This window comes from Acidovorax sp. GW821-FHT09B03 (assembly GCF_059418305.1).
On record NZ_JBWKPP010000001.1, the window covers coordinates 111,773 to 224,284 of the forward strand.

General features: G+C 68.0%; 104 protein-coding genes and 1 pseudogene (1 of these 105 running past the window's edge). 45 read left to right on the forward strand and 60 right to left on the reverse strand.

Features of this window, described 5'->3' with window-relative positions; translation table 11 throughout:
- Window positions 1-335: the final stretch of a putative DNA modification/repair radical SAM protein gene (locus AC07PA_RS00530; protein WP_494603985.1), read on the forward strand. It extends 943 nt beyond the left edge of the window; only the last 335 of its 1,278 coding nucleotides appear in the window; the start codon falls outside the window, past its left edge; the stop codon is at window positions 333-335.
- A gap of 12 nt (window positions 336-347) precedes the next feature.
- Window positions 348-1,217, forward strand: a complete 870-nt coding sequence (locus AC07PA_RS00535) for a TIGR03915 family putative DNA repair protein (RefSeq protein ID WP_494603983.1) — start codon at window positions 348-350, stop codon at window positions 1,215-1,217.
- On the opposite strand, the gene AC07PA_RS00540 is transcribed toward AC07PA_RS00535, so the two are convergent.
- Window positions 1,186-2,157: a flavin-nucleotide-binding protein gene (locus tag AC07PA_RS00540; protein ID WP_494603981.1), complete on the reverse strand. Its 972-nt coding sequence runs from the start codon at window positions 2,155-2,157 to the stop codon at window positions 1,186-1,188. The genes AC07PA_RS00535 and AC07PA_RS00540 overlap by 32 nt on opposite strands.
- Window positions 2,154-2,798 carry a glutathione S-transferase family protein gene (locus AC07PA_RS00545; RefSeq protein WP_494603979.1) on the reverse strand — a complete coding sequence of 215 codons (645 nt, stop codon included), beginning with the start codon at window positions 2,796-2,798 and terminating at the stop codon, window positions 2,154-2,156. The genes AC07PA_RS00540 and AC07PA_RS00545 overlap by 4 nt, the downstream gene beginning before the upstream one ends.
- Before the next feature lie 111 nt (window positions 2,799-2,909).
- On the opposite strand from AC07PA_RS00545, the gene AC07PA_RS00550 reads away from it, so the two are divergent.
- Entirely contained in the window at window positions 2,910-3,827 is a 918-nt protein-coding gene (locus tag AC07PA_RS00550) for a LysR substrate-binding domain-containing protein (protein WP_007849870.1), read from the forward strand.
- Here AC07PA_RS00550 and ftrA read toward each other — a convergent pair.
- Window positions 3,780-4,769, reverse strand: coding sequence for a transcriptional regulator FtrA (gene ftrA / locus AC07PA_RS00555; protein WP_145693819.1), 990 nt, complete (start codon window positions 4,767-4,769; stop codon window positions 3,780-3,782). The genes AC07PA_RS00550 and ftrA overlap by 48 nt on opposite strands.
- Window positions 4,770-4,870: 101 nt before the next feature.
- On the opposite strand from ftrA, the gene AC07PA_RS00560 reads away from it, so the two are divergent.
- A complete protein-coding gene (locus AC07PA_RS00560; protein WP_494603976.1) occupies window positions 4,871-5,287 on the forward strand; it encodes a rhodanese-like domain-containing protein in 417 nt (138 codons plus the stop codon).
- Window positions 5,280-5,777: a GNAT family N-acetyltransferase gene (locus tag AC07PA_RS00565; RefSeq protein WP_494603974.1), complete on the forward strand. Its 498-nt coding sequence runs from the start codon at window positions 5,280-5,282 to the stop codon at window positions 5,775-5,777. The genes AC07PA_RS00560 and AC07PA_RS00565 overlap by 8 nt, the downstream gene beginning before the upstream one ends.
- A gap of 17 nt (window positions 5,778-5,794) precedes the next feature.
- Here AC07PA_RS00565 and AC07PA_RS00570 read toward each other — a convergent pair whose 3' ends face one another.
- The 5 genes from AC07PA_RS00570 to AC07PA_RS00590 all read right to left on the reverse strand — a co-directional run bounded on the left by AC07PA_RS00570 (window position 5,795) and on the right by AC07PA_RS00590 (window position 8,963).
- A complete protein-coding gene (locus tag AC07PA_RS00570; protein ID WP_494603972.1) occupies window positions 5,795-6,265 on the reverse strand; it encodes an FKBP-type peptidyl-prolyl cis-trans isomerase in 471 nt (156 codons plus the stop codon).
- A 117-nt stretch (window positions 6,266-6,382) separates the two neighbouring features.
- On the reverse strand, window positions 6,383-7,429 hold the full coding sequence (locus AC07PA_RS00575) for a pirin family protein (protein ID WP_494603970.1): 1,047 nt from the start codon (window positions 7,427-7,429) through the stop codon (window positions 6,383-6,385).
- 206 nt (window positions 7,430-7,635) lie between these two features.
- Complete coding sequence (locus tag AC07PA_RS00580) at window positions 7,636-8,124, reverse strand: DUF1579 domain-containing protein (RefSeq protein ID WP_494603968.1); 489 nt, start codon at window positions 8,122-8,124, stop codon at window positions 7,636-7,638.
- Window positions 8,125-8,151: 27 nt separating this feature from the next.
- Window positions 8,152-8,499 (reverse strand): GFA family protein, encoded by a 348-nt coding sequence (locus tag AC07PA_RS00585; RefSeq protein WP_494604138.1) that lies wholly within the window; start codon window positions 8,497-8,499, stop codon window positions 8,152-8,154.
- Between the two features lie 29 nt (window positions 8,500-8,528).
- Window positions 8,529-8,963 carry a VOC family protein gene (locus AC07PA_RS00590; protein WP_007849851.1) on the reverse strand — a complete coding sequence of 145 codons (435 nt, stop codon included), beginning with the start codon at window positions 8,961-8,963 and terminating at the stop codon, window positions 8,529-8,531.
- Between the two features lie 108 nt (window positions 8,964-9,071).
- On the opposite strand from AC07PA_RS00590, the gene AC07PA_RS00595 reads away from it, so the two are divergent.
- Window positions 9,072-9,734: a TetR/AcrR family transcriptional regulator gene (locus tag AC07PA_RS00595; RefSeq protein WP_035202251.1), complete on the forward strand. Its 663-nt coding sequence runs from the start codon at window positions 9,072-9,074 to the stop codon at window positions 9,732-9,734.
- Here the strand turns inward: AC07PA_RS00595 and AC07PA_RS00600 are convergent.
- Entirely contained in the window at window positions 9,731-10,717 is a 987-nt protein-coding gene (locus AC07PA_RS00600; protein ID WP_494603965.1) for a helix-turn-helix transcriptional regulator, read from the reverse strand. The two genes, AC07PA_RS00595 and AC07PA_RS00600, sit on opposite strands and share 4 nt — an antisense overlap.
- 121 nt (window positions 10,718-10,838) lie before the next feature.
- On the opposite strand from AC07PA_RS00600, the gene AC07PA_RS00605 reads away from it, so the two are divergent.
- Both AC07PA_RS00605 and AC07PA_RS00610 read left to right on the forward strand, forming a co-directional pair.
- Complete coding sequence (locus tag AC07PA_RS00605) at window positions 10,839-11,576, forward strand: NIPSNAP family protein (RefSeq protein ID WP_494603963.1); 738 nt, start codon at window positions 10,839-10,841, stop codon at window positions 11,574-11,576.
- A gap of 25 nt (window positions 11,577-11,601) precedes the next feature.
- Window positions 11,602-12,123, forward strand: a complete 522-nt coding sequence (locus AC07PA_RS00610) for a hypothetical protein (RefSeq protein WP_494603961.1) — start codon at window positions 11,602-11,604, stop codon at window positions 12,121-12,123.
- On the opposite strand, the gene AC07PA_RS00615 is transcribed toward AC07PA_RS00610, so the two are convergent.
- The gene (locus AC07PA_RS00615) at window positions 12,120-13,016 is read right to left on the reverse strand and encodes a LysR family transcriptional regulator (protein ID WP_494603959.1); all 897 of its coding nucleotides are present in this window, start codon (window positions 13,014-13,016) and stop codon (window positions 12,120-12,122) included. The two genes, AC07PA_RS00610 and AC07PA_RS00615, sit on opposite strands and share 4 nt — an antisense overlap.
- A gap of 114 nt (window positions 13,017-13,130) precedes the next feature.
- Here AC07PA_RS00615 and AC07PA_RS00620 point away from each other — a divergent pair, with 114 nt between their 5' ends.
- Window positions 13,131-13,889, forward strand: coding sequence for an SDR family oxidoreductase (locus tag AC07PA_RS00620; RefSeq protein ID WP_494603957.1), 759 nt, complete (start codon window positions 13,131-13,133; stop codon window positions 13,887-13,889).
- An 18-nt stretch (window positions 13,890-13,907) separates the two neighbouring features.
- Here the strand turns inward: AC07PA_RS00620 and AC07PA_RS00625 are convergent, their stop codons facing one another.
- A complete protein-coding gene (locus AC07PA_RS00625) occupies window positions 13,908-14,780 on the reverse strand; it encodes an oxidoreductase (RefSeq protein ID WP_494603955.1) in 873 nt (290 codons plus the stop codon).
- Window positions 14,781-14,933: 153 nt separating this feature from the next.
- Between AC07PA_RS00625 and AC07PA_RS00630 the strand changes: the two genes are divergently transcribed.
- The gene (locus tag AC07PA_RS00630) at window positions 14,934-15,908 is read left to right on the forward strand and encodes a LysR family transcriptional regulator (protein ID WP_494603953.1); all 975 of its coding nucleotides are present in this window, start codon (window positions 14,934-14,936) and stop codon (window positions 15,906-15,908) included.
- Between the two features lie 151 nt (window positions 15,909-16,059).
- The gene (locus tag AC07PA_RS00635) at window positions 16,060-16,569 is read left to right on the forward strand and encodes an SRPBCC family protein (RefSeq protein ID WP_494603951.1); all 510 of its coding nucleotides are present in this window, start codon (window positions 16,060-16,062) and stop codon (window positions 16,567-16,569) included.
- A 6-nt stretch (window positions 16,570-16,575) separates the two neighbouring features.
- On the opposite strand, the gene AC07PA_RS00640 is transcribed toward AC07PA_RS00635, so the two are convergent.
- Together AC07PA_RS00640 and AC07PA_RS00645 are read right to left on the reverse strand one after the other, a co-directional pair.
- Entirely contained in the window at window positions 16,576-17,445 is an 870-nt protein-coding gene (locus tag AC07PA_RS00640; protein WP_494603949.1) for a hypothetical protein, read from the reverse strand.
- Between the two features lie 29 nt (window positions 17,446-17,474).
- A complete protein-coding gene (locus AC07PA_RS00645) occupies window positions 17,475-18,398 on the reverse strand; it encodes a LysR substrate-binding domain-containing protein (RefSeq protein ID WP_494603947.1) in 924 nt (307 codons plus the stop codon).
- A 134-nt stretch (window positions 18,399-18,532) separates the two neighbouring features.
- On the opposite strand from AC07PA_RS00645, the gene AC07PA_RS00650 reads away from it, so the two are divergent.
- Window positions 18,533-19,234 carry a glutathione S-transferase family protein gene (locus AC07PA_RS00650; RefSeq protein WP_494603945.1) on the forward strand — a complete coding sequence of 234 codons (702 nt, stop codon included), beginning with the start codon at window positions 18,533-18,535 and terminating at the stop codon, window positions 19,232-19,234.
- 147 nt (window positions 19,235-19,381) lie between these two features.
- Here AC07PA_RS00650 and AC07PA_RS00655 read toward each other — a convergent pair whose 3' ends face one another.
- Window positions 19,382-20,173 carry an SDR family oxidoreductase gene (locus AC07PA_RS00655; protein ID WP_007849811.1) on the reverse strand — a complete coding sequence of 264 codons (792 nt, stop codon included), beginning with the start codon at window positions 20,171-20,173 and terminating at the stop codon, window positions 19,382-19,384.
- Window positions 20,174-20,297: 124 nt separating this feature from the next.
- Here AC07PA_RS00655 and AC07PA_RS00660 point away from each other — a divergent pair, with 124 nt between their 5' ends.
- Window positions 20,298-21,221 carry a LysR family transcriptional regulator gene (locus AC07PA_RS00660; RefSeq protein WP_494603942.1) on the forward strand — a complete coding sequence of 308 codons (924 nt, stop codon included), beginning with the start codon at window positions 20,298-20,300 and terminating at the stop codon, window positions 21,219-21,221.
- Window positions 21,222-21,276: 55 nt separating this feature from the next.
- Here AC07PA_RS00660 and AC07PA_RS00665 read toward each other — a convergent pair whose 3' ends face one another.
- Window positions 21,277-21,849, reverse strand: coding sequence for a hypothetical protein (locus AC07PA_RS00665; protein WP_007849805.1), 573 nt, complete (start codon window positions 21,847-21,849; stop codon window positions 21,277-21,279).
- A gap of 47 nt (window positions 21,850-21,896) precedes the next feature.
- Between AC07PA_RS00665 and AC07PA_RS00670 the strand changes: the two genes are divergently transcribed.
- Together AC07PA_RS00670 and AC07PA_RS00675 are read left to right on the forward strand one after the other, a co-directional pair.
- A complete protein-coding gene (locus AC07PA_RS00670) occupies window positions 21,897-22,781 on the forward strand; it encodes a helix-turn-helix transcriptional regulator (protein WP_494603940.1) in 885 nt (294 codons plus the stop codon).
- A gap of 76 nt (window positions 22,782-22,857) precedes the next feature.
- A complete protein-coding gene (locus AC07PA_RS00675; RefSeq protein WP_494603938.1) occupies window positions 22,858-23,760 on the forward strand; it encodes a DMT family transporter in 903 nt (300 codons plus the stop codon).
- A gap of 10 nt (window positions 23,761-23,770) precedes the next feature.
- Here AC07PA_RS00675 and AC07PA_RS00680 read toward each other — a convergent pair whose 3' ends face one another.
- The 7 genes from AC07PA_RS00680 to AC07PA_RS00710 all read right to left on the reverse strand — a co-directional run bounded on the left by AC07PA_RS00680 (window position 23,771) and on the right by AC07PA_RS00710 (window position 28,493).
- Window positions 23,771-24,022: a hypothetical protein gene (locus tag AC07PA_RS00680; protein ID WP_007849794.1), complete on the reverse strand. Its 252-nt coding sequence runs from the start codon at window positions 24,020-24,022 to the stop codon at window positions 23,771-23,773.
- 67 nt (window positions 24,023-24,089) lie between these two features.
- Complete coding sequence (locus AC07PA_RS00685) at window positions 24,090-24,596, reverse strand: GNAT family N-acetyltransferase (RefSeq protein ID WP_494603935.1); 507 nt, start codon at window positions 24,594-24,596, stop codon at window positions 24,090-24,092.
- 54 nt (window positions 24,597-24,650) lie between these two features.
- Complete coding sequence (locus AC07PA_RS00690) at window positions 24,651-25,529, reverse strand: PA4780 family RIO1-like protein kinase (protein WP_494603933.1); 879 nt, start codon at window positions 25,527-25,529, stop codon at window positions 24,651-24,653.
- A 27-nt stretch (window positions 25,530-25,556) separates the two neighbouring features.
- The gene (locus tag AC07PA_RS00695) at window positions 25,557-26,306 is read right to left on the reverse strand and encodes a tRNA-uridine aminocarboxypropyltransferase (protein WP_494603931.1); all 750 of its coding nucleotides are present in this window, start codon (window positions 26,304-26,306) and stop codon (window positions 25,557-25,559) included.
- The gene (locus AC07PA_RS00700; RefSeq protein WP_007849770.1) at window positions 26,303-26,938 is read right to left on the reverse strand and encodes a class I SAM-dependent methyltransferase; all 636 of its coding nucleotides are present in this window, start codon (window positions 26,936-26,938) and stop codon (window positions 26,303-26,305) included. The genes AC07PA_RS00695 and AC07PA_RS00700 overlap by 4 nt, the downstream gene beginning before the upstream one ends.
- A gap of 81 nt (window positions 26,939-27,019) precedes the next feature.
- Window positions 27,020-27,595, reverse strand: coding sequence for a hypothetical protein (locus AC07PA_RS00705; RefSeq protein WP_007849767.1), 576 nt, complete (start codon window positions 27,593-27,595; stop codon window positions 27,020-27,022).
- Window positions 27,596-27,740: 145 nt separating this feature from the next.
- Window positions 27,741-28,493, reverse strand: coding sequence for a tyrosine-protein phosphatase (locus AC07PA_RS00710; protein ID WP_494603928.1), 753 nt, complete (start codon window positions 28,491-28,493; stop codon window positions 27,741-27,743).
- 379 nt (window positions 28,494-28,872) lie between these two features.
- On the opposite strand from AC07PA_RS00710, the gene AC07PA_RS00715 reads away from it, so the two are divergent.
- On the forward strand, window positions 28,873-30,993 hold the full coding sequence (locus AC07PA_RS00715; RefSeq protein ID WP_494603926.1) for a TonB-dependent receptor family protein: 2,121 nt from the start codon (window positions 28,873-28,875) through the stop codon (window positions 30,991-30,993).
- A 27-nt stretch (window positions 30,994-31,020) separates the two neighbouring features.
- Window positions 31,021-32,100, forward strand: coding sequence for a PepSY-associated TM helix domain-containing protein (locus AC07PA_RS00720; protein WP_494603924.1), 1,080 nt, complete (start codon window positions 31,021-31,023; stop codon window positions 32,098-32,100).
- A gap of 6 nt (window positions 32,101-32,106) precedes the next feature.
- Here the strand turns inward: AC07PA_RS00720 and AC07PA_RS00725 are convergent, their stop codons facing one another.
- The 10 genes from AC07PA_RS00725 to def all read right to left on the reverse strand — a co-directional run bounded on the left by AC07PA_RS00725 (window position 32,107) and on the right by def (window position 40,727).
- Complete coding sequence (locus AC07PA_RS00725; RefSeq protein WP_494603922.1) at window positions 32,107-33,093, reverse strand: M14 family metallopeptidase; 987 nt, start codon at window positions 33,091-33,093, stop codon at window positions 32,107-32,109.
- Window positions 33,094-33,098: 5 nt separating this feature from the next.
- Window positions 33,099-34,082, reverse strand: a complete 984-nt coding sequence (locus tag AC07PA_RS00730) for a Bug family tripartite tricarboxylate transporter substrate binding protein (RefSeq protein WP_494611084.1) — start codon at window positions 34,080-34,082, stop codon at window positions 33,099-33,101.
- Between the two features lie 123 nt (window positions 34,083-34,205).
- A complete protein-coding gene (locus AC07PA_RS00735) occupies window positions 34,206-35,102 on the reverse strand; it encodes a LysR family transcriptional regulator (protein WP_494603918.1) in 897 nt (298 codons plus the stop codon).
- 49 nt (window positions 35,103-35,151) lie between these two features.
- Entirely contained in the window at window positions 35,152-35,976 is an 825-nt protein-coding gene (pyrF, locus tag AC07PA_RS00740; RefSeq protein WP_494603916.1) for an orotidine-5'-phosphate decarboxylase, read from the reverse strand.
- A 135-nt stretch (window positions 35,977-36,111) separates the two neighbouring features.
- The gene (locus AC07PA_RS00745; protein ID WP_494603914.1) at window positions 36,112-37,308 is read right to left on the reverse strand and encodes a phosphoglycerate kinase; all 1,197 of its coding nucleotides are present in this window, start codon (window positions 37,306-37,308) and stop codon (window positions 36,112-36,114) included.
- 72 nt (window positions 37,309-37,380) lie between these two features.
- Complete coding sequence (locus tag AC07PA_RS00750) at window positions 37,381-37,716, reverse strand: AzlD domain-containing protein (protein ID WP_494603912.1); 336 nt, start codon at window positions 37,714-37,716, stop codon at window positions 37,381-37,383.
- Window positions 37,713-38,477: an AzlC family ABC transporter permease gene (locus AC07PA_RS00755; protein ID WP_494604136.1), complete on the reverse strand. Its 765-nt coding sequence runs from the start codon at window positions 38,475-38,477 to the stop codon at window positions 37,713-37,715. The genes AC07PA_RS00750 and AC07PA_RS00755 overlap by 4 nt, the downstream gene beginning before the upstream one ends.
- 65 nt (window positions 38,478-38,542) lie before the next feature.
- Window positions 38,543-39,532, reverse strand: coding sequence for a methionyl-tRNA formyltransferase (gene fmt / locus AC07PA_RS00760; protein ID WP_494603910.1), 990 nt, complete (start codon window positions 39,530-39,532; stop codon window positions 38,543-38,545).
- A gap of 23 nt (window positions 39,533-39,555) precedes the next feature.
- Window positions 39,556-40,047 carry a hypothetical protein gene (locus AC07PA_RS00765; protein ID WP_494603908.1) on the reverse strand — a complete coding sequence of 164 codons (492 nt, stop codon included), beginning with the start codon at window positions 40,045-40,047 and terminating at the stop codon, window positions 39,556-39,558.
- Between the two features lie 173 nt (window positions 40,048-40,220).
- The gene (gene def / locus AC07PA_RS00770; protein ID WP_007860353.1) at window positions 40,221-40,727 is read right to left on the reverse strand and encodes a peptide deformylase; all 507 of its coding nucleotides are present in this window, start codon (window positions 40,725-40,727) and stop codon (window positions 40,221-40,223) included.
- 200 nt (window positions 40,728-40,927) lie between these two features.
- Between def and AC07PA_RS00775 the strand changes: the two genes are divergently transcribed.
- Both AC07PA_RS00775 and dprA read left to right on the forward strand, forming a co-directional pair.
- Window positions 40,928-42,157 carry a LysM peptidoglycan-binding domain-containing protein gene (locus AC07PA_RS00775; RefSeq protein WP_494603906.1) on the forward strand — a complete coding sequence of 410 codons (1,230 nt, stop codon included), beginning with the start codon at window positions 40,928-40,930 and terminating at the stop codon, window positions 42,155-42,157.
- Window positions 42,158-42,251: 94 nt separating this feature from the next.
- Window positions 42,252-43,409: a DNA-processing protein DprA gene (gene dprA, locus AC07PA_RS00780; protein WP_494604134.1), complete on the forward strand. Its 1,158-nt coding sequence runs from the start codon at window positions 42,252-42,254 to the stop codon at window positions 43,407-43,409.
- 52 nt (window positions 43,410-43,461) lie between these two features.
- Here dprA and AC07PA_RS00785 read toward each other — a convergent pair whose 3' ends face one another.
- The 5 genes from AC07PA_RS00785 to AC07PA_RS00805 form a co-directional block, all read right to left on the reverse strand.
- Complete coding sequence (locus AC07PA_RS00785; protein ID WP_494603904.1) at window positions 43,462-45,873, reverse strand: DUF1631 family protein; 2,412 nt, start codon at window positions 45,871-45,873, stop codon at window positions 43,462-43,464.
- Between the two features lie 17 nt (window positions 45,874-45,890).
- Window positions 45,891-46,844 carry a protein translocase subunit SecF gene (gene secF / locus AC07PA_RS00790; RefSeq protein WP_007860359.1) on the reverse strand — a complete coding sequence of 318 codons (954 nt, stop codon included), beginning with the start codon at window positions 46,842-46,844 and terminating at the stop codon, window positions 45,891-45,893.
- Between the two features lie 12 nt (window positions 46,845-46,856).
- Window positions 46,857-48,743: a protein translocase subunit SecD gene (gene secD / locus AC07PA_RS00795; RefSeq protein ID WP_145693902.1), complete on the reverse strand. Its 1,887-nt coding sequence runs from the start codon at window positions 48,741-48,743 to the stop codon at window positions 46,857-46,859.
- Between the two features lie 84 nt (window positions 48,744-48,827).
- Entirely contained in the window at window positions 48,828-49,163 is a 336-nt protein-coding gene (yajC, locus tag AC07PA_RS00800) for a preprotein translocase subunit YajC (protein WP_035206274.1), read from the reverse strand.
- Window positions 49,164-49,430: 267 nt separating this feature from the next.
- A complete protein-coding gene (locus AC07PA_RS00805) occupies window positions 49,431-53,006 on the reverse strand; it encodes an indolepyruvate ferredoxin oxidoreductase family protein (protein ID WP_494603901.1) in 3,576 nt (1,191 codons plus the stop codon).
- A gap of 190 nt (window positions 53,007-53,196) precedes the next feature.
- On the opposite strand from AC07PA_RS00805, the gene AC07PA_RS00810 reads away from it, so the two are divergent.
- From AC07PA_RS00810 to AC07PA_RS00825, 4 genes are all read left to right on the forward strand, one after another.
- Window positions 53,197-53,679 (forward strand): Lrp/AsnC family transcriptional regulator, encoded by a 483-nt coding sequence (locus AC07PA_RS00810; protein ID WP_007860363.1) that lies wholly within the window; start codon window positions 53,197-53,199, stop codon window positions 53,677-53,679.
- A 364-nt stretch (window positions 53,680-54,043) separates the two neighbouring features.
- Window positions 54,044-56,959 (forward strand): DUF2339 domain-containing protein, encoded by a 2,916-nt coding sequence (locus tag AC07PA_RS00815; RefSeq protein ID WP_494603899.1) that lies wholly within the window; start codon window positions 54,044-54,046, stop codon window positions 56,957-56,959.
- Complete coding sequence (locus tag AC07PA_RS00820; protein ID WP_494603897.1) at window positions 56,956-58,431, forward strand: DUF3999 domain-containing protein; 1,476 nt, start codon at window positions 56,956-56,958, stop codon at window positions 58,429-58,431. Before AC07PA_RS00815 ends, AC07PA_RS00820 begins: the two co-directional genes overlap by 4 nt.
- An 89-nt stretch (window positions 58,432-58,520) precedes the next feature.
- The gene (locus tag AC07PA_RS00825) at window positions 58,521-60,224 is read left to right on the forward strand and encodes an MFS transporter (RefSeq protein WP_494603895.1); all 1,704 of its coding nucleotides are present in this window, start codon (window positions 58,521-58,523) and stop codon (window positions 60,222-60,224) included.
- Between the two features lie 141 nt (window positions 60,225-60,365).
- Here the strand turns inward: AC07PA_RS00825 and mltA are convergent, their stop codons facing one another.
- Window positions 60,366-61,589, reverse strand: coding sequence for a murein transglycosylase A (gene mltA / locus AC07PA_RS00830; RefSeq protein WP_494603893.1), 1,224 nt, complete (start codon window positions 61,587-61,589; stop codon window positions 60,366-60,368).
- Between mltA and AC07PA_RS00835 the strand changes: the two genes are divergently transcribed.
- Window positions 61,522-61,680 (forward strand): hypothetical protein, encoded by a 159-nt coding sequence (locus AC07PA_RS00835; protein ID WP_007860374.1) that lies wholly within the window; start codon window positions 61,522-61,524, stop codon window positions 61,678-61,680. The two genes, mltA and AC07PA_RS00835, sit on opposite strands and share 68 nt — an antisense overlap.
- A 14-nt stretch (window positions 61,681-61,694) precedes the next feature.
- Here the strand turns inward: AC07PA_RS00835 and AC07PA_RS00840 are convergent, their stop codons facing one another.
- Genes AC07PA_RS00840 through AC07PA_RS00855 form a run of 4 tightly spaced genes read right to left on the reverse strand, consistent with a single transcriptional unit; the run spans window position 61,695 to window position 69,341 of the window.
- Window positions 61,695-62,324 carry a response regulator transcription factor gene (locus tag AC07PA_RS00840; RefSeq protein WP_007860375.1) on the reverse strand — a complete coding sequence of 210 codons (630 nt, stop codon included), beginning with the start codon at window positions 62,322-62,324 and terminating at the stop codon, window positions 61,695-61,697.
- The gene (locus AC07PA_RS00845) at window positions 62,324-64,381 is read right to left on the reverse strand and encodes a two-component system sensor histidine kinase NtrB (RefSeq protein ID WP_007860377.1); all 2,058 of its coding nucleotides are present in this window, start codon (window positions 64,379-64,381) and stop codon (window positions 62,324-62,326) included. The genes AC07PA_RS00840 and AC07PA_RS00845 overlap by 1 nt, the downstream gene beginning before the upstream one ends.
- Window positions 64,378-65,193 carry a carbon-nitrogen hydrolase family protein gene (locus AC07PA_RS00850; protein WP_494603890.1) on the reverse strand — a complete coding sequence of 272 codons (816 nt, stop codon included), beginning with the start codon at window positions 65,191-65,193 and terminating at the stop codon, window positions 64,378-64,380. The genes AC07PA_RS00845 and AC07PA_RS00850 overlap by 4 nt, the downstream gene beginning before the upstream one ends.
- A complete protein-coding gene (locus tag AC07PA_RS00855) occupies window positions 65,190-69,341 on the reverse strand; it encodes a YhdP family protein (RefSeq protein ID WP_494603888.1) in 4,152 nt (1,383 codons plus the stop codon). Before AC07PA_RS00855 ends, AC07PA_RS00850 begins: the two co-directional genes overlap by 4 nt.
- A gap of 143 nt (window positions 69,342-69,484) precedes the next feature.
- Here AC07PA_RS00855 and glnE point away from each other — a divergent pair, with 143 nt between their 5' ends.
- From glnE to AC07PA_RS00930, 15 genes are all read left to right on the forward strand, one after another.
- Window positions 69,485-72,229: a bifunctional [glutamate--ammonia ligase]-adenylyl-L-tyrosine phosphorylase/[glutamate--ammonia-ligase] adenylyltransferase gene (gene glnE / locus AC07PA_RS00860; protein WP_494603886.1), complete on the forward strand. Its 2,745-nt coding sequence runs from the start codon at window positions 69,485-69,487 to the stop codon at window positions 72,227-72,229.
- Window positions 72,230-72,319: 90 nt separating this feature from the next.
- Window positions 72,320-73,054, forward strand: a complete 735-nt coding sequence (locus tag AC07PA_RS00865; RefSeq protein WP_007861477.1) for a TetR/AcrR family transcriptional regulator — start codon at window positions 72,320-72,322, stop codon at window positions 73,052-73,054.
- Window positions 73,051-74,475, forward strand: a complete 1,425-nt coding sequence (locus tag AC07PA_RS00870) for an efflux transporter outer membrane subunit (protein ID WP_007861479.1) — start codon at window positions 73,051-73,053, stop codon at window positions 74,473-74,475. Before AC07PA_RS00865 ends, AC07PA_RS00870 begins: the two co-directional genes overlap by 4 nt.
- A 52-nt stretch (window positions 74,476-74,527) precedes the next feature.
- On the forward strand, window positions 74,528-75,736 hold the full coding sequence (locus AC07PA_RS00875; RefSeq protein WP_494603883.1) for an efflux RND transporter periplasmic adaptor subunit: 1,209 nt from the start codon (window positions 74,528-74,530) through the stop codon (window positions 75,734-75,736).
- Window positions 75,737-75,757: 21 nt separating this feature from the next.
- The gene (locus AC07PA_RS00880; protein ID WP_494603881.1) at window positions 75,758-78,868 is read left to right on the forward strand and encodes an efflux RND transporter permease subunit; all 3,111 of its coding nucleotides are present in this window, start codon (window positions 75,758-75,760) and stop codon (window positions 78,866-78,868) included.
- A 96-nt stretch (window positions 78,869-78,964) separates the two neighbouring features.
- A complete protein-coding gene (locus AC07PA_RS00885) occupies window positions 78,965-80,173 on the forward strand; it encodes an HD-GYP domain-containing protein (protein WP_494603879.1) in 1,209 nt (402 codons plus the stop codon).
- 247 nt (window positions 80,174-80,420) lie between these two features.
- A complete protein-coding gene (locus AC07PA_RS00890) occupies window positions 80,421-81,005 on the forward strand; it encodes a glutathione peroxidase (protein ID WP_007861486.1) in 585 nt (194 codons plus the stop codon).
- A gap of 245 nt (window positions 81,006-81,250) precedes the next feature.
- Entirely contained in the window at window positions 81,251-82,558 is a 1,308-nt protein-coding gene (locus AC07PA_RS00895; protein ID WP_007861487.1) for an NAD(P)/FAD-dependent oxidoreductase, read from the forward strand.
- Complete coding sequence (locus AC07PA_RS00900) at window positions 82,555-83,340, forward strand: DUF1365 domain-containing protein (protein WP_007861488.1); 786 nt, start codon at window positions 82,555-82,557, stop codon at window positions 83,338-83,340. The genes AC07PA_RS00895 and AC07PA_RS00900 overlap by 4 nt, the downstream gene beginning before the upstream one ends.
- 48 nt (window positions 83,341-83,388) lie before the next feature.
- Entirely contained in the window at window positions 83,389-84,609 is a 1,221-nt protein-coding gene (locus AC07PA_RS00905) for an SAM-dependent methyltransferase (protein ID WP_007861489.1), read from the forward strand.
- 9 nt (window positions 84,610-84,618) lie between these two features.
- A complete protein-coding gene (locus tag AC07PA_RS00910) occupies window positions 84,619-85,164 on the forward strand; it encodes a chalcone isomerase family protein (protein ID WP_007861490.1) in 546 nt (181 codons plus the stop codon).
- Window positions 85,161-86,453 (forward strand): MFS transporter, encoded by a 1,293-nt coding sequence (locus AC07PA_RS00915; protein ID WP_007861491.1) that lies wholly within the window; start codon window positions 85,161-85,163, stop codon window positions 86,451-86,453. Before AC07PA_RS00910 ends, AC07PA_RS00915 begins: the two co-directional genes overlap by 4 nt.
- Window positions 86,453-86,998 (forward strand): DUF3833 domain-containing protein, encoded by a 546-nt coding sequence (locus AC07PA_RS00920; RefSeq protein WP_007861492.1) that lies wholly within the window; start codon window positions 86,453-86,455, stop codon window positions 86,996-86,998. Before AC07PA_RS00915 ends, AC07PA_RS00920 begins: the two co-directional genes overlap by 1 nt.
- Entirely contained in the window at window positions 86,995-87,777 is a 783-nt protein-coding gene (locus AC07PA_RS00925) for an SDR family NAD(P)-dependent oxidoreductase (RefSeq protein WP_007861493.1), read from the forward strand. The genes AC07PA_RS00920 and AC07PA_RS00925 overlap by 4 nt, the downstream gene beginning before the upstream one ends.
- A gap of 23 nt (window positions 87,778-87,800) precedes the next feature.
- Entirely contained in the window at window positions 87,801-88,238 is a 438-nt protein-coding gene (locus AC07PA_RS00930) for a nuclear transport factor 2 family protein (RefSeq protein ID WP_007861494.1), read from the forward strand.
- Here AC07PA_RS00930 and AC07PA_RS00935 read toward each other — a convergent pair.
- From AC07PA_RS00935 to AC07PA_RS00970, 8 genes are all read right to left on the reverse strand, one after another.
- Window positions 88,235-89,137 (reverse strand): sugar phosphate isomerase/epimerase family protein, encoded by a 903-nt coding sequence (locus tag AC07PA_RS00935; protein ID WP_007861495.1) that lies wholly within the window; start codon window positions 89,135-89,137, stop codon window positions 88,235-88,237. The two genes, AC07PA_RS00930 and AC07PA_RS00935, sit on opposite strands and share 4 nt — an antisense overlap.
- Before the next feature lie 14 nt (window positions 89,138-89,151).
- Window positions 89,152-90,045 (reverse strand): 4-hydroxyphenylpyruvate dioxygenase, encoded by an 894-nt coding sequence (locus AC07PA_RS00940; RefSeq protein WP_007861496.1) that lies wholly within the window; start codon window positions 90,043-90,045, stop codon window positions 89,152-89,154.
- A gap of 25 nt (window positions 90,046-90,070) precedes the next feature.
- Entirely contained in the window at window positions 90,071-90,931 is an 861-nt protein-coding gene (locus AC07PA_RS00945) for a shikimate dehydrogenase (RefSeq protein WP_494603873.1), read from the reverse strand.
- A 98-nt stretch (window positions 90,932-91,029) separates the two neighbouring features.
- Window positions 91,030-92,034, reverse strand: coding sequence for a TRAP transporter substrate-binding protein (locus AC07PA_RS00950; RefSeq protein WP_145693946.1), 1,005 nt, complete (start codon window positions 92,032-92,034; stop codon window positions 91,030-91,032).
- Window positions 92,035-92,096: 62 nt separating this feature from the next.
- A complete protein-coding gene (locus AC07PA_RS00955; RefSeq protein WP_007861501.1) occupies window positions 92,097-93,377 on the reverse strand; it encodes a TRAP transporter large permease in 1,281 nt (426 codons plus the stop codon).
- 24 nt (window positions 93,378-93,401) lie between these two features.
- Window positions 93,402-94,001, reverse strand: coding sequence for a TRAP transporter small permease (locus tag AC07PA_RS00960; RefSeq protein WP_145693948.1), 600 nt, complete (start codon window positions 93,999-94,001; stop codon window positions 93,402-93,404).
- Between the two features lie 263 nt (window positions 94,002-94,264).
- Window positions 94,265-94,984, reverse strand: a complete 720-nt coding sequence (locus AC07PA_RS00965; protein ID WP_007860766.1) for a TetR/AcrR family transcriptional regulator — start codon at window positions 94,982-94,984, stop codon at window positions 94,265-94,267.
- Between the two features lie 41 nt (window positions 94,985-95,025).
- The gene (locus tag AC07PA_RS00970; RefSeq protein WP_007860763.1) at window positions 95,026-95,640 is read right to left on the reverse strand and encodes a glutathione S-transferase N-terminal domain-containing protein; all 615 of its coding nucleotides are present in this window, start codon (window positions 95,638-95,640) and stop codon (window positions 95,026-95,028) included.
- A gap of 284 nt (window positions 95,641-95,924) precedes the next feature.
- On the opposite strand from AC07PA_RS00970, the gene purB reads away from it, so the two are divergent.
- The gene (gene purB / locus AC07PA_RS00975; RefSeq protein ID WP_007860762.1) at window positions 95,925-97,304 is read left to right on the forward strand and encodes an adenylosuccinate lyase; all 1,380 of its coding nucleotides are present in this window, start codon (window positions 95,925-95,927) and stop codon (window positions 97,302-97,304) included.
- Window positions 97,305-97,482: 178 nt separating this feature from the next.
- A complete protein-coding gene (locus AC07PA_RS00980) occupies window positions 97,483-98,043 on the forward strand; it encodes a YaeQ family protein (protein WP_007860759.1) in 561 nt (186 codons plus the stop codon).
- 62 nt (window positions 98,044-98,105) lie between these two features.
- Here AC07PA_RS00980 and AC07PA_RS00985 read toward each other — a convergent pair whose 3' ends face one another.
- The 3 genes from AC07PA_RS00985 to ggt form a co-directional block, all read right to left on the reverse strand.
- A complete protein-coding gene (locus AC07PA_RS00985; RefSeq protein ID WP_007860757.1) occupies window positions 98,106-98,411 on the reverse strand; it encodes a hypothetical protein in 306 nt (101 codons plus the stop codon).
- A 56-nt stretch (window positions 98,412-98,467) separates the two neighbouring features.
- Window positions 98,468-98,920, reverse strand: coding sequence for a DUF3717 domain-containing protein (locus AC07PA_RS00990; protein WP_145693955.1), 453 nt, complete (start codon window positions 98,918-98,920; stop codon window positions 98,468-98,470).
- An 86-nt stretch (window positions 98,921-99,006) separates the two neighbouring features.
- Window positions 99,007-100,875 carry a gamma-glutamyltransferase gene (ggt, locus tag AC07PA_RS00995; RefSeq protein WP_145693957.1) on the reverse strand — a complete coding sequence of 623 codons (1,869 nt, stop codon included), beginning with the start codon at window positions 100,873-100,875 and terminating at the stop codon, window positions 99,007-99,009.
- 542 nt (window positions 100,876-101,417) lie between these two features.
- Between ggt and AC07PA_RS01000 the strand changes: the two genes are divergently transcribed.
- From AC07PA_RS01000 to AC07PA_RS01010, 3 genes are all read left to right on the forward strand, one after another.
- Window positions 101,418-102,149 (forward strand): TerC family protein, encoded by a 732-nt coding sequence (locus AC07PA_RS01000; RefSeq protein ID WP_494603868.1) that lies wholly within the window; start codon window positions 101,418-101,420, stop codon window positions 102,147-102,149.
- A gap of 83 nt (window positions 102,150-102,232) precedes the next feature.
- Window positions 102,233-102,697, forward strand: a complete 465-nt coding sequence (locus tag AC07PA_RS01005) for a hypothetical protein (RefSeq protein ID WP_007860744.1) — start codon at window positions 102,233-102,235, stop codon at window positions 102,695-102,697.
- 80 nt (window positions 102,698-102,777) lie between these two features.
- Window positions 102,778-103,131: a phage holin family protein gene (locus AC07PA_RS01010; protein WP_035206311.1), complete on the forward strand. Its 354-nt coding sequence runs from the start codon at window positions 102,778-102,780 to the stop codon at window positions 103,129-103,131.
- Here the strand turns inward: AC07PA_RS01010 and AC07PA_RS01015 are convergent.
- Window positions 103,099-104,664, reverse strand: a complete 1,566-nt coding sequence (locus AC07PA_RS01015; protein WP_494603866.1) for a M48 family metalloprotease — start codon at window positions 104,662-104,664, stop codon at window positions 103,099-103,101. The two genes, AC07PA_RS01010 and AC07PA_RS01015, sit on opposite strands and share 33 nt — an antisense overlap.
- Window positions 104,665-104,767: 103 nt before the next feature.
- On the opposite strand from AC07PA_RS01015, the gene moaC reads away from it, so the two are divergent.
- A complete protein-coding gene (moaC, locus tag AC07PA_RS01020; protein ID WP_494603864.1) occupies window positions 104,768-105,283 on the forward strand; it encodes a cyclic pyranopterin monophosphate synthase MoaC in 516 nt (171 codons plus the stop codon).
- Here moaC and AC07PA_RS01025 read toward each other — a convergent pair.
- The 6 genes and pseudogenes from AC07PA_RS01025 to AC07PA_RS01050 all read right to left on the reverse strand — a co-directional run.
- Window positions 105,283-105,892, reverse strand: a pseudogene (locus AC07PA_RS01025) (integrase core domain-containing protein); the annotation flags it as partial. The gene moaC and the pseudogene AC07PA_RS01025 sit on opposite strands and share 1 nt — an antisense overlap.
- Window positions 105,893-106,112: 220 nt before the next feature.
- Window positions 106,113-106,646, reverse strand: coding sequence for a pilin (locus AC07PA_RS01030; RefSeq protein ID WP_494603862.1), 534 nt, complete (start codon window positions 106,644-106,646; stop codon window positions 106,113-106,115).
- A 74-nt stretch (window positions 106,647-106,720) separates the two neighbouring features.
- On the reverse strand, window positions 106,721-110,428 hold the full coding sequence (locus AC07PA_RS01035; protein ID WP_494603860.1) for a phosphatase PAP2 family protein: 3,708 nt from the start codon (window positions 110,426-110,428) through the stop codon (window positions 106,721-106,723).
- Window positions 110,428-111,204 carry a pilus assembly protein gene (locus AC07PA_RS01040; protein WP_494603859.1) on the reverse strand — a complete coding sequence of 259 codons (777 nt, stop codon included), beginning with the start codon at window positions 111,202-111,204 and terminating at the stop codon, window positions 110,428-110,430. The genes AC07PA_RS01035 and AC07PA_RS01040 overlap by 1 nt, the downstream gene beginning before the upstream one ends.
- Window positions 111,205-111,261: 57 nt before the next feature.
- Window positions 111,262-111,789, reverse strand: a complete 528-nt coding sequence (locus AC07PA_RS01045; RefSeq protein ID WP_494603857.1) for a pilin — start codon at window positions 111,787-111,789, stop codon at window positions 111,262-111,264.
- A 98-nt stretch (window positions 111,790-111,887) separates the two neighbouring features.
- Window positions 111,888-112,415, reverse strand: coding sequence for a pilin (locus AC07PA_RS01050; protein ID WP_494603855.1), 528 nt, complete (start codon window positions 112,413-112,415; stop codon window positions 111,888-111,890).
- Window positions 112,416-112,512 lie beyond the last annotated feature (97 nt).

Here is a 112,512-nt window from a genome sequence, read left to right on the forward strand (position 1 = left end):
CCGCGGGCCAGGACGGCATGCTGGCGCTGGACATGGACCCCAAGCTCGCCTGGGCGATTGCGCACCGCGAGCGCTTCCCCGTGAACCTGAACACCGCCCCGCGCGAGCTGATGCTGCGCGTGCCCGGCTTCGGCGTGCAGACCGTGGACCGCCTGCTGGCCGCGCGCCGTGTGCGCCGCCTGCGCCATGCCGACCTGGCACGGCTGCGCGTGCCGCTCAAGAAGGTGCTGCCCTTCGTGGAGGCGGCCGACTACCGGCCGGGCCGCACGCTGGATGCGGCCGACCTGGCGGCCCGCATGGCCCCACCTCCCGCGCAGCGCGGGCTGTTCGACTGAGAGGCAGATCCCATGGGCCAGCACACCGTCACCCTTGCGCATGCCACCGACTGGGCAGGCTTTCGCCAGGCCGCACGCACTTTGGTGCAGGCGGGTGCGCTGCCGCAAGAGGTGGAGTGGACCACTGCGCAAGACGCCGCGCAGGATCTGTTCTCCGCCCCCGCGGCACCGGGCCTGCCTCTGGATCCGCTGCCACGGCCGGCAAGCGGCCCGGGACCGCGCGTCCCCGAGGATTTTCTGCGCCTGTGCGAACGCCTGGTGCTACACCGCAACCCGGCGCGCTTTGCACTCATGTACCGGCTGCTGTGGCGCCTGTCACGCGAGCGCGGGCTGCGCCACGACCCGCTCGACGCGGACCGCCTGCAGGCCCACCACATGGTGCGCGCCGTGGCGCGCGACATGCACAAGATGCACGCCTTCGTGCGCTTTCGCCCGGTGACCGACGGCGAGGGCCGGACCGTGCAGGTGGCCTGGTTCGAGCCCGACCACTTCATCACCGAGGCCAATGCCGGCTTCTTCGTGCGGCGCTTCACGCAGATGCACTGGGCCATCCTCACGCCCGATGCCAGCGTGCGCTGGGACGGCAAGGCGCTGCAGGTCGGCCCCGGCGGCCAGCGCAGCGATGCGCCGCCGGCCGATGCGGGCGAAGCCCTGTGGCTCACCTACTACCGCCACATCTTCAACCCCGCCCGCCTGAAGACGAACATGATGCGCAAGGAGATGCCGCAGCGCTACTGGCACAACCTGCCTGAAGCCTCCCTGATCACCGAGCTGACCCGGGGCGCCCACGAGCGCAGCGCGCGCATGGTGGAGGCCGAGGCCACCACGCCGCGCAAGGCCATCGCGCCGCTCATCCCATCGCACGCGCACGCATCGCGCTGAACTGCGGCGCGGGCTCGGCCGCCGTCCAGCGCCAGGGCAGGGCGTTTGCGCGCCAGATGCCGCCCAGCACCTGCAGCCGCAGCACGCGCTGCGCGCCGGGCCAGCGCGCACGCGAAGCCTCGTCCCAGAGCAGCTCGGCGCGGGCGGCCACATGCAGCAGGCCGCCGTCCTCATAGTCCACCCACAGCAGCCCGGCCTGCGGGTGCAACGCGAGGTTGCCCAGGGTGTTGAAGAACAGGTTGCCGGGGTAGTCGGGCAGGCTGAGCACCAGGCCCTCGGCCGTGTGCTCGGCATGCACGAAACCCGCCTCGCCACCGCGGTGCGATACGTCCACGCCTTCATTGCGCCGAGCTCCCGGGCGCGCCGCCGAGGCGCTGGCGATGAACATCGTGTCGCTGCGCGCGATCAGGCCCAGCGCGGCGGCATCGAGCCCCGGGCCCAGCACCTGGGCCGGCGCAGGTGGCGTGACCACCGCGCGCAATCCGGGCGCGCGCGCCTGGATGTACTTGGGGCAGTTGCCGAAGCTCTGCACCACGCCCACTTCCAGCCCGTGGGCAGCGAACGCCGCCACGCGCCCGTTCATGCGATTGCGCCGGCGCGTGTGCGGCTCCAGGCCGAGCACGCCCACCGGCGCACCGGGTGCCAGCCGGGCCAGCACCGGGTCGGTGGCATCGGGCGCCACGGCCAGGTGCATGGACCCGGCGTCGGGCGTCTGCACGAAGCCCGGCGGCCCGGCCACCATGGTCGCCCATGGCTGGCCCTGGTCGTCGAGCGCGCCCAGCAGCAGCGTGGGCAGTTTTTCGAACAGTTCGCGGTGCTGGTCGGGCATGTGGTCGCGCAGCACCACGGGGCCGACCGCGGCCATGCGCTCGCGCACGCCCACGCGCTCCTGCAGCGCCTGCTCGCCCACGTGGAAGGCTGCGGCGGCCCCGGCGCTCATGCCGGCACCACGGCGTCAGAGGCTGGCAGGCGGTCGGCCAGCGGCACATAGCCCGGCAGGGCCTCGACCCGTGCGACCCAGGCGGCGATGCGCGGGTAGCTGTCCAGCGAGAGCCCGCCGATCGGCGCCTGCGAGGTGTAGCTCACCATGGCGATGTCGGCCAGCGTGGGGCGGGCACCGCCCAGCAGCCAGTCACGCTCTTCGAGCGCGGGCTCCATGAAGTCGAACAGCCGGCGGCCGATGGCGAGCGCCGCCTCGGTCGGTTCGCGGCCGATGATGGCGGCGAAGCGTGCGCTCGATGCCCCGGGCGCGAGCATGCCGGCGGCCAGGCTGAACCAGCGCTGCAGGCCGGCCTGGCCCACCGGGTCCTGCGGCATCCAGTGGCTGCCGGGCGCATAGCGCTGCACCAGGTAGACCAGGATGCCGTTGCTGTCGGACAGCACCAGCTCGCCGTCGACCAGCACCGGGATCTGGCCCAGCGGGTTGCGTGCCAGGTGGGCGGCCTGCCGGTGCTCGCCGGCGATCACGTCCACATGGACCAGTTGGTGCGGCAGGCCGAGCATGGACAGCATGAGCTCGACCCGGTGGCTGTGGCCCGAGATGGGCATGCGGTAGAGCGTGAGGGGTGCGGAGGGTGCCATGGTCGGAGGTCCTTGTCGGAGGGGAAGTACACAGAGGTCTCCACGATATCCATTGCCAAATCTGCCGTGAATAGCCATAGTGCGGCAATCAAAATTGCGGATTTCGCAACAATGGACCATTTGGAGACCCTGCGCTGCTTCATCGCCGTGGCCGATGCCGGAGGCTTTGCTGCGGCGGCGCGGCGCCTGGGCGTATCGGCCACCGCCGTCACGCGCGCCATTGCGGCGCTGGAGGCACGCCTGTCGGTGCTGCTGTTCCAGCGCAGCACGCGCACCGTGCGCCTGACCGAGGCGGGCGAGCGCTTCCTGGCCGATTGCCGGCCCCTCCTCACCGACCTGCAGGAGGCCGAGCAGGCCGCCCGCGGCGCACAGGCCGATCCCCAGGGCCTGCTGGCCATCACTGCGCCGCACATGTTCGGCATGCGGCATGTGGCGCCCATCGTGCAGGACTTCCTGCACGCCCAGCCGCGCGTGCAGGTGCGCACCCTGTTCGTGAACCGGCTGGTGCACCTGCTCGAAGAGGGCATGGACGTGGCGGTGCGCATCGCCCACCTGCCGGACTCGGGCCTCACCGCCGTGCAGGTGGGCACATTGCGCCGGCTGGTGGTGGCCTCGCCCGCCTACCTGGCGCAGCATGGCGAACCCCGCCACCCCGCTGACCTGGTGGCGCACCGCGCCATCGGCTTCTCGTTCGACAACAACAGCGTCTCGCCGTGGAAGTTCAAGGACGGCGTGGTCGGCCAACCGCATTTCAGCTGGGTCAGCAACAGCAACGAGGTGGACATCGCCGCGGCCGAGTCGGGCCTGGGCCTCACGCGCTGCCTGGCCTACCAGGCGGCGCAGGGCGTGCGCGCGGGCCGGTTGCGCGTGGTGCTGGCCGCGCACGAGCCGCCGCCGGTGCCCGTGCACATCGTCTACCCCGCGGGGCGGCGCGCGCCGGCCAAGGTGCGCGCCTTCGTGGAGTTCGCGCGCGAGCGACTGTCAGCCGAGCCCGTGCTGCAGGGCCGTGGCCTCACCCGCAAGGCCTGAAAAGTTCTGCCGGTAGCGCGAGGGCGCCGGCAGCCGGTGCAGGCGGAAATGCCGGCGCAGCGACTCGGGCGAACCCAGGCCTGCGAGGTCCGCCACCGCATCGATGGGCATGGCCGGGTGGGTCTCCAGCAGCTCCTTGGCGATGGCCACGCGCTCGCGCACCAGCCAGTCCTGCGGCGACAGGCCCGTGCTCTCCTTGAAGCGCCGCTGCAGCGTGCGCCGGCTCATCTGCGCAACCGCCGCCATGGAGTCCACCGTGTGGGCCTGGCGCGCGTTCTCGCGCAGCCAGTCGAGCAGGCGCGCGATGGTGCTCACCTCGGCAGACGGCATGGGCCGCGGCACGAACTGCGCCTGCCCGCCATCGCGGTGCGGCGACATCACGAGCCGCTGGGCGACCGTGTTCGCCACGCGCGCGCCATGGTCGCGCCGCACCAGGTGCAGCAGCATGTCGAGCCCCGCGGCGGAGCCGGCCGAGGTGATGGCCTGGCCTTCGTCCACATACAGGGCCGAGACGTCCACCGTGATGTCGGGGAACTCGTGGGCCAGGCGCTCGGCATAGCGCCAGTGCGTGGTGGCTCGCCGGCCTGCGAGCAGCCCCGCATGCGCCAGCACGAACACGCCCGAGCAGATGGAGCAGATGCGCGCACCGCGCCGCCAGGCGCGCTGCAAGGCGCGCAGCAGCGCCTCGGGCGGACGCTCGGCCGCATCGCGCCAACCGGGCACCACGATGGTGTCGGCCCGTGCCAGCATGGCCAGGCCATGCGGCGCCTGCACCTGCACACCACCCATGGCGCGCAGGGGGCCGGGCTCCACCGCGCACACCGCGTGGCGGTACCAGTCCACCTGCAGCTCGGGCCGCTCCAGCGCGAAGAGCTCGACCGCGCAGCCGAATTCGAAGGTGCACAGGCGGTCGTAGGCCAGGATCGCGACAAGGTGGGGCATGGCGCAATGTTACCGAAGATTGTCGTGGCGGCCACTGGCCGGAGAAGCACCCCATGGCGACACTGGAGGCATCTGAAACGCCATCCAAGGAGCCAGTTGCCATGACCTCTACCCCCAGCGCCGTGGGCGCCATCCCCGCCGCCCGCAGCACCGAAGCGCTCGCGCACTTCGAATCCGCCTTCGCCTTCGAGACCGATTGCTGGGACGTGCACGACGCCATGGACCGCGGCGTACAGGACTTCGTGCTGCTCGACGTGCGCAGCCACGCGCTGTACGAGGCCGGCCACGTGCCCGGCGCGGTGAGCCTGCCGCACGCCAAGATCATCGAATCGAAGATGGCCGCCTACGCGCCCGGCACGCTGTTCGTCGTCTACTGCGCGGGCCCGCACTGCAACGGCGCGCACCGTGGCGCCGTGCGGCTGGCGCGGCTGGGCCGGCCGGTGAAGCTGATGATCGGCGGCGTGACGGGCTGGATCGACGAGGGCTTTGGCCTGGACAAGGGCGCCCAGGGTGCTTGAGCCCGCCACCCTGCGCGAGGCAGGCCCGTACGACGCGCCGCAGCTGCTGGCGATGATGCATGCGCTGGCCGTGTTCGAAGGCTATGCCGATGCCTTCCAGGTGGCGGAGCAGGACCTGCTGGAGCGCGGGCTGGCCTGCATCGGGGCGGATCGCGATTTCGGCTGCCTGGTCGCGCAGGCCAGCACAGATGCGCCGCTCGCCGGCTATGCTGTGTGGGTGCTGACCCGCTTCACCTTCGACCTGAAGCCCACGCTGGTGCTCAAGGAACTGTGGGTGCAGCCAGCCCACCGGCGCAGCGGCCTGGGCGAGCAGTTGTTCGATGCGGTGCGCACACAGGCCGCAGCCATCGGCGCCGCGCGGCTGCAGTGGCTGGTGCTGCCGGGCAATGCCGCGGCCCAGCGCATGTATGCCCGCTGCGGCGGGCGCCGCGACACACGCTGGGAGCACTGGGAGCTGCCGCCCGAGGCGCTGCGGCGGCCGGCAGGCTGAGCCGGCGACGGCTCAGCTCAATGGTGGTGGCCGTGGTCGCCGTGCACGTGGCGGTGGGCGATTTCCTCGGCACTGGCGGCGCGCACGCTCGCCACCTTGCAAGAGAAGCGCAGGGCCTGGCCGGCCAGCGGGTGGTTGCCGTCCAGGTGCACCTCGGGGCCCTTGATCTTGACCACGTTGAACACGGCGGGCTGGCCATCGCTGCCCACGCCCTGCAACTGGCCGCCGACCTTCACGCCCGGGGGAAACTCGGCCTTGGGAATGGTGCGCACCAGGCCTTCGTCGCGTGCGCCGAAGGCGTCTTCCATGGCCAGGTCCAGCGTGGTGCTGAAACCGGCGGTCTGGCCTTCGAGGGCGGCCTCGACCTTGGGAAAGATATTTTCGTAGCCGCCATGCAGGTAGGACAGGTTGCCCGCATCCAGGGGCTTGCCCTCGAGGGTGGTGACCTTGTAGGCGATGGTGACGGCGGTGTCTTTGGCGATGTTCATGGAGAGCGCGCTTTCATGCAAGGAAAAGCAGGGGGCTGCATGGCCGCCACCCTGCGGATCGGAATGCGGGATTGTCCACGACCCGGACCACCCCTGCCCAAGCAGGGGTGGCGGCCTTCAGGCGGCCGCGGGCACCTCGTCCTCGGCCTGGCCCGGGTAGCGCGCAAAGCGCCGGGCCTCGGTGCCGTGCACCGGATCGCTGTCCGGCCAGGGCCAGCCGCCGAACTGGGTGCGGCGGTAGTCCTGCATGGCCTGCATGATTTCCTGCTGCGTGTTCATCACGAAGGGGCCGTACTGCGCAACGGGTTCGCCGATGGGGCGGCCCTGCAGCACCAGGCATTCCGCCACGGTGGCACCGGTGTTGGTCAGCAGCCATTCCTGGCGCGCATCGATCTCCAGCGCGGCGTGCTCCTGCACGTCCTGCGGGCCCACGCGCAGGCCATCGCCCACGAAGAAGTAGAGCATGCGGCGCGTGCCCTCGCCCTGTGCGGCGGGCATGGGCCACTGGGCGCCCGGCTCCAGGCGCAGCGTCCAGATCGCCACGTCCGAACCCGGCTGCGAAGCCCAGGACTCGGGCGGCGGTGCCAACGGCGCGGGTGCGGCAGGCAGGGCACCGGCCACCATGGTGGCGGTGGTCGTGCGGCCGGCCTCGTCGTGGTGCACCAGCCGCGGGATGTGCTCGTTCCAGAGCATGGTGAAGTGCGGCTCCACCATCTTGTGGCGGGCGGGCAGGTTCAGCCAGATCTGGAACAGCTCCAGCGGGTTGGGCTCGGTGGCGCTGAGCAGCGGGAACATCTCGGAGTGCACGATGCCCTTGCCGGCCGTGACCCACTGCACATCGCCCCCGCCGAAGCGCGCGGCAGCACCGAGCGAGTCGGAATGGTCGATCAGCCCCTTGCGCACCAGGGTCACGGTCTCGAAGCCGCGGTGCGGATGGCCGGGAAAGCCGGGCACGGTCTCGCCGTGGTACATGCTCCAGCCGTCCTTGCGGCTGAAGTCGCTGCCGATCTGGCGATCATCCACCGGCACGGCCGGGCCAAAAGCCGCGTTGCCGGCAGGGTAGGCGTCGTCGTGGTGCGCGCAGAACAGGAACGGGTCGAGCGTGGGCCACAGCGGGCCGAGCGGCTGGCTTTGCAGGATGGGCGTGGGATGGTTGTTCGACATGGGCAATGGCTCCTTCTGTTGTGCGCCGTCCGGATTGTGAACGGCCTGCACCTGCAGATGGGGCCAGGATGCGCCAGCGGAAGTGCCATCCATGGGACGGTGCGGTGCACGCCGCAGGACAATCCCCGCGTCCTGCGCGTGAACCGGCTGCGCGCGGACCAGCGTGGCAGCCTCCGGTGCGAAGCGACGTGGTGGGCGATGCGGGCTCAGGAGGTCTTGCGGCGATACCTTGCTGTCATGAACTCCTTCCAGCTGCCATCGGGCTGCTGGGTGGCGGAGGTCAGCGTGCGCTCGTTGGGGCCGACGATGGTGATGGTGTCGCGGTACTTCGCGGTGCCGCCATCGCCAGCGAAACTCGGGCCTTCAGTCTCGAGCGGAAGCACCTTTTCGCTGGCGTCGAGCGTGCCGCGGTAGACCCACATGTGGGTCATCATCGAGCCGATCCAGGTGCCGATGAAGGCCTTTTTCTCGGGGTCGTAGCCCAGCGTGATGAGCATGCGCGCATCGCCGCCACCGGGCATGGTGCCCGTGCCTTCGCCCAGCACCCACAGCTCGCCGAGCTGGCGCACATGCTCGGTGCCGGTGGTGGTCATGGGCGGCTCGCCGGGCCCTGCGTCGCAAGTGGATTCGCAGGTCCAGTCGCCGAGCAGTTGCTGCAGCCAGAGGTGCTGCGCCTGGGGTTCGGGGTTCATCATGGTGGGTCTCCTTGAAGGGCAGGTGGTCTACATCGCCAGTCCGTCGTGGTGGTGCACGGGAATGGCGCCGAGGTCCACACCGTCGAGCGTGCGCAGGTTCACGGCGGCCATCTTGTGGCCCGCCGGGTGCATGCCTTCGCCGAAGGTGTGGATACCGCAGGCCGGACAGAAGCGGTGCGTGATGACGTGTTTGTGGAAGGTGTAGCTGCCCAGGTCCGCCGCGGGCGTGGTCAGCCGCAACTGGGCGTGCGGCACGAACCACAGCAGCGAGCCGCGCCGGCGGCACATGGTGCAGTTGCAGGCCAGGGCGCTGTCGATGGTGCCCTCCACTTCGAACGCCACCTTGCCGCAGTGGCAGCTGCCTGTGTAGCGCAGGGGCTGGGCTCCTGGCGAGGCTGCCGCGGTCATTGGGGCACCACCACCATCCACGACACGCCGAAGCGGTCTGCCACCATGCCGAAGGCGGGCGAGAAGAAAGTCTTGCCCAGAGGCATCTGCACCTGGCCGCCCGTGGCCAGCGCGTCGAAAAGGCGCTTGGCCTCGGTTTCCGTCTCGGGCGCCAGCGACAGCGAGATGCCCTGGAAGCTGGGCTTGCCCGAGCCCATGCCGTCGGACGCCATGACCTGGGTGTCGCCCACATTGAACGAGGCGTGCATGACCATCTCGGGCTGGGGCCCGGGGCCGCTGCTGCCATCGACGGAGCAACCCGCACCGGCGGCCGGCTCGGGGTTGTCTTTGTAGCGCATGAGCATGGTCACCTCGGCGCCCAGGGCCGTGCGGTAGAACTCAAGCGCCTCTTCGCAGCGGCCTTCAAAGAACAGGTACGGTTCGACTTTCATGGGGGATCTCCTTGGATGGAAAGGGGTCAAGAGCGGATGCCCATGCATTGTGGACACCGTTCACAAACAATAGCAGAGATAATGGACAGTGTCCACATTGCACTCCAGATGTCCGTAACCACCCGCAACAGCGTCCCCACAGCCCCCCCGGCCGCCCGCAGCACCTACCGCCATGGCGACCTGCGCCGCGCCTTGCTCGACGCCGGCATCGAACTGGCGCGCCAGGGCGGGCCCGACGCCGTGGTGCTGCGCGAGGCCACGCGCCGCGCGGGCGTGGCGCCCAATGCGGCCTACCGCCATTTCGCCAACCGGCAGGACCTGCTGGCGGCCGTGCGCGCCGCCGCCGTGGCCGCCGTGGCCCAGGCCATGGAGGCCGAGATGGCCGGCGTGCCCACCGGCGGCACGCCCACCGAGCAGGCCCATGCCCGGGTGCGCGCCGTGGGTGCCGGCTACATGCGCTTCGCGCACGCCGAGACGGGGCTGTTCCGCACTGCGTTCGGCGGGCAGTTCAGCGTGGAGCAGGACCCCGACCCCGCCATGGGTGGCCTGACCGGCCTGAACCCGTTCGAACACCTGTCGGCCGCGCTCGACGACCTGGTGAAAGCCGGCGCACTGCCGGCCGAGCGCCGCCCGGGCGCCGAGTACCTGGCCTGGTCCACCGTGCACGGCATGGCCTTGCTGAGCATCGACGGGCCGCTGCGCGGCACGCCGGGCGACATGCAACAGCTGCTGGGCCAGCGGCTGCTGGACATGGTCGAGCGGGGGCTTTAGTCCAGCTTGTAGAGCCGGGCTGTCGCCTGGACGCGCTCTATCAGCGCCCGCCGCAACGCCGCCGGGCGCAGCACCTCCACTTCGGGTGACTGGCGCATCAACTGGCCGCAGGCGTGCGCGACCGACTCGATGGGGATGGTGAGCGCCACCCGCCCATCCTTGCGGTGCGAACGCGGGGCCGCTGCCACTGCCCGCGCCACGGCGCTGCTCAGTGCGGCGAGGCCCTTGAGCCCCGCTGGCGTGGCCAGCAGTTCGGCCTCGCCGGTGTAGAGGCTGGACTCGAAGCGGCGAATGGAATCGCCCCAGTACCGGGGCAGATCGAAGCGCGCCGGGCGCCGCACGGGAGTGCCCAGTGCCGTGGCCGCGCGGATGTTGGCGACGCGGTAGGTGCGCGGCCCATGGTCGGTGGGCGCCTTGTCCACCGGCTGCGCCACCAGGTACCAGACGCCCGCCTTGAGCACCAGCCCCAGTGGGGCCACGGCACGCTCCACCGTGTCGGCCCAGCTTTCGTAGCGCAGGGCCAGCTGCTCGCCGCTCCAGACGGCGGCGGCCACGGTGGCCAGGTGGGGCGTGGGCGCACTCTCGCGGTACCAGTCCACCGGGTCGAGGTGCAGGCGGTCGCTCACGCGCCGGGCATCCTCGCGCCACGGGGCCGGCAGCGCGGCCAGCAGCTTCAGGCGCGCGCCCTCCACGTCACCGCCCAGGCCCAGGTCACCGGCCGGGCCGGGCAGCCCGCTCAGGAACACGGCCTGCGCTTCGGACGGGGTGAGGCCGGTGAGCGTGGTCTTCCATCCCGGCAGCAGGGCAAAGCCGCCGTTGCGACCGCGTTCGGCATAGACCGGCACACCCGCGGCGGTGAGCTGGTCCACATCGCGGTACAGCGTGCGCACCGAGATCTCCAGCGCCTCGGCAAGCGCCTGCGCACTCATGCGCCCGCGGGTTTCGAGCAGCATCTGGATGGACAACAGGCGGCTGGCGCGCATGGGGACTCGGAAGAGAAGGGACTGGCATGCAGTATGCCGCGAATACCTGCCATACCTTGGCAGGTATTGCGCCCCAGACTGCAGTCTTCTCTTTCGCCTGAAACCACCAAGGAAGTCCCGCATGCCTACCACCACCCCCTCGATTGCCGACTGCTCCATCGTCGAGCTGCGCCAGTACACCCTGCACTCCGGGCAGCGCGACGTGCTCATCGACCTGTTCGACCGCGAGTTCCTCGAAACCCAGGAGCGCGAAGGCATGCGCGTGATCGGCCAGTTCCGCGACCTCGGCCAGCCGGACCTGTTCGTCTGGCTGCGCGGCTTTGCCGACATGGCGGCGCGCCAGCAGGCACTCGAAGCCTTCTATGGCGGCCCGGTGTGGGCTGCGCACCGCGATGCGGCCAATGCCACCATGGTCGATTCGGACAACGTGCTGCTGCTGCACCCGGCCTGGCCCGGAGCAGCCGATGGCCTGCCCGCGAACCGCGCCGCTGTGGGTGCCAGCGGCACGGCCCCGGGCCTGCTCGATGCCACGGTCTTCTACTTGAAGGAGCCCGCAATGCCCGAGCTGTTGGCTTACTGCCGCGAGCGCATGGACCCCGCGCTGCGCGCGGGTGGCGCACTCCAAACCGCCTGGTACGCCAGCGATGCGGGCCCCAACAGCTTTCCCCGCCTGCCGGTGCGCGAAGGCGAGCACGTGCTGCTGGGCCTGGCGCTGTTCCGCGATGTGGCGGCGTTCGATACCTTTGCGCAGGGCGGGGCCTGGCAGCGCGATGTGGCGCCCGGCCTGGCCCCCTGGCTGGCCCGCGCACCCGAGGCCCACCGGCTGCAGCCCACGGCGCGCTCGGCCCTGCACGCATGACGCACGCCCATCCCGGAGACACCCCATGCCGATCACCTCACCCACTGGCGATGCCCACGACTTCGACTTTCTGATGGGCCCCTGGCGCATCCGCAACACCCGCCTCGTGCAACGGCTTGCGGGCTGCACCGACTGGGAAACCTTCGACGCCACCGGCACGGCGCGGCCGCTGTCCGGCGGCATCGGCAACTGCGATGACTTCATCCCCGAGGCCTGGAATGCAGGCTACGTGGGCATGGCGCTGCGCCTGTTCAACCCCCAGGCGCAGCGCTGGAGCATCTACTGGCTGGACAATGTGACGGGCGGGCTGGACACGGCCACGGGCCAGCTGCTGCCACCGGTGAGCGGCGGTTTCGCGGGCACGGACCAAGGCGTCTTCTTCGGCCAGGAAGTGTTCGAGGGCCAGCCCGTCCAGGTGCGGTTCGAGTGGGCCAGGAACCTCGCCACCGGCATGCCGCGCTGGGAGCAGGCCTTCTCGGACGATGGCGGGCAGACCTGGGAGACCAACTGGGTCATGGAGTTCTCCCGTCCGCTACAGGCCGACTAACGCGCGTTCGCCATCACCTCGGCCAGCCAGTCCACGAACACGCGCACGCGCGGCGAAAGCTGGCGGCTGTGCGGATAGAGCACGGTCACCGGCAGGGGCGCGGGGCGGCAATCGGCCAGCACCTCGACCAGGCTGCCGTCGGCCAGCTGCGGCTCCAGGTGGTAGCGCGGCACCTGGATGATCCCCAGCCCCGCCGTGCAGCAGGCCACATAGGCAAACGCATCGGTGACCGACACCGCGCCCTTGAGCTGCACGCTGCGCGGCACGCCGTCGACCACGAAGTCCAGGGGCATGGGCTTGCCCGTGCGTGACGACAGGTAGTTCACCGCGCGGTGGCCCCGCAAGTCGTCCACGCTGCGGGGCACGCCATGGCGCGCCAGGTATTCGCGGCTGGCACAGGTCACCTGCGCGAGCTGCGCCACGCGCCGGCCCACCATGCTGGAGTCGGCCGGCTCGCCGCCGCGCATCACGCAGTCCACGCGCTCGCGCACCAGGTCTACCAGGCGGTCGCCCACGCCCAGTTCCAGCTCCACGCCGGGGTAGCGCGCAAAGAACTCGCCGATGCGCGGCAGCACGAAATACCGTGCCAGGGTACCCTGCAGATCCACGCGCAGCTTGCCCTTGGGCTGCTGACCGGCGGTGGCGAAGGCCGCCTCGGTCTCGTCGAGGTCGGCCAGCAGCTGCTGGCAGCGCCCGTAGTAGGCCTCTCCGTCCTGCGTCGGCGCCACATGGCGCGTGGTACGGTGCAGCAGGCGCGCACCCAGGCGCTTTTCCAGCTGCTGCACGGCCAGGGTCACCGTGGCGCGGGGCAGTTGCAGGTCTTCCGCGGCCTGCGTGAAGCTGCCCAGCTCCACGATGCGGGTGAACAGGCGCATGGCGTCGAATCGGTCCATGGGGAGCAGGGCTTGGTTGTTGGTATTTTTTGAACAGTCATGGCATTTATTGGGCCTTTATCAAACCCAGCGCCAACAGAACAATACACCCATCACCACCGTTCAGGAGTTTTCATGGCCACCAACGACCCATCCACCCACCGCCCCGTCGCCATCGTCACCGGGTCCTCGCGCGGCATCGGCGCCGCGATTGCCCAGCGCCTGGGGCGCGATGGCTTCAGCGTGGTGGTCAACTACGCCGGCAGTGCGGCCGAGGCCGAAGTGGTGGCGCAGTCCATCACTGAGGCCGGCGGGCAGGCCATCGCCGTGCAGGCCGACGTGGCCGATGCCACCGCCGTGGCTCGCCTGTTCGACCAGGCCACCGAGGCCTTCGGCCGCGTGGACGTGCTGGTGAACAACGCGGGCGTGATGCCCCCGCACACGCCACACCTGGCCGATACCGACGATGCCACCTTCGACCGGCTGATCGCCATCAACCTCAGGGGCAGCTTCAACACCCTGCGCGAGGCCGCGCGCCGGCTCGAGCCGGGCGGGCGCATCGTGAACTTCTCCACCAGCGTGGTCGGCACCGCGATGCCCGGCTACGCGGTGTACGCCGCCACCAAGAGCGCGGTGGAAACCATGACGCTGATCCTGGCCAAGGAACTGCGTGGCAAGAACATCACCGTGAACGCCGTAGCCCCCGGCCCCACGGCCACGGCCCTGTTCCTGGACGGCAAGACGCCCGAGCTCGTCGAGCGCCTGGCGCAGATGAACCCGCTGGGCCGCCTGGGCACGCCGGACGACATCGCGGGCACCGTGTCCTTCCTGGTCGGGCCTGATGGCGCGTGGATCAATGGCCAGACATTGCGCGCCAACGGCGGCATGGTCTGACCCACCGCTGGCGCAGGCTCACGCCGCAGCCTGCTGCGGGAAGTCCGTGGAGGCTGCCAGCTCGCGCCAGGCGGCCGTTTCCTTTTCCACAAAGGCGTGCTTCTCGGCAATGGCCTGCAGCGTGTCGGTGCCCAGCGGCAGGCGCAGCGGCGGCGTGGGGCTGGCTACCAGCTGCATCATGGCCTGGGCCAGGCGCACGGGGTCGCCGGGCTGGTTCAGGTTGATGCGGCGGGCGGCTTCGCGGATCACGCCGGCGCTGGGGGCGTAGTCCTCCAGCACCAGCGGGGAGACCGCGAGCGAGGCCGTGTCGAGGAACTCCGTGCGAAAGTAACCGGGCTCCACCACCGTGGCGTGGATGCCCAGCGGCGCCAGTTCGGCGTGCAGCGCCTCGGTGATGCCTTCCACCGCGAACTTGGTCGAGCAGTACACGCCAAAGCCCGCGGCAGAACGCACCCCGCCCAGCGACGAGATGTTGATGACATGGCCGGTACGGCGCGCACGCATGGCGGGCAGCACGGCGCGCGTCACGTTCAGCAGGCCGAACACATTGGTTTCGTAGAGGCTGCGCACCTCGTCGGCGGTGGCCTCCTCCACCGCGCCCAGCAACCCGTAGCCGGCGTTGTTGACCAGCACGTCGATGCGGCCGAAGCGATCGAGCGCTGCACCCACGGCATGGCGGGCCTGGGCCTCGTCGGTCACGTCCAGGGCCAAGGGCAGCAGCGCATCGCTGGCGCCCAGGCGGCGCGTGATCGATTCGGTATTGCGCGAGGTGGCCACCACGGCATCGCCCTGGGCCAGCGCGGCCTCGGCAATGCGGGCACCGATGCCGCGCGAGGCACCGGTGATCAACCAGATGCGGGGGAAGGAAGGGGAAGAAGCATGGGCAGTCATGGCAGAAGTCCTTGGAAGGGTTGAATTTCGGGGTTCTGGCAGACGCGGTGCGTTGCCATGGGGGTGAACTTTAGGCACACCATTGCCATCGCACTAGCCCATAATCGCTGACTTCATTGGCAATAAATTCTTGCCAATCTCCGGAGCTTTGTCATGGCCATGAACGAATTGCGCGCGATTTCCACCTTTGCCAAGGCCGCCGAGCTGGGCAGCCTGCGCCAGGCGGCTTCGGCCCAGGGCATCACCCCGCAGGCCGCCAGCCTGGCGCTGGGGCAGCTCGAATCGCACCTGGGCGTGCGGCTGTTCCACCGCACCACGCGCAGCCTGAGCCTGACCGAGGAGGGCCGCCAGTTCCTCGACGCCGCGCAGCCCGGTCTGGCCACGCTGCAGCGCGCCGTACACGGGGCGCGGCGCGGGCGCGAGGAGATCGCCGGGCCGCTGCGCATCACCGCGCCGCGAGCCATGATGCTGGAGGTGATCTGGCCCGTGGTCGACGAATTCGTGCGCCGCTACCCACAGGTGGAGCCCGACGTGCAGCTCGAGGACCGCATCGGCAACTGGGTCGAAGACCGGGTGGACGTGGGCTTCCGCTCGGGCTATCCGCCCGAAGGCGGGGTCATCGCGCGCCGGCTGCTGTGGCTGCAGCTGGTGGTGTGCGCCACGCCGGACTACCTGGCGCGCCACGGCACGCCCACGCGCATCGAAGACCTGGCGCAGCACCGCTGCAGCGGCTTTCGCCACCCGACCACGGGCAAGCCCATGCCCTGGGAATTCCAGGTGGGCGAGGACATCGTGGCCCACGCCATTCCGCCGGCCTTCTGCACCAACGACATCGAGCTTGAGGCGCGCGCCGTGCTGGGCGGCCATGCCATCGGCCAGCTCGTGGGCGTGACGGCCGCGCCCCTGGTGCGCAGCGGCCAGCTGGTGCCGGTGCTGACCGGCTTTGTCCCCCGGCACCTGGGCCTGTACGTGTACTACGGCAGCCGCGCGGCCCAGCCGGCGCGCGTGCGCGCCTTCATCGACCTGGCCGTGGAGATGCTGGCGGACAACCCGTTGTTCAGCCTGGGCGCCCAGGAACTGGCGGGCGCGGCGCCCAAGCCCCGCAGGCGCCGGCAAACCCCCGCTTGAAGCCGGTTTGTACACCGTTCTTTCGCTGCGGGAAGGGGCAATTGTTCACGGTTTGGCCAACAGTCCGTTTGAGAAAACGGTATTTATCGTTTCCGCCTTCCACAATACATTCGATCCACTCCCCCTCCCGCACGAACCGGACGCCACCACCATGCCCACCTTTGCCGCCACGGTCCAGACGCATATCAAGGCCTCGCCCGCCCAGGCGTTCCAGTTCATCGCGCCCGTCGACCCGACCACGCTGTTCACCGGCTACGGCCCCCTGCCGGCGGTGACCGGCACCAGCGACCAGACGGGCCCCTGGGACGCCCCGGGGCAGACGCGCACGGTGGCCATGTCCGATGGCAGCAGCGTGCAGGAGGGGCTCAAGCACTACCGCCCGGCCCAGTACTTCGCCTACACCGTGAGCGGCTTCACCGGCGTGCTGCGCTGGCTGGCCACGGGGGCCGACGGCGCCTGGTGGTTCGACCCAGAGGCCAATGGCACGCAGACCACGGTGCGCTGGCGCCATGCCTTCCATGCGCGCTCGAAGTGGGCGGCGCCGGTGCTCTGGCTGCTGGCCAGCGTGCTGTGGCGCGGCTACATGCGCAAGGCGCTGCGCCTGGCCAAGGCACAGATCGAGAGGGTGCCGCGCGCGCCCGCGGGTGCGCTGTCAGCCTGAGCGGCGTTAGCGGGCGGTCTCGAAGAAGGGTTTGCCCTGGATGGCCGATGGGCTGACGGTGAAGGTCTTCACGGGCACTAGGGGCTTGTCCTGCCCCTCCTTGAGCGGACGTGGAACGCCGGGCTTGAAGGCTGGGTCGATACAGCCACTGCGCACCGCCTTGATGATCTCGGGGTTCAGGGGCCGGCGCTGGCCCAGTCGGCTGCCCGACAGGAACAGCACCTGCCCCTTGAGTTCGGCACGCTGGTCCATGAGCGGCATGGCCTGCAACTCGTCAAAACCCACGCGCACGGCGTTGCCGCCTTCCAGCCGGTACTGCACCACCTTCACCGCCGATGGCTTGCCAGGGCTCCCTTCCACAACATCGCCCAGGTAGAAATAGCGCACCGACTCGGCCGGCATGGCGGGCAGCTTGTAGCTTTCGGACCAGTTGCTGTTGCCCTCCGTGAACAAAGGGCGCAGGGTGCTGGGAGCCACGTCGTCCGCCGACACGGCGAACACCGGCGCGCGGGCATTGGACAGCGTGTAGCCATGGAAGTCGAACTCCACCATGGCGCCCTGCGCGTCCACCTTGCGGGCGAATGCGGGAAACAGGGTTTCTTCCTGCCGCACCTGCTGCAGCCGGACACCACTGCCCTCGGCCTTCCAGCGGCCGGCCGCCACCATGTCCAGTGCACCACCGGTGAAGGCGAAACAGTAGGTGTTGTCATCGAGCAGCGCAAGCTGGGCCACGGTGTCCACCGAGCCCCCGCGGTACTCGCCCACATAGCCGGACTCGGCCGGGGTGACGGCACCGGCGGTGAAGGCGGCCCACAGGGTGGCCAAGGCCACCGCAGTGGTGCGGGCATTGCGCAGGAAGTGGGGGGTGTGGTGCACGGCAGGGTCCCGGGTGGAATGGTGGGCCACTATAAGGCCCTGGGCTCCTCGAACCCGCGGTAGCGCGCCAGGCCCTCGGCCAGGAAGTCCACGGCCGCGCGCACCGAGGGCAGTTGCCCGCGCCGGTGCGAGATCAGCAAGGTGGTGGTCATGCTTGCGCCATAGCGGAAATCTGCCAGCAGCCGCACCAGGCGGCCGGCCTCGATATCGGGCTGGCACAGGCCGCGCGGCAGGCAGCCGATGCCCACGCCCGCCAGGGCCGCCCGCAGCAAGGTCCAGGGCTCGTCGGCAAAGAAGCGCGGCACCGGCCGCACGCCGATGGCCTCGCCATCGCGCAGAAAAGTCCACACCTGGGCCGATGGCGCGGGCGACAGCAGCAGGGCGTCGTGCGCAGCCAGATCACGCGGATGCACCGGTGCACCGTGCGCCGCCAGGTAGCCCGGCGAGGCCACGGCGTAGAACGGCTCGTGGCCCACGCGCCGCTGCACCAGGTCCGAATCGGGCAGCGGGGCGGAGTGGTCGCGCACCCCGATGTCGAAGCCCTCCTGCACCAGGTCCACGAAGCGATCGGTGGCGTGCAGCATCACCTGCAGCCGGGGATGCCGCGCCGCCAGCGCGGGCAGCAGCTCGGCCAGCACCAGCTGGGCCGTGGTGACCGAGGCCGTGAGGCGCACGATGCCCGCCGGCTCGGCCTGCAGGCCACGCACCACGCTCTCGGCCGCCTCGGCCTCGACCAGCATCGCGGCGGCATGGCGGTAGAAGGCCTGGCCGGTGTCGCTCACCACGAACACCCGCGAACTGCGCTGTATCAGGCGCACGCCCAGCGTGGCCTCGAGCTGCGCCACGCGCTTGCTCAGCGTGGACTTGGGCACCTCCAGCGCCCGCGCGGCAGCAGCAAACCCGCCATGGTCCACCACGCGCACAAACCACTGCAGGTCATTGAGATTGAGCATGCAGGCATCCTCGCAGCCCAAGGGGGCGTTCATCGTTCACAAAAGGAGACGATGAGTCTACTTTCACCCGACTACCCAAGCAAAGGCCACATTCGTATCTTTGGTGATTGTTCCCACAACCCAAGGATCTGCAAATGACACCGACCCTTTTCTATGGCGTACCCCAGGGCTGCTCGCTGGCCAGCACCATCGCGCTCGAATGGCTGGGAGCGCCGTACGCGCTCTCGCGCGTCGAGATGCTCGAGCACCCCTGGCCCGCGGCCTTCGCACGCATCAACCCACAGAACCTGACGCCCGCCTATGTGACGGCCGAGGGCGGCACGCTCACCGAGAGCGTGGCCATCCTGCAGCACCTGGCGGCGCGCAACGGCCACCAACTCGGCTACCCGCAGGGCAGCCCGGAGTACGACCGGCTCAACCAGGCGCTGGCCTACCTGGCCACGGATTTCTTCGCGGCCTTCGCGCCGCTGTGGGCCGCCTACGAAATGGCCACCGACCCGCCGCGCCAGGAAACACTGCGCGACCTGGGCCGCCCCCAGGTGGCCAAGGGCTGCGCCTACCTGGACCGGCTGCTCGCAGGGCGCGAATGGATGGATGGCGGCGACAAGAAGACCGTGGCCGACGCCTACCTGGTGGCCGTGGCGCGCTGGGCCGAGTACCACGGTGTGCTGCAGGTCGCAGCCTACCCGCACCTGGCGGCCCACCTCGCCAAGCTGCGCGCCGACCCCGCCGTGGTGTTCGCCGATGCCATCGAGCGGCAGCAACCCGCCACCAGCAGCGGCGGATTCCAGGGGCATGTGGCGCTGGATGACGTGGTGGCAAAGCTACCGGTCTGATCTCCGCGCGGCCGAAGAGACTGGCGCGGCCCAGGCCAGCGCTCCCGCGCAAGGGCCGCCCCGCCGCGCTGGGAGCGTCCCCCTCCCGCGTTGCGCAGCAACGCGAGAGAGGGGTGAAGGCGCGAAGCGACTCAGGGGGTGCTTCGCCTACGCGGCGAACCCGCCATCAATCAGCAGGCTGGCACCCGTGACCATGCCCGACTCGGGCCCGGCCAGGTAGGCCACCATGCCGGCGATCTCGGCTGGGTCGGCGTGGCGGTCCAGCGCCATCAGGCCGTGCATGTCCTTGGCCATGGGCCCGTCGGCAGGGTTCATGTCGGTGTTGACCGGGCCGGGCTGCACGTTGTTGACCGTGATGCCGCGCGGACCCAGGTCGCGTGCCAGGCCCTTGGTGAGCCCCACGATGGCGGCCTTGCTCATGCCGTAGACGCTGAAGCCGGCCCAGGGCAGGCGCTCGGAATTGGTGCTGCCGATGGTGATCACGCGGCCGTAGGCACCGCCCTGGCCCATGTGGCGCACGGCGGCCTGGGTGGCGACGAACACACCGCGCACGTTGATCGCCAGCGTGCGGTCCAGGTCTTCGAGCGGAACGCTGCCGACCTCGCCCATGATGGCGACGCCGGCGTTGTTGACCAGGATGTCCAGGCGGCCCAGATCGCGCGCGGCACCGTCGATGGCGGCCGTGATGGCCTGGGCATCGGCGCTGTCGGCGCGCAGCGCCAGCGCGCGGCCGCCGGCGGCCTCGATCTCGGCGGCCAGCGCCTTGGCCGGTGCGTCGTTGCTGGTGTAGGTGAAGGCCACGGCAGCGCCATCGCGCGCCAGGCGGCGCACGATGGCGGCACCGATGCCGCGCGAGCCGCCGGTGACAAAGGCGGCCTTGCCGGCCAGGACGGCGGTGGTGGCAACAGGGGAGGAAGAAGCAGAGGAAGCGACAGACATGGTGGACTCCGGTAGGTGGACCAGTGAATGCACTGGCAACACCTGCAGTGTCGGCAAACCATTGCATTGCTGGTAGCCATGAATGGGATGTACCTGTTTCAACTTCCAGTTGAAAATAGCAGGCATGCAGCCCCTCAGCCATCTCGAATCCTTCGTGAAGTCCGCCGAATCCGGCAGCTTCTCGGCCGCCGCCCGGCTCATGGGCCTGACGCCTGCCGCCGTGAGCAAGAACGTGGCGCGGCTGGAGCAGAGCCTCTCCGTGCGCCTGTTCCAGCGCAGCACGCGGCGCCTGGTGCTGACCGAGGGGGGCCAGCGCCTGTTGCAGCAGATCAGCACGCCGCTGGCCACGCTGGCCGACGCCGTGCAGCATGCGGCCGAGGCCGATCGCCAGCCTGCAGGCACGCTCAAGGTCAGCATGGGCCAGGCCTTCGGCCGTGCCTACCTGGTGCCGCTGCTGGGCGAGTTCCTCGCGCGCTACCCGGCCATCCAGCCCGACTGGCGCTTCGAGAACCGGCAGGTGGACCTGGTCGGCGAGGGCTTCGACGCGGGCATCGGCGGCGGGCTGAACCTCAACCCCGGCATGGTGGCGCGCACGCTGGGCACGATCCACATCGTGGCCGTGGCATCGCGCGCCCAGCTGCAGGGCCGCAAGCCGCCGCGCCACCCGTCGGACCTGGCGCAATGGGACGGCATTGCGCGCCGCTCGATCCAGACGGGCCGCATCCACGTCACCACGCTGCGCGACAAGGCCGGTGATGCGGCAGCCGCCGAGCTGCGCCCGCGCATCGTCTTCGACGACCCCGAGGCCATGTGCCAGGCCGCACTGATGGGCCTGGGCGTGGCCTTGCTGCCCATGCCGTTCGCCCAGCCCTGGCTGGCCAGCGGCGACCTGGTGCGGCTGCTGCCGGGCTGGTGGTCGGACGCGGGACCGACCTCGCTGTACTACCCGGACAAGAAGCTGCTTCCCGCGCGCACGCGGGTCTTCGTGGACTTCATCATCGAGCAGTTCGGCCAGCGTGGCTTTGCGCAGCGGGTGCGCGGGGATTGATGTCCGCGCAACCCACCGAACAAGGCCATTGAGCGCTGGGCGCCCCCGACTTGCTTCACGGAGCCGGTTTGTTCACGAAGGCAATGGACAGGCCCTTGGCGGTCACGGTGATGGCCCCGGGCTGCATGCCCAGGCCGTCGAGCACGGCGAGATCCTGCGGCCGCAGCCGGTGCAGCACCACCTCGCGCAGCGATTGCTCGGCCAGGGCGGGGCCGTAACCATTGAGCAGCGCCACCACCTCGGGCCGCAGGCTCGGGAAATCCAGCCGCCCCACACGCAATTGGTGGGCGCGCAGGCTGCGATCGCCGGGCTCGTAGCGCAGGGCGAATTCCACCTCCAGCGTGCCGCTGTGGCGGCGCCTGAGCGCAGGGCCGGCGGCGCTCAGCGCGAAGGCCGCAGCCAGGCGGTTGCTTTCGGGCAGCAGCGACAGGCCCGGGGCCTGCACGTCCACATCCACCAGGCCCGCCATGGGATAGCGCAGCGGAAAGCGCAGCGCCACGGCCTCCTGCAGTTGCTCCGCGGAGACGGTGTAGGCCGGCTGGGCCCGGGCGTTGCGGATGGCCGCCAGCACGAGGCCGCCCAAGGCCAGACGGCGCCCCCCGGCAGCAAGGAAGATTCGGCGATGCATTCAGTGGCTCCTTGGTGTGGCGGGTGGCCATTGGCAATAATGTCCGGATGAAGCCCGCAGCGCCCACCCACCAATGCCAGGTCTTCGGCTCGCCCTGGGAAGGGGTGTACGGTACGCACATCGAAAGTTCCCGCCACTATGGCAGGCATTGGCATGCAGTCTATGGCCTGGGGCTTCTCGACGATGGCGCGCAGAGTTCGGCCAGCGGGCGCGGCCCGGTGGATGCCTATGCGGGCGACCTGATCACCACCAACCCCGGCGAAGTGCACGACGGCCAGCCGCTGGGCGGCCCTTCGCGCCGCTGGCGCATGGTGTACCTGGAACCCTCGGTGGTGCATGCCATGGCGGGCGACCTGGCCACGGCATCGCCCCACGGTGTGGCCCTGGCCCGCCCGGTGATCCAGGGCGACGCGGCGCTCCGCGAGGCCCTGCACCAGTTGCTACAGCGGCTCGCGCACTGGAGCGCGACACCACAGGCCGCGGCCAGCCTGACCGCGCTTGCCTGTGAAGAAGCGCTGGTACAGACCTGCGCCCTGCTGCTGGGCCGCCATGCCAATGCTCCGCGCGCACATGGGCTGGGCGCGGATGCCTCGGCCGAGGTGCGCCAGGTGCGCGACCAGCTGGCCGATGCGCCACTGGCGCCCCCCACGCTCACGCAGTTGGCCGCGATGGCCGGCCTGGGCAAGTACCAGTTGCTGCGCCGCTTCACCCAGGCCTACGGCCTGCCACCCCACGCCTGGCTGCTGCAGCAGCGTGCCGAGCGCGCCCGCAGCCTGGTGCAGCGCGGCACCAGCCTGGCTGAGGCGGCGGCAGACTGCGGCTTTGCTGACCAGAGCCACATGACGCGCATCTTCGCGCGGCAGTTCGGCTTTACACCCGGTGCCTGGCAGAAGGCCGCCGCAGGCTGGCAGCGCCGGCCACTGCCGCAATAACGTTCAAGACCCATCGCGCCCAGGAATCCACACTGCCTGCCATGTTCATATACAGGCAAGGCGGTACGCGATGGGGATGTCGGAATCATGGAAGGGCCCGCTGCTGTGCAGCCTGGCCATGGTGCTCGTGGGCAGCACGGTGGTGGTCAGCAAGCCCATCGCGCAGGACATCGAGCCTTTTGCGGCCACCGTGCTGCGCCATGCCCTGGCCCTGCCGGTGTTCCTTGTGCTCATGCGCTGGAGTGGCCAGCAGTTGCCGCGCGTGGGGCGGCGCGACGCGCTGCTGCTCACCGTGCAGGCGGCGGCGGGCAGCGTGGGCTACTCGGTGCTGCTGATCCTGGGTGTGGCGCTCGCCAGCGCCGCGGATGCCGGCATCGTGGCCGGCACGCTGCCAGCGGCCGCCGCGCTGTTCTCGGCGCTGCTGCTGGGCGAGCGGCCGGGCCACAGGCTGGTGCTGTCCATTGCGCTGGCCACCGCCGGGGTGATGGCCGTGGCCATGGCGCCCGATGGCGCAGCGCAGGGAGGCGCCAGCACCCGGCTGGCGGGCATTGCCCTGGTGCTGGCCGCCGTGGCCTGCGAGGCGGTGTTCATTCTGGCCAACAAGCGCTTGTCGCAGCCCATCCCGGCCCTGGCGTTGTCCACACTGATGTCGGGGGGCGGACTCCTGCTGTCGGTCCTGCCGGCGTGGCTGGTGGCGCAGGCATCGCCCTCCTCCTTCACAGCAGCGGCTCTGGCCGGGGTGTTGTACTACGCCTGGGTGCCCACGGTGGGCGGCTTTCTGCTCTGGTACGCGGGCAGTGCCCGCACCAGCGGTGTGCGCGCATCCCTGGCCACAGTATGGCTGCCGGTGTCAGCCCTGCTGCTGTCGGTGGTGTTCCTGGGGGAATCCGTCCGCAGCTGGCAGTGGCTGGGCCTGGGCTGCGTGGTGGCGGCCCTGCTGCTGGCTTCGCTGCCCCCAGCGCGGATGCCCGGGGATTGACGAAGCGCGCTCAGCGCCCTACGACGGACCAGCCTGCATGCAGGTTGGTCTTGTCGTTCTCGTACTCCCAGGCGGTGCCGCAGCGGTCGCACTGGTAGCGGGTGAAGGTCACCTGGCCGTGCTCGCGGTCTTCCTTGCGGTTGCTGCGCTGCACCAGCTCGGCATGGCCTGGGGCGCGGCGCCAGTTGCGCTGGATGCCCTTGCAGGACTCGCACAGCTCCATGGGTTTGAGTTCGGTCTGCCGTTCGTGTTGTTTGGTCATGGGAAAGGCCTTGCCGTTCTGGGATGGTGGGGTCGTGTCGAAGGGGCGCCTGTGCAGGGCCACCCCGCTATTGTCCCACCCCTGCGCCGCCGGGCAGAAGCACCTTGGCCATGCGGGCATTGGCGAGAACCACGCCGTGGCGCTCCACCTGCTGGCGGGCTTCGACCACAAAGCCGCTTTTGGCGAAGAAGGGCTCGGCCGTGAGGCTCACATCGGCCCACAGGCGCTCGGTGCTGCGCAGCGCGGCCTGGGCATGGATGTATGCCATCAGCGCCCGGGCCACGCCCTGACCGGCATGGGCGGGCGCGACGAAGAAATGGTCGATATAGCCGCTGGCCTGCAGATCCGAGAAGCCGGCGATGTGCACCACCGTCCCTGCCGTTACCTCAGCGACAAAGGGCTGGTTGGCCTCCAGACGGGCGTTCCACTGCACGGCGTCGTGCACCAGCGGCGCCCAGGCATTGCGCTGCGCCAGGCTGTACTGCGCGGCGGTCAGGCCATGCACGGCGGCGTGGAACAGCGCACGCAATGCGGGCGCGTCGCCCGGGCGGAAGTTGCGGATCACGGGGGTCATGGCGGCGGGGCGGGCAATGGCAAGGGGCGCCGATTGTGCCCGAGGCCGCTGCAACTATGCCGCGGTGGCCATGCGCAGGCGGCGCGCGGCTTCTTCGGCGCGGGCGTCCTCGATCTCGCGCAGCACGCCCTGCATGTCCACGTCGGTGTGCTCTGGCGCGTAGATGCCGGTGAGCGGCGTCTCGTTGGTCAGCAGCCCGCCCTGGTACAGGCTCCAGATCTCGGGGCCGTACTGGGTGGCGAGCAGCTCGGGCGCGAACTGGCCGAAGAAGTCGCGCAGGTTGGCCACATCGCGCATCAGCATGCGCGGCGCATGGTTGTTGCCGGCGGCATCCACGGCCTGCGGCAGGTCGATGATGACCGGGCCGTCCACGCCCTCTTCACCCTCGGCCCCGGGCAGGTGCGCCAGCAGGATGTTGAACTCCGAGAGGTCGCCATGCACCACGCCCGCGCAAAGCATGCGCACGACCTCGGCGATCAGCGTGGCGTGGTGGGTGCGGGCCTGTTCAGGCGTGAAGGACACGTCGTTCAGGCGCGGTGCCGCATCGCCATGGGCATCGGTCACCAGCTCCATGAGCAGCACGCCTTCGTGGAAGTTGTAGGGCTGGGGCACGCGCACCCCGGCCGCGGCCAGGCGGTACAGGGCATCCACCTCGGCGCTCTGCCAGGCGGCCTCCTGCTCCTGGCGGCCGAACTTGCTGCCCTTGGCCATGGCGCGGGCCGAACGCGAGTTCTTGACCTTGCGGTTCTCGGTGTAGTCCACGGCCTGGCGGAAGCTGCGGTGGGTGGCTTCCTTGTAGATCTTGGCGCAGCGCGTGTCCTCGCCACTGCGCACCACGAAGACCATGGCCTCCTTGCCACTCATGAGCTGCCGGACCACGGTGTCGATCAGGCCTTCCTCGATGAGGGACTGCAGGCGGGGTGGAGCTTTCATGGGCGCATTGTGCACCTTCGATGCACGTCAGGCGCGCAGTGCCTGCAACCTCAGGTGCACCTCATCGCCATGGTCCACCGGCAACTGGTGCTTGGACTGCAGGTAGTGGTTGGTGAACACATCGAGGTAGGCCTCGAGCGTCTGGGCCGCATGGCCTTCGCCCGACAGCTCCATGCACAACGCCGCCACTTCGGAGGTACAGAAATGGTCCTCGCGCGTGGAGCGGCGCAGCCGGTAGCGCGACAGCTGCTCGGGCGCGAGGCTGAGTACCGGAAACGCATCGATGTACGGGCTCTTGCGGAACATCTTGCGTGCCTCGGGCCAGGTGGCATCGAGCAGGATGAACAGCGGGCGTTTGCCACCCTGCACCGGCTCCACCGCCGTCACCACGCGCTCGGGCGCCACGAATTCGCCAGGGAACACCACATACGGCTGCCACTGCGGGTCGGCGAGCAGGGTGAGCAACCCAGGGTCGACCTCGGTGCGCGCCCAGCCGAAGGCCCAGGTGTCGGCCACCACGTCGGCAATCAGCCAGCCGGTGTTGCTGGGCTTGAGCGGCTCGATGTCAGCCATGAGCAGACACACGCCGGCCTGCGGAGTCAGCAGCGGGCGCAAGGCGCACAGGCAGTGGCTGGGCACCAGGCGGCAGCCTGGGCAGCGCTCGCCACGCGGGCCGCCCCGGGCCAGGAAGGGCTTGGCGCTGCGCGCCAGCCGCGCTGCACGCAGGCGCGACACGGCGTGGGGCAGGGCCGGCACCGGTGCAGCGGCAGCCGTCACTGGCCGCCCGCGTGTTCGAGTGCGAACAGGGGCAGCTCGGTCTTGGGGCTCAGCCACACACCGCCGCCCAGCTCGGTGAAGCCCTCGCCCAGCGTGCGGCGGTACAGCTGCGCGGGGTGGCGGAACATCCGGGGGTCGGTCAGGGTCTCGTCCACGATGTCCTGCTCCCAGTCCTCGCGCGTGACCGCCTCCACGTACAGGGCGCCGCGGCTGAGCCCCGCCAGGTTGCGCATGGCCTTCTGCACGTCGGCCTCGTTCAGGTAGGGCAGCACGCCCTGGCAGATCACCAGGTCGTAGGGTGTGCGTGCCTGGTAGTCGACCACCGAGCCCTGCTCCCAGCCAAAGCGGCCGCACAGGTACTGGCTGTACTCGACACCGTGGAACGTGGCCTTGGGAAAATGCCGGGCCACGATGTCGCGCCACAGCCCGATGCCGCAGCCCACGTCCAGCACGCGCCGCACCGGCACGCGCAGGTACTGCAGGTAGCTGCAGACGAAGGCACCGAGCCGATCGGTGTGCGCCGGGTCGACCACGCTGGTCTTCTTGTCGAAATAGAAACGCTCGTAGTAGGCCGCGTCGAAGCCATCGGCACTGGCGCTCTGGCCGGTACGGTTTGCAGAAGTCACTGCCATTCCTTGTGGCGCGGATGGATCGCCGAACCCGGGAGTATCGCCCACGAACCGGCGCTCATCGGCGCCGCGGCCCTGCCTGTCTCACTTCGCTGGCGCGGGGGTCCACACGGGATTGAGCAGGCGCTCCAGCCGGGCATAGGAGGCTTCGAGCCGCACCAGGGCCTGGTCGATGAGCGCGTTGGTCATGGTGATCTTGGTGCCGTTGGCTTCCACGGGCTTGCCCTTGGCAACCAGCGCCAGGGATTCGCGGAACGCCTTGTCCTTGGCCAGCACGGCATCGGTCGGGAGCTTGCGCATCTGCATCATCTCCAGACGGGTCTTGAGGGCCGACTCGTAGCTCTTGTCCACCACCGGCTTGCGCTGCTTGATGCTGGCCTTGTAGCTGACCACCGTCGCACGCTCCATCTCGAGGTTGTTCTTGAGCGCGAAGGCCACGCGCTCCAGAGCACCGCGACTCACGGCGGCCTCGGGATCCTGGAGGCCGGACCAGAACTCGCGGTGCACATCTTCGGTCAGTACGGCGTCGTCCTTGAACATGGACATGATCACAGCCTGGCGCTCCGCCTCGGTCTGAGCCGCCATGGCCGCTGGCGACAGTGCGGAGAAGGACAGCGCGAGCACCAGGCTCGCGCGCAGGCATTGCTTGCGGAAATTCATTCGAAACTCTCTTGGAAAGCGGTCGGCACAGGGAAGCCGTGGACTATGCCACCGCTGCAACGCCTGCATGTAAACGCCAGGTATCAGCGTGTAAACGGACTGGCACCGTATGCCACTTCGCACCGGCCCCCGGCGCCCGAGCACATCAGCGCTGCGGCTGCAGGTACTGCGCCGCCAGTTGCCGCTGGGCCGCCGCATCCACCCCGAGCACGTCCACCAAGTAGGTCGGCACGCCGCCGTAGTCCTGGTCGACCATGTGCAGCGCAGCGTCGAGGAATTCCTCCTGCACGCGCCACAGCACGGCCAGCACCTCTTCGGGCGCGTGGCTGCCCATGCCGACAGGGCGGCGGTAGAGGTTGTTGGTGAGCAGGTAGTCCTGCATCACAGTCGCGCGCGGCACGCCCAGGGCCAGCAGGATCAGCGCGGCGGCAAAGCCGGTGCGGTCCTTTCCGGCGGTGCAGTGGAACACCGTGGGGGCATCGCTGGCCAGCAGCAGGCGGAACAGTTCGGCAAAGCGCGGTGCGTTCTCGTGCACGAAGCCACGGTAGGTGTCCTGCATCAGGCCCACGGCGTCCTGCGCGGTGAGCGCACGGCCGGTGGCCTGCAGCTCCAGCGCGCGCTGCACCACCGTGGGCTCAATGACCAGCGGGTGGTAGGCCACACCGGGGATGGCATAGGCATATGCCGCGCCCTCGGCCTTGCCGCGAAAGTCGATGGCGCGGCTGACGCCCAGCTCGGCGAGCAGGGCCTGGTCGGCCGGGGTCAGCCCGGCCAGGTGGTCGGAGCGGAAGATGCGGCGCCACTTCACGGCCCGGCCGTCCTGCCCGACGTAGCCGCCCAGGTCGCGGAAATTGGTGGCGCCGGCCATGGGCAGGGAACGGGTGGGATCTTGGTGCATGGAGAAGCGGCGATCCCCCAGGAGGGACCGGGTGATTGGTTCAGCAGAGCACCCAGCTTAGCCGAGCCCGGTGTTCACCACCTGTCGCCCACGCTGTGGCCCCGCGGCGAGCGGGGCGAACAGAGCGGCCGCTTGCGCATGCCGCACCCGGCCGGGCCGCGCGGACCTGATGCGCACACGCAACAGTCAGCACGCAAGCCCTGGCCGATCCCGCCCTGCAGCGCAGCGAGCGCCCTGGGCGGGGCGCATATTTTGGATGCATGAATGATAATTACTATCATTGACATTGTAAGAACAGGTTTCCAGCCGGTCTCGCGCGGTGCATGCAAAGCACCCGCCCGTGACCGGCACAGAACCACACCGCACCGGGGAAATTCACATGACGACACGACACACCAAGGCACCCGCTTTGACACCGAAGCTCACCCGCTGCGCCGCAGCCGTCGCACTGGCCTGGCTGGGCGCGCCGCTGGCACTGCATGCGCAAGATGCGTCGCCTGCGGGCGACAGCGCCTCGCCGGCGCTGGAAACCATCCAGATCACGGGCAGCTGGCTCGGCACAGGCCTGCAGAACAGCGTGAAGAATTTCGCGGGCGCCCGCACCGTGGTGGACAAGGAAAAGATCGACGGCACGGGCGCGGCCAACATCGGCGAAGTCCTGCGCCGCATCCCTGGCGTGCAGGCCACCGAGAACTCGGGCACCGCGGGCAGCGCGATCTCGCTGAACATCGGCGTGCGCGGCCTGACCGGGCGCTACAGCCCGCGCTCCACCATCCTGCTCGACGGCGTGCCGCTGGCGGTGGCGCCCTACGGCCAACCCCAGCTGTCGTTCGCGCCGGTGAGCCTGAACAACATCGAGTCCATCGACGTGGTGCGCGGTGGTGGTGCCGTGCGCTTTGGCCCGCAGAACGTGGGTGGCATCATCAACTTCACGAGCCGCGCCATCCCCTCCAAGCCCGGCCTCACGGGTGACGTGACCGTGCGCCACAACAGCTACAGCGAAGGCGGCCAGGACAACACACAGTACAGCACCTTCCTGGGCTCGCAGCTGGACAACGGCCTGGGCCTGGCACTTCTGTATTCGGGCATGACCGGCAGCAGCTGGCGCCAGGGCAGCGACGAGAAGGTCAACGACCTGGCCTTCAAGTTCCGCTACGAACTGACCGGCAGCTCCGAGGTCTACGGCAAGGTCTCCTACTACGACGTCAACTCGCGCACGCCCGGCGGCCTGACGGTGGCGCAGTTCAACGCCAACCCCTTCCAGAACACGCGCCCCACCGACTACTGGAATGGCGAGCGCAAGGGCCTGGACATGGGCTACATCAACACGATCTCCGACAACCAGGAGTTCGAGGTGCGCGCCTACTACAACGACAGCACGCGCAAGAGCACGCTGATCAACGCCACCAGCACACAGCTGGCGCACCAGCCACGCGACTACGAGGTGCTGGGCATCGAGCCGCGCTACACCCAGCGCGTGCAACTGGGCGCCACCACGCACGACGTGACGGCCGGCTACCGCTTCCTGCGCGAGCGCGGCAACGACCGGGCCTACAACCAAACCATCGCCACGGGCGCGAACAGCGTCACCACCCGCTTCGACAATGCCACCGACGCGCACGCCGTCTACATCGATGACCGCATCGCCTTCGGTGCCTGGCGCGTGACGCCGGGCGTGCGCTTCGAGCACATCGAGACGAACCGCGAGGACCGTGCCTCCACCCAGCGCTTCGACACCACCAACAACAAGGCGCTGCCTTCGCTCAACGTGGCCTACCTGGTGAACCCGGCGCTCACGCTGTTCGCCAACTACGGCACCTCGTTCGGCCCGGTGCAGAACATCCAGCTCAATTCGCAGACGGCCACCAACCCGCTCAAGCCCGAGTTGGCCAAGACCGCCGAAGTGGGTGCGCGCTGGCAGACCCCGCAGATCCGCGCCGAACTCACGGCCTTCAAGATCCGCTTCGACAACCAGATCCTGCAGGTGCCCGGCATCACGCCAGCCACCTTCCAGAACATCGGCGCCACCAGCCATGAGGGCATCGAGGCCGCCATCGACTACAGCTTCGACAAGGCCAGCGCACTGGCGGGCCTGAACGTGTACGCCAACTACAGCTACACCAAGGCGATCCAGAAGTCGGGCACCACGGCCGGCCTGGACGTGCCCTTCTACTCGCGCAACACCGACACGCTGGGCGCACGCTACCAGCTCGGCGACTGGGCCTTCAACCTGGCCAGCACGCACCAGAGCGCGCAGTACGCCGATGCGGCCAACACCTTCGCCGAACCCGCCGACGCCCGCCTGGGCCGCATCCCGGGCTTTCGCCTGTGGAACATCCAGGCCGACTGGAAGGTGCCCGGCTACAAGGGCAGCAGCATTGCCGTGGGCGTGAACAACCTGGCCGACAAGCGCTACTACACGCGCAATGTGGACGGCAACCCCGGCCGCATGGTCGGCGCGCCGCGCATGCTCTACGTCCAGGGCCGTCTGGCGTTCTGATGCCGTTCACCGAGTGCGCTCGCTGACATGCAGCGCTTGCGCCAACTCTGGCTGCGTGTACACCGCTGGATCGCACTCAGCCTGGGCTGGGTATTGATCCTGTCAGGACTGACCGGCGCCGTGCTGGTGGTGGCGCAGCCGCTCGACCGTTGGCTGCACCCTGAACTGTTCCGTGCCGGAGCGCTGGCTGGCGTCGGCTCGCCCGATGCCGCCCTGCAGGATGTGCTGCAAAAGCTCCAAGCCGAGTGGCCCAAGGGCAGCTTCACGATGCGGCCCGCACGCGAGCCGGGAGAGAGCCTGTGGGTGCTGGTCAACGGCCCCTGGCGCGGCACGGTCTATTTCGACCCGGCCACCGGCCTGGAGCAGGGCCGCCGGGGTGAGACCGAGGGCTTCGTCAATGCCCTGTTCAAGCTGCACAGCTCGCTGTGGTGGCAGGACACGGGCAAGGCCATCCTGGCCTGGGTGGCGCTCGGCTATCTGTTGCTGCTCATCACCGGTCTGGTCCTCTGGTGGCCGCGGCGCTGGCCGCCGTCCTGGCGCATCGTGCTGGACAAGGGCCTGCTGCGCGCCTTCTTCGACCTGCACCGGGTGGGCGGTGCGGCCCTGGGGCTGCTCATCGCGGTGTCGGTGGCCAGCGGGGCCTGGATGGCCTGGCGGCCCCTCGGCGGGTTCGTCACCACGCTCAGCGGCGCCGAGCCGACCAAGGCGCCGACGCTGCCCAAGGGCTCCGCATCGGCCCGCGCGCTGCCGCTCGACAGCCTGGTGGCCCGGGCGCAGGCGCAGTTTCCAGGTGCGCCCATCGGCTATGTGCAGGTGCCGGCACAGGCCGACCGGCCGCTGCGCGTGCGCCTTCGGCTCGCGGACGACCCGCACCCGAATGGGCTGAGCTCGGTGTGGCTGCACCCCGCTACCGGCGAGGTGCTGGCCACCCACCGCTGGAACGAACTGGACCCCGGGGCGCGCGCAACGGCAGTCATCTACCCCCTGCACACCGGCGTGCTCGGAGGTGTGCTGCTGGAAGCGCTCATCGCCGTGGGCGGCCTGGTGCTGGCAGGCATGGGCATCACCGGGGTCTGGCTCTGGTGGAAGCGCCGGCGTCCGCGCTGACCCCGGCTACAGGGGCCTGCGCGTGGCGTAGCGCACCACCGTCACGCCTGCGCGCGCCTGGCGCACCGAGGGCATGACGAGCACACAGTCGTCGTACGGCGTGGTGACGGGCACCCCGTCGTTGTCGCCGATCACGGTGCCGGCCTTCTCGATCACTTCGAGGCCGGTGTACGGCTCCACGAAGCGGAAGGCGCTGCTGGTGGCCACCACCGGCCCGGTGACTTCGAGCGCCCACTGGCGCGGCGCGTCGGGCAGGCGCCAGCCGGGCAGTTGCTGCGCCAGTGCGTGGGCACCGAGCACGCCCGCTTGTTCGAGGAAGCGCACGCACTGGTCCTGCGCCACGGCGCGGCTCGCCGGGTCGCCATGGAAGCCGCACTCGATGAGCAGGGAGCGGGTGTCCTCCCCCTGTGCATCGCCCAGACCGAAGCGCCCGTAATCGCGCATGCGCACGCCATCCTTGTGGCCGGCGTCGACCACGATGTGCTCGGGCGAGCGCATGGCACGCGCCAGCTGCAGGTTGCGCGGCTGGATGCCGGTGAGCAGCAGTGGCGCCGAGGGCTCGTGCATGGAGTGGATGTCCAGCAGCCAGTCCGCCTGGGCCACGAAGGGCCGCAGGGCCGCGGCACGGCGGCGCTCGCTGGTGTCGCCCGCGTCCATGCGCTCGTCGAGCCACTGGCGGTTCAGGTCTTCGTCGGTGAAGCGCGAGGCGTCGTGGCTTTGCGGGTCGAAGCGGTCGAAGGCGGTGAGGTTGCAAAAGGCCAGCGTGAGCTTGCCGCGCGCAGGGCGCAGCCCGGCTTCCAGCAGGCCCTTGAGCGCCCAGGCACCGCACAGCTCGTTGCCGTGCACCAGGGCACTGACCATCACGTGGCGGCCGGGCACGCCCGAATCGAAGTGCCAGACACCTTCGGTGCCGGTATTGCCCGCGCGCCAGGCGCCGATGTCGGGCGCGGGCAGTTCGAAGACCAGGGGCTGGGATGTCGTCGCTGCAGTCATGCCGGTCATTCCTCGATCTTGGCGAACTCGACGATCTTCTTGTACTTGGCCACCTCGGCGGCCAGGTACTGGTCCATGTTCACCGTGGTAGCCGCCACGGTGGAGCCACTGGCCTCCATTTTCTTGCGGAAGTCGGGTGACTGCAGCGTGTCGTTGAGCGCCTTCTTGATCTTGTCGAACACGGGCTTGGGCAGGTTGGCCGGGCCCAGCAGGGCGAACCAGACACCGATGTCCACGTTCTTGAACTGCGGCGACTCGGCCAGGGCCGGGATGTCCGGGGTCGTGGACGAGCGCTTGGCTTCGGTGGTGCCCAGCGCGACGACCTTTCCGCTCTTGATGTGGGGCAGGCCACTGGAGAGCACGAACACCCCGAATTCGAGGTTGTTGCCCAGCAGGTCGTTGGTGAGCGGCGCCACGCCGCGGTAGGGGATGTGGGTCATGAACAGCTTGCCCTGCTCCTTGACCATCTCGCCGGCCAGGTGCAGCGAGGTGCCCACGCCCGAGCTACCGTAGCTGTACTTGCCGGGGTTCTTGGCCACCTTCTGCGTGAACTCGGCCAGGTTCTTCACGCCCGCGCCTGGGGACGCGACCAGCACCAGGGGCTGCGAGGCCACGAGGCCGATGGCCGTGAAGTCCTTGACGTCGTACTTGACCTTCTTGGTCACGAGCTTGTTGATCGCGATCTCGTTGCTCGCCCCGACCAGCAGGGTGTAGCCATCGGGTGCGGCACTGGCCACCTTCTGGGCGCCGATGGCGCCGCCCGCGCCGCCGATGTTCTCGATCACCACCGGCACGCCGAGCTTGGCGCCCAGCTCCTGCGCCACCGCCCGCCCCGTCAGGTCGGTGCTGCCGCCGGGCGGATAGCCGACGACGATGGTGATGGGCTTTGCCGGGTAGGTGTCTTGCGCGAAGGCCGGGGCCGCGGCGAAGCAGGAGGCCAGGGCGCACAGCAGTGCGGTGCGGCGCGCGAAGTGGGCGGGTTTTTTCACAATGGAACTCCTCATCGGGTGGGGTCAGGGCTTGGTATGTAAGCCATTGTGAGAATGCCGGCCGATCCCATTGGTGCTGAAATGGCACCAGGATGTGCCGTTTTGGTTCGCCTTGGCACGCGCTCAGCGCTGTGCAAACGCCTGCCAGAACGCCTCGGCCAGGGGGGGCAGTCGGCGCTTGGGCCGGTACAGGCGCACATCGAAGCGCACCTCCATGCGCGCATCGCCCGCGAGCGCAAGGCGCTGCGCCTTGCAGTCGGCATGCACCAGGGACCACGGCAGCCACGCCACGCCCACCCCGCGCAGCGCGTACTCGTACAGGGCATCGGGCGAATCGCATTCCACCACCCGCTGCAGCCGCGGTGCATGGGGGTGGTTGGCCAGGTGGTCCTCCACCAGGCGGCCCAGTGCCAGCTGGGGTGCATAGGCCAGGTAGGCCGCCGCGGCACCGTCGGGGCCGAAGCGGTGCTGCGGCTGGCCCTGTGTGGTGGCGCGCGACACAGGCACCAGCCGGTCGCTGGCCACGGTCACATGGCTGAACTGCCGGGCATCGAGCCGCACGGCCAGGGCGGTGTGGTGGTAGACCAGCGAGAAGTCGGCCTCGCTGCGCTCGAGCTGGGCCACGGTCTCGGCCAGGGAGCCGGTGCGGATACACAGCTCACTGGCATGCAATGCGCGCGGCAGCCGCACCAGCCAGTCGGCCAGCAGGGTGCGCGCCAGGGTACGGCCCGTGACGATGGTCACGGTGCGGGCGGTGCGCCCGGCCATGCTCTGCATTTCTTCGTGCGACTGGGCAAGGCTGCGCGCCATCTGGCCGGCCGTCTCCAGAAAGCGCTTGCCTGCGGCCGTCAGCGTGACCGGGCCACCGCCTTTTTCCACCAGGGGGGTACCGGCCCATTCTTCCAGCGCGCGGATGCGCCGCCCGAAGGCCGGGTGGGTGACATGCCGCAACTCGGCCGCGCGCGTGAAGCTGCGCTCCTGCGCGAGCACGATGAAATCCTCCAGCCACTTCAGTTGCATCGGGGAATCCTTGCAGCGACCGGTGCGCGCGCAGGGCACGCCGGGGACATCAGGCCCGGGCCGCTTCCAGCACGGCCCGCGTGCGCACCGCCTCGGTACGCGCTGCACTGGCGAAGTCCTCGCCGCCCGAGGCGTAGAGGATGGAGCGCGACGAGTTGACGATGATGGGCCCGCCCTCGCGCAGGCCGGCGCGCACGGTGGCCACGGCATCACCTCCCTGGGCACCGACGCCCGGGATCAGCAGCGGCAGCGTGGGCGCGATGCCGCGCACGCGCTCGATCTCCTGCGGGTAGGTGGCGCCCACGACCAGGCCGAGCTGGCCATTGCGGTTCCAGGGGCCCTGGGCGAGGCGTGCCACGTGCTCGTACAGCAGGGGCTCGCCCGCGACGCTGGACAGGCGCTGGATCTGCAGGTCGTCGCCCCCGGGGTTGGAGGTGCGGCACAGCAGGAAGGCGCCCTTGCCGTGGTAGGCCAGGTAGGGCTCGATGGAGTCGAAACCCATGAAGGGCGAGAGCGTGACGGCGTCGGCACCGTAGCGCTCGAAGGCCTCCTTGGCGTACTGCTCGGCCGTGGAGCCGATGTCGCCGCGCTTGGCGTCCAGGATCACGGGCACATGCGGAGCATTGGCGCGCATGTGCTGCATCAGGCGTTCGAGCTGGTCTTCTGCGCTGTGCGCGGCAAAGTAGGCGATCTGGGGCTTGAAGGCGCAGGCCAGGTCGGCCGTGGCATCGACGATGGCGGCGCAGAAATCGTAGATCTTGCGCGGATCGCCCTTGAGCGCTGCAGGGAAACGGGTGGGCTCGGGGTCCAGGCCCACGCACAGCATGGAGTTGTTCTGTGCGGATGCGTCGCGCAGCATGTCTAGAAAGGTCATGGGGTCCGATTTTAGGCGGGCCGGGGCACGAAAGCCGTGGTCCGGCTGCGTCCCCCTCTCGTGGGAACCCCTGCGGACGTAAAAAAAGGCCGTCGCAACGGCCTTATTCCAGGGGGCAAAATGTAACCAAAATGGTTATTTTGCAACTGCACGTTTCTCCAATATCTCGAAAGCCGGCAGCGTTTTGCCTTCCAGTACTTCCAGAAACGCGCCCCCGCCGGTGGAGATATAGCCGACCTGTTTCTCGATACCGTATTTGGCGATGGCCGCCAGAGTATCTCCGCCGCCAGCGATGCTGAATGCGGGCGATTCGGCAATGGCGGCCGCAATCGCGCGCGTGCCATTTTCAAAGGCCGCGAATTCGAACACGCCGACCGGCCCGTTCCAGACGATGGAGCCGGCCGACTTGAGCTGGCTGGCCAGACGGGCAGCGGTCTCGGGCCCGATGTCCAGGATCAGGTCGTCGGCACCGACGTCCGTGGCCGCCTTCACGGTGGCCGGCGCATCGGCCGAGAAGGCCGTGGCCGTCACCACGTCGGTGGGGATCGGCACGTCGGCGCCGCGCGCCTTCATCGCGGCCATCACGGCGCGGGCTTCCTCCACCAGGTCGGGTTCGGCCAGGCTCTTGCCGATGGGCAGGCCGGCGGCCAGCATGAAGGTGTTGGCGATGCCGCCGCCCACGATGAGCTGGTCGACCTTGTCGGCCAGGCTCTTGAGGATGGTAAGTTTGCTCGACACCTTGGAGCCGGCCACGATGGCCACCAGCGGCCGCTGGGGCTGCGCCAGGGCCTTGGTCAGCGCGTCGATCTCGGCCGACAGCAAGGGGCCAGCGCAGGCGACGGGCGCAAACTGGGCGATGCCGTAGGTCGTGCCCTCGGCGCGGTGGGCGGTGCCGAAGGCATCGTTCACGAAGATGTCGCACAGGGCGGCCATCTTGCGCGCCAGCTCTTCCTTGTTCTTCTTCTCGCCCACGTTGAGGCGGCAGTTCTCCAGCAGCACGATCTGGCCGGGGGCCACGCTCACGCCATCGACCCAGTCGGAGACCAGGGGCACCTCGCGGCCCAGCAGCTCCCCGAGGCGCGCGGCCACAGGAGCCAGGGTGTCCTCGGGCTTGAACTCGCCTTCGGTGGGGCGGCCCAGGTGGCTGGTGACCATGACGGCAGCACCGGCGTCCAGCGCCAGCTGGATGCAGGGAATGGAGGCGCGGATGCGCGTGTCTTCGGTGATGGCGCCACTGTCGTCCTGCGGCACGTTCAGGTCGGCACGGATGAAGACGCGCTGGCCTTGGGCCTTGCCCTGGGCGCACAGATCGGAGAAGCGGAGGATGTTCATGAAAGAAGGGTTCCTGGATGGGGCACTGAAGGCCGCCATTTTAAAGGGCCCGCCCTGGCCCCCTCCCGGCGCCTACCAGCCCCAGCCGATGTGCAGCGGCAGGTAGACCACCATGCCCACCACGATGGTGCCCAGGATGCCGCGTTTCCAGAAGTAGTAAGCACTCGCAAACAGAACAGCCGGCAGGCGCGCGTCCTTGAACGTGTCCAGCAGCTCGCCCTGGGTCATGAGGATCTCGGGCGCGATGACAGCCGTGAGCGCGGCCAGCGGCGCGTACTTGAGGCCGCGCTTGAGCCAGTCGGGCAGGGGCAGCTCGCGCTCGGGAATCATGAAGAAGGCACGCGACACCACGGTGATGATGGCCAGCCCGAGGATGGCGATGGTGATCTCGATCCAGTGGCCGCTCATGGGTGGCGCTCCTCGCGCAGCGGCACCACATCGCCGTCCTTCATGTGCTGGCGCTCCTCGGGTGGCATTACGCTGTTGGCGGGTACCAGCAGCATCTCGGGGTGGCGGTTCTTGCGGCGCCGGTCTACCGCCTCCATCATCAGGCCCACGGCCACGGCGGCCGCAATGGCCACGAGGATGTTGAGCTTGAGCGGCAGGGCGAACGCGGCCACGGCGGCCGTGGCCGCCACGCCCGTGGCCAGCCAGGTGGCGCGGTCGAACAACAGCGACAGCAGCACGCCCAGCAGGGCCAGCACGCCCGCAAAGCCCAGGCCCCAGGACAGCGGCACCGCATTGGCCAGCAGGATGCCGGCAATGGAGGGCACCTGCCAGGCGACCCAGTTGGTGGCGGCCGCGCCCCAGAAATAAGGCATCTGTTCGGGCTGGGACTGGGGCTCCGGGAAGCGTTTCATGAAGGCCACGTAGATCACGTCACCGCTGAAGTAGCCAATGGCCAGGCGCTCGCGCAGGGGCCTGTGGGCAAAGTAGCTGCGCCACATGCTGCTGAAGATGACGAAACGCAGGTTCACGCACGAGGCCGTGAGCCAGATCACCCACAGCGGCGCCCCCACGGTGAGCAGCGGAATCACGGCCAGTTGGGCGCTGCCCGCATAGACCACGAGCGACATCAGCAGGGCCAGCGACACGGACATGCCGCTCTTGACCATGGCCACGCCCGTGACCAGACCCCAGGCCGCAATGCCCAGGGAGGTGCCGGCCATGTCCACGGCGGCCAGGCGGAAATGCGGATCGCGGACGGTGCGCGAGACTTTCTGCGCCAGGGTGCTCATGGCGCACCGCCAGCGCCGAGCGCCACCCCCAGCACCGCACCGGGTTGCAGCTCGTCAAAGCCGCGCAGGAAATCCGCCGCGGCCAGGCGCTTGCCACCGGCACGCTGCAGGGTGGTCAGGCGCAGCCTCCCCGTACCGCAGGCCACGGTGACGCCCGCGCCATCGGCAACCAGGACCTGCCCGGGCACGGCCCCGGCAAGGGCATCCCCCGCCTCGGGCAAGCCAGCCCACAGCTTGATGGTCTCCTCACCCAGGCGGGTGCTGGCGCCGGGAAAGGGATCGAAGGCGCGGATGCGCTGGCCGATGGCCTGGGCAGGCTGCGACCAGTCGATGGCGCTCTCGGCCTTTTCGATCTTGTGCGCGTAGGTCACGCCCTCGGCCGGCTGCACCACGGGCGCCAGGCCGCCGCAGGCCGCCAGCTCCAGGGCCTCCACGACCATGCGGCCACCCAGGTCGGCCAACCGGTCGTGCAGGGTGGCGGTGGTGTCGCTCGTGGTGATGGCGGTGCGTTCGGTGAGCAGCATGTCGCCCGTGTCCAGGCCCGCATCCATCTGCATGATGGTGACGCCGGTCTCGGCATCCCCGGCCTCGATGGCGCGGTGGATGGGTGCCGCGCCGCGCCAGCGCGGCAGCAGGCTGGCGTGGATGTTCAGGCAGCCCAGGCGCGGCAGGTCCAGCACCCACTGGGGCAGGATCAGGCCATAGGCGGCCACCACCATGGCGTCGGCCCGGGCGGCCAGCAGGGCTGCGCGCGCCGCGGCCGCATCCTCGGGGTACTTGCCATCCAGGCGCAGGCTCCTGGGCTGCGCCACGGCAATACCGTGGTCCAGGACGCACTGCTTGACGGGGGAGGCCTGCAGCTTCATGCCCCGGCCGGCAGGACGGTCAGGCTGGGTGAGGACCAGGGGGACGGTGAAGCCGGCCTTCAGCAAGCGCTCGAGGGCCACGCGGGCGAACTCGGGCGTACCGGCAAAAATGACGTTCATGGGGGTTTCTGCAACACAGACGATCAGTCTCGTCCTTTGTCGGTATTGGGGATGTCGTCGGTGAAGCCGATGCGGCGGACCACGCCGGCAGGATCGAGGTGCACGTGGGCAAAGCGAGGGTCGGAGCCCTGCTTGAAACGGTAGGTCCAGATGTCACCGTCCCAGCGGGCCACCCGCTCCACCCGCAGCGGCGGGCCGAAGGTGCGCTGCAGGTCGGTCTGCGTCCACTGGTCCAGGGGAATGCTCTCGAGCCGGGTCTGGGTCAGGACCTGCTCGGCGCGCACCAGCCGGCCGCTGGCGTCAAAGTCGAGGTTGTACACCTCGGTGCCGGCAGGCAACTGCGAATAGAGCAACCGCTCGCCCTGCGGCAGGGAGTGGACGGCGGTGGGCTGCCCCTGCCGCGCCAGCACCTGGGCGCGCGGGGTGCCCAGCGGCTCGCTCAAGGGCACGGCACAGGCCGCCAGGCCCGCCACCAGTGCCAGCGCTGCGGCACCGCGCAGCACGCGGGGCGCCACCAGGAGCGTGCGCGGCAGAAGGCATCGAAGCGAAGCGCTCGAAAACCGGGGACCGCGGGGTAGTACCGACAAGCCCAGGGTAGACGCCTGGGCGCCGGAGGTGATGCCCAGCGAGACCGGTCTATCGGGTGTTGCAGCCGATGTGCCTTCTGCCACGCACGCTCCTGGGCCCATCAGCGGTTCTCCCGCTGCTGCTTGACCATCTTGGTCTTGATGCGGTTGCGCTTCAGGGGTGACAGGTATTCGACGAAGACCTTGCCCAGCAAGTGGTCCATCTCGTGCTGGATGCAGACCGCCAGCAGGCCCTCGGCCTCGACGGTGCGCGACTGGCCCTCGGCATCGAGCGCCTTCACATGCACGGCGTCGTGGCGCTCGACCCCGTCGTAGATGCCGGGCACCGAGAGGCAGCCCTCGTCGTTGACGTGCTTTTCGGCGCTGGCCCAGACGATTTCGGGGTTGATCAGCACCATGGGCTCGTTGCGCCCTTCGGAGACGTCGATCACGATCAGGCGCTCATGCACGTCGACCTGGGTGGCGGCCAGGCCGATGCCGTTGGCGTCGTACATGGTGGCCAGCATGTCGGACACCAGGGTCTTCAGGCGTGCATCCACGGCCTCAACGGGCCGGGCGACCTTGTGAAGCCGGGGGTCTGGATAACAGAGAATGGGGAGAATTGCCATGGAATCGGGTAATAGATGTCGCTATTTTCGCCACTTTTGCCCAAAGCTGCAGATACTCAACCCAATAATCGTTGCCGAATCAAGGGCTTGAGCAGAGAATCTAAGAAGGTTTGTAACGTATTCGTCCGGCTGCTTGCATGTGCAACACAGTTCGGACGCCAGTGAGGGGGCGTTTCACAATGCATCAAAAAAGGATCCACATGACGGCATTCACCAGCGCGCGGCTAACCGCCCTGGGCGCCCTGACCGTGGCCGCAGGCGCTTTGCTCGTCGCACCGGCCCAGGCGCAAAATCACCCCATTTCCGGCCAGCAGCGCGCCACAGCGCAGGAAGTGTCGCAGCGCGGCGTTCCCGTGGCCGACCTGGCACCCAACGCACCCGATGTGTACGTGGTCAAGCGTGGCGACACGCTGTGGGGCATCTCCGGCCTGTACCTGAAAAGCGCCTGGCGCTGGCCCGAACTGTGGGGCATGAACATGCAGGCCCTGCCCAACCCGCACCTGATCTACCCGGGTCAGACGCTGTACCTGGACAAGGAAGGCGGCTATGCCCGTCTGCGCACCACGGCCCCGGGCGGCGGCTCCGGCTCGTCCGGCACCGTGCGCGTTTCGCCCAGCACGCGCAGCGACAGCCTGTCCAGCACGGCGCTGCCGACCCTCAAGCCACACCTGATCGAACCGTTCCTGGTGGAACCAGTGGTGGTGGACGCGAGCGTGCTTCAGCGCGCACCGCGCGTGATCGCCACCCAGGAAGAGCGCGTGCTGATGGCCAGCGGTGACCGGGCCTATGTGCGCGGCGATGCCGCCACGCCGCTGACCATGGAACCGGGCGAGCCGCGCCAGTTCCGCGTGTTCCGCGACGCCGTGGCCCTCAAGGATCCCCAGACGGGCGAGGTCCTGGGGTACGAAGCTCAGTACCTGGGCAAGGCCGAGCTGGTGCGTGGCGAGAGCTTCGAGAAGTCCTCCAACGGCAAGGGCGGCGTCCAGACCGACTACGTCCCCGCCACGGTCGACCTGACGGGTGCCAAGGAAGAGATCCGTGCCGGCGACCGGCTGTTGCCTGCCCCAGCGCGCGAGTTCATCAGCTATGTGCCCCGCGCCCCCCGGGACGGCACCGAGGCCCGCGTGGTCTCCATCTACGGCAGCTCGGCCGCCGGTGTATCGGCAGGCTCGGCCGGCCAGAACCAGGTGGTGGCCATCAACCTGGGCACCCGCAATGGCATCGAGGCCGGCCATGTGATGCGCCTGATGACCAAGGGCGACGTGATCAAGGACAAGACCGATCCCAAGCTCCCCATGATCAAGCTGCCCAGCGAGAGCAATGGCCTGGCCATGGTGTTCCGGACCTTCGACCGGGTCTCCTACGCGCTGATCCTGGAAATCCGCACTGGCGTGCGCGTGGGCGACCGGCTGGTCAGCCCACAGGAGTGAAGCGCCAGCGCATCCCCCCTGCAATGGGCCCCCGGCCCGGCCTGCAGGGGAATGCGCCAGGCTTGTGAAGCCGGCGGGCCACGCCATGCCCCTCATGGACCACGACGAATTGCAGGCCTGGCTCAGGCTGACGCTGTCGCGCGGCGTAGGCAATGCCGCCGCGCGGCTTCTGCTGGCCCGCTTCGGCCTGCCGCAGGCCATCTTCGGGCAATCGGAAGCAGCCTTGCTGGAGTGCGTGACCCCGGCCCAGGCCAAGGCCTTGCGCGCCATCCCTCCCACCCTGGCGGACCTGGTGGAAACCACCTGGGAATGGCTGCAGGATGCGCCCGAACCCGAAACTGCAGCCCGCACGCTGCTCACGCTGGGCGACGCCGGCTATCCGCGCACGCTCCTGAACACCGACGATCCCCCGCTGCTGCTGTACCTGATGGGGCCCGCTGCACGCCTGGCGTCCGAGCATCCGCTGGGCGAACGGCCTTGCCTGGCCGTGGTGGGCAGCCGCAATCCGACGGCCCAGGGCGCGGAGCATGCACGGCAGTTCGCCAAGTCCTTGCACGGCGCCGGCCTCACCATCGTCTCGGGCCTGGCGCTGGGGGTGGATGCGGCGGCCCATGAGGGTGCCCTTGAGAGCGCCGGCCTGGGCGAAGACCAACCCGCGACCATTGCCGTGGTCGGCACCGGGCTGGACCGGGTCTACCCGGCAGCCAACCGGGCACTGGCCCACCGCATCGCCCGGCAGGGACTGCTGGTGAGCGAGTACCCCCTGGGCACGCCACCGCTGGCCCCCAATTTCCCCAAGCGCAACCGCATCATTTCCGGGCTCTCGCAGGGCACGCTGGTGGTCGAGGCAGCCCTTGCCTCAGGCTCGCTGATCACCGCCCGGCTGGCGGCGGAGCAAGGCCGCGAGGTGTTCGCCATCCCGGGCTCCATCCACTCGCCCCAGTCCCGTGGATGCCACGCACTCATCCGACAGGGCGCCAAGCTGGTGGAGTCCGCCCAGGACGTGCTGGAGGAATTGAGCCTGCCCGCCCCGGCGGGCGCCTCGGGTCCGCAAGGCCTCGGGCGCGGGCATCCGCGGCAGGACAGCCCCCTGTTGCAGGCCCTGGGATTCGACCCCATGGGCCTGGATGCCCTGCTGTCCCGCACCGGCATGGACGCGGCCAGCCTGCAGGTGCAATTGCTGGAACTCGAACTGGCGGGAAACGTGGCGCGCTTGCCTGGCGGACTGTTCCAGCGCATGGGAACAGCGTAGCCTGGCCCGCACGCACCAAGGAGAGCTCCACAGGCACTGCCGCGCCTGCAGATCAGCCCAGCAGGCGCTCCGGATTGGCGTCGAGCTTGGCCAGCGCGTCGCGCGTGGCACGGGTGGTGATGCCCTCTTCGTCCTGCGCCACCAGCAGGCCGGCCTGCAGGTAGGCAGCCAGACGCCGCAGCTGGATCAGGTAGCTGCTGCCATCCACCGCGGCGAACAGGTGCAGCTGCTTGCGCTGGCTCTGCCAGGCGTACTGCACCTGGGCCGATGCCCCGTTGTGGTCCAGCGTGTACCAGGTGCCGGGCTTGAGTTCCTGTGCCCAGACGACCATGCCCTCGTCCACCGGCGCACCGTTGTCGGCCACGACATGGATCGACGAGGCGTCGATGCCCAGCATCATCTCGATGTTGTCGGCATTGAGCGGCATGTCGCCCAGCGTTGCATCGCTGATGAAATCCTCGAGATTGGCCAGGCGCTTGGCCATGGCCTCGATGTGCGCCTGCGGGATCGATGCGGTCTTGGACAGGAAGGCATCGGCCAGCGTGTCGGTGAGCGTCTTGATCAGGGCGTCCTGCGGGGCGTCATGGATGCCCATCAGCGCCAGTCCCTGGCGCAGGCGCTGCAGCAAGCCGGGCAGGTTCTGGATGACCTGCGCCCGGTCGCTGCGGTTGGGCTTGGCGCTGGCGGCCCACACCAGGTCGGCGGCCGTGCGCTTCAAGGTGATGGTGTCGGCATGCTGGGCGCCGTCGCGCACGGCCGACAGGGCCAGCACCTCGGCCCAGGTCTTGAACAGGAACTCGCGGATCTCGTCGCGCACCGGCATGTCCTTGAGCATGGTGCGCATCTCGATCGTGTACTGGATCGCCAGGGTTTCCTTCTGCTCGACCTGCTGGGCCACGCTGACCAGGCGCGAGGTGGCCTGCTTCTCGGTGAGGAACTTGGACAGGAACTTCTCGAACTCGTCGTAGACCAGCTGGAACACGCGGCGACCGGTCTCCGGGTACTGCTCGATCACCTGCACCACGCGGCGGATCTCGGCCTCCAGGGCGCTGCCATTGATGCTGGTGGAATCGAAGCCCATCACGCAGGCACCCATGCGGTCGATCAACTGGCGCGCAGGGTGGTCCAGGTTGCTGAAGAACTCGGGCTCGGCCAGGGCCACGCGCAGCACCGGCACCTGCAGGCGCGCAAACCACACGCGCACGGCAGGCGGGATGCGGTCTTCGGCCAGGATGCTCTGGAACATCAGGGCCACCACCTCGATGATGGCTTTTTCACCTGCGGTGGAGGCCTTGTTCTTGAACTCGGTGGAACGCTCGCGCACGGTACCGGCCAGTTGCACCACGGCAGCCGGGCTGTAGTCTTCCATGAGCGTGGCCACACCGCTGTAGTAGGTGTCCGCCTGGACGCGCTGCGCCGACAGCGCATGGGCCAGGGCCGCAGAGGCCGGCGGCGCCTTGACCATGTCGAAGCCCGTGGCGGGCTGGGTGAGCAGCCGGCGCAACTGGCCCATGACACCCTGTGCGCGCTGGCGCGCGCGGATCAGCGGCGTCATGCCGGTCGCAAAGCCCATGCCCATGCCCATGCCGCCGCCGGGGGCCATGGGATAGCCCGGGCCTGGCGGCATATAACCCCCTTGCATGTGCTGGGGCTGCATCTGCTGCGGGTACATGCCCGCGGCCGCCGCCTGGCGACCTGCCGCAATCGCCTCGCGCGACTGTGCCAGCGCCTGCGACGCCAAGCCTGCCGGACCGGAATCGCCACCGCCCGGTGCGCCGCCACCGCCACCGCCACCGCCCCCGGTGCGCCGCACGCGCGAGCGCAGGTCGGAGGGCACTGCCACACCCTGCTCCACATAGAAGGCATTGGTGGCCTGGTACTGCTTTTGCAGCACGTTCGCCAGTTCCCGCTGCAGGGGATCCACCACGGTGAGCAGGTCGGTGCGCGGCAAACCCGCCTCCACCCACTGCTGCACCAGCAGCAGGCAGATGGTTTCGGGGCGCAGGATGTCGCTGCTGTCTATCTCCTGCCCCTCCAGCGACTGGGTGCGCTGGCGCAGCGCATCGAAGTGCTGGCCCGCCTGCTCGGCCACGGTCAACGCCATGCGCGAGGCGACGATCTTGTTTTCCACCACATCGTCGCTGAGCAGCTCGAACGACAGGCTGAGGTTGTTGCCGCCCGCTGCGGTCAGCCCCGAGCGCGCGCTGGTGTGGGGCGCCAAGGCCTCCTGCCATGCCTGGCTGGTGGCCGATACCCACTTGGCATGGTGCTGCTGGTAGAGCATCCAGGTGTCGCGGCGGGACTGCATCTCGCGCGCGGTGCCGGTCTGCGCGATCAGCACGCCCAGGAAATCAGCGACGGTCTTGTCCACCTCCGCCAGCCCTGCGCAGAGCCCCTCGACGAACCGCTGGCGCGCCAAGCGTGCCAGGCGGCGCTGCGGTGAGGGGGCAGGGGAGTTTTGCATGCGCCAATATTAGCGGTTCAGACGGCGGCCCCGGCGTTGGGATCGTTGGGATCGCCGTCCTTTTTGGTAGTGGTCTTGATCAGGTCTTCGCGCTTGACGCCCAGCCACATGGCAATCGCCGCGGCCACGAACACCGACGAGTAGATACCGAACAGGATACCAATGGTCAGCGCGAGAGCAAAGTAATGAAGGCTCGGGCCGCCGAAGAAGAACATCGACAGCACCATCGCCTCGGTGGACGCGTGGGTGATGATGGTCCGGCTCATGGTGCTGGTGATGGCGTGGTCGATCACCTCGTGCGTCGTCATCTTGCGGTACTTGCGGAAGGCCTCGCGGATCCGGTCGAAGATCACGACCGATTCGTTGACCGAATACCCCAGCACGGCCAGCACGGCCGCCAGCACCGACAGCGAGAACTCCCACTGGAAGAATGCGAAGAACCCAAGGATGATCACCACATCGTGCAGGTTGGCGATGATGGCCGCGACCCCGAACTTCCACTCGAAGCGAAAGGCCAGGTAGATCATGATGCCCACCACCACCATCGCCAGCGCCATCAGCCCACCGTGCACCAGTTCCTCGCCCACCTGCGGTCCGACGAACTCGGTGCGGCGCAGCGTGACCTCCGGGTCGGCAGACTTGAGCGCAGTGAGCACCCGCTCGCTCTGCTGGGCCGAAGTCACGTCCTTCTGCACGGGCAGGCGGATCATCACGTCGCGAGCGGAGCCGAAGGTCTGCACCTGCACGTCCGGGTAGCCCAGCGCCGACACCGTCTCACGCACCTTGGAGAGCTCGGCCGGCTGGCTGTAGGCCACTTCCATGACCGTGCCGCCCGTGAACTCCACCGACAGGTGCAGCCCGCGCGTGAGCAGGAAGAACACCGCCAGCGCGAAAGTGATGAAGGAGATCGCGTTGAAGATCAACGCGTGCTTCATGAAGGGGATGTCTTTTTTGATGCGGAAAAATTCCATGGCCGCTGTCCTTTAGTTCGTTTTGGCCACGGAGGTACCGTCGGCGTCAGGTTTCCAGACCTGTCCGATGGACACGCTCTTGAGCTTCTTCTGGCGCCCGTACCACAGGTTCACCAGGCCGCGCGAGAAGAACACGGCCGAGAACATGCTGGTCAGGATACCGATGCAGTGCACCACGGCAAAGCCGCGCACCGGGCCGGAGCCAAAGGCGAGCAGCGCCAGGCCGGCGATCAGCGTGGTCACATTGGAGTCCAGGATGGTCGCCCAGGCGCGCTCGTAGCCCGCATGGATGGCCGCCTGCGGCGACAGGCCGGCGCGCAGCTCCTCGCGGATGCGCTCGTTGATCAGCACGTTGGAGTCGATGGCCACGCCGATGGCCAGCGCCATGGCGGCGATGCCGGGCAGCGTCAGCGTGGCCTGCAGCATGGACAGCACGGCCATCAGCATCAGCACGTTGACCCCCAGCGCAATGCTGGAGAACACGCCGAACAGCATGTAGTAGAAGCACATGAAGGCCGCGATGGCCGCCAGGCCCCAGACCACGCTGTGGATGCCGCGCTCGATGTTGTCGGCACCCAGGCTCGGGCCGATGGTGTATTCCTCGATGATTTCCATGGGCGCGGCCAGCGAGCCGGCGCGCAGCAGCAGCGCCGTGTCATTGGCTTCCGCCGTGGTCATGCGGCCCGAGATCTGCACCCGGCCGCCACCGATTTCACTGCGGATCACGGGGGCCGTGACCACTTCACCCTTGCCCTTTTCGAAGAGCACGATGGCCATGCGCTTGCCGATGTTGTCGCGCGTGATGTCGCGGAAGATGCGCGAGCCCTTGGCATCCAGCGTGAGGTTCACGGTGGGCTCCTGGGTCTGGCCGTCGAAGCCGGGCTGGGCATCGGTCAGGTTCTCGCCGGTCAGGATGACCTGCTTCTTGACCACCACGAGCTGGCCGTTGCGCTCGGGGTAGCGCTCGGAGCCGAATGGCACCGGGCCGCGGCCCGACTCGGCCGAGCGGGCTTCGGTGCCCTCGTCGACCATGCGCACTTCCAGGGTGGCCGTGCGGCCCAGGATGTCCTTGGCCTTGGCCGTGTCCTCCACCCCAGGCAATTGCACGACAACACGGTCCAGGCCCTGCTGCTGGATCACCGGCTCGGCCACGCCCAGCTCGTTGATGCGGTTGTGCAGGGTGACCATGTTCTGCTTGAGCGCCTGCTCCTGCACGCGGCGCGTGGCCTCCGGCTTGATGGTGGCGCGCAACTTGAATTCGCTGCCATCGGGCACGCTCGTCGTCACCAGGTCGGGGAACTGGTCGCTGACCAGGTTGCGGGCGGCCGTGACCGCAGCTTCATCGCGCAGGCGTACTTCGACGGCCTGGCCATCGCGGCTGATGCCGCCATGGCGGATGTTCTTGTCGCGCAGCGCGGTGCGCAGGTCGCCGGCATACGACTCGGCCTTCTTGGTCAGCGCCGCCTGCATGTCCACCTGCAGCATGAAGTGCACGCCACCGCGCAGGTCCAGCCCCAGGTACATGGGCATGGCACGAATGGAGGTCAGCCACTTGGGCGACAGCGAGATGCGGTTCAACGCGACCACATAGGAGGGATCGGACTCATCGGGCACCAAGGCCTTCTGAATGGTGTACTTGGCCTTTTCCTGGTCTTCCTGCTTCTCGAGCCGCGCACGCAGGGAGGCGCCCTCCAGGCTCACAGAGGCCGTCGGGACTTCTGCCGCTTTGAGCGCCTCTTCCACCCGCTGCTGCAGCGCAGCATCCACCTTCACGGAAGACTTGACGGCAGACACCTGCACAGCAGGTGCCTCGCCAAAGAAATTGGGCAGGGTATACAGGGTCCCCACCAGCAGCACGATCACCAGGATCGCGTACTTCCACACCGGATATCGGTTCATGATCGCGCTCTTGCCTCTTGGAAAGCTTCAGGGGGCGCCGCCCGCACGGGCCGGGGCGCCCCGGATACAGGGGGCTTTGCGGCCTTACTTGACCGAGCCCTTGGGCAGGACCTGCACCACGGCACTGCGCTGCAGCTGGATTTCGACGCCGCTCGCGATTTCCAGGTGCAGGAAGCCTTCGGACAGGCGCGTGACCTTGCCGACGATGCCGCCTGCGGTCGCCACCTCATCGCCCTTGGCGATGGCGTCGATCATGGCGCGGTGCTCCTTCTGCTTCTTCATCTGGGGGCGGATCATGACGAAGTACAGCACCACGAACATCAGCACCAGGGGCAGCATGCCGGTGAGCGAGGACATCATGTCACCACCGCCCGCAGCGGCGGCGGGAGCGGTCTGGGCAAAAGCAGAAGAAATAAACACGGACGAAACTCCACAACGGATGGTCAAAACACACTGAAAACCGCCTGCAGACAGCGCCTGCGCGCTCACCGGGCGGAACAGGACATTGTATGCGGCCCCCCGCCACGCCCCCAAGGGGTATGACCCAAGGTGGCAGCGGGTGTTTGTTGCTCTCCACAGAATGCCACCTCCGGCAAGCCTGCAAAGACTCGAAAGCTACATTTTCAATAGCAAAAAGCCCGCGCAAGCGCGGGCTCTCCGATCAAGGTGCGGCCAGGCCGCCCCACTTCAAGCGGCTTGGCGCTGCGTCTGCACCGCACCGCCCTGGCGCCATTGGGCCATCAGGCCAGCCCACTTGGGTCGGGCCGCAGCCAGGTGGCGCTCCTTCACATGGCCATAGCCACGGATCTCTTCGGGAATGCGCGCAATCTCCACGGCCAGTGCCAGGTTGTCGGCGCTGAGGCTCTGCAGCAGCTCGTCGAGGCAGGCGCGGTACTCCACGATCAGCGCTCGCTCCATGCGGCGCTCCTCGGTCCTGCCGAACACGTCGAAGGCCGTGCCGCGCAGGCCCTTGAGCTTGGCCAGCACGCCAAAGGCGCTGCGCATCCAGGGGCCGAAGGGCTGCTTGACCAGCTCGCCACGGTCGTTCTTCTTGGCCGTCATCGGCGGCGCCAGGTGGTGCACCAGCTTATAGTCGCCTTCGAACATGTTGGCGATCTTGTCCGTGAAGGCCTTGTCGGTGTGCAGGCGTGCCACCTCGTACTCATCCTTGTAGGCCATGAGCTTGAACAGGTACCGGGCCACGGCCTCCGACAGGCGGGTGCCGGTACCCAGCTTGCCCTCGGCAGCCCGCACCTTCTCCACGAAGGCGGTGTACTCGGACGCGTAGGCCGCGTTCTGGTAGCCCGTGAGGAAGTCCACGCGCTTGGACAGCATCTCCGTGATGGACGGCTTCTTGACGAACTCGATCACCTGCGCGGCCTGGAACAGCGACTGCACGGCCTTGAGGTCATGGGCGCAGCGGCGACCCCATTCGAAGGCTGCCTTGTTGTTGTCCACCTGCACGCCATTGAGCTCCATGGCGCGCATCAACGAAGCGAACGACAGCGGCACGCGGCCCTTTTGCCAGGCATAGCCCAGCATCAGCGGGTTGGTGTAGATGCTGTCGCCCAGCAGCTGGGTGGCCACCTGCTCGGCATCGAAACTGCCCACGCCACCGGCCCCCACGGCCGCCGCGATGGCGCTGTCGCAGTTGGCGCCCGGGAACTGCCAGTTGGGATTGGTCACGAAGGCCGCCGTGGGCGTGCCATGCGTGTTGAGCGCCACGAAGGTGCGGCCCGGCTGCATCACGGCCAGCGTGTACTTGTGCGCCGCGACGATGGAGTCGCAGCCGATCACCAGGTCGGCCTTGGCGGTGTCGACCTTGGTGGTGTAGATGGCCTCGGGGCGGTTGGCGATCTGGATGTGGCTCCAGGTGGCGCCGCCCTTCTGGGCCAGGCCGCCGGCGTCCTGGGTGATGACGCCCTTGCCGTCGAGGTGCGCTGCCATGCCCAGCAGCGAGCCGATGGTGATCACGCCCGTGCCGCCCACGCCGCCGACCACGATGCCCCAGGCCGCTTCGGCCACGGGCAGCACCGGCTCGGGGATGGCCGGCAGGCTGGCCAGGTCGCCCTTCTTTTCCTTCTTGGGCTTCTTGAGCTTGCCGCCTTCCACCGTGACGAAGCTCGGGCAGAAGCCATTCACGCAGGAGTAGTCCTTGTTGCAGGTGCTCTGGTTGATGCGGCGCTTGCGGCCGAATTCCGTCTCCACCGGCTCCACGCTCAGGCAGTTGGACTTGGTCGAGCAGTCGCCGCAGCCCTCGCACACCAGGTCGTTGATGACCACGGTCTTGTCGGGCGTGGCCAGGGTGCCGCGCTTCCTGCGGCGGCGCTTTTCGGTGGCGCAGGTCTGGTCGTAGATGATGACCGTGCAGCCCTTGATCTCGCGGAACTGGCGCTGCAGCGTGTCGAGTTCGTCGCGGTGGTGCACCGTCACGCCCGCGGCCAGCGCCACGCCGTCGTACTTCTGCGGTTCGTCGGTGACGATGATGAGCTTGACCACGCCCTCGGACTTGAGGCTGTTCATGATCTGCAGCACCGAGTGGCCCTCGGGCCGTTCGCCCACCTGCTGGCCGCCGGTCATGGCCACGGCGTCGTTGTAGAGCACCTTGTAGGTGATGCTGGTGCCGGCCGCAATGCTCTGGCGGATGGCCAGCAGGCCGCTGTGGAAGTAGGTGCCGTCGCCCAGGTTGGCGAACACGTGCTGGTCGGTGGTGAACGGGGCCTGGCCCACCCAGGTCACGCCCTCGCCGCCCATCTGCGTGAAGGTGGACGTGTTGCGGTCGGGCATCCAGTTGGCCATGTAGTGGCAACCGATGCCGGCCACGGCGCGCGAGCCCTCGGGCACACGGGTGCTGGTGTTGTGCGGGCAACCGCTGCAGAACCAGGGCGCGCGCTCGCCGGTTTCCACCTTGAGCTCGGCCATGCCGCGCTCGCTCGCCTCGATGACGGCAATGCGCGCATCCATGCGGGCGATGATGTCGCTCGATACACCCATCTTTTTCAGGCGCTTGGCGATGGCCTTGGCGATGATGGCCGGCGTCAGGTCGGCCTTGGCGCGCAGCAGCCAGTTCTGGCTGGGGTTGGGCATGGACCATTCGCCGCCCGTGGCATCGCCCTCGGGCTCGTCGAACTTGCCCAGCACATGGGGGCGTACGTCCGAACGCCAGTTGTACAGCTCTTCCTTGAGCTGGTACTCGATGACCTGGCGCTTTTCCTCGACCACCAGGATCTCCTGCAGGCCCTGGGCGAAGTCGCGCGTGATGGTGGCCTCGAGCGGCCACACCACGTTGACCTTGTGCACGCGGATGCCGAGCTGGCGGCAGGTGTCGTCGTCCAGGCCCAGGTCCACCAGGGCCTGGCGCGTGTCGTTGTAGGCCTTGCCGCTGGCGATGATGCCGAAGCGGTCGTTCGGGCCTTCGATGACGTTGTAGTTGAGCCTGTTGGCGCGGATGTACGCCAGGGCCGCATACCACTTGTAGTCCATGAGGCGCGCTTCCTGCTCCAGCGGCGCATCGGGCCAGCGGATGTGCAGGCCGCCGGGCGGCATCACGAAGTCCTCAGGCATCACGATCTTCACGCGATCGGGGTCCACCGAGATGCTGCTCGAGGACTCGACCACCTCCTGGATGGTCTTCATGCCCGACCACACGCCCGAGAAGCGGCTCATGGCGAAGGCGTGCAGCCCCATGTCCAGGATTTCCTGCACGCTGCTCGGGAAGAACACCGGCGTGCCGCAGGCCTTGAAGATGTGATCGCTCTGGTGGGCGGCCGTGCTGCTCTTGCTGATGTGGTCGTCGCCCGCAATGGCGATCACGCCGCCGTGCTTGGCGGTGCCGGCCATGTTGGCGTGCTTGAACACGTCCGAGCAACGGTCCACACCCGGTCCCTTGCCGTACCAGATGCCGAAGACACCGTCGAACTTCTTGGACTGGGGGTACAGGTCGAGCTGCTGCGTGCCCCAGACGGCCGTGGCGCCGAGTTCCTCGTTCACCCCGGGCTGGAAGACGATGTTGTTGGCCGCCAGGTGCTTCTTGGCCGCCCACAGGGACTGGTCGTAGGTGCCCAGGGGCGAGCCGCGGTAGCCGCTGATGAAGCCGGCCGTGTTGAGCCCCTCCATCGCATCGCGCTGGCGCTGCAGCATGGGCAGGCGGACCAGGGCCTGCACCCCGCTCATGAAGGCCCGCCCGCTATCCAAAGCGTATTTGTCGTCGAGCGTGACGGTCTCGAGGGCCTTGCGGATGTGCTCGGGCAGAGGTGCATTCATGGCTATGTCTCCATTGGCTTTTTTGTGGGGTGCGCCCCTTATGGGGGCGGTGGATCACGGCGCTGTCACCCGTTTAGGGCGGCACCTCCAGTGTGGAGACAAGTGTATGCCCGCGTCGCTGATATGTCTTTGCGTTGTGTGCCGTGTTTGGGCTATTCTGAGAAAGGATCTTTCTTGATATGGCCATTTTGTGAACACTCTCGACAAATTCGACATTGCCATCCTCAACGAGCTGCAGACCGATGCCCGTCTGACCAATGCCGAGCTGGCCCAGCGCGTGGGCCTGTCGGCCGCGCCCTGCTGGCGCCGCGTGCGCGCGCTGGAAGAAGAGGGCTTCATCAAGGGCTACCGCGCCGAGATCGACCGCAACAAGATCGGCCTGGGGGTGCTGGCCTTCGTGCGGCTCGACGCCGACCGCAGCACCGGCAACCTCACGCGCGAGATGGAGGACGCGATCGCCAAGATCCCCGAGGTCGTGGCCTGCCACTACATCAGCGGCACCGGCACCTTCGAGCTGCAGGTCGTGGCGCGTGACCTGGAGAGCTTTTCGCAGTTCGCACGCAATGTGCTGCTCAACCTGCCGAACGTGAAGGACATGCACACCAGCTTTTCGCTCGGCGAAGTCAAGGCCAGCGGGGCTCTGCCGCTCACGCACCTGGCCCGGACGAGATGATGACGCTACTTATTTTGTAGCAATTTGCGTTTTATGGACATGCGCCAGGGCCTATTTTGGCCGGATATCGGCGCTGACACGCCGCTGCGCACAGCGGCTGGGACGATGCCCGATGCCCGACCCCCTGCAAGGTAACAAGGCGTTCGGGCGTGGACTCACCACAGGGTGTGCTGTATAAGCCTGCGACGCCACAGCACAACCACCGCGGAACCACCCAGCTGCCGCGCGCACCCTCTCCACGACCGGGGTGCTTTGTCGCAATGCTCAGGGGTTGCGCGTTGGCCGGTGGGGCTAAAAATACGATGGCTTCTTTGGTACAGGCCGGCGGCCTGTCGAAGGAAGTCCCAAAGAGGGAGCGAGCGGCATGATCATCTGGGGCATTTTTTGGGGCGCGGTGCTGGGTTCCTGGTTTGGCGGCCATGGCGATTTCGGACCGTTCGTCGGCGCCATCCTGGGCTTCTTTGCCGGGCTGTCGTTGCGCTGGGCGGTGCGCTCCGCTATCCGTACCGAGTTGCAGGCGCAGGCCGCGAAGGCTGTCGCCCCGCCCGCTGCGGCGGCGCACGCGGCGCCCACGGCCGAAGACCGGGCACAGGTGGCCTCGCCCTCACTGCCCCCCCCGCCGGTGACCCTGGACAAACGCCGGGACGCGGACGATCCGTTCTGGACTGGCGAACTCACGCCGCACGGCCCGCCGCCCGCCCCGACCTCGGCCTCCACCTCGGCTCCGGTGCCTCTCGGCCCCGATGTACTTCGCCAGCCCGCCCCACCCAACGCCTTGGAGCAGGCCGTGCTTGCCGCCAGGAACTGGCTGCTGGGCGGCAACACCATCGTGCGGGTAGGCCTGGTGATTTTGTTCATTGGCCTGTCCTTCCTTGCGCGGTATGCCGCTTCGGCCGGGCTGTTGCCGGTCGAATTCCGCCTGGCTGCAGTCGCAGCGGTGGGCATTGCGCTGCTGGTGGTGGGCTTCCGCAAGCGCGCTGACAAGCCCGCTTTTGCGCTGGCCCTGCAGGGCGGTGGCGTGGCGGTCATGTACCTCACCGTGTTCGCCGCCTTCCGGCTCTACGGGCTGCTGCCACCGCTTTATGCCTTCGGTCTGATGATCGCGGTCTGCGCCGCCAGCTGCGCGCTGGCGCTGCTGCAGGACTCGCGCGCACTTGCCGTGGCTGCGTTTGCCGGTGGCTTTGCCGCACCCATCCTGCTGTCCACGGGCCAGGGCAGTCATGTGGGCCTGTTCAGCTACTACACCCTGCTGAACCTGGCCATTCTCTTCATTGCCCACAAGCGCTCCTGGCGCATGCTCAACGTGGTGGGCTTTGTCGCCACCTTTGGCGTCGCCTCGGCATGGGGTGCGCTCAAGTACCAGCCCGAGAACTACGCCAGCACGCAGCCCTTCCTTGCGGGCTTTGTGCTGATCTACCTTTGTGCTGCCATCCTCTATGCCCGCAACACACCCACCAAGCTGGGCAATGCCGTCGACACCATGCTGGTCTTCGGCACGCCGCTGGTGGGTTTTGGTCTGCAGGCCGGGCTGGTACAGCCTTTTGAGCTGGGCGCCGCCTTCTCCGCAATGGCCTTTGCCGCGCTGTACCTGGTGACAGCGACAGTGTTGGCGCGCCGCGCGCTGGACAGCTGGCGCCTGCTCGTCGAATGTTTCATTGCCGTTGGCGTGGGCTTTGCCACACTGGCCGTGCCGCTGGCGCTGGACGCTCAATGGACATCTGCGGTCTGGGCGCTCGAAGGCGCAGGCGCTTTCTGGGTCGGCATGCGCCAGGCCCGCTGGATGCCGCGCGCCTTCGGGCTTGTGCTGCAGGTCGTGGCCATGCTGGTTTTCCTGGGCAGCACCTCCAGCATCTCGCCGCTGCCGCTGGTCAACCCTGCCTTCCTGGGCGCGTTGCTGATCGCGCTGCCCTCGCTGCTGCTGGCCTGGTGGCTGCGCCAGCCGCTGCCGCACAGCGGCTCAGCCTGGGCCCGGGGTTATGCGGGTGTTGAGGCGCGGCTGTCCAACCCGGCCTATCTCTACGGCTTTGTGTTCTGGTGCCTGGCCTGGCTCATGGAAATCACGCGGCGTGTGCCCGGCCTGGAAGCGGGCCAGTGGCCCACGTCGGTGTTCTCCGAACAGGTGACCGGACTGCTGGCCATGCTGGCCGTCGTGCTCAGCGCCGCGCTGTCGATGGTGCTGGGCCTTCGCACGCGCTGGGCAGTGGCTACCTGGCCGGCGCGCGGCACCATTGCCGTGCTGGCGCTGGGGTTGGTCGTGCAGGTAACCGACGGCTACCGCGTGCTCGCCACCCCCGCCTGGGCCGTGTGGCCCATCGTGCTGGCGCTGCATGTGTGGATGCTGCGGCAGACGGACCGCCTGCAGGCAGCGGCCGATGTGGATGGCAAGCCGGGTGCGCCCACCTCGCTCGTTGGCTGGTTCCATGCCGCCACAGCGTGGCTGGTGACTTTGCTGCTGGCCGACTGCCTGTGGTCCGGCATCGGCAAGGCTGAGCTGTGGCGTACCTCTTGGGCTGGTGTGGTCCTGCTGGTCAGCGCCATTGCGGTGTTGATGCTGCTGGCGCTGTGGGCGGGTCGTGGCAACCGGCTGGTGGCGCGTGCAGCGCTGCCTTGGCCGCTCAACCCGCATGCCGAAGCCTACTACTGGCTGGCGGCCCTGCCCCTGGCGGTGATGGTGTTCTGGGGCGCGCTGTTGGCGGCAGTGCATTCGTCGGGCCACACCGCGCCGCTGCCCTACATTCCACTGCTCAACCCCACCGACCTGACGCTCGCGCTCGCGCTGGGCGGCCTGGTGTTCTGGCGGCGGGTACTGCTTTCGGCGCTGCCGCTCCCGGCCCGCTCGGGCTGGGTCACCGGGCGCCATGCGCTGCAGGCGTTGGCGCTGCTGGCGTTCATCGTGATCAACACCGTGTGGTTGCGTGTGGCCCACCACTTCTTCGGCGTGCGCTGGGATGCGTCGGCGCTGTTCGACAGCTTCGTGGTGCAGACCGGTTACGCCATCCTGTGGACGCTGCTGGCGCTCAGCATGATGGTGCTGGCGCACCGGCGCGTGCAGCGGCCGCTGTGGCTGGTGGGCGCGGGCCTGCTGGGCGGGGTGGTGGTCAAGCTGCTGCTGATCGATTTGTCCAATGCCGGCGGTGCCGAACGCATCATTGCCTTCATCGCCGTGGGTGTGCTCATGCTGGTGGTGGGCTACTTCGCGCCGTTGCCGCCCAAGGCGGCTGCCCGCGCGGAGCCTGCTACGCCGCCGCTGGCGCCATCGCAACAAGAAGCACTCCCATGAAGCCTGTCGCTCTGAACCTGCCCCTGGCGCTGGCCGCTGCCGCCCTGTCCCTGTGTGCCGGTGCGGCCCACGCGGTGACCGATGCCAACAACCCTGCGGCCTACGCCATCCGCATTCCCGTGACGCTCGCGGCCGATGCGCCGCTGCAGCGCATGCTGCTGCCCCCCGAGGTGCTGGTGCGCCTGCAAAGCCCGGGCTACGCCGACCTGCGCCTTTTCAACGGCCCGGGCCAGCCCGTGCCCATGGCACTGGCCGGTGTGGCGGCGGCCAGCGCCCCCGAGGGGTCGGTGACCTTGCCCGCCTATCCCATCCTGGGCGCTGCCAGCGCGGGGACGGCAGGGCTGGAAGGCCTGTCGCTGCGCATCGAGGAGCGCCAGGGCCAGCGCGTGGTGCAGATCGACAGGGCCGGCACTGCAGGTCCTGCAGCCACACAAACCGTGCGGGGCGCGTTGCTCGACGCGCGCGATGTGCAACTGCCCGTGGCCCGCATGGCCCTGGACGCGGATCTGCCAGCAGGCCAACCCGTGACGTTCCAGGTGCAGGCCAGCAAGGACCTCAAGCACTGGCATCCACTGGCCGAGACCGTGCTGTACCGTGCCGACGCTGCGATGGCACCCACGGCACCAGGCCGCCTGGGCAGCGAGCAGATCGACCTGCAGCGCGCCGACCTCAAGGACCACTACCTGCGCGTGACCTGGGGCGACGCTGCCGTGACCTTGCGCGGCGTCAAGCTGGCTACCTCGACCAAAACGGGCCCGCGCGAGCGCGTCAGCGCCAGCATGGCGGTGCCGCCACTGGGCAACAACCCACGCGAGCTGGTGTTTGCGCTGCCGTTTGCTACGCCGGTCGCCGCGCTCCAGATCAAGCCGCCCGGCAACAATGTGCTGATCCCTGTGCGCGTGCTGGGCCGCAACCACCGCGAGCAGCCCTGGTCGCCGCTGGCGAGCGCGGTGGTCTACACGATGACCATGGAAGGCAAGGAGCAGGCCAGCGGCCCCATCGAGCTGGGCGGCGCCTCGGTGCGCGAGATCAAGATCGAAGCCGACCCCAAGACCCCCGGCTTTGCCGCCGCGCCCGAGATGGCGCTGCAATTCGAGCCCGCGCAGCTGGTGTTCCTGGCCAGCGGGCAAGGGCCCTTCACACTGGCGGCTGGGCTGCCCGGCGCCAGCGCGGCGACGAGTGCCTTCCTGCCCCTGGCCAGCCTGGTGCCGGGCTACCAGCCCGCTCAGGAGAACCAGTTGCCCATGGCGCTGGCCGATGTGGCCCGGGCCGACATCACCGGTGGCAAGCCCGAAGACAGCGCGCGGGTGCCTGCTGCGGCCGCCAGCGGCGGCATCTCCACGCGCAGTGCCGTGCTGTGGGGCGTGCTGCTGGCGGGCGTGGGGGCGCTGGCGCTCATGGCTTGGCTGCTGCTGCGGCAGACCAGGCGGGCGGGCAACCACGCACCGGCTGAGCCCACCGATGCGGTGTGAAGGAGTACTGGGGGGAAGGGACAGGCCTGCAGTCGGCTATTTGGCGCTGACCGGCCACGACCACTCCAACCGTCGCACAATGTGCAGACATGCCACCATTGCCGTCCCACGAAAGCACGCGCAGCGTCGCGCCCGAATCCGCCCCCACCAGCGCGAGGGCTGAAGCCGCGCAGGGAACCACGGAAGAAACCACGGCCGCCCAGCCCGGTCCGACCTCCGAGCAGCGGGCCTCGCTGTCCACCCTGGCACCGCTCTCGGTGCCCGTGTTCCGCATGCTCTGGCTAACCTGGGTGGCGGCCAATACCTGCATGTGGATGAACGACGTGGCGGCCGCCTGGCTGATGACCTCGCTCACCACCTCGCCCATCCTGGTGGCGCTGGTGCAGTCGGCATCCACCCTGCCGGTGTTCCTGCTGGGCCTGCCCAGCGGCGCGCTGGCCGACATCCTGGACCGGCGCCGCTACTTCATGGCCACGCAGTTCTGGGTGGCCGCCGTGGCGCTGGTGCTGTGCGCGACGGTGCTGGCCGGCGGCATGACGGCGCCGCTGCTGCTGGCACTGACCTTCGCCAACGGCATCGGGCTGGCCATGCGCTGGCCGGTGTTTTCCGCCATCGTGCCCGAGCTGGTCAGCCGCGCCCACCTGCCCGCGGCCCTGGCGCTCAACGGCGTGGCCATGAACGCCTCGCGCATCATCGGGCCGCTGCTGGCCGGCGCCATCATCGCCAGCGCCGGCAGCGCCTGGGTCTTCGTGCTCAACGCCATGCTGTCGGTGGGCTCGGGCCTTGTGATCATGCGCTGGAAGCGCGACCACGTGCCCAGCCCCCTGGGCCGCGAGCGCCTGCCCAGCGCCATGCGCGTGGGCCTGCAGTTCGTGCGCCAGTCGCCGCGCATGCGTGCCGTGCTCTGGCGCATCTCCATCTTCTTCCTGCACGCCACCGCCCTGCTGGCCATGCTGCCGCTGCTGGCCAAGGGCCTGGAGGGCGGCGGCGCCGGCACCTTCACGCTGCTGCTGGCCTCCATGGGGGCGGGCGCCATCGTGGCGGCGATGTTCCTGCCGCGCCTGCGCCAGGCCATGCCGCGCGATGTGCTGGTGCTGCGCGGCACCCTGCTGCAGGCGGCCGCCACCGGCGTGATGGCCGTGGCGCCCAATGTCTACGTGGCCGTGCCCGCGATGGTCGTGGGCGGCATGGCCTGGATCACCACGGCCAACTCGCTCAGCGTGTCGGCCCAGCTGGCGCTGCCCAACTGGGTGCGCGCGCGCGGCATGTCCATCTACCAGATGGCCATCATGGGCTCCACCGCCCTGGGCGCTGCGGTGTGGGGCCAGGTGGCCACGCTCACCAGCGTGCACACCAGCCTCGCGCTGGCCGCCGTCACGGGCACCATTGCCATGGTGGTCGTGCAGCGCCTGGTGGCCGACCGCAGCATCGAGGAAGACCTGAGCCCGTCCCAGGCCTTCAAGGCCCCCGTCGCGCCCACCCCGCCCGAACGCGGGCATGTGGTGGTCACCATCGAGTACGTCATCGACCCCGCGCGCGCCACCGACTTCCGCGCGCTCATGCAGGAAAGCCGCCGCAGCCGCCTGCGCCAGGGCGCGCTCTCGTGGCAGCTGCAGCACGACATCGCCGACCCGGCACGCTATGTGGAGCAGATCGAGGACGAGTCCTGGACCGAGCACCTGCGCCGCTTCGACCGCGTCACCGCCTCCGACGTCGCCCTGCGCGAACGCAAGCTGGCCTTCCACCTCGGCGACGCCCCACCCGTGGTCTCGCGCTTCGTGGTGGAGCGCTGAGCCCGGCTACTGGTAGAAACCTGCGCGCCCCAAGCCAGTGCCCCCGTTCAAGGACCGCCAAGTCGCTTATGCGGCGCTTCGCTTGCGTGCACCGGGGGCGTCCCCCTCTGGGGGGATGGCGCGCAGCGCCTCAGGGGGAGCCTACCGTGGCCAGAGCACCCACAGGCGCAGGCCCTGCTTGAGCCGGCCGGCAATGTCGCCCGCCTCCTGGCCCCAGCCCGTGAAGTAGTCGGCCCGCACGGCGCCCAGGATGGCGCTGCCTGTGTCCTGGGCCAGCACCAGCCGGCTCAGCTGCACCTGCGGCCCGGTGGAGGCCAGCCACACCGGCGTGCCGTAGGGAATGCTCTGGCGGTCCACCGCGATCGAGCGGCCCGGCGTGAGCGCCACGCCCTGCGCGCCCTTGGGACCGAAGCCGGCCTCCATGCCGTCGAGCGCCTCTTCGCGGAAGAACACGTAGCGCGGATTGGCCCACAGCAGCTCATTGGTGCGCTGCGGGTTCTGCGCCAGCCAGGCACGGATGCCGGGCCAGGTGGCATCGCGCGTGGCGCCCTGGTCCAGCAGCCAGCGGCCCACGCTCTGGTAGGGCTGGTCGTTGGTGCCGGCATAGGCCACGCGCACCAGCGTCACCGAGCCGTCGGGCTCGGCCACGCGCAGGCGGCCCGAGCCCTGGATGTGCAGCACCATCGATTCGACCGGATCGCGCAGCCAGGCGATGGCACGCCCCTGCAGCGCGGCCTGCGCCTCGGGCAGGGTGTCGATCTGCTGGCGCGTGTACCAGGGCTTGCGCGCACCATGCCCGGCCGGCAGCCGGTACACCGGCACAGTGAAGCCGTTGCCGGGCTGGCGCGCGGCATCGATCATGGGCTCGTAGTAGGCGGTGAGCAGGCCCTCGGGGTTGCCCTCGGGCGACTCCACACGGTAGGGTTGCAGGCGCGCCACCATCCAGGCGCGCTGCTCCTCGGGCGTGGCGATGCTCAGCTGGCGCACCTCGCCGCACAGCAGCGTGAACTGCGGTGCCGGGCGCTCGCAGCTCTTGATCCAGGCGTTCCAGGCCTCGTGCAGCGCGTCGTTGGCAAAGCCCGGCAGTTCGGCCCAGCGCACCGGGATCCAGCGGCTCTTGGGCTGGGCCATGGCGGACGGCAACGGGCCGTTGTCCCCGGGGACGAACACGGCGCCCGGCACGGGCGCAGGGGCTATGGCCGGGGGACGGGAGGGACTTGGGGCGGGTGCGGTGGAGCAGGCGGCCAGCGTTCCTACAATCAGCGCCGTCATCACAAGGCGCAGGAGTGTCAATTTCATGGGGCTGATTTTGCTTGAAGCGCTGCTCGCGCTGGTGGTGCTGGTGGCCATTGTCTGGTGGACCATGTTTTCGGGGCGCCGTGGCGGCGAGCTCAAGGCCCCCGAACCGGAGGGAGAAGAAGGCAAGAAGGCGGACACCCCGGCGCGCAAGGACTGAACCGAGCGCGGGGCTCAGTGCCCCAGGCGCAGCAGGTTGGCCAGCTCCACGGCCGACTTCACCTGCATCTTGTCGAACACTCGCGCGCGGTGCACCTCCACCGTGCGCACGCTGATGTCGAGCTGGTCGGCAATCAGCTTGTTGGGCAGGCCCGCGACCACCAGGTCCATCACGTCGCGCTCGCGCTCGGTCAGGTCGGCCAGGCGCACCTGCAGGTCGCTGCGCTCGCGCAGGGTGGCCAGGTGGGCGGCCGATTTCGCCAGCGCCTGCTCGATGCGGTCCACCAGCGCATTGTCGGAGAACGGCTTCTCGCAGAAGTCGAAGGCGCCGCGCTTGACCGCATCCACGGCCGTGGGCACGTCGGCGTGGCCGGTGAGAAAGATCACCGGCATGGTCGCCAGGTCGCCGCGCACGATCAGCAAATCGAACAGCGCCAGGCCGCTCATGCCCGGCATGCGCACGTCCAGCAGCAGGCAGCACGGATGGCGCTGCGCCGGGCGCGACTGCAGCGCGGCATCGAAGGCTTCGGCGCTGTCGAAGGACTCGCTGGGCAGGCGGCGCGAGCGCAGCAGCCAGGCCAGTGCTTCGCGCACGCCCGCATCGTCATCGACGATGTACACGGTGGCATTGGAGACGGGTTCCATCAGGAGGCGGTAGAAGAAGAGGCAGGAGGTTGGTGGACGGGCAGCGTGAAGGTGAATACCGTACCACGCGGTTCGTTGGCCGCAAAACCGAGGAAACCGCCATGCTGCTCGATGACGGTGCGGCACAGGCTCAGGCCCAGCCCCATGCCCTCGGCCCGCGTGGTGAAGAAGGGGGTGAACAGGCGCTCGGCCACCTCGGGCTCGATGCCGGCGCCCAGGTCGGCCACGGCAAACTCGATCCAGGCCTGGTGCGCGTTCGAGGCCGCACGGCGCGCACGGATCTCCAGCACGCGCTTGGAGATGCCCGGCACGTCCATGGCCTGCATGGCATTGCGCGCCAGGTTGAGCAGCACCTGCTCGACCATGGTGCGGTCGCACAGCGCGGCCGGCAGGTCCGGCTCCACCAGGGTGTGCACGCGCACACCGATCTTTCGCGCCTGCAGGCTCACCAGCGGCATGATGGCGTCGAGCAATTGCTGCGCGGTGACGGCTTCGCGCGCCTGGTCGCGGCGGCGCACGAAGTCGTGCACGCTCTTGATCACCTTGCCGGCACGCTCGGCCTGTCGGCCGATCTGCTGCATGGCCATGCGCACGTCCTGCAGGCTCTCGGGCGGCGGCGGCAGGTCGCCCGCGCCAGCGGGTGTCTCCAGCAGGTTCAGGGAGCCCGTGGCATAGCTCGAGATCGCGGCCAGCGGCTGGTTGAGCTCGTGGCTGAGCAGCGAGGCCATCTCGCCCACGGTGGCCAGGCGCGCGGTGGCCTGCAGGCGCTCCTGTGAGGCGCGCGAGAGTTCTTCGATGCGGCGCTGCTCGCTCATGTCCAGGAAGGCGCTCATCCAGCCGGTGTGCAGTCCCTGGGCATTGATCAGCGGCGCCTCGATGATGAGCACGGGAAAGCGCGTGCCGTCCTTGCGCATGAATTCCGACTCGAAGCCTTCGCGCGGGGGCATGTAGCCGGCAAAGCGGATGGCCTGGCGCTGCTGGTACTCCTCCACGCGCTCGGGCGGCCAGTAGGGGGCCGACGCGCTCAGGCCCAGCAGCTCCTGCGGCGTGAAGCCCACCATGTCGCAGAACGCCGGGTTGACGTAGGTGATGCGGCCCTCCAGGTCGCGCGCGCGCAGCCCGGTGACCAGCGAGTCCTCCATGGCCTTGCGGAATGCCAGCGCATCGCCCAGATCGCGCTCGGCACGCAGGCGCCGGCGGTTGTCGCGCACCAGCACCACCATCACCGTGACCAGTGCGATGGACATGGCCGTGACCAGCGCCGTGAGCACGTTCGGGAACAGGCTCGGGGCACTGTGCCAGGTGTCCATGCGCAGCACCAGGGTGGCGCCGGGCAGGTCCAGCAGGTGCGTGGCCGTGAACATGCGCGAGCCGCGCCGCGCCGCGCCCAGCACCGCCAGGCGCGTGCCATCGGCCTCGGTGAAGGAGGCCTCCTGGCTGCGCGTGAGTCCGTGCCCCACCAGGTCTTCGAGCATGGCGTTGAGCGCATAGGTGGCTACCAGGAAACCGGTGTTGCGCCCGCCCGAGGTGATGGGCAGGCACAGCTCCATCATCTCCGAGCCCAGTCCATCGCCATGGGGCTGGAAGTAGCTGCTGGAGTAGGCCGGCCCGCTCAGCCGGCGCGCGTTGGCACAGGCCAGCGAGGCGTCGGAGTGCGCGCTCTCGCGCGTGCCCCGGTCCCAGTACACGGGGCGGTAGGGTGTCTGCACCTGCGAGCGCAGCCGCATGCCGGTGTCGCGCCATTCCAGCCGCACCAGCTCGCGGTGGCCGCGCAGCAGCTCCGAGGCGTTCACCTCCCAGGCCAGCACGCCCGGGTCATCGGCATGCAGGGCCTGCAGGCTCTGCAGGTTGCGCGTGAGGGCCACGCGCACGTCCGAGACGGCGTCGGCCGTGTCGCGCTCGAGCCGGCTCTGCACCTGGCTGGCCTCGTAGCGCCCGGCCAGCCAGACCACGGTGACCAGCATGGCCACCACCAGCGCCACCAGCAGCGTCCACAGCGACCAGCGCCGCCAGGCGCCACGCCAGCGTTGCCACAGGGTCTTGCGCGGCTTGCTCACAGCACGCGGTGGCCCAGGGCTGGCAGCTGGCTGCGCACCTCGCGCAGGCGTGCCTTGGCCAGCATGCCCACGGCGACGCCGGCGCCTTCCTCACGCAGCGCCGCAATGCCGCCCCAGGGATCCACCAGCATGCTGTGGCCCCAGGTGCGGCGGCCGTTCTCGTGCGCGCCGCCCTGGGCCGGGGCCAGCACGTAGGCCAGGTTCTCGATGGCGCGGGCGCGCAGCAGCACCTCCCAGTGCGCCTGGCCCGTGGTGTGGGTGAAGGCACTGGGCACCAGCAGCAGGTCGGCACCCGCCTGGGCATGGGCCCGGTACAGCTCGGGAAAGCGCAGGTCGTAGCACACACTCAGGCCCACGCGCCACAGCTCGCCCTCGCGCGAGCGCAGGTCGAACTGCACGACCTCGTCCCCGGGCTCGATCACCCGGCTCTCGTGGAACTGGTCCTGGCCGTTGTCGAAGTGGAACAGGTGGATCTTGTCGTAGCGCGCGACGCAGGCGCCCTCGGGGTTGAAGGCCAGCGTGGTGTTGCGCACGCGCACGGCATCGTTGCCGCGCAGCGGCAGGGTTCCACCCACGACCCACAGGTCGAGCTCGCGCGCCGCGCGTGCCAAAAAGTCCTGGATCGGGCCCTCGCCATGCGACTCCTTGAGCGCCAGCTTGTCCGTGTCCTGCCGGCCCATGATGCAGAAATACTCGGGCAGCACGGCCAGCTCGGCGCCCTCGCGCGCCGCCTGCTCCAGCAGGGCCCGGGCGGCGGCCAGGTTGGTGTCGAGGTGGGTGCCGGAAACCATCTGCAGGGCAGCGACTTTCATGAGGATTCTCCGGTTCGGGGGGCGGGGGATGGCGGGCCGGTGTCTGCCGCGTTGCCCGAAAGGCGCGTGCGCCGGGGCACGCGCACCACGCGCGGGTCGGACCAGGAGCCATCGATGCGGAACTCCTGCGTCGCCGCCTCGATGAGCGGGCCGCGCAGGAACACCTGGGCCAGGAAGCTGCCCAGGCCGATCACCGGGTTGATGGCGGTGGCCACCAGCGAGGCCGTCATGGCATTGATCTCGGGCACCACCACCACGCGCAGGTCCTGCGTCTCGCGGTCGATGTCGGCGCTGCCCTCCATGAGCACGGCGGCGTTCACGCCCTTCATCTGCAGGTTGTTGGTGGTGGCCACGCCCTGCTCGATGCGCAGGTCGCCGCGCACGAAATCGAACGCAAAGCCTTCGCTGAAGACATCGCGGAAATCGAGCGTCAGGCGGCGCGGCAGCGACTGCAGGCTGAGCACGCTGAGCAGCTTGGCCAGGCCCGGGTCGGCCTTGAGGAACTGGCCGGCTTCGATGTTCACGCTGACCTGGCCTGCCATCGAGCGGTAGTCGGGACTGAAGGGCGCGCCCACCCAGGCCACCTGGCCTTCCATGCGGCCCTTGCCACGCCGCACCACGCCCGGCATGGCAAAGCGCGCCAGCAGGTCGCCCGAATCGCGGATGTCGAGCCGGAAATTGAGCACCGTGCGCCGCTCGCCGGCGCCGCTCCCCGCCATCCGCGCCTGGTTGAGCAGGGCCCAGTTGCCACTGGCCGTCAGGCTGCCCTCGGGCGAGGTGATGTTGAACTTGGACAGGCGCCACTCGCGCGGCGTGCTCTCGCTGCCCCGGTTCTGGGCCTCGATCTCCACCCGGCCGAGCTTGCGGCCACGCAGCTCGAAATCGTCGACCACGATGTCCAGCGCCGGCAGCGAGGTCGGCTGCTCCTCGAGCAGTGCCTCGACCTGGTTGGCGTCGCTCTGCGGCATGTTCAGGCGGGACAGTCGGGCATACAGCCGCCCATTGCCCGAGTCGCCGCCACCGCCTTCGCGAAACTCCACGAAGCCGCTGAGCTCGCTGGCATCGATGTTGCCTTTCCAGACCGGGCCGTCGCGCTGCCCGCCGGCCACCACGTTATGCAGGGTGCGCCCCTGGGCCGACAACTCCTTGGCGCGCAGGGCCACCCGCGTCGGCAGGTATTCCTGCGTGGTACTGGCCAGCGTGGCGCCTGCCGGGGCGGTCACACGGGCCGCAGCACCGGGCGCAGGGCGGGCCGGCGGGCTGAGCAGTTCTTCCCAGGCATCGACGTCGAGCCTGGCAAGTTGCACATTGGCCGCCACACCCTCGGCCGGCATCGGAGCCGTCTCTCCGGGCGCCAGCCCCACGCCGATGGCCCCGCGCAGCACGCGGGGCTGGGCGCCGCTCACGTCGCGGTGGTAGGTGGCCGAACCCAGGGCTCCCAGGTCCAGCGTGATCTGGTCGCGCAGCGGCGGCAGGGCTCCGGCGGCAGTCGCCGTGCCGGTGAGCGATTCGCGCGCCAGCGAGTTGTCGTAGCGCAGCGGCAGGGTGGCCTCGGCCGTTTTGCCCAGCGGGGCCGGCAGTGCCAGCGCCAGCCCCTGCAGGCTGGTGGTCACCTGCACCTCGGGCACCCCGCGGCGAAAGGCCAGTGCCAGTGTGTAGGGCGCGCTGCCCGTGGCACGGCCGGCCAGCTGCGACAGCAGGCCCAGCTGCGGCGCCTGCTGCAGGCCCTCTGCCGTGGCCACGCCCTGCGCTCGCAGCTGGATGGACGACTCGGTGGCTGGAGCGCCTGGCGGCAGGGAGCGCATGCCGCCTTCGAGCTTCACGTCGCCGCCCAGGGCCCGGGCCTGCATGCCCACCAGCGAAAAGCCCGTCTCGCTGAACTGCACCGAGCCCCGCGCACGCCCGAGCATCGGCGTGTCGGGCGTGATGCGCACATCGTTGCCGGCCAGGGTGACACTGCCTTGCACCCGGGACTTGTCGATGTGGCTGATGGGCAGGGTCAGTTTGAGCTGGAGATCGGCCTGGCCCGTGCCGCTGGCCTGCGCCAGGGCATTGCCCGTCAGGCGCGAGAGCGGCGAGGTGTTGACCACGCCGAGCAGTTCGGACAGCGGTCCACGGGCGTCGGCATTCACGCCCACTACCGTGTGCGCGAGATCGGGGATGGAGGCCTCCACCCGCGACACGCGCACGCCGGACGTACCTGCGAAGCTGCCACTGGCACCACGCACCTGCATCGACGAGCGCTCGAAGATCAGCTCACCCTGCAGCTGCGTGAGCGCCGGCCAGCGCAGGGGATCGTTCGGGTGCAACTGCGGCGGCACGAAGGCATAGGTCACATCCTTGACGCGCGCTGCAATGCGGAACTCGCCCTGGCGCGGGTCGTTGAACGGCATGTCATGCAGGTCGCCCCGGACCTTGAAATCGACCACGCTGGCGGTACCGGCAACCACCGCGTCGCGCACATAGTGGCGGGCGTCCTCGCCGACGGACAGCGGCAGGTAGCGGTGCACGCGCGTGCCATCGGCCCGCGTGAGCTTGCCCGACAGGTCCAGCACGCCGGGGAAGCGCGAACGGCTCGGACCCTTCGCGGGGTCGGAGGTATGCCAGGTCGCGCGTGCCTCGCCCTGCGCATCGGCATTGGCGAACTTCACCTCGTTGGCCTGCACCGCGATGCGCTCGCCCTCGAGCTGCCAGCGCACCTCGGCACTCAGGCGGTCCAGCGGCAGCAGGGGGTCTTCGAACACGCCAGGCAAGAGCAGGGCGCCGGATTCGATGGCGAGCATGGCCTTGCCACCGCCCTGCGTCATGTCCAGGTCCACCGTGGCACCACGCAGGCCCAGGCGCTGCGCCGCGCCGTTGTCCAGCTCCCCCGCCAGCGCCAGGCCCTGGATGCGGCCGCGCACCTGGTACTGCTGCAGCGCACCAAGCGGCCCCTTCCAGGTGGCCTGGATCTCGTCCACCAGGCCCTTGGGCGCGTACTGGCGCACGGCATCGTGGGCCGTGCTGCCCAGGGGCAGGCGGCTGGCGATCTGCGCCAGGGCGGCCAATTCCAGCCGGTCGGCACGGAAGTCGCCCTGCGCGGGGGCCTTGGCGGTGGCATCGGTGTATACCAACCGGACGTTGCCTCCGGGCCAGCGCAGACCGTCATCGGTGGTGAACTGCAGGCCCTGCGTGGAGAATTCGAAGCCGCCCTTGAGCTGCCGCCCGCCCAGGCGCCCGGCGATGGAGGGCAGTGCCAGCGGCTCCAGCCCCGGGCCCAGGGTGGCATTCACGTCGGCCAGTGCCAGGTCGGCCGTGCCGCCGACGATCTGGCCGCTCTTCACGTCCGCCCAGGCCCGGAGGGCGCCACGGCCCTGGGCCACGTCCACCCCCAGGTCGGCATGGTGGCGCAGCCGGGACACGTCCACCCGCGCGAAGTCGGCATAGACCTGGCCGTTCCAGTGCTGCCAGTTGCCGTCGCGCGCACGCAGCAGCGGCGCGCGGAACAGGCCGACCAGCGTGAAGCGGTCGCCCCAGTCGGGCGGCGGCGTGGCGTCCACGCGCATGCGGTGGCTCCAGTTGCCGTTGCGCACCAGCAGGTCCACCTCGGTCAGGGCCAGCTCGGGCGCATTGCGCATCTCGTCGGTCCAGCGCAGGGTGCCGCCCTTGATCAGCACCTCGCCCTGCGAGAAGAACCAGTCGGCCGCGCTGCTGCTGTCGCTGCCGCTGTCCTTCATGGCCAGGCCGGCCACGGTGATGCGGCCGTCGCTGGCCCGGCGGATGTCCAGGTCGGGCTTCTCTATATAGAGCTGCTCGAAACCGAAGTTCAGCAGCGAGCGCGGCGACAGGGCCACGACCACGCGCGGCAGGCGCAGGGCCTCACGGCCGGCGCTGTCCAGCAGCGCCACATTCACCAGCTCCACGGAGGGGACCAGCCCCTCGGAGCGGGCGCTCAGGGCGCCGATGCGCACGGGAACCCCTAGGGCGCGTGCGGCATGGGCTTCGAGCTGCGGGCGGAACTCGCCGATTCGCGGCACAATCCAGCCATGAAGGGCCCCCCAGGCGATGGTCAGCAGCAGCCAGAAGGCGAGCAGCAACCCCAGTGACCACCGCGCAAAGCCTGCCACTGTCTTGAGCAGGCGTGAGGGGTGCGGGGTGGGATCGATCATGGTGGGATTGAATGTGGCAGGAATTATGACCCGCGGTTTCCTTGTGGGTTCAATGAGAACCAGTGTCCTTTTGCATGCAGCAGGCCATGGCCCCGTGCTTGCAGCCGGCTGCGGCACCTCCTGCCCCACCCCTGTGCGCCACCATGCCCATGTCCTGTAACGACCCCTTCAAGGACGGCGAGCCGCTGGCGGGGCATTCCCGCTTCCTGCAGCGCCTGCACCGGCGTTACGCCAGCGATTTGACCCTGCTGCCGGCCGGGGCACCCCGGCGCGCCGCAATGGATACCGTCTGCGATGCCTTGCTGGCACGCGGCAACGACACCGGCACCGCCCTTCGCGTGCTGCGCCAACTGGTCATGGAACGCCTGATCCAGCTCGACTGCGATGGGCAGGCGCCGCTGTCCGACATCACCTGTGCCGTCACCGAGCTGGCCGAACTGGCCCTGGACCGCGCCTGCCGGCATGCGCGCCAGGAGCTCGACGCGCGCCACGGCGCCCCCCAGGGCCCCGAAGGCCAGGCCGTGCAGCTGTGGATCATCGGCATGGGCAAGCTCGGCGCGCGCGAGCTCAATGTATCGAGCGACATCGACCTGATCTACGTCTACGAGCACGATGGCGAGACCGCCGGCACGCCGGACGGCCGGGGCAAGATCTCGAACCACGAGTACTTCGCGCGCGCGGTCAAGGCCATCTACAGCCTGGTCGGCGACACCACCGAGCATGGCTTCGTGTTCCGCGTCGACCTGGCCCTCAGGCCCAACGGCAACTCGGGTCCGGCGGCCGTCTCGCTGGCGGCGCTCGAGGAGTACCTGCAGGTACAGGGCCGCGAATGGGAACGCTTTGCCTGGCTCAAGAGCCGGGTGGTGGCACCGCGCGAGTGCATTGCCAGCACCGAGGTGCAGGCGCTGCGCGGCGTGGTGCTGCCCTTCGTCTTTCGCCGCTACCTGGACTACAGCGTGTTCGATGCGCTGCGCCTGCTGCACAGCCAGATCCGCGACCATGCGGCCAAGCGCAGCGCGGGCCACCCCGAGCGCGCCAACGACGTCAAGCTCTCGCGCGGGGGCATCCGCGAGATCGAATTCACCGTGCAGCTGCTGCAGGTGGTGCGCGGCGGCCAGTTCCCCGAGCTGCGCCGGCGCCCCACGCTCGATGCCCTGCAGCGCCTGGCCCAGGCCGGCCTGATGCCGCAGGAGACGGCCGACGCCCTGGCGCGCGCCTATGTCTTCCTGCGCCGGGTGGAGCACCGCATCCAGTACCTCGATGACCAGCAGACCCATGTGCTGCCTACGCGCGACGACGACCTGGCCTGGATCGCCCGCACCATGGGCTACCCCGACTGCTGCGCCTTCCTGCACGAACTCGACGCCCACCGCGAACTGGTGGCCCAGGAGTTCGACACCCTGCTGGGCGGCAACGGCAAGAAGCAGTGCAGCAAGGGCGGCTGCGGCGGCCCGCGCGCGGCCGCGCCCCCGCCACCCGAGCTGGAGGCGCTGCTGGAACAGCTGCCCCCCGGTTTCCGCGAGCGCGTGGCCGAGTGGCGCAGCCATCCGCGCGTGCAGGGCCTGCGCGATGAGACACGCGCGCGCCTGTTCCGCCTGGTGCAGCGCACCGCCCAGTGGCTCAACGAAGGCCGGGTGACCGAAGAGGCCGCCGTGCGCATGGCCAACTGGCTCGAGCCCCTGCTGCGCCGCGACAGCTACCTGGCGCTGCTGCTGGAACGCCCCTCGGTGCACGAGCAGATGCTGCACCTGCTGGGTGCGGCCCGCTGGCCCGCGCGCTACCTGTTGCAGCACCCCGGCGTGATCGACGAGCTGGTGGGCGACGCCCTGCTGGCCGAGCGCTTCTCGGTGGCCGATTTCGAGCGCGAACTGGCCATGCGCCTGGCCTCGATCACCTCCACCGGGGAAGACGACGACGAGACCCTCCTGAACCTGCTGCGCCGCGCCCAGCATGCCGAGACCTTCCGCACGCTGGCACGCGACGTGGAGCACCGCATCACGGTCGAACAGGTGGCCGACGACCTGAGCGCCCTGGCCGACAGCGTGCTGCGCGTGACGGCCCAGTGGTGCTGGAGCCGCCTCAAGACGCGCCACCGCGACGTGCCGCAGTTCGCGGTGATCGGCTACGGCAAGCTCGGCGGCAAGGAGCTGGGCTACGGCAGCGACCTGGACATCGTGTTCGTCTTCGACGACGACGACGAGCGCGCCCCCGAGGTGTATGCCGCCTTCGTGCGCAAGCTGATCAACTGGCTCACGGTGAAGACCGGCGAGGGCGACCTCTACGAGATCGACACCGCGCTGCGCCCCAATGGCAGCTCGGGCCTGCTGGTCACGCGCTTCGAGGCCTATGCCAACTACCAGGAACGCCGCGGCAGCAACACCGCCTGGACCTGGGAGCACCAGGCCATGACGCGCGCGCGCTTCGTGATGGGCAGCCCGGCACTGGAAGCCCGCTTCGACGCCGTGCGCACGGCCGTGATCACCTCGGCCCGCGACCCGGTGGCCCTGCGCGATGAGATCGTGGCCATGCGCGAAAAGGTGCGCCAGGCCCACCCCACGCGCGACGGGCAATTCGATGTCAAGCACAGCGTGGGCGGCATGGTGGACGCGGAATTTGCCGTGCAGTACCTGGTGCTCTCGCAATCGGCGGCGCACCCCGAACTGGTGGCCAACGTGGGCAACATCGCCCTGCTGCAGCGCGCCGAGCAGGTCGGCCTGCTGCCGGCCGGCGTAGGCCAGGCCGCCGCCGACGCCTACCGCGAGCTGCGCCGCGTGCAGCACCGGGCGCGCCTGGACGAGGCCCCGACCCAGGTCACGCCCCCGGCCCTGCAGGCCGAGCGCGACGCCGTGCTGGCCCTCTGGGCGGCGGTGTTCGGCAGCGGCCACTGAGCCGAACCCACCCAGGCCCGCGGCGGCCTGTTGCCGAATGTCACGCTAATTTAAACACTTGTTTGAATTATGGTGGTTTAATCCACCGCCATGCATTCTGCCCCGCCCATTTCTGAGCCCGCTGCCAAGCGCGCCGCGCGCCCCGCCCGTGCCGCACGCAGCGATGGCGACGACACGCGCGCACGCCTGCTGCAGGCCGCGCTGCGGCTGTTTTCCGAAAGTGGCTTTGCCCGCACCTCGGTGCGCGCCATCGCCGTCGCAGCGGGGACCAACGTGGCCGCCATCGGCTACCATTTCGGCGACAAGGCCCAGCTGTACACCGCCACCTTCTATGAGCCTTTTGGCAGCGGTAGCGACCTCATCGAGGTGTTTGCCGCCCCCGGGCTCAGCCTGCAACAGGCCCTGCAGGCCTACTTCACAGGGCTGCTGGAGCCGCTCAAGCACGACGACCTGGTCCGCCAGGCCACGCGCCTGCATGTGCGCGAGCTGCTCGAACCCACCCATGTCTGGCCCGAGCTGATCGAGCGCGAATGCAAGGCCCCGCACATGGCGCTGGCACGCCTGCTGTGCGAGCACATGGGCGTGCCCGACATCGACGACGACATGCACCGCCTGGCGTTCTCGATCGGCGGCCTGGTCATGCTGCTGTGGACCCAGCGCGACGCGATTGCCGCCATTGCCCCCCAACTCGCAGGCCCCGCCACCGCGGACGCCTGGGCCGAACGCCTGACCGGCTATGCCATGTCCATGATCCAGGGCGAAGTGGCACGCCGCCAGGCACTGCGCGAACAGCGCAGGCACAACAACAAGGAGGAAGAGGAATGACATTGTTTGTTCGAACCCTGGGCGTCTGCGGCGTGCTGCTGCTGGGCGCCTGCAGCACCGCGCGACCGCCGCAGGCGATCCCGGTGCAGGCGCCTGCGGGCTGGGTCGCGCCGCTGCCGCATGGCGGGCAGATGGCCGACCTGGCGCAGTGGTGGCGCCAGTGGAACGACCCCGCGCTGGTGCCGCTGATCGAGGCCGCGCAGGGCATCAGCCCGAGCCTGGCCCAGGCCCGATCGCGCCTGCTGCAGGCCCGCGCCACGCAAACCACGGCGGGCGCCGCCCTGAAGCCCACGCTCGACGCCCAGGCGACCACCAGCCGTGGCGCCAACGCGCAGGTCGGCGGCCTGGCCACCACCAGCCAGGCGGGCCTGCAGGCAGCCTGGGAAGTGGACCTGTTCGGCGCCAATGCCGCCACGCGCGACGCGGCCAGCGAACGCCTGGCCGGCGCCCAGGCCCTGTGGCACGAAGCGCGCGTGAGCGTGGCAGCCGAGGTGGCGCTGCAGACCAGCAGCCTGCGCACCTGCCTGCAGCAGCTGGACGTGGCCGAGCGCGATGCGCGCTCGCGCGGCGAGACCTCGCGCCTGTCGGACCTGAGCGAACGCGCCGGCTTCACGGCCCCGGCCACCGCCGCGCTGGCGCGCGCCAGCGCCGCCGAGGCCGCGGCGCGCGCCTCGCAGCAGCGCATGCAGTGCGACGTGGAGTTCAAGACCCTGGTGGCCTTGACCGGCCAGGAGGAGGCCGCGCTGCGCCAGCTGATCACGGCAATGCCGATCACGCCCGCACCCGACAGCCTTTTCGCCATTGCCGCCCTGCCCGCGCAGGTGATCTCCCAGCGCCCCGACGTCTACAACGCCGAGCGCGAGGTCGCAGCCGCCAGTGCCGAGGTGGGCAACGCCCAGGCACAGCGCTATCCCCGCCTGTCGCTCAGCGGCAACATCGGCAAGGCCTGGAGCCGCGCCGGCGGCACCACCCTCGACGTGGACGCCTGGACGCTGGGCCCGCTGACCCTGAGCCTGCCGCTGTTCGACGGCGGGCGCCGCGCGGCGCAGGTCGATGCGGCCCGCGCGCGCTACGACGAGTCGGTGGCGCTGTACCGCGCCCGCATCCGCCAGGCCGTGAGCGAGGTGGAGCAGGCCCTGGTGCGGCTGCAGAGCACGGCCGAGCGCAATGCCAGCGCCCGCGCCGCGGCCGATGGCTACCGCATCTCGTTCGATGCCACCGACGCGCGCTGGCGCGGCGGCCTGGCCAGCCTGGTGGAGTTGGAGGACGCACGCCGCACGGCGCTGGCCGCGCAGAACGCGCTGCTGGCCCTGCAGCACGAGCGCCAGTCTGCCTGGATCGCGCTGTACCGCGCAGCCGGCGGCGGCTGGGACACCACGGCCCCCGGCCTGGCCGAGACCGCCCAGGCCGGCACCCGCTGAGCCCGGCACCCCCCATTTTTCCTGACACCTTCCGGATGAACGGACCCCTTTCATGAACCAGTTCAAACTCTCCGCTTCCACGCTGGCCGTCGTTGCCGCCTGCGTCCTGGCTGCCACCGGCGCCCTGGTGTTCTCGGGCGCCTCGCGCGCTGCCGACGAGCCAAAGGCCAACCAGCCGCGCCCGGCGCTCACGGTCACGACCGCACAGCCGCAGCGCACCGCCGTGCCCCTGCGCCTGGCCGCCAACGGCAACATCGCCGCCTGGCAGGAGGCCATCATCGGCGCCGAAAGCAATGGCCTGCGCCTGACCGACGTGCGCGTCAACGTGGGCGACGTGGTCAAGCGCGGCCAGGTGCTGGCCACCTTCTCGGCCGAGACCACGCAGGCCGAGGTGGCCCAGGGCCGCGCCAGCGTGCTCGAAGCCCAGGCCACGGCCGCCGAGGCCGCCGCCAATGCCGAGCGCGCGCGTTCGCTGCAGGCCTCGGGCGCCTTGAGCCAGCAGCAGATCCAGCAGTACACCACGGCCGAGAAGACCGCCCAGGCGCGCGTCGAGGCGGCCCAGGCCCAGCTCAACGCCCAGCAGCTGCGCCTCAAATACACCCAGGTGGTGGCGCCCGACAGCGGCATCATCTCGGCCCGCAGCGCCACCGTGGGCGCGGTCGTGGGCGCCGGCACCGAGCTGTTCCGCATGGTGCGCAAGGGCCGGCTCGAATGGCGCGCCGAAGTCACCTCGACCGAGCTGGCACGCATCCAGCCCGGCTCCAAGGTCAGCGTGACGGCCGCCAGCGGCACCACGGTGCAGGGCACGGTGCGCATGGTCGGCCCGACAGTGGACCCGCAGACGCGCAACGCCCTGGTCTATGTGGACCTGCCGTCGTCCGCCACCGACACGCCCATCGACCCCAAGGCCACGCTCAGCGCCATCCTGCCCGGCATGTTCGCACGCGGCGAGTTCGCGCTCGGCAGCAGCGAGGCCCTGACCGTGCCGCAGGAAGCCCTGGTGGTGCGCGATGGCTTCTCCTATGTGTTCGCCCTGGGCGGCGACCAGCGCGTGCAGCAGCGCAAGATCCAGACTGGCCGGCGCGTGGCTGACCGGGTGGAGGTGCTCTCGGGCCTGGAGGCAACGACCGCCATCGCCGTGCGCGGCGCCGGCTTCCTCAACGACGGCGATCTGGTGCGCGTGTCCAACACCGCGCCCGTCGGGGTGCAGGGCACGGCGACCGTGCCCACCGCGGCCGCCCCGGCTTCGGCCACCAAGTAAGAAGAGCAAGGAGCATTCACCATGAATGTATCTACCTGGTCGATCAAGAACCCCATACCGGCGCTGATGCTGTTCGTGCTGCTGACCTTCGGCGGCCTGCTGTCGTTCAACGGCATGAAGGTGCAGAACTTCCCCGACATCGACCTGCCCACCATCTCGGTGACCGTGTCGCTGCCCGGCGCCTCGCCCGCGCAGCTCGAGAACGATGTGGCACGCAAGGTCGAGAGCTCGATCGCCACGCTGCAGGGCCTGAAGCACATCTACACCAAGGTACAGGACGGCGGCGCCACCATCACGGCCGAGTTCCGTCTGGAAAAGCCCACGCAGGAGGCGCTCGATGACGTGCGCTCGGCCGTGGCACGCGTGCGCGGCGACCTGCCCGGTGACGTGCGCGACCCCATCGTGACCAAGATGGACCTGGCGGCCCAGCCGGTGCTGGCCTTCACCATCGCCTCGCGCCGCATGGACGACGAGGCCCTGTCCTGGTTCGTGGACAACGACATCGCCAAGAAGCTGCTGGCCGTGCGCGGCGTGGGCGCGGTGAACCGCGTGGGCGGCGTGGACCGCCAGGTGCACGTGGCGCTCGATCCCATGAAGCTGCAGGCGCTGGGCGCCACGGCGGCCGACGTTTCGCGCCAGCTGCGCCTGGTGCAGACCGAGAGCGCGGGCGGCCGCACCGACCTGGGCGGCAGCGAGCAGCCCGTGCGCACCCTGGCCACCGTGCAGTCGGCGCAGGAGCTCGCGGGCCTCACGCTGTCGCTGTCCGACGGCCGCCACGTGCGCCTGGACCAGGTGGCCACCGTCTCCGACACCTTTGCCGATCCGCGCGCCATGGCCCTGCTCAATGGCAAGCCCGTGGTGGGCTTCGAGGTGGCCCGCAGCAAGGGCGCGAGCGAGGTCGAAGTGGGCGCCGCGGTGCAGGCGGCCCTGGCCGAGATGCGCGCCCAACACCCCGACCTGGAGATCACCGAGGCCTTCAACTTCGTGGCGCCGGTGCAGGAGGAATACGACGGTTCCATGCACCTGCTCTACGAAGGCGCGCTGCTGGCGGTGCTGGTGGTGTGGCTGTTCCTGCGCGACTGGCGCGCGACCTTCGTCTCGGCCGTGGCGCTGCCGCTGTCGGTGATCCCGGCCTTCATCGGCATGTACCTGCTGGGCTTTTCGATCAACGTGATCACGCTGCTCGCGCTGTCGCTGGTGGTCGGCATCCTGGTGGACGATGCCATCGTGGAGGTGGAGAACATCGTGCGCCACCTGCGCATGGGCAAGACGCCCTACCAGGCGGCCATGGAGGCGGCCGACGAGATCGGCCTGGCCGTGGTGGCCACCACGTTCACGCTGATCGCGGTGTTCCTGCCCACGGCCTTCATGAGCGGCATCGCCGGCAAGTTCTTCAAGCAGTTCGGCTGGACCGCGGCGCTGGCTGTGTTCGCCAGCCTGGTCGTGGCGCGCGTGCTGACCCCGATGATGGCGGCCTATATCTTGAAGCCCATCGTCGGCGAGCACAAGGACCCGCGCTGGATGGGCTGGTACCTGCGCTGGGCGGCCTGGTGCATCCGGCACCGCTGGATCACCTTCATCGCCACGGGAGCCTTCTTCATCGGCTCGCTGGCGCTGATCCCGCTCCTGCCCACGGGCTTCATCCCGCCGGACGACAACTCCCAGACCCAGGTCTACCTGGAGCTGCCGCCCGGTGCCACGCTGGCCCAGACCCGCGTGGTGGCCGAGGACGCGCGCCAGCGCGTGGCCGCTGTGAACCACGTCAAGAGCGTCTACACCACCATCGGCGGCGGCTCCGCGGGGTCCGACCCGTTCATGGGCAGCGCCAACGCCGAGACACGCAAGGCCACGCTCACCATCCTGCTGGCCGACCGCGGCGACCGGCCGCGCAAGCAGGGCATCGAGAACCAGATCCGCGCCGCGCTGGAGAGCCTGCCCGGCGTGCGCAGCAAGGTCGGCCTGGGCGGCTCGGGCGAAAAGTACGTGCTGGTGCTCACGGGCGACGACCCGCAGGCACTGCAGACAGCCTCTCTCGCCGTCGAGAAGGACCTGCGCACCATCCCCGGCCTGGGCAGCGTGTCGTCCACCGCCAGCCTGATCCGCTCGGAGATCGCGGTGCGCCCCGACTTCGCGCGCGCCGCCGACCTGGGCGTGACCAGCAGCGCCATTGCCGAGACCCTGCGCATCGCCACCGTGGGCGACTACGACGTGTCGCTGCCCAAGCTCAACCTGGCCTCGCGCCAGGTGCCCATCGTCGTCAAGCTGCAGGACGATGCGCGCAAGGACCTGTCGCTGCTCGAACGCCTGGCCGTGCCCGGCTCCAAGGGCCCGGTGATGCTGGGCCAGGTGGCCACGCTGGAGTTCAGCGGCGGCCCGGCCGTGGTGGACCGCTACGACCGCTCGCGCAACGTGAACTTCGAGATCGAGCTCTCGGGCCTGCCTCTGGGCGACGTGACCAAGGCCGTGGATGCGCTGCCGTCCATCAAGAACCTGCCGCCCGGCGTGCGCCAGATCACCATCGGTGACGCCGAGGTGATGGGCGAGCTGTTCGCCAGCTTCGGCCTGGCCATGCTCACCGGCGTGCTGTGCATCTACATCGTGCTGGTGCTGCTGTTCAAGGACTTCCTGCACCCGGTGACCATCCTGGCGGCGCTGCCGCTGTCGCTGGGCGGCGCCTTCGTGGGCCTGCTGATCGCGCAAAAGAGCTTCTCCATGCCCTCGCTGATCGGGCTCATCATGCTCATGGGCATTGCGACGAAGAACTCCATCCTGCTGGTGGAGTACGCCATCCTGGCACGGCGCGAGCATGGCATGACGCGTTTCGAGGCGCTGATCGATGCCTGCCACAAGCGCGCCCGGCCGATCATCATGACGACGCTGGCCATGGGTGCGGGCATGCTTCCGATCGCCGTGGGCTTCGGCGCGGCGGACGCCAGCTTCCGCTCGCCGATGGCGGTGGCGGTGATCGGCGGGTTGATCACCTCGACCTTCCTTAGCCTGCTGGTGATCCCGGCCGTGTTCACGGGGGTGGACGACGTGGGCCAGTGGTTCGGCCGCATGCTGCGGCGCCTGCGCGGCCTGCCGCCGCGGGCACCGACCTCCAGGCCGGAGCAGGCACCCGCGATCCCCTGACGGCAACACATCCCGTCATCCGCGCAAAAGGGCGCAAACCACCCGGGTTTGCGCCCTTTAACACGCCCCGGGTCGGCGAGATAATGGCCTACCGCTATGAACCTCGTCACCATCAACGTCGGATCGATCCAGCTCGGCCACCCGCTGCCATTCGCCTTGCGGGGTGCCGATGGGACGCTGCTGGCCCAAAAAGGCTTCGTGGTGCACACCCGCGACGAGTTGGGCGCCATGCTCAGCCGGGGTCGCCAGCTGTGCGTGGACGTGGAAGAGTCCGGCGAGAGCTACCGCGCCTACGTGGCCCAGCTGCAACGCATGCTGAGGCAGGAAACCAACCTCGGGGAGCTGGCCTCCGTCAAGCTGACGGCAGGCGCCCATGCGGCCTCGCGCGAGCGCGATGCCCCGCCCTACATGGTGGACTGGCCGGCCCTGCAGGACCGCGCGACCCAGTTGCTGCGCAGCCCGCACGCCCTTGATTTCCCGGACCGCTTCCAGCCCCTGCATGCCGAACTGGCGCGCAACTGCGAGCAGTCGCCCGATGCCACGCTGCTGGCCCTGATCTACCTGTCGGCACAGGAGACACGCATGTACAGCGGCACCCACGCCATGCTGGTGTCCTGCGTGTGCATGGTGGTGGCCAGGGAAATGCTGCGCTGGCCTGCGGCCCAGGTGCAGACCGTGGGCCAGGCCGCCCTGTCCATGAACATCGCCATGACCGAGTTGCAGGACCAGTTGGCCCAGCAGGCCCAGCCCCTGACCTCGACCCAGATCACCGCCGTGGAGAACCACGCGGCCCGCTCCGAAGCGCTGCTCCGCGAACTGGGCGTGCACAGCGAACTGTGGCTGGAGGCCGTGCGCCACCACCACCACCGCACCCCGGGTGCCTTCGGCCACAAGAGCCCCGGCCTGCAGATGGCCCGGCTGATCCAGCGCGCCGACGTCTTCGGTGCCCGGCTGGCGCCGCGCGCAGCGCGCTCGCCCATGCCGGTGACCGCCGCCATGCAGGCCAGCTACTACGACGAGGAGCAGAAGGTCGACGAGGCCGGAGCGGCCCTGGTCAAGGCCCTGGGCATCTACCCGCCGGGCGCCTTCGTGAAGCTCGCCAGCCAGGAAGTGGCCGTGGTGCTGCGCCGCGGCAGCACGGGCACCACACCGCGCGTGGCTGTGGTCACCAACCGGCTGGGCATGCCCACGGGTGAGCTGATTCCCCGCGACACCGCCCAGCCCCAGTGGAAGATCGTCGGCGTGGTCGCGCACAAGGACGTGCGCGTCAAGCTCTCGCTCAACCGGCTGCTGCCGCTGGTCTGATTCCCCCGGGCCTGCACGGCCCACCGGCCTGTCCTTGCCAGTTCCACAGGGGTTTCCACCCCCTGGGGCCGCGTCCCCGCATCCAGCCGCGCTTTCGCTGCGTACTTCCCCACACACGGCAACGCCAGCGCTGCCGGCGCTTGCAAGTGCCGCCGCCAAAAAAACCAATCAGTACAAATAAAAACTTATCTGGACAAAATATGATTCATTGGTTAAATTGGCCACCAACAACTCGGGAGGTGCTCTCATGATCCAGTTTTCGCGCCTTGGCACCCTGGCCCCGGTGGCAGCCCTTCTGTGGTTCGGCGTGGCGCCGTCGTCAGCCCTCGCGGCGTCCCCCGAGTCCTGCCCGGCCACACTGCAACACACCTACCTGCGCCTGCAGGACGAGAAACCGCAATCGCTGTGCCAGTACGCTGGCCGGGTCGTGCTGGTGGTCAACACGGCCAGCTTCTGTGGCTTCACGGGGCAGTACAAGGGCCTCGAAGACCTCTATGCCCGCTACAAGGACAAGGGGCTGGTGGTGCTGGGCTTTCCCAGCAACGACTTCTCCCAGGAAAGCGGCAGCAACCAGCAGATCGCGGATTTCTGCGAAAACACCTTCGGGGTGAAATTCCCGATGTTCGCCAAGAGCGTGGTGACCGGTGCCGAGGCCTCGCCGCTGTTCCGCCAGCTGGCCCAGATGTCCGGCCCACCGCGCTGGAACTTCCACAAGTACCTGCTGGGCCGCGACGGCAAGCTGGTGGACAGCTACACCAGCCTCACGGCGCCGGACAGCAAAAGCCTGGTCCGTGCCATCGAACAACAGCTGGCCACCGCACCAACCCGGTGAACACGAATGTTTTCTTTACATTTCTTCAAAAAAATGCGGAGGAACCTCTGGAACTTCTGCGGAACGGCCTTACTCTATCGAACGCAAGGACGTGATGAGCGTCCATCCGTTTTAACGTTGCGAAGCCTTTCGGTCCCACGGGTTCCGACTGTTCTCCTGGAGCGCTTCTCCTCCCTCCCTCTCTTATTCGTTTCGGGACGCTTCGCAACTTTTTTATTCAGCCAGCCGGCCAGAGGGAGCCGGCCATGAAGATCGCCATCGTCGGCTCCGGCATTTCCGGCCTGGCAGTGGCGCACCGGCTGCGCGACCAGGCCGACATCACCCTCTACGAAGCCGGCAGCCATTTCGGCGGCCACACCCACACCGTGGACGTGACCCTGCCCGGCCCCTCCGGGGACGTGGCCTGCGGGGTGGACACCGGGTTCCTGGTCTTCAACGAGCGCACCTACCCGAACCTGATCCGCCTGCTGGCCGAACTGGGCGTGGAAACCGCCCCGTCGGACATGTCGTTTTCCGTCCAGGTGCCGCAAGCGCTGGGCGGCGGGCGCACGCTGGAGTGGAGCGGCACCAGCCTGTCCACCGTGTTCGCCCAGCGCGGCAACCTCGTGAACCCGCGTTTCCTGGGCATGCTCTACGACCTGCTGCGCTTCAACCGGCTGTGCACAAGCCTGGCCGAGGCCCAGGCCGATGCCGCGCTGATGCAGCCCCTGGGCGATTTCCTCAAGGAACACCGCTTCGGCGATGCCTTCCGCGACTGGTACTTCCTGCCCATGCTGGGCTGCATCTGGAGCTGCCCGACCGACCAGATGCTGCAGTTCCCCGTGGCGACCATGGTGCGCTTTTGCCACAACCATGGCCTGATCCAGGTCAGCAACCGCCCCCAGTGGTGGACGGTGGCCGGCGGCGCGCGCCACTATGTGGACAAGATCGTGGCCGGCATCGAGGACAAGCGCCTCGCCACCCCCGTGCGCCGCATCGAACGCGACGCTGCGGGCGTGCGCGTGGTGACCGCCGGCAATACCGAGCGCTTCGACCAGGTGGTGCTGGCCACGCATTCGGACCAGTCGCTGGCCCTGCTGGCCCAGCCCACGCTGCAGGAGCGCGCCGTGCTGGGCGCCATCCGCTACCAGGCCAACCATGCCGTGCTGCACACCGACACCTCGGTGCTGCCCGGGCGCCGCGCCGCCTGGGCCGCCTGGAACTACGAGCGCGCACCGGACCGCGGCCGCGAGTCGGCCCGCGTGTGCCTGCACTACCTGATCAACCAGCTGCAGCCCGTGCCGTTCACGCAGCCGGTCGTGGTCTCGCTCAACCCGGTGGCCGAGATCGACCCCGGCCAGGTGATCGGCCGCTACGACTACGCCCACCCGGTCTTCGACCTGGCGGCCATCCGTGCGCAAAAGGGCGTGGCGCAACTCCAGGGGCGCGAGCGCACCTGGTTCTGCGGCGCCTGGACGGGCTATGGCTTCCATGAGGACGGGCTGAAGTCCGGCCTGGCCGTGGCCGAGCAATTGAAGGCCCGCATGCCGGCGCCCCTGGCGGAGGCCGCATGACAACGGCTCCGCGCAGCGCCGAGCCGCTGCTGGGCTTTGGCCAAGTGCGTCACACGCGGTTGCGCCCCACGCGGCATGCGTTTGCCTACCCCACCTTCTTCCTCATGCTGCCGCTGCGCACGCTGGGCGCGCAGCCGGCCGGCCTGCTGGCCGTGAACCGGCCCGGCGCCATCAGCTTTCACGACACGGACCATGGCGACGGCCGCGGCCCGGCGCAGGGCGGGGCGCTCGCCTGGGTCGACGAACTGCTTCGTGCCGAGGGCATCGCGGACGCCACCGGCGAGGTCTGGCTGCACTGCTACCCGCGCGTGCTGGGCTACACCTTCAAGCCCGTGAGCTTCTGGTACTGCCACCGTCCGGACGGCAGCCTGCGCGCCATCGTGGTCGAGGTCAACAACACCTTCGGCGAGCGCCACTGCTACCTGCTGGATGCGCCGCGCTATGGCGCCGAGCTACATGCGCGCAAGGTGTTCCATGTTTCGCCCTTTTGCGACATCAGTGGCGGCTACCGCTTTCGCTTCCTGCGCACCGCGCAGGGCGGGCAGGAGCGCACCGTGGTGCGCATCGACCATGACGACGCCCTCGGCCCGCTGCTGCAGACCAGCGTGAGCGGCACGCTGGCGCCCATCACGCGCAAGACCCTGCGCCACGCCCTCTGGGGCTACCCGGCGATGACTCTGGCCCTGATCGCCCGCATCCACTGGCACGCCCTGCGGCTGTGGGCCAAGCGGGTGCGCTTTCACCGCAAGCCCGAGGCACCCGCCTCCATCGTGACCCGCTGAGCCCCGGCACGGCACCGCCCCGAAAACCCCTTGTCCATCCGGCCCGCCATGAACAGCACCACCCTCGCACCCACCCTGCCACGGGGCACCCCCGCTGCCGCCCGCACGGCCCTGCGCCTGATGCAGCGCTTGCAGCATGGCAGCCTCACGGTGCAGCTGCCCGATGGCACGCTGCAGCACTTCGGCGACCACCAGGGTGATGGGCCCGCCGCGGCCATCACACTCAAGAACTGGAACGTCTGCAAGGCGGCGCTCAAGTCCGGCGACATCGGCTTTGCCGAGAGCTACATCGCGGGCGACTGGACCACGCCCAACCTCACGGATCTGCTGCGGGTCTTCATCGCCAACCGCCAGCAGGTGGAGGGCGTGATCTACGGCTCGTGGGCCGGTCGGCTGCTGTACCGCATCAAGCACCTGCTCAACCGCAACACGCGTGCCAACAGCCAGAAGAACATCCACGCCCACTACGACCTGGGCAACGCGTTCTATACGCTGTGGCTGGACGACACGATGAACTACTCGTCGGCCTGGTTCGAGGGCGATGCCGGCGGCGACATGCGCACCGCCCAGCATGCCAAGGTGCGCCGCGCCCTGCGCATGGCGGGCGTGCAGGCGGGCGACCGGGTGCTGGAGATCGGCTGCGGCTGGGGCGCGCTGGCCGAGATGGCCACCACCGAGTTCGGTGCCTCGCTCACCGGCGTGACGCTCTCCACCGAACAGCTCGACTTCGCGCGACGCCGCATGGAAGCGAGTGGCACCGCCGACCGGGCGGACCTGCGCCTGCAGGACTACCGCGACATCGCTGACGGCCCCTACGACGCGGTCTGCTCCATCGAGATGATCGAGGCCGTGGGCCGCGGGTACTGGCCTACCTACTTCCAGGCCGTGCGGCGCCTGCTCAAGCCCGGCGGCAAGGCCTGCATCCAGAGCATCGTGATCGACGATGGCCTGTTCGAGCGCTACATCAGCTCCACCGATTTCATCCAGCAGTACATCTTTCCGGGCGGCTGCCTGCCCTGCCCGCGCGAGTTCCGCCGCGAGGCCGAGGCCGCCGGCCTGCGCGTGGTGGACGAGTTCGCTTTCGGCCAGGACTATGCCGAGACCCTCAGGCGCTGGCGCGAGCGTTTCCTGGCCCAGCGAGCGCAGATCCTGCAGCTCGGTTTCGACCAGCGCTTCCTGCACATCTGGGAGTTCTACCTGGCCTATTGCGAGGCGGCTTTTGCCATGGCCAACATCAACCTCGTGCAGTACACCCTGGTGCGCGACTGAGCCATGGCCATGAAGCATGCCACCGCACTCACCCTGTCCCTGGCCTTGCTGTGTCCCGGGGTGTCGCTGGCCCAGGCGCCAGGCGCAGAGCCGCTGGCCGGGCTGCGCCAGGCCGGCCAGGGCACACTGCGCTTTCTGGGCTTCGAAATCTACAGCGCACAGCTGTGGGTGAGCCCGGGCTTCGACGCCAGCAACTACGCCGCCCAACCGCTGGTGCTCCAGCTGGCCTACCAACGCGAATTCACGGCCGAAGCGATCGCCAGGCGCTCGATCCAGGAGATGCGCCGCGTGGGCCGCTTCACCCCCGCCCAGGCCACGCGCTGGCAACAGGCGCTGCAGGCCGCCCTGCCCGACGTGAAGGCCGGCGACCAGCTCACCGGCATCTACCAGCCCGGGGCGGGTGCCGTGTTCCAGATGGGCGGGCAGGTGGTGGGCGAGGTCAAGGACCCCGAGTTCTCGCGTCTGTTCTTCGGCATCTGGCTGTCGCCCCGCACGTCGGAGCCTGCGCTGCGCCAGGCGCTGATCGCGCCGCCTGCGGCCGCGGGAACGCCATGACCACCGGCACGGCGCTGCCCTGGCGCCAGGGGCTGGCCTATGGCCTGCTCGGGCTGCCGCTGGCCTTTGTGGCGCTGCCGCTGTACGTGCTGCTGCCCAACCACTATGCGCGCGAGTTCGGCATGCCCCTGGCCACGCTGGGCGGCGTGCTGCTGGCCGCACGGCTGTTCGACGCCGTCTCGGACCCGCTGCTCGGCCGCTGGGCCGACCGGCTGTTCGAGCGCTCGCCCCTGGCGGTTCTCTCCACGGGGGCCGTGTCCGCCGTGGTGCTGGCCGTCGGGCTCACCGCGCTGTTCTTCCCCCGGGTGCAGGGCCAGGGTGCGCTCGCCGCCTGGGCCCTGGCCTGTCTGCTGGTCAGCTACCTGGCCTACAGCCAGCTCGGCATTGCCCACCAGTCCTGGGGCGCACGCCTGGGCGGCGACGAGCTGCAGCGCAGCCGCATCGTGGCCTGGCGCGAGGGCGCGGCCCTGGTGGGCGTGGTGCTCGCCTCCATGCTGCCGGCGCTGCTGGGCCTGCCAGTGATGCTGGGCGTTTTCGCGGCCACGCTGGTGCTGGGCTGGCTGGCGTGGCTGCGCGCCCCCCGGCCCGCTGCGGTTGCGCCCCACGCCACCGACCGTGCGCAGCTGTGGCGGCCCTGGACGCGACCCGCCTTTCGCCGCCTGCTCGCGGTGTTCGTGCTCAATGGCATCGCCAGCGCCGTACCGGCCACGCTGGTGCTGTTCTTCATCCAGGACCGGCTGCAGGCCCCGCCGGGCCAGGAGCCGATGTTCCTGGCTGCGTATTTCCTCTGCGCCGCGCTCTCGATTCCGCTGTGGCTGCGGGCCGTGGCGCGCTGGGGGCTGGCCCGCACCTGGCTGGCGGGCATGCTGCTGGCCGTCGCGGTGTTCGGCTGGACGGCGGCGCTCGGCGCGGGCGACAGCGGGCCCTTCCTCGCGGTGTGCGCACTCTCGGGCGTGGCCCTGGGCACGGACCTGGCCCTGCCCGGCGCCCTGCTGGCCGGCGTGGTGGCGGCCGAGGGCGACAGCGGCCAGCACGAAGGCGCCTACTTCGGCTGGTGGAACTTTGCCACCAAGCTCAACCTGGCGCTAGCTGCGGGCCTGGTCCTGCCCCTGCTCGACACCCTGGGCTACACGCCCGGCACGCGCAGCCCCGAAGGCCTGCACACCCTGACCCTGGCCTATGCCGTGCTGCCCTGCGCACTCAAGCTCGCAGCCACCGCGGCGCTGTACCTCCTGATCCTGCGCAAACCCGCGCACCCAGCCCACCCCATCCTCCAAGGCAGACCGTGATGCAGCGACGCTTGCTCCTTCTTTCGACGGCGGCCGTGGCCGCCCCCCTGGCGCTGTCGGGCTGCGCCGGCCAGAACGTGGCCGACTATGCGGCCGAGAAGCCGGTGCTCGACCTCGCGCAGTACTTCAACGGCGTGGTCGACGCGCACGGCATGTTCCAGGACCGCAGCGGCAAGATCGTCAAGCGCTTCACCGTGGTCATGCACTGCCAGTGGACCGGCAACCAGGGCGTGCTGGACGAGGCCTTCACCTATTCGGACGGCAGCACCGAGCGGCGCATCTGGCGCCTGACGCGCGAGGCCGATGGCCGCTACACGGGCACGGCCGGCGACGTGATCGGCCAAGCCGTGGGCCAGGTGCGCGGCAACGCCTTCCGCTGGAACTACACGCTGGCATTGCCCGTGGACGGCACGGTCTACCACGTGGACCTGGACGACTGGATGTACCTCATGGACGAGCGCGTGATGCTCAACCGCGCCACCATGCGCAAGTTCGGCGTGCGGCTGGGCGAGATCACGCTGTCCTTCACCAAGCGACTGCCATGAGCCTCAACCCCCGCCTGCGCGACTGGCAGGGCCGCCGTGCCTGGCTGGTGGGCGCCTCCAGCGGCATCGGCCGGGCCACGGCATCGGCCCTGCACGCGCGCGGCGCACAGGTCATCGTCTCGGCCCGCAGCGAGGCGGCGCTCAATGCGTTCGCCGTGCAGCACCCCGGCAGCATCGCCCTGCCGCTGGACACCGCCGTGCCCGACGCCGTAAAGGCGGCCGCAGCCCAGGTGCTGGCGGGCGGTCCGCTGGACCTGGTGTGCTACTGCGCAGGCACCTACCACCACATGCGCGCCACGGAGTTCGACCTGCCGGTGATGCTGCGCCATGAGCAGGTGAACTACACGGGTGTGCTGCACCTGCTGGCCGCCGTGCTGCCGGACATGCTGGCCGCCGCGAAGTCGGGCCGCGCCGGGCATGTGAGCCTGGTCAGCAGCGTTGCCGGCTTCCGCGGGCTTCCCAAGAGCCTGGCCTACGGCCCGACCAAGGCGGCACTGATCAACCTGGCAGAGGCGCTGTACCTGGACCTGCACGGCCTGGGCATGGGCGTGAGCGTGGTCAACCCCGGCTTCGTGGCCACGCCGCTCACCGAGGGCAATGACTTTCGCATGCCTGCGCTGATCACACCCGAAGAGGCGGCCACGGCCATCCTCAAGGGCTGGGGGCAGGGCGCGTTCGACATCCATTTCCCCAAGCGCTTCACGCGCGTGATGAAAATGCTGCGCGTGCTGCCCTATGGGTGGTACTTTCCGGCGATCCGCAAGTTCACCGGACTTTGAGCACCATGCCGCCACCAGACACCATGCTATCCACCGAAGAAGCCGTCACCCGCGTCGTGGCCTTCTTCGAGACCCTGGCCCCGGCCGACGTGGCGGCGCTGGGGCACCTGTATGCGGCCGATGCGCGCTTCAAGGACCCGTTCAACGAGGTGCAGGGCCTGCCCGCCATCCGGCACATCTTCGAGCACATGTTCGTGGCGCTGGAGCAGCCGCGTTTCGTGGTCACCGGTCGCGTGGTGCAGGGGCAGCAATGCTTTCTGACCTGGGAGTTCCTGTTTGCCTTCCGCAACTTCCACAAGGGCACCACGCAGACCGTGCGCGGCGCCTCGCACCTGGTGTTCGACGGCCAGGGCCTGGTCACGCTGCACCGCGACTACTGGGACGCAGCCGAGGAACTGTACGAGAAGCTGCCCATGGTGGGTGGACTCATGCGCTGGCTCAAGAAGCGCGCCAACAGCTAGCGACCCATCAGCCGCAGGTGCCCTGGCAGCGGCACGGCACGCTGCAGCACCCCTTCGGCCAGCCACACGGCACTGTTCCAGGCCCGGCCGGCCACATAGGGCAGGGGCAGTTGCTGGTAGTCGTCGTTGAAGACTTCGAAGCTGTAGTCACCCCGGTAGCCCATGCCGTCGAGCGTGCGCACCAGCTCGACCAGCGCCTGGCTGTGCACGCCCTCGCCCGGGAAGACGCGGAAATGCCGCGCCGTGTCGATGCGCTCCTGCACCGTGCGCGTTTCCTGCCACATGAAGTCCGACAGCTGCACCAGGTAGATGCGCTCCGGGTCGACGCCTTCCAGCGCCTCGAGCGGCGTGCTGGTGGCGAACTGGTGGTAGGAGTCGATGGCCAGGCCCAGGTTGGGGCAGTCGGCCCGCTGCACCGCGGCCCAGGCCTGGTGCACCTCGTTGATGTGCCGGCCCCAGGACAGGCCCTCGAACGCGATGCGGATGCCGTGCGGCAGTGCCAGCATGGCCAGCTTGCGCAGGTCGCGGGCGATGGCATCGGGGTCGTTGGTGGCGTGCAGCGAAGTGGAGCTGCACGCCAGCAGCACGCGGGTGCCCAGCGCCCGTGCCATGAGGATCATCTGCTGGGCAATGCCCACCTTGTAGCTGTGCAGGTGGCCCGAGAGCCCCTCGAAGTCGCGCAGCACCTGGAAACCCGTGACACGCAGGCCGCTGCTGCGCACCGCCTGCACGGCGGCATCGATGCCCTCTGGGTGGCCGACGAGGTCGCGCGCGGCCAGCATGATCTGGCCGAAGCCGGCGGCCTTCACGGCGGCGAGCTTGGCCTCCAGCGGACCGGCGAGGCTGATGGTGTCCATGCCGAAATCGGCGACGTTGCGTTGCATGGCCTGGGCGCGCATGGTGGTGAATTCCTTCAACGGGGATCGAGTACCAACTCGAAGCTGGCACCGCCGGCCTCGGCGCGTGTCAGCGCTCCGCGCACCTCGCTGTGCACGCCCGTGGGCGATTCGACGAAGTCCACCCCTTGCGCGCGCAGGGCCGCCACCGTCGCCAGCACGTCGCCGGTGCCGAAGGCCACGCGCTGCAGCAGCTCGCCCGGGTCGGCATCGAGCGCGTCGATCAACGGCTCGATGAGCTGCCAGTACAGCGTGCCGCAGGGGCTGGCGAGGATGCGCCCCTGCGTCAGCACGCCGAAGTTCTGCTCGGGCGGCAGCTCGGCAAAGCCGAACAGCTCGCCATAGAAGGCGGTCCAGTCGGCCAGCCGGTCCAGGCCGATGTACTGCACCAGGCCGAACAGGTGCAGGCCATGCTGCGCAGGCGGGCGCGGGTCCACCGTGGGGATGGGTACGAAGTCCACGTCGTAGATCGAGAACTCGCGGTGCCGGTCCACGAAGTAGATGCGGCTCGTGCCCACGCCGTGGATGGCCGGGATGTTGAGCTCCATGACCTCGACCTCGGTGTGCACGGCCCAGGCGCCGAGCTCCAGCACGCGGCGGTAGGCGGCCGCGGCATTGCCCACCCGGAAGGCGATGGCGGACAGCACCGGCGCATCGCCGGGGGCGGGGAGTTTGGCGCCGGCGCCCTCGCCCTGGTGGGCGTTGACGATGATGTTCATGCCGCCCTGGCGGTACAGCAGCACCTCGCGCGAACGGTGGCGCGCCACGGGCTTGAAGCCCATGCGCTCCAGCGCCTGGCCCAGGGCCTGGGGACGTGCCGTGGCGTACTCGATGAACTCCACGCCCTGCAGGCCCAGGGGGTTGGGCAGGGTGCCCAGGGATTCACGGTCGGCCGTCATCGGTGTGCTCATGGAATGCGCTCCAGAAGAAGGAAGATCAGCGGGCTGCCACGAGCCGGCGGAAGTGGGCGTCCATGCGTGCCGCGTCAGGCACCACGCCCGTGAACAGTTCGAAGGCACCCACGGCCTGGCCCACGGCCATGCCGCCGCCGTCCGAGACCGGGCAGCCCAGCGCGCGCGCGGCACGCACCAGGGCGGTTTCGAGCGGAAAGTACACCACCTCCGAGACCCACAACGCCGGGCGCAGCAGGCCCACGTCCAGGGGCAGGCCGGGCAGCTTGTCCATGCCCGTGGGCGTGGCATGGATCAGCCCCGTGGCCTGCGCCATGGCGCTGCCGATATCGCAGGACTGGGCCCGCGCACCATAGAGCGCATTCACATCCGCTGCGAGCTGGGCGGCCCGCTCGGGCTGCGCGTCGACGATGGAGAGGCGCTGCGCCCCCAGCCGCAGCACGGCATGCGCAATCGCGGCGCCGGCACCGCCCGCGCCCAGCAGCACCACATGCGACAGGTCGACCTGCGGCAGGGCGCGCTGGAAGCCCCAGGCCCAGCCGGAGCCGTCGGTGTTGTGCCCCACCAGCCGGCCGCCCTGCACCACCACGGTGTTCACGGCACCCATGGCCCGGGCCTCCTCGGACAGGTCGTCGAGGTGCGGGATCACCGCCTGCTTGCAGGGATAGGTCACGTTGCAGCCCGCATAGCCCATGATGCGTGCGGCCGACAGCAGGGTCGGCAGTTGCTCGGGCGACGAGGCGGAGCGGTCCAGGTCGATCAGCTGGTAGTGCAGGCGCATGCCGTGGTGCCGCGCTTCCTCTTCGTGCAACGCGGGCGACAGCGATTGTTGGATGCCTGCACCGATCAGCCCGATCAGTACCTTGCGGGGGCTTGTGGAAGACATGGTGGGCGGGGAATCGAGAAGCAGCGGGGAGTCCATGGGAATACAGGCCGTCCCGCATGGCCCGGGCCGAAAGCGCCAGGGCCATGCGGGTTGCGGGATCACTTGCCGCCGCGCAGCTTGGCCAGCGTGGCGTAGACCTCTTGCACCGTGTCGGCACCGACCTTGTCGCTGTGCTTTTCGACCACGGGCTTGACCTTGGCGCGCAGTTTGTCAACCTCGGCGGGCGAGAATTCGGTGACCTGCATGCCGGCCTTCTTGAGTTCCTCCAGCGCCACGTCGGCCTGCGAGCGCGAGACACTGCGCTGGAAGGTGGTGGCCTCGGCCATGGCCTCGGTCACGGCCTTCTGGTCGGCCGGGTTCAGGCTGTCCCAGAACTTCTTGGAGACGATGACGGCCTGGGGGTTGTACATGTGGCGCGTGACCGTGAGGTGCTTTTGCACTTCGGCGAATTTCGACGAGAGGATGGTCGAGAACGGGTTCTCCTGGCCGTCCACCGCCTTTTGCTCCATGGCGGTGTAAAGCTCGGGGAAGGGCATGGGCACGGCGTTGGCGCCCAGGGCATTGAACATGTCGATGTAGATCGGCGACTGGATCACGCGGATCTTGAGGCCGGCGATGTCCTCGGCCTTGGTGATCGGCTTCTTGCTGTTGGTCAGGTTGCGAAAGCCCAGCTCCCAGTAACCCAGGCCCACGAGGTTCTTGGCCTGCAGCTTGTCGAGCAGCTTCTTGCCGAAGGGGCCATCGGTCACGGCATCGGCCTCCTGCGGCGAGGCGAACAGGAAGGGGAAGTCGTAGATGCCGAACTCCTTGGCCTGGGCCGACAGGATGCCGGCGTTGAGCACCGTCATCTCCACCGTGCCGCCCTGCAGTGCCGAGACGGTCTGCAGGTCACCGCCCAGCGTGCCGCCCGGGAAGAGCTTGACCGCAATGCGGCCATTGGTCTTGGCCGCCACGAGGTCGGCGAACTTCTGCGCGCCCTGGGCCTGGGGGTGCTCCTTCTGGTTCTGGAAGGCGAACTTGATGGTGCGCTCCTGCGCGTGGGCGCCAGGCAGCAGCGATGCGGCGACCAGGGCCGTGGCAAGCAGGGTCTTCAAGAGTTTCATGGATGTCTCCTTGGTTTTAGGACGGGCAGAAAAAGGGGGTGCGGCAGCAACGGGCGGGCGGATCAGCCACCGAGCCAGCGCAGCGGTACGGTGACGAGCGCGGGGAACATCACCAGCAGGAACATCACCACGAACTGCGCCAGCATGAAGGGCATGACGCCGCGCGTGACCTGGCCCATGGAGATGCGCCCGACACCTGCCACCACGTTGAGCACGGTGCCCACGGGCGGGGTGATGAGGCCGATGGAGTTGTTGATGATGAACAGCACGCCGAAGTAGACGGGGTCGATTCCGGCGGCCTTGACCACCGGCATCAGCACCGGCGTCATGATCAGGATGGTGGGCGTCATGTCCATGGCGGTGCCGATCACCATCACCAGCACCATGATGGCCACCAACAGCAGGGTGGGGTTGCCCATGAAGGGCTCGAGCATGCCGATCACCTTGCTCGGCAGGTCGGCCACCGTGATGAGCCAGGCCGACACCATGGCGGCGGCCACCAGGAACATGATCACGGCGCTGGTGCGCGCTGCGGCCTGGAAAATGCCGGCCAGCTCGCGCCAGCTGAGCTCGCGGTAGACCACCATGGAGATGAGCAGGGCGTACACCGCGGCCACCACGGCGGCCTCGGTGGGCGTGAACACGCCCATGCGCAGGCCCACCAGGATGATGACCGGCAGGCCCAGGGCCCAGCCCGCCTCGCGCAGTGCGGTGCCCAGCTCGGCCCGCGTGGCGCGCGGTGGCGGCGTGACCTTTTCGGTGCGGCCCAGCCACCACCAGGTCGCGGCCATGGCGACCGCAAGCAGCAGCCCCGGGAAGATGCCCGCCAGGAACAGCTTGCTGATGGAGACGTTGGCCGCCACCCCGAAGATCACGAAGCCGATGGACGGCGGGATGATGGGCCCGATGACGCCGGCCGAGGCGATGAGGCCGGCCGAGCGCTCCTTGGCGTGGCCCGCAGCCACCATCATGGGCAGCAGCAGCGAGGTCAGCGCGGCGGCGTCGGCCACGGCCGAGCCAGAGACCGCGGAGAGGATCACCGCGGCCATGATGACCACGTAGCCCAGGCCACCCGGGATGTGGCCGACCAGCGCCAGCGCCAGCTTGACGATGCGCTTGGACAGGCCGCCCACGTTCATGATCTCGCCGGCCAGCATGAAGAAGGGAACGGCCAGCAGGGGGAAGCTGTCGGCGCCGTTGATCACGTTCTGCGCCAGGATCTGCGCGTCGAACAGGTCGAGGTGCCACATCAGCGCAACGCCGCTGATCAAGAGCGCATAGGCGATGGGAATGCCGATGGCCATGGCCAGCAGCAGGGAACCGATGAAGATCGCGACGGTCATGGTGTGTTTCTCGGGAAGAGGCGCTCAGGAGTGCTTCGCAGGGCCATCGCCGTCCGCTTTGTCGGAAGGGGGTTGGAGGCCGGGGTTGCTGCGCTCGAAGGCGGCCATCTCCTCGCTCTCCTGCACCATGATCAGTTCATGCTCGGCCAGCGGCACGAGCAAGGTGCGCAGCAGGTCGCGCAGCAGGATCACGATGGCCGAGGCGCCCATGAGCACGCCGCTGGCGTAGAAGATGCCGACCGAGGCGCCCGTCACCGGTGCCTCGGTCTCCCAATTGATCAGCACCTGCGCCCAGCTGCCGGCCAGCAGCAGCCACGAGACGTAGAGCATGGCCAGTTGCGCGATCACCAGGCAGGCCTTCTTGCCTGCGACGGGCAGGCGCGAGACAAAGGCATCCATGCCCAGGTGGCCGTGCTCGCGCAGCGCCACCACGGCGCCCATGAAGGTCAACCAGACGAAGAGCCAGCGCGAGAGCTCCTCAGACACGGTGATGCCCGAGTTGAAGGTATAGCGCAGCACCACGTTGCCGAACACCAGCACGACCATGATGGCCAGGCAGATGCCCGAGAGCACGTCCAGCACACGGGTGTATCCCCGCAGCACGCGATCGGCCAGTGCAAACATGGTGTGTCTCCGTCTTCGTTCGTTGTGAATGAATTTTGTACGAACTGGTTAGTATTTAATCTAGGTGCAAACCCTGTACCCCGACTCCGCAGAGAGAACTCCCGGGTCGATCAACCAATGTCTAAAGGAAGGGCACGCCCTCCACAGACCAGTGACCGCCGCGCAAGGGCCGCCCCGCCGCGCTGGCGGTGTCCCCCTTCCCGAATGGCGCAGCCATTCGAGAGAAGGGGGAAGGCGCGAAGCGACTCAGGGGGATGTACCTGCTACGGCCGCAGGAAGCGCACGATCATCTCGACGATGGATGCGCGGCGCTCGGCCATGGCGGCGGGCGCATCGAGCGTGCGCTTGAAGATGGCGCCGAAGGTGTGGCGGTTGGAGACGTTGAAGAAGCACAGCGCCGAGATCGACATGTGCAGATCGACCGGGTCCACGTCGGGGCGAAAGACCCCGGCGGCCACGCCGCGCTGGTAGACCTTGTGCACCGCATGGATGACCGGGATGTTGAGCTCCTGGATGGTCGTGGAGCGGCTGATGTACTCGCCCCGGTGCATGTTCTCGTTCATCACCAGGCGGATGAAGTCGGGGTTGGCCAGCTGGTAATCGAAGGTGAAGCCGACCAGGGTGCGCAGGGCCTGCTCGGGCGCCAGGTCTTCCAGGTGCAGGTCCGATTCGATCTGCCGGATGCGGCGGTAGGCTTCTTCGAGCACCCGCACGTACAAGCCTTCCTTGCTACCAAAATAGTAGTAGATCATGCGCTTGCTGGTGCTGGTGAGCGCCGCGATCTCGTCGATGCGCGCGCCGGCCAGGCCCTTGTCCGCGAACTCGGCCGTGGCCACCTGCAAGATGTTGGCCATGGTGCGGTCGGGGTCGTTCACGCGCACGCGCTCGGCACCGGGCGTGGCCGCGGCCTCGCGCGCAGCGCGCTGCCGCGCCGGGCGGCTGTCACCGGCGGAAGGCGGGGTGTTTTGAACCGTTTCGTCCATATGCGCCAAGCATACGGCAAGGGCCGGCCCTGCCAGTGCGATCAGGCGGGCTTGGTGTCCGCGAAGCTCGGGCGCAGCATGAGCTTGTCCAGCAGCTTGCCCAGGTTGGGGTATTCGCTGCGCCAGGCGATCTCGGGAAAGCGGAACTCGAGCCAGCCCAGGGCACAGCCCACGGCGATGTCCGACAGGCTCAGGTGGATGCCGCTGCAGTAGGGCTTGTCGCCCAGGCCCTGGCTCATGGACTTGAGGCTGTCGTTGACCTTGCGCATCTGGCGGTCGATCCAGGCCTGGCTGCGCTCGCCGTCCTTGCGGTGGGCCCAGGTGGCTTCCAGGCGTGCCAGGATGGCGGCGTCCACCACCCCATCGGCCAGGGCTTCCCAGGTCTTGACCTCGGCGCGCTCGCGGCCCTGGCTGGGGATGAGCTTGCCCACAGGCGACAGCGTGTCCAGGTACTCGACGATCACGCGCGAGTCGAAGACGGCTTCGCCGCCTTCCATCACCAGGCAGGGCACCTTGCCCAGCGGATTGGAGGTGGCAATCGTCGTGTCGTCGGCCCAGACGTTTTCCTGCACAAACTGGTAGTCGAGCTTCTTCTCGGCCATGACGACGCGCACCTTGCGTACATAAGGGCTGGCGGAGGCTCCGATCAATTTCATGGCGAGATTTCTTCCAGTGCGCGGGATGCGTGACAACGGTACGGGTACGCGACCGATTCTATCGGCTGGCGCCCGGGGGACCGGCCCGGCATGCCCCCGCAAATGGGTGACAACGGTCCGAGCGGCGCCCGCACACGGGCCAACGGCCGGCGTGTGTGCACATTTGGTGCGGATTTGCAACACTTGCATCCAGCCCGTCGAGGCAGGCCGATGTCACCGGCCGGACGGCCCTCCAATGGCCCGGATCGGGGTTTTCCCGCGCGTGGCGCCTACAATCCGGGTCCATGAGCCTGTCCACCATCACCGCCCTGTCGCCGCTCGACGGCCGCTATTCCAACAAACTCGCAGCGCTGCGCCCGATCATGAGCGAGCACGGCTACATGCACCGGCGCGTGCAGGTGGAAGTGGCGTGGTTCATCGCGCTGTCGGACGCAGGCTTTGCCGAATTCAAGCCGCTGACCACGGGCGCGCGCGCCTACCTGCTGGGCCTGGTGAAGAACTTCTCGGAGGCCGATTCGGCCGCCATCAAGGACATCGAGAAGACCACCAACCACGACGTGAAGGCCGTGGAGTACTGGATCAAGAGCAAGTTCGAGGCGCGCCCCGAGCTGGAGAAGGCCGCCGAGTTCGTGCACTTTGCCTGCACCAGCGAAGACATCAACAACACCAGCCACGCACTGCAGCTGCGTTCGGGCCGCGACCAGGTCGTGCTGCCGGGCCTGGACCGCGTGGTGCTCAAGCTGCGCGAGATGGCGCATGCCTATGCCGACGTGCCCATGCTCAGCCGCACGCACGGCCAGACCGCGAGCCCCACCACGGTGGGCAAGGAAATGGCCAACGTGGTGGTGCGCCTGCAGGCCGCCTGCGACCGCATCGCGGCGGTGAAGATCCTGGGCAAGATGAACGGCGCCGTGGGCAACTACAACGCCCACATGTCGGCCTGGCCCGACTTCGACTGGGAAACCTTCAGCAAGAAGGTCATCGAGACGCCCGAGCCCCTGGGCCTGGGCCTGACCTTCCAGCCCTACAGCATCCAGATCGAGCCGCACGACTACATGGCCGAGCTGTTCGATGCCGTGGCGCGTGCCAACACCATCCTCGTCGACCTGTCGCGCGACATCTGGGGCTATGTGAGCCTGGGCTACTTCAAGCAGCGCCTGAAGGCCGGCGAGATCGGCTCCAGCACCATGCCGCACAAGGTCAACCCCATCGACTTCGAGAATGCCGAAGGCAACCTGGGCCTGGCCAATGCGCTGCTGCGCCATCTGTCGGAGAAGCTGCCGATCAGCCGCTGGCAGCGGGACCTGACCGACAGCACGGTGCTGCGCAACATGGGCGTGGCCCTGGGCTATGCGGCCCTGGCCTATGCCTCGCTGCTGACCGGCCTGAACAAGCTCGAACTCAACGAAGAAGCCCTGGCCGAGGACCTGGATGCCGCCTGGGAAGTCCTGGCCGAGCCCATCCAGACGGTGATGCGCCGCTTTGGCGTGCAGGGCGCCTACGAGAAGCTCAAGGAAGTCACGCGCGGCAAGACGGTGACGGCCGAGGCGCTGCACGGGCTGATCCGTTCGCTGGAGATCCCGCAGGAGGAGAAGGACCGGCTGCTGGCCATGACACCGGGCAGCTACACCGGCAAGGCCGCCGCATTGGCCCGCCGGGCATAGTCGCTTTTTTCTGCTGCGCCTGCCGTGCCCGCTGTGCCGCGTGCACGGCCCCAGGCCCGGCACGCTCGCGACCCCAATCACCTGCGCTCTGTGGCGCATGGTGATTTCCTTTTTTTCACGGCCTCTGTTGCCTGCACCCAGGCAAAGGCAGCGGTCAATTGTTGTTCAGTGAGACCGCATGGCCATCAAATCCACCATCTTCAAGGCGCATCTGCAGATCGCCGACATCGACCACGGCTACTACGCGGACCACGCGTTGACGCTGGCACGGCACCCGAGCGAGACCGATGAGCGCATGATGGTGCGCCTGGCGGCGCTGGCCATCCATGCGCACGACCTCAACGACGTCTGCAACGGCGACGGCACGCTGGCCTTTGGCGCGGGACTGTCGGACCCGGACGATCCGGACGCCTCGCTGACCGACTTCACGGGCAGGAAGCGCGTCTGGATCGAGGTCGGCCAGCCCGAGGACAAGCCGCTGACCAAGGCCTGCAGCAAGGCCGACAGCGTGGTCGTGTACTGCTTCAACCACGCGGCCGAGATCTGGTGGAAGGGCATCGAGACCAAGCTCTCGCGCCTGGAGAAGCTGCAGGTCTGGCGCATCCCGACCGAGGCCTCGCAGGCCCTGGCGGCCCTGGCCGAGCGCAGCATGCAGCTGCAGGCCACGGTGCAGGAGAACGCACTCACCCTGAGCAGCAACCTGGGCAGCGTGGTCGTGGAGCCGGTGCGCTGGAAGTAAGCCTCCAGCGCAGCTGAAAAACTGCAGGCACCGCTGCTGCCCGACGGCCGTGATGGGTCCGGTCAATCCAGCGGCATGAGGGCCCCGCAGTGCCAGCACTGCTCGAAGCCCCCCTCCACCGTTTCACCGCAACGGCACACCCAATGGCGCTGCGGAATGTTTTGCAAATCGTCGAGCAGGGTGCGCGCGCGGCTGGCGTGCTCGTCGTATTCGAGCCAGATCTCGGGCAGGCACTGGTCAGGCGGCAGGTGGCCCGCTGCAGCGCCCAGGTACTGCCGCTGCACCGAGGCGGTCATGCCGGCCTCGCACAGGATGTCGGCCCAGAGCGTGGCAATCGCGATGTTGGGGGCCTGGGTCAGTCGCAGCATGGCCCCACCATACCGGTTTGGGCGCGCGGCGTACAGTGGCCCCGGCGGCCTGGACCTCAGGCTTGTGCCACCGGCACCTGCAGTGGTCCGGCGGATGGTCCTTCTGCGGCCCGCTCGGCATAGCGGTTGAAGCGCCATGCCGAATGCTCGAGCGTGATGCGGCGCCACACGCTGCGCTTCTCGGCAGGGGTGTAGGCGAGCCAGTGCTGCACTTCGTCGAAACTGCGACCGCAGCCCTTGCACTGGTCGTCGCCCTGGCTGGTGGAGCAGATGGCGATGCACGGGGTGTCGGGCGTGGTCTCGTACCAGCCCTGCCAGGCCGCCAGCGCCTCCTCGGGGAAATCCGCTTCATCGATCTCGTCCGCGTGCCGGTAGACCATCAGCGCATACACCTTGGCCAGGGCGCGGGTGGCAGGCGCCAGGGTGAAGCCATCGGGCGAGGGCAAGCGCTGGCGCCAGTGGTTGATGGCGGCCTCGATGTCAGTGATGTGGATGCGGGAAGAGGGCATGGCGAAAAAATGGCCCCCGCCAGCTTCTGCCCGGCGGGGGCCCGGAGGATAACCGGCATTGCCCGGCATGCGGGCAAGGGGGTTACTCAGTTGTTGCCCAGCGCGATGCCTTCACGGCGCGGATCGGCGCCCCCGGCGTAAGTACCCGCTGCGGGGTTGCGCGAGAGCAGGCCGGCGCTGCCGTTGGCGCGCACGCCGTTGAACGTCACGCCGTGCAGGCCGCTGGCGAAGGTGTCGGTCTGCGCCACGGTATGGCCGCGCGCCCTGAGGCCGTCGCGGATGGCGGCCGTGTCGATGACCGAGCCCTTCTCGATCGAGGTGGTGGCATTGGTCTGCGCGCCGAAGTTGGGCAGGTTGATGGCCTGCTGCACGTTCAACCCCCAGTCGGTCATGCCCAGGATGCTCTTGGCGGTGTACTGGATGATGGCGCTGCCGCCGGGCGAGCCGATGGCCCCTTCGAAGTCGCCGGTGGCGGCGTTGAAGATGATGGTCGGCGCCATGGAGCTGCGTGGCCGCTTGCCGGGCTGCACGCTGTTGGCGATGGCCTTGCCGGCCGCGTCGGTGGCGGTGAACGAGAAGTCGGTGAGCTGGTTGTTCAAGAGGAAGCCGCGCACCATCTGCAGGCTGCCGAAGCCGTTCTCGATGGTGGTGGTCATCGATACGGCGTTGCCCGAGGCATCGACGATGGACAGGTGGGTGGTCGAGGGCAGGTTCAGCGAGCTGTCGGCCCCGCGTGCGGCGACCACGCCGGGTGGCGTGCCGGCCACCGGCGTGCCGATGCTGCGCTGCATGTCGATCAGGCGCGCACGGCCCTTGAGGTAGTCGGCATTGACCAGGCCGGCCTGGGGCACGGCCACGAAGTCGGGGTCGGCCACATACAGGGCGCGGTCAGCATAGGCCAGGCGGTAGGCCTCGGAGACCACGTGCACGGAGTCGAGCGTATTGGGCTTCATCGCCGCGAGGTCGAAGCTTTCGAGCATGCCCAGGGTCTGCAGCACGGCGATGCCGCCCGAGCTCGGTGCCGGCATGCCGCAGACACGGTACTTGGTGCGGTACACGCCGCACACGGGCTCGCGCACCTTGGCGGTGTAGTTGTTCAGGTCGGCCAGCGCGAGTTTGCCGGGGTTCGTCGGGTGGCCCGTGACCTTGGCCACGATGTCGGCCGCGATGGCGCCCTTGTAGAACGCATCCGCGCCGCCGGCGGCAATGGTGCGCAGCGTCGCAGCCAGTTCGGGGTTCTTGAGCAGGGTGCCGGTGGGCTTGGCCGTGCCGTCGGCCCGCAGGAAGTAGCTGGCCCCGGGCTCGCCCTGGGCCTTGATGCGCGCGGCCGAGCCGGCGATGGAAACGCTCATGCGCTCGGAGATCGCAAAGCCGTCTTCGCTGAGCTTGATGGCGGGATCGAACAGGTCCTTCCAGGGCAGTTTGCCGTGCGCCTTGTGTGCGGCTTCGAGCATGCGCAAGACGCCGGGTGTGCCGACCGACAGGCCACCGTCCACGGCAGTCAGGAAAGCCAGCGGGTTGCCATCGGCACCGATGAACAGGTTGGGCGTGGCGGCCAGGGGCGCGGTCTCGCGGCCGTCATAGGCCAGCAGCCGGTTGGCCCCCTTGTCGAAATGCAGCATGAAGGCACCGCCGCCAATGCCCGAGGATTGCGGCTCCACAAGGTTGAGCACCAGCTGCACGGCAATGGCCGCGTCGATGGCACTGCCGCCCTTGGCCAGGATGGCCGTACCGGCCTGCACGGCCAGCGGGTTGGCCGCGGCGACCATGTCCTTGTTGGCATAGGCGATGGTCTTGGGCGTGTAGCCCGAGGGCGGCTCGGGCGGTACGTACTGCTCCACGGGCTCGGCGACGGGGGTGTCGTCACTGCCTCCGCAGGCAGCAAGCAGTGCAGCCACGGCAGTGGCACTGAGCAGGGCGAGCTGCCAGCGGCGCCCGGTGGTGGAAATGGTCATGGGGTACAGGTCCTCGGTCCAGTGAAGAGCAGGAGGGGAATGCGGCCTGCGGGCAAGGCGCAGGTGCATGGCGAAACACATGATAGTCACGGTTTTGTCACACCGCAAAGGCAAAAAACGGCATGTTGAAATGCACCGCTGCATGTGCTCGTTATCCCTTGGATAGGCGCTCTGCGCGCTCCGCGGGGCTTGCGTTCAGGGCCGGGCGATGGTCCAATTGCGGCTTCGAAGGGGAGTAGCTCCCGCCACGCATGTACAGCGCGCCCTGCAGGGGCACTGCCCGCGTGTGGCATCGGCCTGTCGTCAGTACGAAGCATCGCTTCCGGCAGTCCGGGTCCAGCGCGCAAACAGGGCGCTGGATCGAGCAAGACCTTTGATGGGCCCTTCTGTGGGCTGATCAAGGCTGCCTTCCCGATTTTCGAACCACCCGCGCAACGCGGGCGAGCCCTTGATCCTCCGACCGCAGGCCCTCTATCCCCCAGGTGGACTTGGCGCTACATTGGCGCCAAGCCCTCCTTTTGCCCACTGATATTGAGGAATTTATGGACTTTTTGGCTTCGCCCGAATTCTGGCTCGCGCTGGGACAGATCATCATCATCGACATCCTGCTGGGTGGCGACAATGCGGTGGTCATTGCCCTGGCCTGCCGCAAGCTGCCCCCCGCCCAGCGTACCAAGGGCATCATCTGGGGCACGGCCGGCGCCATCGTTCTGCGCGTGATCCTGATCGCCTTTGCGATGACCTTGCTGGCGCTGCCCTTCCTCAAGTTCGTGGGCGCGATCCTGCTGGTGTGGATCGGCGTCAAGCTGCTGGCCCCCGATGAGGACGGCCATGGCGAAGTGGCAGGCAGCGACAAGCTGCTGGCCGCCATCAAGACCATCATCGTGGCCGACCTGGTGATGAGCGTGGACAACGTGATCGCCATCGCTGGCGCCGCACAGAACGCGGGCGAGCACCAGTTCCTGCTGGTGGTGCTGGGTCTCCTGATCTCGATTCCGATCATCGTCTGGGGTAGCCAGCTGGTCATCAAGCTGATGGAGCGCTTCCCGTTCATCATCACGCTGGGTGGCATGCTGCTGGGCTGGATTGCCGGCGGCATGCTGGTGACCGACCCGGTGTTCTCCAATCCTGACAAGTGGCAGTGGATGCTCAAGATCCCGCAGACCGACGTGATCCGCTATGGTGCGAGCGTGGCAGGTGCCCTGCTGGTGCTGGCGCTGGGCAAGATGATCCTGGCACGCCGTGCCCCCGCGACCCCCGTGGAACACGGTTGAGCGATTTTCAATGACCCCGTGGGCTGACCGCGGGGCGCTCGCCGAGCGCCCCGTTGGCAGCCACGGACAAGGGAGCTACCCAAATGGACAAAGTCATCGTGTACGTGGACGACGCAGCCCATGCGCAGCAGATCCTCGCGCCCCTGTTTGCGCGTGGTTCGGCAGGCAATACGCACTGGGTGCTGGTGGCGTGCGCGCCACGCATGACCCATCGCATCAGCAAGTGGGTGAGCCACAGCGCGCGCGAGAACTGGCGCGCCAAGTGGGCCGACAAGCTGTTCGCCCAGGTGGTGCCCAGCCTCAGGGTCCACCCCGACCAGGTCACCACGGTGCTGGCCAAGGGCCCGCTGCCGGAATTGACGGACAAGCTGCAGGCCGACATGGGCAGCACCAAGGCCCAGGTGGTGGATGCGCGCCGCCCCAAGCTGGATGTGGCGGCCCCCGATACCGGCGCCACGGTGCCGGCCGGCGGACGCTGGTCGCTGCCAGGCACGCTGAGCAGCCTGTTTGCCAGCGTGGGCCTGCTGATGGTGCTGGGCACCGAGTAAATACACCGCTGGCAAGGCACGGGGGCCGGCCCGCCGGTGCCCCTCCTGTTGCCACAGGCCAGTGCTATCCTGTGGCCATGATCCGACTTCTTCTGAAATGGCTGCTCAGCGCTGCATCGCTGCTGTTCGTGGCCTATGTCTACAGCGGTGTGGTGGTGCAGAGCTTTCCGTCGGCGCTGATCGCGGCCTTCGTGATCGGCCTGTTCAATGTGGTCCTGCGTCCCATCCTCGTGGTGCTGACCTTGCCCGTGACCATCGTGACGGTCGGGCTGTTCCTTTTTGTCATCAACGCGCTCATGTTCTGGGCGGCCGCCAGCGTGCTCGACGGCTTCCAGGTCACCGGCTTTGCCGCCGCGCTGATCGGCTCGCTGATCTATTCGGTGCTGGGCGTGGTGATCGAATCAGCGCTCGGCGGTCTGTTCACGAAGAAGTGACTCCACCGCCTTGAGCCGGGTGTCGATGATGGATGCCTCGAAGTGGTCCGCCGATGCCCCGCTGCGCCGGGCCAGGTCCTGCCCGGCCTTGAAACGGTCCACCGCCGCGGCATAGTCGTAGCGCGTGGCGTGGGCTTCGGCCTCGGCGCGAACAGCGCGCAGCGGCTGGCCGTTGGCCTGCCACACCGTGGCCAGCAACTGCCATACGGTGGCATCCCGCGGGTGGTTGGCGATCCAGGTCTGCAGCGCACCGATCACCTCGCCCGAGCGCCCGGCCTTGAGCAGCGCGCGGGCGCGCAGCAGCAACTCCGGCCGGTGGTCGCTGGCCCCGGCGGGCAGCGCGGCCAGCGCCGCGTCGGCCTCGCCGGCGGCGAATTCGATTTCTGCCTTGAGCAGCTGCACCAGCCGCTGGGCCGGCATGTCGCCACGCACCTGCGCCTCCAGCAGCGCCCAGGTCGTGCGCGCCGCCTTGGCATCACGCAACTGGCTGCTGCCCAGGGCCGACGCATAGAGGATGGCGGCCTTGCGCGGCCCGCTCTGGCTGGCAAAGCCGGTGCTGCCCGGCTCGGCGATCCACTGGCGCAGGGTGTCCACCCCCGGGTTGGAGAGCACCCGCGCCCGCGCGGAGGCCATGGCATGTTCCTGCGTGGAGGCAGGGCCGGGCTGCTGTGCCTTGCCGGGCGGCAGCCGCGACTGCATGTCGGCCATGCGCTGGGTGGTCAGCGGGTGGCTGCGCAGGTAGGGCCAGCTGCCGTTGTCGTTGATGCGGTTGGCCTGCTGCAGCTTGTCGAACATGCTGACAAAACCCTGCGGTGCGAAGCCTGCGGGCTCCATGAGGCCATAGCCGATGCGGTCGGCCTCGCGCTCCATGTCGCGAGAAAAGTTGAGCTGGTTCTGCATGGCCAGCGCCTGGCCGCCCACCACCATGGCCTGCGCCGCACCCGGGTTCTTGCTCGCCGCCAGGGCCCCGAGGATCATGGCGCCCAGCAGCAGGGGCGTCTGCTTGCTCTGCTGCGCGATCAGCCGCGAGATATGGCGCTGGGTGACGTGGCTGAGCTCGTGCGCCAGCACCGATGCCAGCTCGTCGCGCGAAGTCACCACGCCGATGAGCCCCAGGTGCACGCCCAGGTAGCCGCCCGGCAAAGCAAAGGCATTCACCGTGCGGTCACGCCCGAGCAGGATCTCCCAGGCAAAGCGCTCGTCCAGCTCCGGCGAGAGCTCCCCGCGCTTGCGCGCGGCGTCCATGAGCGGCAGCCACAGACCCTGGACGTACTCGGAGAGCACGGCATCGTCGATGTAATCGGGGTCGCGGTACAGCTCGCGGATGATGCGGTCGCCCAGGCGCCGCTCGCCGCTGGTGGTCAGCTCGCTGCCGTCGCCCAGGGTGGGCAGCTGCGCATGCGCCAGGCGCACCGGAAGAAAAACCAGAACGGCCGCGCTGGCCAGGGCGAGCACCAGGGGTGCTAGCACCGCGCGCGTGTGCCTCCGGTGGTTGATGTCGGGGAGAGCCGCCCTGCTTGGGATTTTCCGCATGGACCGTATGATGCCCTGACACTCCAGTGTTTCCCCGGCGATTCAACTGGTTACCAAGAAATTGCCAGCCCCCCGCCATAGCCGCCCCAGCAACCAGCTTCCCATGTCCAAGCCCGACCCCACCACCCCGCCAACCCTTACCCATTTCGACGCCCAGGGCCAGGCCCACATGGTGGACGTGGGCGCCAAACCCGCGACCCACCGCGTCGCCATCGCCACTGGCCGCATCGAGATGCAGCCAGCCACGCTGGCCATCATCGAGGCCGGCACCGCGAAGAAAGGCGACGTGCTGGGCATCGCACGGATTGCTGGCATCCAGGCCGCGAAGAAGACGAGTGATCTGATTCCACTGTGCCATCCACTGGCGCTGACAAGGGTGGCGGTGGAGTTTGAGGTGGCTGGCGTGCGGCATACCGGTGCGATCGGGATCGCCTGCACGGCCACGGTGGAGACCGTGGGCCCAACGGGTGTGGAGATGGAAGCGCTGACGGCCGTGCAGATCGCGTTGATGACGATTTACGACATGTGCAAGGCGGTGGATCGGGGAATGGTGGTAGAGGGAATCCGCGTGATTGACAAAAAAGGCGGTAAATCAGACTTTGAGAGTCTGAAGCTGTAGTTGTGAAGAGTCAACAGGTTGTTTCCTGTTGAATCGAGTTTGGCCATTGGCACCAGACCGCCAATACCACTGTGCGGCCGACAGTTGTATTGATGCTGCCAACTTGTCAAGCTCACCGTTCGCTCAGCTAAGTTCTGGTAGCTCCACCCATAGACCCACTCGCGCAGCGCCAATTGGATAAATCGCTCTGCTTTGCCATTGGCCTGGGGCCGGTAGGCCCGCGTGAAATTGTGCCGGATTGCCAAAGCTGTACAGGCAGCTGCACACTCGCGCGAGCGAAACGCCGCCCCCGTTGTCCGTCAGCAGCCGCTTGATGGTTGGTGGTGCCCAACCCCGCGCAGTAGGCCGCCGCAGTGCGCAGAAAATGCACCGCCTTGGCCTGATGACGACACTGAGCTTCTTGGTGTCGATGTGCAGGAGATCGCCTGGCGCCTCGTGTTCGTACCGCACCACCGGCTCGGCAGATACCAGATCGCTCAGACTGGACAAGTCGGCCTGACCAGCACGCGGGCCATGCACAGCTCCAGGATCAGCAAGGCCTTGGATGGATTCGATGGCACGGGGCGAGCTAGCGGGCCTGGAGGATGCATCGGCCAGAGCAACCTCACCCCTGACGGACAAGCGTAAGTCAGGCATGCCTATGAGTGTTCATTCGGTTGGTTGTTCTGAGTTGATTGGGTGCTTGGCGACTTCCAGTCTCTCAAACCCAATCCGGATGAACAACGGATACAACCTATTGAATCCTCACACCCAGTCCTCGAATTGCCAATGGCACGCGGAGCCGCAGGCCGCTGTCTTCGCCTCCGAGGCCAACTTCCTTCGAGAGCTATCAGCGGCACTCCGCAGGGGCAAATTTGGCGGGAAGAGTCCCCAGCGTTCTATTCGCCAGCCCACGCGCTGCAGATGTTGCATCGCTCACACTGGTGCATGCCCAGTCCATGGGCCCGCTGGCAGATGCGGCAGGCGTAGCCCCTTGCACATTGGGTGACAGTCTTATTGTCGTTGCATTCAGTGTAGTGGGAATGCCGTTGCCAGAATTGGCAGCAATTGTGAGCTCAATGGGCCACGGCGTAGCTCCGCCGACAATTTGAATGCTAGACAGATATTTGCTTGATCGTTGCGATGCTGGAACAGCGTTGAACGCAGCGGCCGCCGCATCCAAGCCAGCTATTCCGTTGGCCTGAAAGGCCTCGTTCAGCAGTTCCTTGCTGGGCGCTGATGCGATGAGAACTTCAGACACCTTGGCACGCACTGTGTAGTCTTGGTACGCGGGCAGCGCGATCGCAGCCAAGATACCGATGATCGCAACCACGATCATCAACTCGATCAACGTGAAGCCTGTTTGCCGGACACGGAATGCCATTTTTGGCTCCTTCCCAATAGTTTTGATTCTTATGCAACATTCATTCCAAGCTCGCCCACGCAATTTCACGGCTGTTATGGAGCAGGATACTTGGCGGTCAAGAGCCTCAGGATCATCGGCGCCGTATCGTAGTTGACCGCATTTCCCTTGGGCGTGGCATATTCAAGGTACAGATTATTGTCCGTTGATAAAAGCGAGCGCATGCTGGGATCCAGACTCGATAGCATGGCATCCACCTGAAGAGGCTCTGCGACTAGGCTTCTCTCCAAATCCTCCACGCTAATCGAGTTGTCCTGTAGGTTGCTTTTCAAAGCGGCCTTGTATGTGTCACTTGATTGGGCATTCGGACTGTTGGATGCAATGACAATACCCTGGCCACCACTCACGTAGAACCATACATAGCGAAATGACGAGCGCAAGGATTGCAATGCGTAGATGAAATCCAATGGCTGCATGTGATGCAGCTGTATCCACTGCTGCAACACCCCGTCGCCCTCAAGGCGCTTTGCTACCAGTTCGTAAAATTCCTTGTTGTACAAGTTGGCAGCACCGGCAAACCATATCGATGAAATCTCAATGCTGATCAGGTCGTACTTCTTGGATTGTGTCAGCAAGAAATTCCGACCATCCGTAAAATAAGTCGAGACTCCTGGCTTGGATGTCACGCCATGGTTGATGTTTTCAAAATGCCGATCTGCAAGACGCACCATATCCTCGGACAGTTCCGCGATGTCCAGAGACTTGAATCCATGCTCATGCACAACACGCGGCGTCATACCGGTCCCGTAGCCGATCACCAAGGCTGTGTTGCGACTTCCCGTGTGAAGCAACGGAAGCAAGGCAAATGATTTCTGGGCAACCATTTCCCCTTTTTCCGCATTATTGCCTTGGAATTTTCCGTTAGTCAGCAGCGTCAGCAGCCCATTGGGCCCTTTGTTCACCGTTGTCAACCCACCCTCGGTACTTTCCGCGTGGTCAATAACCGTTCCCCATTTCTGGGGGAAAAAGTACACATTCGACCCTTCAGACAACTTGTCCAAATCCCATTTGGAGGGAAACAGCAAAAGAAACGATGCCGCAAAGGCCATGGGAACCCAGCCGCCGAAGCGCAGCAGAGGTCGGATCGCATCGCCCTTGGCCGTCCACGTGTTTGCGCACATCATGGCAACGGCAGCCCCTAGGGCCATCAACGTGAGCACCAGAAGTGAGTTTCGCGATCCCAGCGCAGGCAGCAGCCAAAACCCAGCCACCAGCACGCCGGATATATTTCCCAGCGTGTTGATGCCACTGGCCTTTCCCAGGCCCGTGACTTCTTTTCCACCCCGGCCCAGCCAGTCCGTCGCAAGGCTCATGCACGCGGGGTAGCTCATTCCAATGAAGAAGGCCGATGGAATCATGGCTACGGCACAAACCAGCGCGCGAATCAACTCTCGGCCCCCGAAATTGATGTGAATGCCGAGCGATGAGTACGTACCAAAATAGGAAAAATACTCGGCTAGCGCATTCCATTGCAATGATGAAACAACGATGACAATCGCCAGCCCGCATTGGGCAGCAATCACGACATGTTGGCGACTGAGAAAGCCCATCAGCTTTTCACCCACCGCCGACCCCAGCCCCAGCCCCAGAAGAAACGTGGCCAGCATGAGGCCAAAGGCATAGACACTGTTGCCGGCAACCACGGCCAGCATGTGCATGAAAATGACTTCCAAGCCCATGGTCACGGCCCCGCCCAAAGCCAGAATAAAAACCGCAGTCAGGCCTACCAGTGACGAAACAGGCAATGTTTTTGTTGTCTTGGGTGCTGCTTCCACCGCGGGCCCTGCAGCAACCACGATCTGCTGGGTTTTGTTTTTCTCGATGGCATACAAGGCAATCAAGAGGCTGAGCAGGGCAGCGACGAATGTTGCACTGTTCTTCCCTACAGCAGGAATCAAGGCATAGCCCGCGAACATGGCGCCAAATGCCGCACCTACCACATTGGCGGCATAAAGAGGCGCAATCGCTCGTTCCGAGGCGATACCCAGTTGGCGCAATCGCGCAAACATGATGGGAAAAGTTGCACCCATCGCCAGTGTGGCAGGGCCCAATACCATCGCCCCCAACGTGAGCCGCAATGCGGTCAGTTCCGGCGCATCCGCGGGCCGATCCCATGCCAAATCGATGTAGATCTTTTGAATAAATTGAAAGAAGGTAGGCGTCAAAAGTGCGTATATGCCGATAAATGCCTCGCACAATGCATACAAACGCAACGGATTGGAGCTGCGCTCGGCCATGCGAGATCCACTCCACGCGCCCAGTGCCATGCCGCCCATGTAGGTGGCCAGTACCGTATTGGTCGCCAATGAGCTTGCACCGAAGGTCACCGCCAGCGCTTTGGCGAAAACCACCTCGTAGATCAGGCCTGCTACCCCGGAGGCAACGAATACCCCAATGATCCAATAGTTACCTTTCAGATCCGAAGGCAAGATGCTCAAGACGCGCTGATCATCTGGCACCGGGGAAGGTGTGGAGGCATCCAAGCGCCATACGGATTTAAGGTACGCTACCGCGACGGCAAGAAATACAAGAACGCTCCACAGCGCAAATCCCCGGACAAAGTTCAGGTTTGCCATCAGTATGGAACTCTGGAATTTGATGAGCAGCATCCAGCCGATAAACGTCAGCCCAGCGGCATACAGCGCTAGGCGCGCCCAAGAACCCTGGTCTTTGTATTTCTTCGGGGCGATCAACAAAACCGTCAACACCACGGAATATGGCAGCGCAACGACGAGGTCCAGCAGGTAGTGCTCTCCGAACCCCATGGTGGCGAACAGGGTGCCGACAACAAACAGAAGCGCGGCATAAAAATACACCTTGTTCTTCAGGGCTGCGCAGAGGAATGCAATCGTTACCGCACTGGTGAAATGCATAGAAGGCATCCCATTGCGCATGGCGGGCTGAATCGCCGTGACGACGGTAGGTATGTTGGCAAGCCCTTCCATGTGGTCGGGAAAGAGCTTGGGTCCAAATGCATACAGCGGGCCACTGAGTGGAACGAACGCATAGCAAAACATGGCGATGCCCAGCGCAAGAATGTAGACGCGCCAAGCATTCAAGGCATCGGCCTTGCCCTCTCGAACCACCAAAGCAATCAAAGGCAAGAAGACCCATCCCAATAGATCGTAGATAAAAGTCAGCAAACTCCTCAGGAATTCCGGACCCTGCGCCAATGCGGATGTCAGCTGGTTCGCGGGATGGCCAAATGCCCCATCGATGTGGTGAATAGGATAATCGTAAGTTCCAGGGAAAAGCGCGGGCGTTATCTCCAGGAAAGAAGCCACCCCGATGCCCAGCAGCAGATTGAGACCAAATATTGCAAAAAATAGCCGCTGCCAGTGTGTACTGCTGCCTTTTCGCAGGTATCCGTAGGCCGCAGCGCCAGTCAATGCAACGCCCAATGGCACACCCGCACTCATGAAGATATCAATCCATTTTGCATTGACACCAATGAAAACCAGATAGATGGAGAATGCGGCGCCTGCAAGAGCCAGCCCAGTCAATATCCTGGCACCGACCCGCAGCGCCCCCGAAATCAGGACGAACAGCGCAGGAAGAATTGTCAATATAGCGATTTGAAAAACGAGATCGAGCCACGTTTCCGCAGCCAGATACCGCCCAAACACTTTAAAACTTCCGATAAGAAAATAGTGCGACAGCTCGATAAATATTACCGCCGGGACAATAAGCCCCATCCATCGCTTGAGCAGCTGAATTGTGCTGTCGACATCCAAATTTTTCATCAGAATCCATCGCCCTTCATGAACATATCGACATAGCCTTTTTCATCCAGAATGGCTATCCAATCCTGCCTGGCAATCACCGGCAAAAATTTTATTTTATCCAAACTTCTTCTCTTGGAAACAGCATATTGCTCCAAGCCTGGTTGCAAGTTGGGGTATTTTTTCCCAAAATGGGTTAACACTCTGCCTTTTTCCAAAGATCTTTTGGCACTTGGCTCAGCGTAGGCAATATAAAACTCAGGCCGCTCTGCATAATCCCGGCCTCCCTGGACAGATTCGAACATGACCTTGTTTTTCTCTTCCACACTTTCGGGGTCACGAATTCCCACCACCAGGGGCCGGTGCCAGATGCTTGTGCGCAGCTCCTCGGGCAGTGCCGCGAGGGTCGCCTGGTCAAGACCGTTGATATCGGCCTGCGTCACCACCTTGAGGCGATCAATTTCTGCAACCAAGTACACCGGCCGAGCTTGCCAGACTGCCGTGACGCCGTACACCATGGCGCCTATCTGGATCACTAGTATCAGAGTCAGGTCAATCAACAGCAATTTTGTGGATTTGCTCTTGGTGTAGAGCAACAATGTCAACACAGGCCCGCACACCAGATCGACCCCGATGAGCAGCAAGAACAGATTGCGGCCACCGGAAAATTCGTCGTAGGGATAGGGGTACCAAATCCAGAAAATAACGAACGCAATCATGCACGCGATCAGCGCGCCCAGGGCCAGATGAACGGCCGCTACGGGAAAACTCTGGCGTAAACGGACAGGTATTTGCATGTTCCAACACAGAAAAAAAAAGAGCACCGAAGCGCTCTTTTTTGAGAACCCGTTAGATCAACGGCATTCGGACGGAGCGTACTTGGCAGGCAGCGTACCCACGCCGCGATTAGCCAGTGCACGCGAAGATGCCGTGGAATTGGTCAAGCTTGCGCATGCCCAGTCGATCGCACCTTGCACGGAATCGGTAGGCACCGCGCCTTGAACGTTGGGGCTGAACACGAGGGTGTTGCCGTTCAGGGAAGTGGGGATACCGTTGCCGGACGTGGCAGCGATGGTCACCGTGATGGGCCATGGGGTAGCAGTGCTCATGGTAACGTCCGACACGAACTTAGAACTTTTGGTCGACACCGTGGCCGCATTGAAAGCCGTAGCGAATGCTGTCAGACCAGCAACGCTGTCCGTCTGGAAGGCTTCGCTTGCGCCGCCCTTGACGGAAGAACCGGCGATCACGGCTTCAGACACTTTGGCACGCACGGTGTAGTCCTGATACGCGGGCAGTGCCACGGCAGCCAGGATACCGATGATCGCCACAACGATCATCAATTCGATCAGAGTAAAACCCTTTTGTGCAAAACGCTTCATATATCACCCCTCAGAGATTAGTTGTAATTACAAACTGCAGGAAATTCTTTGGCTGCATTGAAAAGAGCACCGAAGTGCCCTTTTCAGAGCCCGTCAGATTAACGGCATTCGGACGGAGCGTACTTGGCAGGCAGCGTACCCACGCCGCGATTAGCCAGTGCACGCGAAGATGCCGTGGAATTGGTCAAGCTTGCGCATGCCCAGTCGATCGCACCTTGCACGGAATCGGTAGGCACCGCGCCTTGAACGTTGGGGCTGAACACGAGGGTGTTGCCGTTCAGGGAAGTGGGGATACCGTTGCCGGACGTGGCAGCGATGGTCACCGTGATGGGCCATGGGGTAGCAGCGCTCATGGCAACGTTCGACACGAACTTGGAAGTCTTGGTCGAGATCGCGGCTGCATTGAACGCCGTCGCGAATGCTGTCAGACCAGCAACACTGTCCGTCTGGAAGGCTTCGCTGGCGCCGCCCTTGACGGAGGAACCGGCGATCACGGCTTCAGACACCTTGGCACGCACGGTGTAGTCCTGGTATGCGGGCAGTGCCACGGCAGCCAGGATACCGATGATCGCCACAACGATCATCAATTCGATCAGGGTGAAACCCTTTTGTGCAAAACGCTTCATAAGTCACTCCTCGGAGGTCAATTGCAATTGGTACCTGCAGAAAATTCTCCAGGCTGGCTCAACATCAGCAGGTTCCGTGCCACCCTGCCAACCCTGT

Coding starts and splice junctions, on each gene's coding strand:
- AC07PA_RS00540 (WP_494603981.1), bottom strand. CDS start 2,157: ATGAGCGCCGGGGCCGCCGCAGCCTTCCACGTGGGCGAGCAGGCGCTG.
- AC07PA_RS00545 (WP_494603979.1), bottom strand. CDS start 2,798: ATGGCACCCTCCGCACCCCTCACGCTCTACCGCATGCCCATCTCGGGC.
- AC07PA_RS00610 (WP_494603961.1), top strand. CDS start 11,602: ATGCCGATCACCTCACCCACTGGCGATGCCCACGACTTCGACTTTCTG.
- AC07PA_RS00705 (WP_007849767.1), bottom strand. CDS start 27,595: ATGAATTTCCGCAAGCAATGCCTGCGCGCGAGCCTGGTGCTCGCGCTG.
- AC07PA_RS00720 (WP_494603924.1), top strand. CDS start 31,021: ATGCAGCGCTTGCGCCAACTCTGGCTGCGTGTACACCGCTGGATCGCA.
- AC07PA_RS01050 (WP_494603855.1), bottom strand. CDS start 112,415: ATGAAGCGTTTTGCACAAAAGGGTTTCACCCTGATCGAATTGATGATC.
- AC07PA_RS00835 (WP_007860374.1), top strand. CDS start 61,522: ATGGGGCTGATTTTGCTTGAAGCGCTGCTCGCGCTGGTGGTGCTGGTG.
- AC07PA_RS00820 (WP_494603897.1), top strand. CDS start 56,956: ATGAAGCCTGTCGCTCTGAACCTGCCCCTGGCGCTGGCCGCTGCCGCC.
- AC07PA_RS00905 (WP_007861489.1), top strand. CDS start 83,389: ATGAACAGCACCACCCTCGCACCCACCCTGCCACGGGGCACCCCCGCT.
- AC07PA_RS00715 (WP_494603926.1), top strand. CDS start 28,873: ATGACGACACGACACACCAAGGCACCCGCTTTGACACCGAAGCTCACC.
- AC07PA_RS00755 (WP_494604136.1), bottom strand. CDS start 38,477: ATGGCCGGCACCTCCCTGGGCATTGCGGCCTGGGGTCTGGTCACGGGC.
- AC07PA_RS00775 (WP_494603906.1), top strand. CDS start 40,928: ATGACGGCATTCACCAGCGCGCGGCTAACCGCCCTGGGCGCCCTGACC.
- AC07PA_RS00750 (WP_494603912.1), bottom strand. CDS start 37,716: ATGAGCGGCCACTGGATCGAGATCACCATCGCCATCCTCGGGCTGGCC.
- AC07PA_RS00590 (WP_007849851.1), bottom strand. CDS start 8,963: ATGAAAGTCGAACCGTACCTGTTCTTTGAAGGCCGCTGCGAAGAGGCG.
- secF (WP_007860359.1), bottom strand. CDS start 46,844: ATGGAATTTTTCCGCATCAAAAAAGACATCCCCTTCATGAAGCACGCG.
- AC07PA_RS00645 (WP_494603947.1), bottom strand. CDS start 18,398: ATGCTCAATCTCAATGACCTGCAGTGGTTTGTGCGCGTGGTGGACCAT.
- ftrA (WP_145693819.1), bottom strand. CDS start 4,769: ATGCCCCACCTTGTCGCGATCCTGGCCTACGACCGCCTGTGCACCTTC.
- pyrF (WP_494603916.1), bottom strand. CDS start 35,976: ATGACCTTTCTAGACATGCTGCGCGACGCATCCGCACAGAACAACTCC.
- AC07PA_RS00650 (WP_494603945.1), top strand. CDS start 18,533: ATGACACCGACCCTTTTCTATGGCGTACCCCAGGGCTGCTCGCTGGCC.
- AC07PA_RS00900 (WP_007861488.1), top strand. CDS start 82,555: ATGACAACGGCTCCGCGCAGCGCCGAGCCGCTGCTGGGCTTTGGCCAA.
- AC07PA_RS00620 (WP_494603957.1), top strand. CDS start 13,131: ATGGCCACCAACGACCCATCCACCCACCGCCCCGTCGCCATCGTCACC.
- AC07PA_RS00575 (WP_494603970.1), bottom strand. CDS start 7,429: ATGTCGAACAACCATCCCACGCCCATCCTGCAAAGCCAGCCGCTCGGC.
- mltA (WP_494603893.1), bottom strand. CDS start 61,589: ATGGTCCACCAGACAATGGCCACCAGCACCACCAGCGCGAGCAGCGCT.
- AC07PA_RS00630 (WP_494603953.1), top strand. CDS start 14,934: ATGGCCATGAACGAATTGCGCGCGATTTCCACCTTTGCCAAGGCCGCC.
- ggt (WP_145693957.1), bottom strand. CDS start 100,875: ATGACCATTTCCACCACCGGGCGCCGCTGGCAGCTCGCCCTGCTCAGT.
- AC07PA_RS00910 (WP_007861490.1), top strand. CDS start 84,619: ATGAAGCATGCCACCGCACTCACCCTGTCCCTGGCCTTGCTGTGTCCC.
- AC07PA_RS01040 (WP_494603859.1), bottom strand. CDS start 111,204: ATGCAAATACCTGTCCGTTTACGCCAGAGTTTTCCCGTAGCGGCCGTT.
- secD (WP_145693902.1), bottom strand. CDS start 48,743: ATGAACCGATATCCGGTGTGGAAGTACGCGATCCTGGTGATCGTGCTG.
- dprA (WP_494604134.1), top strand. CDS start 42,252: ATGGACCACGACGAATTGCAGGCCTGGCTCAGGCTGACGCTGTCGCGC.
- AC07PA_RS01015 (WP_494603866.1), bottom strand. CDS start 104,664: ATGCGGAAAATCCCAAGCAGGGCGGCTCTCCCCGACATCAACCACCGG.
- AC07PA_RS00840 (WP_007860375.1), bottom strand. CDS start 62,324: ATGGAACCCGTCTCCAATGCCACCGTGTACATCGTCGATGACGATGCG.
- AC07PA_RS00885 (WP_494603879.1), top strand. CDS start 78,965: ATGAACCTCGTCACCATCAACGTCGGATCGATCCAGCTCGGCCACCCG.
- AC07PA_RS00880 (WP_494603881.1), top strand. CDS start 75,758: ATGAATGTATCTACCTGGTCGATCAAGAACCCCATACCGGCGCTGATG.
- AC07PA_RS00875 (WP_494603883.1), top strand. CDS start 74,528: ATGAACCAGTTCAAACTCTCCGCTTCCACGCTGGCCGTCGTTGCCGCC.
- purB (WP_007860762.1), top strand. CDS start 95,925: ATGAGCCTGTCCACCATCACCGCCCTGTCGCCGCTCGACGGCCGCTAT.
- AC07PA_RS00990 (WP_145693955.1), bottom strand. CDS start 98,920: ATGCCCTCTTCCCGCATCCACATCACTGACATCGAGGCCGCCATCAAC.
- AC07PA_RS00950 (WP_145693946.1), bottom strand. CDS start 92,034: ATGAAACTCTTGAAGACCCTGCTTGCCACGGCCCTGGTCGCCGCATCG.
- AC07PA_RS00920 (WP_007861492.1), top strand. CDS start 86,453: ATGCAGCGACGCTTGCTCCTTCTTTCGACGGCGGCCGTGGCCGCCCCC.
- AC07PA_RS00940 (WP_007861496.1), bottom strand. CDS start 90,045: ATGAGCACACCGATGACGGCCGACCGTGAATCCCTGGGCACCCTGCCC.
- AC07PA_RS01045 (WP_494603857.1), bottom strand. CDS start 111,789: ATGAAGCGTTTTGCACAAAAGGGTTTTACTCTGATCGAATTGATGATC.
- AC07PA_RS00745 (WP_494603914.1), bottom strand. CDS start 37,308: ATGAACATCCTCCGCTTCTCCGATCTGTGCGCCCAGGGCAAGGCCCAA.
- AC07PA_RS00595 (WP_035202251.1), top strand. CDS start 9,072: ATGTCCGTAACCACCCGCAACAGCGTCCCCACAGCCCCCCCGGCCGCC.
- AC07PA_RS00580 (WP_494603968.1), bottom strand. CDS start 8,124: ATGATGAACCCCGAACCCCAGGCGCAGCACCTCTGGCTGCAGCAACTG.
- fmt (WP_494603910.1), bottom strand. CDS start 39,532: ATGAACGTCATTTTTGCCGGTACGCCCGAGTTCGCCCGCGTGGCCCTC.
- AC07PA_RS01030 (WP_494603862.1), bottom strand. CDS start 106,646: ATGGCATTCCGTGTCCGGCAAACAGGCTTCACGTTGATCGAGTTGATG.
- AC07PA_RS00675 (WP_494603938.1), top strand. CDS start 22,858: ATGTCGGAATCATGGAAGGGCCCGCTGCTGTGCAGCCTGGCCATGGTG.
- AC07PA_RS00805 (WP_494603901.1), bottom strand. CDS start 53,006: ATGAATGCACCTCTGCCCGAGCACATCCGCAAGGCCCTCGAGACCGTC.
- AC07PA_RS00655 (WP_007849811.1), bottom strand. CDS start 20,173: ATGTCTGTCGCTTCCTCTGCTTCTTCCTCCCCTGTTGCCACCACCGCC.
- AC07PA_RS00725 (WP_494603922.1), bottom strand. CDS start 33,093: ATGACTGCAGCGACGACATCCCAGCCCCTGGTCTTCGAACTGCCCGCG.
- AC07PA_RS00735 (WP_494603918.1), bottom strand. CDS start 35,102: ATGCAACTGAAGTGGCTGGAGGATTTCATCGTGCTCGCGCAGGAGCGC.
- AC07PA_RS00700 (WP_007849770.1), bottom strand. CDS start 26,938: ATGGCAGTGACTTCTGCAAACCGTACCGGCCAGAGCGCCAGTGCCGAT.
- AC07PA_RS00870 (WP_007861479.1), top strand. CDS start 73,051: ATGACATTGTTTGTTCGAACCCTGGGCGTCTGCGGCGTGCTGCTGCTG.
- AC07PA_RS00850 (WP_494603890.1), bottom strand. CDS start 65,193: ATGAAAGTCGCTGCCCTGCAGATGGTTTCCGGCACCCACCTCGACACC.
- AC07PA_RS00895 (WP_007861487.1), top strand. CDS start 81,251: ATGAAGATCGCCATCGTCGGCTCCGGCATTTCCGGCCTGGCAGTGGCG.
- AC07PA_RS00985 (WP_007860757.1), bottom strand. CDS start 98,411: ATGCTGCGACTGACCCAGGCCCCCAACATCGCGATTGCCACGCTCTGG.
- AC07PA_RS00670 (WP_494603940.1), top strand. CDS start 21,897: ATGAAGCCCGCAGCGCCCACCCACCAATGCCAGGTCTTCGGCTCGCCC.
- AC07PA_RS00570 (WP_494603972.1), bottom strand. CDS start 6,265: ATGAACATCGCCAAAGACACCGCCGTCACCATCGCCTACAAGGTCACC.
- glnE (WP_494603886.1), top strand. CDS start 69,485: ATGCCCATGTCCTGTAACGACCCCTTCAAGGACGGCGAGCCGCTGGCG.
- AC07PA_RS00930 (WP_007861494.1), top strand. CDS start 87,801: ATGCTATCCACCGAAGAAGCCGTCACCCGCGTCGTGGCCTTCTTCGAG.
- AC07PA_RS00560 (WP_494603976.1), top strand. CDS start 4,871: ATGACCTCTACCCCCAGCGCCGTGGGCGCCATCCCCGCCGCCCGCAGC.
- AC07PA_RS00945 (WP_494603873.1), bottom strand. CDS start 90,931: ATGTCTTCCACAAGCCCCCGCAAGGTACTGATCGGGCTGATCGGTGCA.
- AC07PA_RS00665 (WP_007849805.1), bottom strand. CDS start 21,849: ATGCATCGCCGAATCTTCCTTGCTGCCGGGGGGCGCCGTCTGGCCTTG.
- AC07PA_RS00960 (WP_145693948.1), bottom strand. CDS start 94,001: ATGTTTGCACTGGCCGATCGCGTGCTGCGGGGATACACCCGTGTGCTG.
- AC07PA_RS00890 (WP_007861486.1), top strand. CDS start 80,421: ATGATCCAGTTTTCGCGCCTTGGCACCCTGGCCCCGGTGGCAGCCCTT.
- moaC (WP_494603864.1), top strand. CDS start 104,768: ATGTCCAAGCCCGACCCCACCACCCCGCCAACCCTTACCCATTTCGAC.
- AC07PA_RS00970 (WP_007860763.1), bottom strand. CDS start 95,640: ATGAAATTGATCGGAGCCTCCGCCAGCCCTTATGTACGCAAGGTGCGC.
- AC07PA_RS00925 (WP_007861493.1), top strand. CDS start 86,995: ATGAGCCTCAACCCCCGCCTGCGCGACTGGCAGGGCCGCCGTGCCTGG.
- def (WP_007860353.1), bottom strand. CDS start 40,727: ATGGCAATTCTCCCCATTCTCTGTTATCCAGACCCCCGGCTTCACAAG.
- AC07PA_RS00980 (WP_007860759.1), top strand. CDS start 97,483: ATGGCCATCAAATCCACCATCTTCAAGGCGCATCTGCAGATCGCCGAC.
- AC07PA_RS00690 (WP_494603933.1), bottom strand. CDS start 25,529: ATGAAAGCTCCACCCCGCCTGCAGTCCCTCATCGAGGAAGGCCTGATC.
- AC07PA_RS00625 (WP_494603955.1), bottom strand. CDS start 14,780: ATGACTGCCCATGCTTCTTCCCCTTCCTTCCCCCGCATCTGGTTGATC.
- AC07PA_RS00660 (WP_494603942.1), top strand. CDS start 20,298: ATGCAGCCCCTCAGCCATCTCGAATCCTTCGTGAAGTCCGCCGAATCC.
- AC07PA_RS00955 (WP_007861501.1), bottom strand. CDS start 93,377: ATGACCGTCGCGATCTTCATCGGTTCCCTGCTGCTGGCCATGGCCATC.
- AC07PA_RS01000 (WP_494603868.1), top strand. CDS start 101,418: ATGGACTTTTTGGCTTCGCCCGAATTCTGGCTCGCGCTGGGACAGATC.
- AC07PA_RS00600 (WP_494603965.1), bottom strand. CDS start 10,717: ATGCGCGCCAGCCGCCTGTTGTCCATCCAGATGCTGCTCGAAACCCGC.
- AC07PA_RS00635 (WP_494603951.1), top strand. CDS start 16,060: ATGCCCACCTTTGCCGCCACGGTCCAGACGCATATCAAGGCCTCGCCC.
- AC07PA_RS00685 (WP_494603935.1), bottom strand. CDS start 24,596: ATGACCCCCGTGATCCGCAACTTCCGCCCGGGCGACGCGCCCGCATTG.
- AC07PA_RS00865 (WP_007861477.1), top strand. CDS start 72,320: ATGCATTCTGCCCCGCCCATTTCTGAGCCCGCTGCCAAGCGCGCCGCG.
- AC07PA_RS00855 (WP_494603888.1), bottom strand. CDS start 69,341: ATGATCGATCCCACCCCGCACCCCTCACGCCTGCTCAAGACAGTGGCA.
- AC07PA_RS00935 (WP_007861495.1), bottom strand. CDS start 89,137: ATGCGCGCCCAGGCCATGCAACGCAACGTCGCCGATTTCGGCATGGAC.
- AC07PA_RS00605 (WP_494603963.1), top strand. CDS start 10,839: ATGCCTACCACCACCCCCTCGATTGCCGACTGCTCCATCGTCGAGCTG.
- AC07PA_RS00535 (WP_494603983.1), top strand. CDS start 348: ATGGGCCAGCACACCGTCACCCTTGCGCATGCCACCGACTGGGCAGGC.
- AC07PA_RS00815 (WP_494603899.1), top strand. CDS start 54,044: ATGATCATCTGGGGCATTTTTTGGGGCGCGGTGCTGGGTTCCTGGTTT.
- AC07PA_RS00785 (WP_494603904.1), bottom strand. CDS start 45,873: ATGCAAAACTCCCCTGCCCCCTCACCGCAGCGCCGCCTGGCACGCTTG.
- AC07PA_RS01005 (WP_007860744.1), top strand. CDS start 102,233: ATGGACAAAGTCATCGTGTACGTGGACGACGCAGCCCATGCGCAGCAG.
- AC07PA_RS00965 (WP_007860766.1), bottom strand. CDS start 94,984: ATGGACGAAACGGTTCAAAACACCCCGCCTTCCGCCGGTGACAGCCGC.
- AC07PA_RS01035 (WP_494603860.1), bottom strand. CDS start 110,428: ATGAAAAATTTGGATGTCGACAGCACAATTCAGCTGCTCAAGCGATGG.
- AC07PA_RS00915 (WP_007861491.1), top strand. CDS start 85,161: ATGACCACCGGCACGGCGCTGCCCTGGCGCCAGGGGCTGGCCTATGGC.
- AC07PA_RS00680 (WP_007849794.1), bottom strand. CDS start 24,022: ATGACCAAACAACACGAACGGCAGACCGAACTCAAACCCATGGAGCTG.
- AC07PA_RS00710 (WP_494603928.1), bottom strand. CDS start 28,493: ATGCACCAAGATCCCACCCGTTCCCTGCCCATGGCCGGCGCCACCAAT.
- AC07PA_RS00825 (WP_494603895.1), top strand. CDS start 58,521: ATGCCACCATTGCCGTCCCACGAAAGCACGCGCAGCGTCGCGCCCGAA.
- AC07PA_RS00615 (WP_494603959.1), bottom strand. CDS start 13,016: ATGGACCGATTCGACGCCATGCGCCTGTTCACCCGCATCGTGGAGCTG.
- AC07PA_RS00550 (WP_007849870.1), top strand. CDS start 2,910: ATGGACCATTTGGAGACCCTGCGCTGCTTCATCGCCGTGGCCGATGCC.